This is a genomic window from Populibacterium corticicola, assembly GCF_042683685.1.
GTDB lineage: Bacteria > Actinomycetota > Actinomycetes > Actinomycetales > Cellulomonadaceae > Timonella > Timonella corticicola.
The window spans coordinates 634,388-745,855 of sequence record NZ_JBHUOP010000002.1; the positions used below are offsets into that span (position 1 = coordinate 634,388).

Here is a 111,468-nt window from a genome sequence, read left to right on the forward strand (position 1 = left end):
ATCCTGCGCGGTGTCGCGGTATCCGAGACCAACACGGCCACCGACCTCAACGAACGAGGCAAACCGGGACCACACAACACAGGTTTCAGCCTGCAGCAGGGTCCACGAGTTGATCATGGTGTTCATGCCCTCGTGTGGGGTCTTGATGTACTGCTTGGCCTGCTTGGACTTCCAGTAGTTGCGCAGGTTCTGGCGCTCCGCGTCCACGGTGGCGAGGTCGGCGTACTTTGCCTGCATCGCACGGCCAGCCTCGTCACGCGAACCGTAGCCGAGCATGTAGACGAGGCGCTTGGTTTCACCCGGCTGCAGCGTGATCTTGTGCTGGAGCGAACCGCAGTGGTTCTGGGTGGTTGCGCTCTGGTTCGAGCCGTGACCGCGTTCGATGGCGATTGGGTTGCGCTCATCGCGGTAGGGGCCGATGAAGTTATCGCGCAGCGAGTCGTACGAGTCTGGGGTCTCGGAGGACGCAAAGTAGTGGAACGTCCACGGCTCGTAGTAGAAGTCGTACTCGATGATGCCGTCTTCGTAGCTGGAGCCCGAAGCGTACAGCGACATCTGCAGGTTCTGGTTGTCGATCGTGATCGTGTGGAACGAGAACTCCACGTACGAACCAACGGTCAGGGTACGAACCTCGTCGCCGGTGTTGGTGACTTTGACGTCCCACAGTTCCACATCATCATCAACGGGGATGAACACGGTCTGCTCAGCGGAGATACCGCGATAGTCAGCGGAGAACGTGCTGTAGCCCATGCCGTGACGGGTCTCGTACGTTGCAGCTCCTTCGCCTTCGAATGGCTTGCCCACTGGCTGCCATGACACCGACCAGAAGTCGCCGTCCGCGTCGTCGCGCAGGTACACGTAGTGTCCTGGACGATCCAACGGAACTCCGTTTTGACGGAAACGCGTGATGCGCCCCTGCTGGGAGTTCTTGTAATACGAGTAGCCCCCACCGTTGTGGGACAAAACGGTACAGAAGTTCTTCTGTCCGAGATAGTTGGTCCACGACACTGGAACGTCTGGGCGCTCGATGACGTATTCGTCGTTGGCAGTGTCGAAGTAACCGTACTTCATGGCTGCGGTTCTCCTTGGGGTGAGTGGCTAGGTTGATTGGGGTGTGCCGGGTGGTGGCCTCCCCGGTTTCAGGGGTGCCGTCGGTTGTCCGCGCTTAAGCGGTCACGAATCCGCGCAGCCAGTCGAGCAGTTCTTCTGCCTTTTCTGGGGAGTCGGCTTCAACGAACATGCGAAGCACTGGTTCGGTTCCTGAGAATCGCAGGAGCGCCCAGTTGTCGTTTTCGAGCAGGATCTTGGTGCCGTCGGTGTGGTCGATGCTGACCACTGGGTACGATCCAATGTGCGTGAGTGGTTCTGCGGCGAGGCGACGTGGCACGGCAACGCGCATATCCGGGGTTGCCGGAACGCCAGCCTCGAGCGAGTAGAGACGCCCAGTGATCTCATAGATCATCTCGCGCAGTTCTGAGATGCGCTTTCCAGTGCGGGCCAACATCTCAGCGACCAGCGCACATGCGAAGATTCCGTCCTTGCCGAGGATCCAACCGCGCACGGTCAAACCACCGGAGGACTCGCCACCGAGGACTGCGCCGATCTTGTCCATGCCCGCCGTGACGTGCTTGAATCCGACCTTGCACTCAAAGGATTCCTCGCCGAAGTGGGCGGCTAGGCGGTCGAGCATGTGTGTGGTTGCGAGGTTGCGGACCACGCCTCCCTTCTCACCACGTACCTCGTGCAGGTACCAGTACAGCAGGAGCAACAGATCGTTGGTCGACACATACTCGCCCTGTTCATCCACGATTCCGATGCGGTCCGAGTCGCCGTCGGTGGCCATTCCAAGGTCGTACCGGCCATTGCCCTCCTTGATCATGGAGATCAGGGCGTTGAGGCGTTGCAGGTCAGGTGCTGGTGCGATCCCACCGAAGAGTGGGTTGTGAGCCGCGTGGATGAACTCGGCACGAACACGCATGTCAGACAGGATCGTTCCAAGCGTGAGCTGGGAGGTTCCGTACATCGGGTCTACAACGACGTTGAGGTTCGATCCACGCACGGCCTCGACGTCGATGATCGCTTCGATCGCGTCGACGTACTCACTGGTCAGGGTCTGGTCCACAACGATGCCCGCGGCGCGAGCTACGGCGAGGTCGAGGGTGACGATGTCCTTGACGGTGAGTTCGTTTGCCTCGTCTTGGAACCGGTCGGTCTCATCATCGAGAGGAAGCGAGCCATCCGCACGGAACACCTTCATACCGTTCCACTCCGGTGGGTTGTGCGATGAGGTGATGATGATTCCGTAGGTCTTTCCCAAGAACGGGGCCGCAAAGGTGACGAGCGGGGTTGGCACGTCGTCTGGAAGGAGCACCACTGGGATGTTGTTGCCTGCGAAGACTTCGGCGGCAGCCTCCGCAGACTCGCGAGAGAGGAAGCGTCGGTCGCCACCGATCACAACTCCGGCGGCATCCTTTCCACTGCGGATTGCCTCGTTTGCGATTGCTTGGCAGAGGCGACGCACGTTGGCGAGCGTGTATCCCTCACCGATCACCGCACGCCATCCACCGGTGCCAAAGACGATCTTGGTGTCGGTGTTCTTACGTGGCACGAACAGGCGCTTGAGCACGATGGACTCGGCTTCTTCGAGCTCCGTGGTCGTGTTGATGCCCTGGACCTCATCGGTGTCGTAGATGCGGTACGTTTCGATTTCGTCACCGGAATCGATTGCACGCTTGACCACGGAGGTCAGTCGGTGGTCGCTGGTGGCCGCGAGTGCGTCAATCTGGTTCAGCAGCTTGACGCCGTTGGATACGTAGGTTCCCACATTGATCTCGTGGGTGGCACCTTCAACCGTGGATGGGATCTCGTCGTGTTCGAGCACCTCGGTGATGCGCCCGTCCGCTCCACGCAGGATGTCCCCGTGCGGGAACTCCCCGGTGACGATCGCGGAGAGAAGGGTGAGTTGGCGGCCGGTCAGGTCGAAGCGGTTGAGGATACCGCGGATGGATTCGGGGCGTAGGAGTGGGGTGTCCGCGTAGGTGACCAGAATGGTCTCAGCGCCGGCTGGCAGGGCCTCGCGCGCGGCGGCGACCGCATTTCCGGTTCCTAGGGATTCCGCCTGTTCAACGTAGATGAGGTCAGCGCCGAGACGGTCTCGCAGTTCGGTGTCCCCTGGCGCGGTGACCACGATGATCTGCTGGGCTGGGAATACTGCGCGAACGTTCCGCAGTGCTACCTCGGCGACGGTTGAGTCACCCAAAGGGCTGGTGAGAAGTTGCCGAGAGGCGGCGTCTGCTCCCGCAGCCAGGACAACTGCAACGGTGGTCTCTAGGATGGCTGGCTCGGAGGAAGGTGCGTTCGTCATTGTTCCCTCGCTAACGCGATTTATGTGTGGTCGGCGTTGACCGGTCGGTAACAGCGAACTGCGCATCGCACGATCGACACCTAGTCATTAGTTAGCATCCTAATCTAATTCTCAGGAGTTAGTAAGTATACTAACCTAATTATTTACTCAAATGCCACGGAAAAGTCGCATGAACAGCATTTTCCTCTGGGTTATACGGGACCTTGGACTAAGAGGGCTCCAAGGCTGAAAGCCTGGAGATGTTCGCGATCCGTTCCGTCACGAACACAGCCTGCAGGACCTCGGCTGCCGGGTTGCGCTCACCCTCCTCGACGGCCCCTACCTCACGTAACAGCCGAGCAGCCACCGCCAATCCGAGCTCATCCGCTTGCAGTGCCAGAGAATCGATCTGCTCTCGTAGGCGCCTTCCAAGCAACCACCCACCCCCAACGCCGGTGGCCGCAAGCCCTGTCAGCACATCGCGCGTACGGATTGCCCAGCGTTCGATCTCGTTACGCCCGTATTCCGCCCGTCGGGCCGCATACACGTCAGTGCTCGCAGAACGCACCTTCCCAACGAGTGCCTCGTTCTTCCTCTGTCCCCGCTTGGTACTGACCGCAGGAGGCGCAGCCACCCGAGTCAAACTGAGTGACAGGTTTCGCGGCGGCTTCCCAGCAAACACGGCAATGGGCAGCGCACCATCGATCACCACGACGGCCCTCACGTGCTGCTCAAAGGCAAGTAGCAGGGTCACGGCATTCTGTTCCACACCCGCCGCTGCAACGCGTAGTTCGTGCCGATTCCTCTCCTGGTCAACCACCACCCACACAAGTTCCTGATTGATCTCATCGAGCAACAGTTCACGTGCAGTCTCGCGGACCACTATCACCTGCACACGCGTTCCAGAACGACCAAATCCCACAGTTGCCGGATCCACGCCCACACCGATCTGCCGCGATATTTCGGTGAGGTCAAGTTCCTCCACCGTATCTACCGCAGCAATCTTCGTGCGTGCAGTGGCTCTGAGCTGCCCCGTGCCGTCTCGCTCCGCGCCCTCCAGTCGAATGGTGCTGTTGCTGATCGCTTCCAGGGACCGCCCCAAGAGCAGTGGCGCAGTCCACGACTTGGTGAAGCCCGGGTCGCTCCCCTTAGAGCGCCCATTGGTCAGAGTCTCCACCCTCCGATTGTCTCGGTCCCACCAGTAGGCGGTGTAGCCACGCGCCCCCGCCGCGCTGGTCCACCAGCGCACGCCGAGTGGTACGAGCATTCCGGTGTCCACGGTTTCCGAGTCTGCGATGCCACGCAGATTAGCGGGCAATTCAGCCGCGCACGATGCCCTCAGTATCGCGTGCCCAGCGGCCCACACCTGCGCAAGGGCCGACAGCACCTGCTTCTCATCTATTTCGTCCCGATCATCCGCAAGTTGGGCCACCTGCCCGGCTGCAGCCTCCAGTAGCAGGGAAAGCAACCGCAGTTTTCCCGTCTTTGCGCGCTGCGCCGCACCCCGCAACCTCTCGTGCGACTGCCGGGAAAGATGCGATAGCCCCAACCCGAGCAGCGCCTCCACCACGTCAATCGCGTACTGGGCCGTCTCGCATTCTGTTCCCCGTTCCCGTACGATCGCCGCCGCGACAGTGGTCTGCGTATCGCGCACAACAACCCTGCTGGTGGGTGAGGGAGCGGCGGCAGGTGCGGGCTCGTCGGGAAGCTCTACCGTGCGTGCCCACAGGCACGCGGCGATGACGTGCACGCATACTCCCGCCGCTGGGCAGGGGCAGGCCGCCTGTTGCGGCCCATGTGGCACCAGCTTGACGACGAGTTGGTCCGTTCCAGCACACGTCACGCTCACCTGCTTGGCGGCGACTTCGAGGAGGGATACCTCGATCTTTTGAGCCCGCCGGATCAGGCCCCTGTTGCCCAGTTCAGCAAGCGCATCATCGCTGAGGGCAGCCGTTGCGGCAAGCCACGCTGGGAGCACGGTCATGCCATCACCTCGCCGAGCCATTCAGCGAACCGGTCCGGCGTCATCGCGGCGATATCCATACCTGCTCCCGCAAGCCTCCCGGCCACGCTCTCGTTGTACCAGGGCGTGCCGTTGTCCTCGAGCGCTGCGAGCCCAAGCATCGTCACGCCCGATTCCGCCAAACGGCGTGTGGTCGAGATCAGGGAGGCAACCGGCCCGCCCTCATCAAAGTCACTGATCAGCGCTATCACCGTGCGGCTCGGTTGGGTGACCCGCTGCTCGGCATACGCGAGTGCCCGGGCGATGTCCGTGCCACCGCCGAGTTGCGAGGTCATCAGCACCTCAACCGGGTCGTGCGCAAGATGGGTCATATCCACTATCGAGGTGTCAAACAACAACAGCGATACGTTCACGCCCGCCAAGCCTGACATGATCGCAGCCGAAACCGACGCGTGCAGGAGCGACTGCGCCATGGAGCCCGACTGGTCAACCAGCACGATGACGTCCCAGTTGAGGTTCTGGCGACGCTGACGCGACACAAACCGCACATCATCAATCAACATTCGGCCTGTGTTTGGGTCAACGTTCTTCAGATTGACCGCAATGGTCTTGCGCCAGTCCAGGTTCTTGGAAGAGGCGTGGAAACTGCGTCTAAACCGTTGGCGCGAACCCGTCAGACTCGTGGCGAACTTGGGTTTGAGTCGTTCGAGGATATCCTCCACGACCTTGCGGATCAGGATGCGTAGTCCCTGCGCTGTCTCGGGGTTGAGCTTGCCGCGCATACGCAGCAGCGTCGCTGCGAGTGCCGGGTCTGCCGGCAGGGATTCCACCGTATCGGGGTTTGCGAGCAGGTCGTCCATTCCGTAGGTCGTGATCGCATCTCGTTCCATACGCTCGAACGTCGATTGGGGGAAGAACTCGCGGGTTGCGTGCAGCCACGAGACCGCCGTCGGTGCAGAACCCTGCGAGCCGCCACCGGTCTTTGCGGGACGTGTCCCCGTTCCGTGTCGATGCCCGCGGGAGGTGTACTGGCGGTCATAGAGATATCCCAGCGCCTGATCGATCTCGCGGTCCTGCTGCGCAGTGGGAAGTTCCGATTCGGCGTAACGTCCAAGGATCAGGCGCCATCGGCGAAGCATCGCCTGGTCGTCTGCAAACGTCGGTTCATGCGGTTGCGCTGGTTCGTATTGCCGTGTCATCGCACCCACTCCCCCAGTCCGTCACGTTCAAGCGAACTCGCAAGCAACTTCTCTATCGCTGCGCCATACGCGATATCCTGCGGCGCGGCGTTCAAGCGCACATCAATCTGACTGACCTGGGCGTTGTGAAGTCTGGCCACATTATCCGCGAGAGTGTGCGTTTCGAAAGGCTTGAGACTCCCGAATGCTTGGCGCAGGTCAGGCAGCACCGCACGGAACGCCTGGTCGTCGAACCGAGCGAGTTGCCCGTCCACCGCCTCCAAGAGTTCCGGGCTGTGCAACACCATGTCAGGCGCAACCCGCATCAATCCGAGCAGGAACTCGGTCAGGCTCTCCGGGTCGGCAACAGGACTGAACGCTATGGCAACACGTGCGATGGCTTCGGTGTGGCTGAGGTCGCCGTCAACGTAGGCGAGTCCCACGAGCGCACCCACGATCCGCTGCGGGGTGCAGGTGTCCTCGCGTAATCGGCCCAGCGTCACGCGTAGGTTTTCTGTCGCATCGTCAGGTGTTGCGCCGCGATGTAACAGGTCACGTATTGACATCAGCGTGGTCACCAGCTGTTCGCGATCCTCACCCTCAACCCGGACAGCGGTGGGAAGTTGGTATCGCAGGGTCTCGAATCCCTGCACGATAATCGCTTGCACCTGGTCCACATGATTACTGAGATCAAGACGGCCCTGGTTCTCGACAAGATCGGCGAGTGTGTGGAGGGTCGTTACGAGTTCGCTGACGTGCGGTTCCTCGCTCATGACGTGAGCAAGGCGTTCCAGCACCCGATCGAGATAGGAATGCCCACCAAAGGCTGCGATCTCACAGATAAGTCCCGCGATCTGTGCTGGCTGTGGTGTTTTGGCTGCCTGCGCGTGCGGCAATGTGCTTCCGCCAGCAGTAGGCCGAGGTGCCGACCGCGAGTTTCCGGGCTGTGGGCTTTGTACGGGATGTGCTCCTTGGGCCTGCTGCTGCGGATCAACGCCTAGTTCAGCCAGCCTGCGGGCAAGTGTCGCTGCCACTGTGGTGTCGAGGGTTGGGCCGGTTGCACTCAAATCGATCAGGCGGGATTCAACCATGGGCGTCCACGCGTATTCCCACTCCTCGAAGAGCAGTCCAAGATCGCGTCCGCGCACCACATCGGCACCGGAGATCTGCGTGGCGAACCCTGAGCCGATGAACCGCATGAGCGCAAGGAACTCGCGTCTGCGCACGTGTCCAGGCTTTCGGGCCGTATCGAGCGACACCTGCTTCGGCTGCGAGGTGTCCACCGAGAATCTCAGGCCCTGCGCCTTCGCCCGTGCTTCGGTGACAAGTGGTGGGGAGGCAACGTTGTCCGGTATCTGGCCGAGTTCGTTACCGCCAAAGGTATCCGTGAGCGCAGCCGCAAGCGGACCCGTGAACCCGAACTCGTCGCGTACGAGGCAACTGAGCATCGCGTCGAGGATATCGGTGCGGCCGGGCCACGCCCGATCACGGAGGTCCGCAAGCATCAGCGTCTGCTCCACTGCGGCCTGCACTGTCGCAGTTGGAATGAGTTCATCGTCCTCGCGGGCCCGACCCACCACGTCGAGGATCACGCCCAACACGAACTCCTGCGCAGTCTTTCCGCTCGTGCGCGCTTGCCAGGACCGATTCCACAGGCCAGGGGCAGGCATTCCCGCACCATAGCCACGCAACCCATCGAGGCGGGTGTAGTCGTAGCGCACAAGATAGGCTTCACGCTGCGAGTCGAGCCCTTTCACCGGGAACTCTCGAACCCAGGAGCCTTCGCTCCGCCCGTCAAGGGCGTCCACAAGGCCGAGCGTATGGAACCCACCTGTCACCACCACAACCGGACCCGACTCGTTCCTCGACTCTCGGTCCCGTAGGTGCTGTTCGAGCACCGCAAGCATGACTGCCTCACGCGAGTGCGTGCCGTCCGCATCGAGTTCCCGCCTTCCATACTCACAGCGTGCAATGCCGGACCAGGCAGCCACCTCGTCGAAAAACTCCCGCCATTGCGTGGTGCCCCGCGTGCCGCGCACCTCGAACAGATGCTCCCAGACCTCATCATGATCCCGGCATCCAAGGCGCCGGGCCAACGCTGCGAGCGCTTCCGAGCGGGCAAGGTGGGCTTCACGTTGCAGCGTGTGGACCTCGAAGTCGTCGGTGTCCGGCTGATCTGCATAGGACTGATCGATGAAGTCGACAACCGCTCCGTGCTTGATACCCCATCGCAGCGCCACCCACTCCGGTGAGAACGGTGCCAACGGGTAGAACGCTGCTCCAGAGTCACTCGTTGAGAGCACCGACAGTGGGGGAACGCACTGGTCACTGCCCAACGCGGTCAACAGAGCAGTGTATTCACGCGGCCCCTCGATCAGAATGCGCGCCGGTGCCAGTTCCTCGAGCAACGCTGTGAGCGCCTGCGAACATCCAGGCGAATGGTGGCGAATAGGCACGAAGACAATGCCTCGTTCACGCCACTGTCCAAGCGATTCGAGGAAACGTCGAAGCCTGTCTGGAACCGCTGCACCTGCGTGGTCTCCCCCGCTGTCCTTCAGTTCCACCGTGCTTTTCAGTTCCACAGTGCCTCGGAGGCAGTGAAGAACTCGCGCCATTTCTTGTCTTTACGCGCTCTCTCACGCACGACGGAGTCCACGTAGTGGCGCATCTTCTTGGCGTCCTCCTCCTCGCCCTTGAGCACCACACCCGCAATCTGCTGCGCGATGTCGGTGGGCTGTACGGTTCCATTGCCAAAGTAGGTGGCGGACATTGATGCCGCGACGGCAACGTTGACTGCCTCCGCCGTTGACATGACCGCACCTGGAACCTTGACGGGCGTGCCCTCTCCTGTGGCACCGTGCCGTAGATCGGCAAACGTGGTCACCAGCAGGTTGAGTACATCGGGAGCAAGAGGCGGACGGTCAGCGCCGAGTTCGGTGTCCAGGGCTTTGGCAATGAGTTCGGCCTCGTACGCCCTGTCCTTGATGGGGTGCACGGTCTCGAAGTTGAATCGGCGTTTGAGCGCGGCGGACATCTCGTGTACGCCGCGGTCCTTGAGGTTTGCCGTTCCGATCACGTTGAACCCAGGGGCAGCGGACACTCGATCAGAAAGTTCGGGAATCATGAGCTGCTTCTCGGAGAGGGTTGAGATCAGGGTGTCCTGAATCTCCGGAGCACACCGCGTGATCTCCTCGAATCGTGCGATCTTCCCCGCCACCATCGCCTGGTAGATCGGGGACGGAACGAGGGAACGTCTGCTTGGGCCCTCTGCGATGAGCAGGGCATAGTTCCACGAGTAGCGCACGTGATCCTCAGTGGTTCCCGCTGAACCTTGAACCGTGAGAGTCGAGGTGCCGCTGATGGCTGCCGAGAGCAGCTCGGAGAGCATCGATTTGGCGGTTCCCGGAGGGCCTACGAGCATGAGCCCCTGACGCCCCAGCAGCGATACGATGGCCCGGTCCACGAGTGGATCATCACCATAGAACTTCCGGGTGGCACCTGCTTCCTCGTGTCCGACGATAAACTCTCTGACCGCCTTCGGGCTGAGGTTCCAGCCGGGTGGCACGGAGCGCCCAAGCGCGGCATCACGCTCGGCGAGTGCCTTGAGTTCATGAGCGAACCGGACTTCGGCCGGTGGTTTGAGTTCTTGTGCTTTCGCCTGATCCGTCGCGAGCGCCTGTTCATCTGTCGCGCCAACATCTGTGCCGGTGGATGAGTGCGTCATCTAGATTCCTGACTTGTCGCGGTACTTGGGGTCAAACGGGCCGAGCGCGGCAAGCGCCACATAGTCTGCATAGGCCTCTGCGATGAGAATCCTGGGGACGTCCTTCAATTTCAGATCCTTGCGTCCCGTACTGAAGTACACCGATTCGGTTGCACACGGAATATTGTCCTCGGGGAGATAGGAACCCGTGAACTCCATACGCACTGTGATTCCCAGTTCGCCGTACTCCTTGGTGTACTCACTGAACCACCCGGCGTCTTCTGCCTGACCGCGACGATAACCGCGTTTTGTCGCTACACCACGGAAACTGAACGTGTCAGTCATATGCCCCTTGAGGTCTTCCAGTGAGTTCGCATCTTCGTTGTACTGCGGGACACTCGCACCAAACTGATCAAACAATGCAGCGACCTCATAGTCGGACAGGTGTTCCTGCCACGCGGCTGCGTTTTCATCACTCATGAGTGCTCGGTGGGCAACGCTGACGAGCGCACTGTCTGACAGCTCTATGGAGTCATCGTTCAGGTTTATCAGATCGCCGTCTTCTGTCGGACGGAACGTTTGAGTAGTCTCACCGTCTTGCGCAAGCCACACGAGTTTGCTGATGAGTTGACCAAGGATTGGATGCCTTCGCAGGTAGAGGGTCCAATCCTCGACCTTCCAGGTCCGCTGGGCGCACATGGCCTCGTGTAGACGTGCCCTTTGAATCCCCAGAACCGCCTTGAGTTCCTTACGTGCTGCGGTCAGTGCCTTGCGTGATTCTCCTGCGAGTTCCTCGTCATCACCGGCATTGGGCTTGGGCAGCGCCTTGATGACCTTGCCCGCGGGATTCGTCAACTCGATCGTGCCAGATCCAGTCATGCGCCCGATGAACTCTCGCGAACCGAACGGCAGTCTGAGCAGGCCGTCTTCATCGAAACCAGCCGTGGGGATGGTCCTGTCCGCAAGTTCTGCGGGACTCCATCCTCGATCTTCCGCGACACGCGCAACGAGCGTGTTGGCAACTTCCTTGACGGTCCGCTGCGGGTGTTGTCGGGCAATGGCCATGAGCACTTGCAGGGCGCCCTGCTGCCCATTGCCGTACAGCGCATACGTCAAGGCCTCGACCTGAGCGCGGCGGGCGCGGTGTTCCTTGATATAGGACTGCACCATCTGCCCAAGTTCGGTTCCTGAGATCGTCACGGAGAATCCGAGTAGACCCTTGTCTGCCTGGGCGCTACCCAGATAGGTGCTCTGGTGTTCGCGGAACAGTTCCTTGTGGAAGTCTTCAAGCATCCAGCCCTCGTACGTAAGCTCCCACTCATACGGTCCTTCTGGGCGTTTGCGGCCCTGCTCTATTGATCGCTGGGCCCAGTCATATCGCTGCTGAGCATGAGCCTGCGCATATTCGTGGCTGTCTTCCTCACTTGGGTGAGCTGTGTCTTGGGCGATCCACGCCTGCACGATGAAACGCCCGAGCTCTTCGGCATCATGAGGATCCAGCAGGCCGAGGTAACGGGCAAGCAAACCTGACCCATCGGGGTTCTTGGTTTTATCCGCGAGCACGATCCACGCCTTGATAAGGTCTCTATCCGCTACTTCGCCTCCACGCCAGTGCACCGTTGGCACAAGATCGAACGGGAGCCAGTCAAGCGACTTGGGCAGTTTGGCTCGAAGCACCTTGGTGGCTTCCGCTGCCAACCGTTCGGGCGATAGATACTTGCTCGTATCGCCTCCACTGGCGTCAATCGCGCTGAGCAGTCCGGCACGCACAAGGTCGCGTTTCTCCTTCTCCACCCGCTTTGTGAGTTCCGGGAGCACTGCGGGGTCTTTGATCGTTGCCAACCACTGCGCACACGACGCAGCTACTGCGCTCGTGCCCGAGTCGATTCCTTGGAGTGCGAGCGTTGCGGCGATGGGGTGTCCCCCCAGTAAGTGCTGCGCTTGCTTACGGGCCACGCCACTTTCACTTAGCGCGTTTTTAGCGAGAGTTTCAAGTACTGATTGTGGAAGTGCCGGGAAGCTTTGGATGAGTTCGTTTAGGCGTTTTTGCTCGTCAATTCCTCCTGCAAACCAGCCCTCCAGTAAACCTGGATTTTCCACAAAAAACGGCCATGCAACATCAGCGTCAACTGCTCCATTGTGATAAAGCAACGCGGTTTGTTCGCGAGTAAACCCTAGGTCTCTCATGCACTCGTAAATGGCTCGCAGATCGTCGGCGGGGTTCACATGTTTCTGTAAGACCCACGTACTGAAGAGATCTTGAGCTTGCGCCAGCAGCAAAGCCCCGTATGTTCCAATACTTGTCAAACCGTAGAGTAGACCGTTGGCACCTAACGCAGTAACGATCTGATTTTTCGGGAGGGTGCTGGCAGGTGTGTCACCACGTAGCGTTGCGATAAGGTCATCTACGTCAGAATTCTTAATTTTCTGTGCTTGCGCTCGAGCGCTTTTTGCCCACCCGTAATCTCCCTCTAGGTTTTTCCGCTGCTCTATCAGTTTGTTAATTTCTTTGCGGGTAGTGGGCTCATCAATAACTTGACGAATCGGCTCGTAGGGCGGAAGTTCTATGGCCTCAGGCTCTTTCACGAGGTCAACTGCATCTTGCCGCTGCCTTTTCTCTGCGGCGACCTTACTGACCTTGGCGCCTGCCTCGATAGCCCGATCCAGTAGTTCACGGCCCTTCTCTGTCGTGACAAGGTGCTCCAGCAGTTCCCTCGCTCGCGCCGGGGCAACCGTCATGAGGGGTTGGTCGAGAACACCGAGTTGAACCTCCAGGGGAAGGTCTCCCAGAACATCGAGCGCAGCGACACGAAGCCGCTTCGAACTGTCAATCGCATAACCACCAAGCACGCCACTCCACGCTTGAGCAGCCGCTCCGTTCTCCTTGAGCATCTTGAGCAGTTCTTCAAGCCCGTCGAGCGACAGTTCCTTACGTAGTGCCGCCCCATCGACCTCTGCCCCACGCGACGTGAGGAACTCGGAAACACCATGAAACTCCTGTGGTCTACTCATCCCCCACGAATAACCGCCTGACTCGAAGAGAAGGGCGACGAACTGCTCCGTGCTGAGTTCGGTGTCCTCGCTGTGCACGAGTCCCTCGATGAACCGAGGGGCGATACGGGAGCCGGCACCGAGATAGGCCTTGCTCTCCTTGCCCTCAAGCGGTATGACGGATGCGAAATCGTTCACGAGTGCATGGAGCCATGCGGGGATACTCGGCAGATCCCTGTTCGGTCCCTCGCCGACTGCGGCAATGATCCGACCGAAACGTGCGATCCGCACCAGGTCAGGCTCGTTGAGGTAAAAACCGCGCCGCGCGCCGCGGACCTTCGCGATACCGTCGCGATAGTCTTTCACGCCCCAGGGCTTGAGTTTCTTTATGGTCTCCTCCGGGAAATCGACCCAGTACCGGGACTGGCCCGGTGCAGCGAGGAATCCCGTCAACGGTTCTGCTGGCTGCGACTCAACGTCAAGCAGCACCTCGGGGCCATCGCCAGAGTGCACGTAGTCAACAACCCTCCGGAACAGTTCGGGGTCGTATGCCTCAAGAGGGAAGAGCGCATGTGTGAGTTCTTTGCTCGGACCCGAGCGTCTACTCGATCCCTTGCCGGAGACCGGCTGGTCCAATCCTCCACTTTCTGTCGATTCCTTGACCTTCGACAGTGCGCTTTTGATCCTCTTGAGCATCTTGCCTCCACAGTGCGGCGTGATTTACGTGAGATGGCGACCAGAAGGCTCTTCATCTCAACTGGGATCAGCCTATATCGAGCCTCCGACACTCGTAACCAGTGCGTCTCATTTTCCGATGGGGTACACCATCTCGATGACCTGTGGCGGCACTTCGACAGACCACTAGGAGATTTTTCCGTTGCCCGCCCGTTCAAAGGCTTCGGCCAGATATTCGCGCAGCACGATACCGTGATTGCATTCGGGATCTCTCGCCGCGATGAGCAGAGTCACCGTGCCGTGTTCGCGAAGCAGTTGCAGGGCAGTCGCAACAGCCTCCGCATTGTGGTCGAGTTCCGCTCGGTATCTCGCCGTGAACTCGGCAAACTTCTCTGGACGGTGCCCGAACTCCGTACGCGCTTGCGTAGACGGAGCGATGTCTTTGAGCCATAGGTCGATATCCGCCCGTTCCCTGCTGACGCCGCGAGGCCACAGCCGGTCTATGAGCACCCGGAATCCGTCTTTGTCAGTGGGAGTGTCGTAGATACGTTTCACCTGAAGTTTCGCCATCATTCCTCCCTGATTCATCGCCGCTGATAAGGTCTCTCGAGCCGCCTTGATAGGCTTCCCTCAAAGTTATACGAGCCACATTAAGAAGACACTGTGAAGCACTTACACCTCATCCGTCACGGTCAGATTTCCTCAAACGTCACGGGTGCGCTCGACACCGCGATACCCGGCCCATCACTCACGCCGACTGGTCGCGACCAGGCGCTGGCCCTCGTCGAAAATTTTTCACACGTGAAACTAGATTCGGTGTGGGCGTCGACTGCACTGCGCACCCAACAAACCGCAGCACCACTTGCGCAGTCCAAAGGTCTGGAGATCAACGTGCTGGACGGCTTCCGAGAGATTTCAGCGGGAGACCTGGAGATGAGCACGAAGCCTGCTGACCGGGCCGCATATCAGAGCACCATCACACGATGGATCCTTGGTGATCTCGACGTGCGCCTGGCGAACGGGACCAATGGACACGAGGTGTTGGAACGGTTCATGGCGGCACTCGACGAGGTCTCCGCAACGGGTGCCGAGAACGTTGCGGTCGTGGCGCACGGAGCGCTCATCTCATTGTGGTCCGGTGTGCAATGCAAGAATCTCACCGAGGAACTGTTCGCGCGGCATCCCGTGGTCAACACGGGCATTGTCTCGATGGAACCGACGGGCTCCGGCTGGCTTGCGACGAGTTGGATGGGCGTCGCGCTGTAGCGCGACCTGATTGCCGACGACACGGGCAGTTCCAGCGACAGCCGTCTTCCAGCACCCACACAGGGCACGCTCACGCTGGGCATGAAAAAGCGGAAGGTCCGCACTCATGGGGTGCAGACCTTCCGCGGGACACGTCACGTTGAGCATTCGCACCCCGAACTAGCGCAAATACCTTCCGTGACGTGAGCTTTAGAGCAGCCGGTCAAGTGTCAACAGTGCAACACCCAGGGTTCCGGCTCGAGGTCCCAGCTCAGCCAGCACGACCTCTGGCACTTGGAGGACCTTGGCCATCTCCTTCAAGTGCATCGACACCGCATCGGTCAGTACCTCGCCTGCGGCCGAAAGCCCGCCGCCAAGGACAATACGGCTTGGTCCAGTGACCGTCGCGGCGCTCAGCAGGCCATGCGCGAGGTACCGGGTGGCCAGGTCCCAGGCCTCGCGGGCTGTCGGATCATGAGGCAGGGCGTCGACGAGATCCTTTGAGGTCTTGCCCTCCGGACCTTCTGGGTCCACGCCCAGATGCTCGCTATAGATGCGACCGAAGGCGCGGGCAGAACAGTACATCTCGAAACAACCACGCTGTCCACAGGCACACTCAAGGCCATCAAGGACGATAGGCATGTGGCCGATCTCCCCCGCTGGCTGACGTGCGCCGTGCAACATACCACCGCGGATGAGTTTGTCGTTCGAGACAATCGTCGCCGCGATCCCGGTGCCCAGGAACACCGCAAGCGTGTCCGGTGCACCGCATCCGGCGCCCAGACGTTGCTCCCCGATCCCCGCTGCGGTCACATCGTGGCACAGATACACGGGGAGCCCGAGGGCATCGGTCAGTTCCCGGGCAACTGGGCGGTTGACCCACCCGAGGTTGGCGGCGAGCCGGACCACTCCAGTCTCATCGTCATGAATGCCCGGAACCCCAACTCCGATTGCCTCTACCTGCTCACGCCCCTGCTCATCGAGTTGATCCAGCAGGTCGTGCACCAAAGCAACAATCGTGGCGAGGACTGCGTCGCCATCTCCTGCCGGAGTCGGCAAACTGGCCCGCGCAATCGGTGTGCCCAATGCCCCCTCAGCCCATGGAAGCACTTCACCGCGGCTGTTGGTACCACCGATATCGAGTGCCACCACAAGCGGGTTAGTCTCCATTTTGACCATGTCTTGCACCACTCCGGTTGTGTCAGTTGCTCGCAGCGGGGATTAGTTTGCTGCTAGCCGCCGGATCCAGCACAACCGTTACGTCGGAGTGCCCCTGCAGCAGCGAGGCGGGCCACTGTTGTGACACCTCCCCGTGCACCATCGCCTCAACCGCGTCGGCTTTGCCTTCGCCGCTTGCGATTAAGACAATCTTGCGGGCCTTCATGATTGTGGCCAGGCCCTGAGTCATTGCGTGGGTGGGAACCTGGTCAAGCGAATCGAAGAACCGTGCATTGTCGATACGGGTCTGTTCCGTCAGTTCTTCCATTCGGGTGACCGAGTCGAACGATGATCCCGGTTCGTTGAATGCGATGTGGCCGTTCGAGCCGATACCAAGAATCTGTACGTCGACGCCGCCCGCCTCTGCAATCGCAGTCTCATAGCGTGCACCCGATGTCTCAACACCGTCGGCGGAGCCGTCAGGAGAGCTCACGCGGGAGTCATCGATGTCGACATGGCGTGTGAACTCGTTGCGGATAACCTCATAGTAAGACTCTGGGTGCCCCTTCGGGAGACCCACGTATTCATCGAGGGTGAAAGCACTGCAATGCGCGAAGGACAAGCCTTCCTCACGGTGGCGACGAATCAGCTCCTGGTAGATGGGCAGGGGCGAGGACCCCGTTGCGAGGCCAAGAACAGGGTTCGTCTTACTGCGTACAACCTGCTCGATGATGTCTGCGGCGAGACGTGCCTGTTCGTCTCGCGTTTCCTTGGTGAAGATCTCCACCTTCATTCCTTTCACAAAGATCACCTACGTGACCTGGTGTTTAGTTCGCGGTGCGGCGCTCTCCATTCGAGGGTGAGAAGCGCCGCACCGCGGCTAAGTAACAGGGCGCTCTATCCCTTCACGGCACCTGAGACGAGACCAGAGGTCATACGTCCCTGGACGAACATGAAGAAGACGATGACCGGCAGTGCCACGAGTACGGCACCGGCCATCACTGCGGGCCAGTCGACAGCCTGGTTTGTCTGAACGGCAAGTCCACGAAGCCACAGCGGCAGAGTCGTGTTGGACGGGCTCATCACAACTGTTGCGAGCGTGAACTCGTTCCACGCCTGGAGAAAGGCGTAAACACCGGATGCCACGAGACCTGGGGCAAGCAGCGGGAAGGTGATCCTGAAAAACGCTCCCGTCGGTGTGCAGCCGTCGATCTGAGCAGCCTGCTCAAGGTCGCGTGGAACGCCGTCCACAAAGCCACGAAGCATCCACACCGTAAACGGTAGGACCGCTGCGACGTACACGATTGACAGACCTGCAACCGAGTTCAGCACGCCCCATCCCTGCAGCATCTTGTACTGCGAGATGAAGAGAGCCTCCGCTGGAATCATCTGCACGACCAGAATCGTGAGGATGAAGCCCTTGCGTCCCAGGAACTTGAAACGCGAGACCGCCAGCGCAGCCAGGAACGCGAACAGAAGCGCTACGAACACAACGACGAGTGTGACGGAAAGGCTAAGCCGCAACGACGACCAGAAGCTTTCGTCCACCACGCGTTCGTAAGCGGAGAAGTCTCCTCCGAGGGGGAGGAACGACGGGTTGGAGGTACGGGCCTTGGACATTGGAAGCAACGAGGTGTTGAACATCCAATAGACTGGGAAGAACCAGAATACTGCCAGGACAATTGCTAGCGCGCTGAGCGCTCTACGGCGAATCATTCTGACTCCTTAAACAGCGAGCGGACGTATCCCGAGGTAACCAGAAGGGTCAACACGAGGACGAAGAGTGCAACCGCAGATGCGATACCGAACTCGGCCTGCGAGATACCCATCCGGTAGATGAAGGTTCCGAGCAGATCCGTCTTCGATGGCAGTCCTCCAACACCTTGGAGATAGTAAATCTGCGTGAACACACGTAGATCCCAGATCACCTGGAGCACGGATACGACTGCCACGACTGATGCAATCGTTGGCATGATGATCTGAGTGAAACGCTGCCAACCGTTCGCACCATCAAGTTGTGCGGCTTCAAGCATTTCGTCCGAAACCTGCGTGAGAGCCGAATAGATCGAGAACGTGACGAAGGGAACGCTCATCCAGACGATGATGACGGTTGCCACGAAGTAGAACGAGAGTGGCTCAACCAGCCAAGAGTGACCGGCGAAGTCGAAGCCAAGTTTCTGCAACGCCCAGTTGACGAGGCCATATTCAGAGTCGAACATCCAGTTCCACACGGTCATCGCCGCGATGACTGGCATCGACCAGGCGAAGAGCAACGCGGTGCTCAGGATGATGCGTGCCGTGTTCGTTACTTTGGTCATGAGTACCGCGAGGGCGATACCGATAACCATCGTTGCACCGGCATTGACAAAGCAGAAGAGGAGCGAGCGAATGATGATCGCCCAGATAGCGCTGTCGGTGAAGATCGCCTTGTAGTTATCAAGTCCAACCCACTCAGGTGGTGCGGTACCGAGCTGTTGCGCCAGCCCGAAACCCTGAAAGGACATGATGATTTGGCGCCCAAGGGGGTAAGCAAGCGCTGCTACCAGTGTGAGGACGACTGGAAGAATCAGTAGGTAGGGTCCGATGGAACGCTTTGGCTTGTTCAGCCGAACCTCCATCGGGTCGCGGTCACTAGTTGTGGGTTCATCACCCGTAACTGCGACCGCAGCAAGATTTTGATCTGCCATGATTGGCATGCCTCCAGACAAAACCAAAGTGCCGGGTCACGCGCCGTATCACGGGCGCGCTCCCCGGCACTCTAGTGTGTGAGATTAGTTCAGTGCGTCGTTGAGGACCGCGTCGTACTTAGCCGCGATTTCCTTCACGTCGCCGCCCTGTGCGATCTCGAAGAAGAACTCTTCCATCTTCTTGGTCTCTTCGAACGAAGCCCACTTAGGCGAAGCCGGGGTGACCTTGCCGTTGGTTGCAGATGCCACGGAGGCTTCCTTGACTGGGTCGCCTGCGGCGAGTTCAGCGTGCTGCGGGTAGATGGTTCCCAGACCTGCGACTGCAAGAATGTTCTGGTATTCCTCACCGAGCATGATCTTCAGAACAGCCTGTGCAGCTTCCTGGTTTGGGGACTTCGCGGAGATACCGATGTTGGATCCACCGAGGAAGACCGGCGCTGGGTTGCCGTCGTTGCCTGGGAGCGCAAATGCCGAGAAGTTGTCGATCTCGATCAGGCCCGCTGCCCAACCTGGAGCGATGAACATCGAGGCGTTACCTTCGTTGAAAGGCACCCAGGTGTCAGCGTCGGTTGCGTCCTTGGCTGCCTTGGTTCCGTTGGTGTAGAGCTCCTGGAGTTGCTCGAGGCCCTTGATGGACTCTGGGCTTGAGAGGGTACCAACCCACTGGTCGCCCTCAAGCTTCGCGATGTCGCCACCGTTTGCATAGATCCACGAGATACCGTTACGCCAGTCCTGTCCACCGAGGTAGAAGCCGGAGTGTCCGTCTTTGTTCAGTTCTGCCGCGAGCGTGTTGAGTTCGTCAAGGTTGGCTGGGATCTCCTTCACGTCATCGGTGTTGTAGAACACGACACGGGAACCCGAGTAGTAAGGTGCCGCGACGAGCTTGTTGTCGTAGGTTCCACCGTCAACGAATCCAGGCAGACCGAGGTCGGTGCCACCGAGTTCATCCCACAGGCCTGTGATGTCCGAGAATGCACCTGCTGCTGCAAATGCTGGGACTTGGGTGTTACCGAGTTCGACGATGTCTGGAGTGGTCGATGCGTCACCGATCGAGGTCTGAACGCGTGGAAGCAGGTCGCCCCAGCCGATGCGTTCAACATTGACGTCGATGCCGTGATTCGCCTTCGCCTGCTCCTTGAGCAGTTCGACTGCGGTCTCAGGGGTGTCGGTCTCACCGGCAAGCCATACGGTGACGGAACCACCGATCTGTGCGTCATCGGTAGCCGTGGTTTCGGTCGACGATGGGTTTTCTTCCGGTGCTTCTGCGTCGGAGCATCCGGTCAGTGCAAGCGCAGCCGCAGCACCGAGTGCTACAAGACGAGCGAGCTTCATGATTTTCCTTTCCCGGGCTGATTGGGTCGAGGGTTTTAGATCAGCCCTAGTTCTCCGCCAAGGACGTGAGCGGCGGCGCCTGATAGCACACCGTCACCGCCCAAGGCTGATAGCCGTACGGTGATCATCCGGTCAGAGAAGTGACTGGTGGCACCGTTAACGGTGGTCTTCGTGGCCTCTAGGAATGGGTCTTCTAGCAGTTCCATAGGGCCGTACAGCACGCAGTCAAACAGGCCAAGTGCCTGCACCACTGGCGCAATCACTTGTCCAAGCATCGTGCCTGCTTGTGTGAGTTCTTCAGATCGCTGTGGTTCGGCAACATCTTTGAGGCGGGCTCGTAGACGGGGTGCCGCGATGAGCGCTTCGAGGCATCCGTTCCGACCACAGGAACATTCGATCTCGGCGTCTGTGACTTTTGTGTGTCCGATTTCCCCGGCAGTTCCGTCGGGGCCTCGGAGCAGATGTCCGTCACAGAGGATTCCGGCTCCGACACCGTGGCCAATCTGAACGAGCATCAGACCGGCAACGCTGCCTTCACCGAAGGTGCTTTCCGCAAGTACTGCGGTGTCTGCGTCATTGGCGACGTAGGCGGGGAGCGAAAGCTGCGCGGTAAGTTCAGATGAGAGATCCAGGTTCGACCACCCCAGGTTAGGGGCGTAAGCAATAACTCCCTGAGCAGTCACGACACCCGGAGTCCCCACCCCGATGCCGAGTACCGGCGCATGTGCTTTCTTGATGAGGCGGCGCGCTAGTTGGAGTACCTTCTTGAGCGCGTCGTCTCCCTTTTCACCATCGAGCGTGATTGAATCTCGCTTGATGATGTCGCCGCCCAGAGTAAGTACCGCTCCTCGGAACTCTTGTTCGTCGGACAGTTCGAGGGCCACGATGTTGTGGGCCTCGTATTTCACGGTGACGAGTGTGGCTGGCTTTCCCACTCGCGTCTCTGAGCGTTGCCCAACTTCTTCCACGAGGTTGAGTTCGAGCAATTCCGAGATAACATCGGAGGCGGTGACACGAGTCAGGCCAGTTGCGCGAGCTAGGTCCGCGCGACTTTGCGGCTCGCCCTTGTAAAGGGCTTGCAGGATAAGTGCACGGTTGCGTTGCCGCACGTCAGCCAGAGAAACCTTGGAGGATTCTTGAGCTGATAGCCCACGCGTTGAACGTAGTCCTGCGTTTCCGACGGTCGATGTCATATAGTAAGTACACCTTACTTACTAAGTCTCGTCAAGCGGGATTTTCAACTAATTGGGCAAGTTTCTATAACGATTTCACAACGGAGTTTTTACATTGGCGTTACACGTTGTTCCCCGTCCCCAGAACCTGACTCTATCAGGAACCCCCGCAGCCCCCTTGACCTCGCATACCTTTGCACAGTTGGCGCTACAGTTAGACCCCTGGGCCGCGGGCGCAAGCGCGAAGGCGAAGGCCGTTTCCCTCCCCATACCCGGCACGGAAGAACGCGATTACACCGTCTCCGTCACGCAAGACAGCTCACTTGCCCCCGAGAGCTTCTCCCTTTCCGTGACCGCAGGGGCAATCGACCTGAAGGCTGCTGACGCACGTGGGGCTCTGTACGCGGTGAACGCACTCATCCAGGCGCACAACACCCCTGATCTTGAATACTTCGAGGCCACTTCGTCGCCACGCTACCCGGTTCGCGGCTTCAGCTTTGACATCGCCCGACACTTCTACACTCCCGCGCAGATCATGCAGGTCATCGACATCATCGCGGGCTACAACATCAATCGGCTTCATCTTCACCTCACGGATGACCAGGGCTGGCGCATCGAGATTGACGGGCGCCAGGAGTTGACCAAGATTGCCGCGGAGAACGACACGAGCGGAGGCAAGGGCGGGTACCTGACCTTCTCCGACTACGAGGACATCCAGGATTACGCCGCCCTGTACGGCATTGAGGTGGTGCCCGAGGTGGATCTCCCCGGACACACGAACGCCCTGCTCGTTGCCTACCCGGAGATCTCCCCGGACAGGAAACCTCGCCAGCACTATTGCGGCACGGACGTTGGGTTCTCGTGGATCGATTTGACCTCGGACAAGACGTGGGAGGTCCTGGACGACATCATCGGTTCGCTTGCTCGCCGCACGCGCAGTGAGTACCTGCATATCGGTGGCGACGAGGTGCATCAGGTTGGCCGCGAGGAGTACGAGAAGTTCATGTCTCGCTTGGCCGAGCTTGTGACCAAGCACGGCAAGAAGGTCGTGGCGTGGCATGAGACCGCTGGCGCAACTGTTCCCGAGGGCACGCAACTACAGTTCTGGACCGCCAAGTTCAACACAGACAACGTGGCCAAGTTGGTCAACGACCCGAACGTCATGGTGATCGCAAGTCCTGCGCCGCACACCTACTTTGATCTGCGCCCTGAGGATGACTTCCACATTGGCGTGGATTGGGCGGGTCTGCTGCCGCTGCGGAACACGTTTGAGTGGGAGCCGCAGGAGGCCGTCCCAGTTCCCAATTCGAAGATCATCGGCGTTGAGGCCGCAATTTGGACCGAGGTGATCCCAACTTTCGAGGGTTTGACCGCCCTCATCCTGCCGCGTATCGCGGGCGTCGCGTCAGTGGCGTGGGGTTCGCCTCGGATTTACGACGAGTTCACGGCTTCCCTGCCCTCGCACGGTCGCGTGTGGGCTGAGCAGGGTTACGAGTTCTACCGCTCCCCCGATGTGAACTGGGACTGATCTCCAAAGATCAGCAACCTCTAACCACCGAACAACTGTTGGGGCTACGCGTAATTTATGTGTAGCCCCAACAGTTTTTTAGGTAGGTAACACCCTTTTTAGTAGGCAGCGCCAGTGCGAGGGTGCGGAGTGTGCTGGTTGAACCCGCTGATCGCGATTGTTGCCTCACGCTCGTTGGGGCTTTTTTCGTCCAGTTGCACAGTAAAAATATGTGCGCCCGGACAAATTTGGCCCCATCGAATGCAGCTGCACGATGGAAGGGTTGTTGAGGGTGGGGTCAGCGTTCGACGGCCAACTCTCCACGGCGGTACACCTGCGATACGTTGAGCCCCTCGTCGAGGATGACGATGTCAGCAAGCGCTCCGGCTTCAAGATGCCCGATGTCAGTACGTCCGAGCGCGGCTGCGGGAGTGGTCGTTGCCGCTGCAAGCGCATCGCCCAGGTCCACGCCAGCCTCGGTCACCGCATACTGCACGGCACGCTCCATGGTGAGGGTGGACCCCGCAATCGCTCCGTTCGACTTGAGGCGGGCAACCCCGTTTTCCACCCTGACCTCGAGTGACCCCAAAACGTAGTCGCCATCGGCCATGTCGGTCGCATCCATCGAGTCGGTCACGAAGATGACTCGACCCTTACCCGCAGCGGTCACGGCATGCTTGATGATTGCAGGGTGCAGGTGCACTCCGTCGCAGATCAGTTCCACGGTCACGCGGTCGTCTTCGAGGAGCTTGATGATGGGGCCAGGAATCCTGTGGTGGATCGGGTTCATGGCGTTGAACAGGTGCGTCACGTTTGTTACGCCCTCATCGATCGCCGCCGCGGCATCATCGTACGAGGCATCCGTGTGCCCAATAGCAGCGATAGCACCGCGGGCCACGAAGTTACGCACAGCCTCCATGCCGCCCTCAACCTCGGGCGCGATGGTCACCATCTTCACTGCACCAGGGTGAGCGTCAAAGATGGTGGCGATGTCCTGCTCGGTTGGCGGGATCAGCAGGGTCGGCTCGTGAGCGCCCTTGTGAGCAACCGACAGCCACGGCCCCTCAAGGTGAATACCGGCAAGTTCCCCGCTGTCCACAAGCGGACCGAGCGTGCGCACTGTACTTGCCAGATCGTCGACAATCCCGGTGACCAAACTTGCCACCATCGTGGTGGTGCCGTGCTGCAGGTGAGTGCGCAACGCAGTACGTGCGGCGGTCAGGGCCGCTTCGCCCGAACCTGCGAACGAGCCGCCGCCACCGCCGTGGCAGTGGATGTCGATGTAGCCGGGCACAACCGTGCCGGGCACGTCGTGCACTGGCGCCTCGGAGAACTCAGCGGAAACTGGACCGGACCCGAGCGCGACCACGCGCGATTCGCTCACGGCGAGCCAAGCATCGTCAAGAACCCGCTGGCCAGTGTGAATCCTGGGCGCGCGCAGCACAAAAGTCATTGCAAAATCCTTCACATGTGAAACTTTCAGCGCCAGCCTTCCTCTACCCTATCCGACAACTAGTGCTTGTTTGTTACGAACTGCATCCATTCCAGTTCCGGCAGGCGTCTGCTTCGCGAAACCCCTACACTCCACGTCATTGCTTTGTCCGTAACGGGCGTAGGTTAGATACATGAGCATTCACACAACAGCAATCACGGGCGGCCGCGTACTGCCCGTCACCGGCGAGCCAATCGACAACGGAACCGTCCTGATCGTGGACGGAAAGATCACGGAGGTCGGCCCCGCGAGCGAAGTCAACATCCCCGACGGTGCGCACATCATCGACGCGACCGGCAAGTGGGTCACGCCAGGAATCGTGGAATCGCACGGACACATCGGTATCGACGAGGAAGCCAACGGCCCCGCTGGAAACGACACCAACGAGATGACCCAGCCCACCACACCGGGCGTGCGGGCACTCGACGCAATCAACATCGAGGACGAGGGCTTTCGCGACGCCCTCGCCGGGGGAGTCACCGCCTCCGTCATCAAGCCCGGCTCCGGCAACGTCGTGGGCGGTCGCACCTGCGCCATCAAAACCTGGGGTGGCCGCACCATCGACGAGCAGGTCATCAAAGCCGAGGTCTCCGTCAAGGCAGCGCTCGGCGAGAACCCCAAGCGCGTGTACGGCTCCAAAGACAAGATGCCATCGACTCGCCTCGGCGTCGCCTACGTCATGCGCGCGGCATTCGTGAAAGCCCAGAACTATGCTGCCAAACGCGTTGCCGCTGAAGAGAAGGGCGAACCATTCGAGCGCGACCTCGAACTCGAAACCCTCGCAGCGGTCCTCGACGGCACGCTCGTGTGGGACCAACACACTCACCGCCACGACGACATCGCCACCGCGATCCGCCTGTCCGAGGAGTTCGGCTACAAACTCGTGATCAACCACGGCACCGAGGGCGGCAAACTCCGCGACGTCATCGCCGAGAAGAACATCCCCGTCATCTTCGGCCCCATGATCACCTCACGCTCCAAGGTTGAGTTGCGGGACCGCTCAATCCGCCAGTTCGTGGAAATGGCCGAGGCCGGGGTGCAACTCGCCATCACGACCGACCACCCCGTTGTGCCCATCGACCGGCTCGTACTTCAGGGATCGCTTGCCGTTCGCGACGGCGCCTCACCCCAGACCGTGCTCGAAGCCCTGACCATCAACCCCGCCCGGTTCATGGGACTGGACGACCGGATCGGTTCGCTCGAATCCGGTAAGGACGCCGACGTGGTCATATGGAGTGGCGACCCGCTCGACGCTCAACAGCGCCCGGAGGTCGTGCTGATCGACGGCAAGACCGTGTACGAGTGGGACGCTGCCACACACCAGGCGCGCATCGCCGAACGTTCGGAGCGCTTCGCGTAAATCCCGGAACCTGTTGTGGGGCGGGTGGCTACTGCCACCCGCCCCACAGTCCGTTGCGGTGTGTCCGTTGCGCCGAGACGAAACCCTTGGCTGGGAGACGAGGACTCGTCGGCAATTGGCGACGATATAGTCGCGCTGTGCCTTTGGGGCGTGCGGTTCCAGCCGGATACGTTAGGCGTGGCGGCTCTTGCGGATCTTCTTCAGCTTCCGGCGCGCACTGCGGTCGCCGCGCTTCGCCGCTTTCTTCCACTGTTTGATCGCACGATCCTCCTCGCCAAAGTGCCACAACACCTTAGCCAGACGGCCATGCACGGAATGGTCACCGAGGATGACTGCCTCCTCAAGTGCAGCCCGCGCCTCTTGGTAACGGTCCTGCTTGGCGTAGAGCTTGCCAAGTTGGCCGAGCACTTCTAAATGGCCACGGTCGCGGTGGAGTTCAAGGAGCCGGATCGCCTCGTGGGTGTCAACAACCTTGTAGAAGATCGCGCACTCTGCGGTTTCCCGGTCCCGCTCGGCGAAGGAGTGCAGAATGGATTCCGCATCGTCGTATCGTTCCAACTCCCATAGCGTGTGCGCCAGCGTCGCCGGAACCGATGGCAGATCTAGCACCTCGTTCAGGTACTCCTCTGCGAGGAGCAGCCGTTCTTCCTCATGCATGCCCCACGCCCACATGTAGTACAACTTGCCCAGATATGCGGTGGCGAGCCGGTCCCCTGCCTCATGCGCGATCTTGTAGTAGCGTGCCGCCTTCTTGTTCTTACCGTGTTCGTCATAGAACAGGCCCAACTCACGGGCACCTTCGGCCGGGTTATGAGTGGCCGCGTGGCGAAGCAGCAGTTCCTGGACGTCCTGCTTCCGTTGCCTGCCAATCAGTTGCGCGAGAACAATCGCGTGAGAACTGTTCAATGATTCATCGAACAGCGGAAAGTTCAGTTTCACGGCGGGCACCTCACGAGCAGTAATCGACCTGTGTCACCAGCGTGCGGGAAAAGCTTCCCCGGTGCAAGTGATTATGCGACCAGCGCACTGTTCTTGGCATAGGCATCGTTGCGGACATGGTTCGCGTCCGGCCAGCACTGTTGCGGTCACGGGAGTGTAGCGAAGGTAGGGCTACCGCGAAGCGTAACGGAAACAGTTCGCGGCGCAATGGGCACTGTTGCGGTTGTGTCGGCGGTGTCCCCATCTTTTACCGCAACATCGACGGCAGCACCGCAACACTGGATTTCGATACCCGGACACGAGGGTTACTTGACTTGCGGTACATTTGCTTCTGCGCGTTTCGGAAATGTTTCTTACGCGTTTCAGGTAGATTGACGCCCCTGATGGGGTACCACGCTAGGGGTGAAGATGGGCAACAAGATCAGGATCGGCATCGCAGGTTACGGAAATCTAGGTCGAGGTGTCGAGGCATCGGTTGCGCAGAACCCTGACATGGAACTCGTTGGCGTTTTCACGCGCCGCGACCCCGCAACCGTGAGCCCAGCGCAGCCCGAAACCCAGGTTTTCGCATGGGACACCCTCGCCGCGCGAACCGGTGACGTTGACGTCATGATCCTGTGCGGGGGCTCCGCCTCCGACCTTCCTCAGCAAAGCCCTGAGCTGGCTGGGCTGTTCAACATCGTTGACTCGTTCGACACTCACGCAAATGTTCCAGCACACTTCGCCGCGGTTGATGCTCCTGCACTTGAAACGAAGCACACTGCGGTCATCTCAACTGGTTGGGACCCCGGAATGTTCTCCCTCAACCGCCTGTTCGGAGAGGCGATCCTGCCACAGGGGAAGACCTACACGTTTTGGGGCCGCGGCGTTTCCCAAGGCCACTCCGACGCAATCCGCCGTGTGCCCGGCGTAGCAGCAGGAGTGCAGTACACCCTCCCTGCTCAGCCTGCGATTGAGGCGGTCCGCAACGGTGAGCAGCCAGAACTTTCCACGCGTGAAAAGCACACCCGCGAATGCTATGTGGTGCTTGAGGAAGGCGCGGATGCGGCGGCGGTGCGTGAAACTATCGTCTCGATGCCCAACTATTTCGCGGACTATGACACGACCGTTCACTTCATCAGCGCCGAGGAACTCGCGGAGCAGCACAACTCAATGCCGCACGGCGGGTTCGTGATGCGGTCGGGCGATACCGGTCATGGCGCTGTGGCTCAGGACGGCACCGCACACCGCCAGGTCATCGAGTATGGCCTCACCCTGGCGGACAACCCCAGTTTCACCGCCTCGGTTCTCGTCGCCTACGCTCGTGCGGCCTACCGTCTGGCTCAAGCAGGTAACTTCGGCGCGAAGACCGTGTTCGACATTGCGCCTGGTCTGCTCGATATTCGTTTCGCTGGAGAACTACGCAGGGAACTGCTCTAACCAGCGAATGTAACCACGTGGAACCGAATGTAACCATCGGGTGGTGGGACATTCGATACCCTATGGTTACATTCGTTGCCATCGTGAGACGGGCTTTTGTTCGCGCACAAGTCGGGTCTACGATGGCAGGGTAATCAAACCTGTTGCGGACACTTCAAGTGCAGCATAGGCAGGGCTACCGCAAAGCGTAGACCTGCCACAGCCTAACGGACACAGTTCGCAACAAAAATACAGTTTCGGGGTCGGTGAAAGTCCGAACCGGCGGTGATAGTCCGCGACCCTTTCCCTTCAGTGGGCAAGGTTGACTCGGTGTAATTCCGGGACCGACGGTTAAAGTCCGGATGGGAGAAACTGTTGCGGACACTTCAAGTGCAGCATAGGCAGGGCTACCACAAAGCGTAGACCCGCTGATGCAGAACAGACGCGGTTCGCAACCGGTGTGCGCCTACGCGTATGTTCCTGGTGGTCGTGTACTCGCTGTTCTGCGAGTGGCAGCCGACGGGGCTCACACAGCGTGCGGCGGTACGCCGTCTAGCCGTTGCGGCGCACGAGCGCATGCCACGCAGATTCTCCTACCTGTCTATCTCCTCGGAACGTGAGTTCGGGGAGGTTTTTCATGTTCGCGCCGGTTCGTGAGGCACCACTGCCTGCGTCTGGGTCGCCTCATGATGTGTGCGAGTTCCAGCCTCGCGGTGTCACTCACGCTGAGTTGTCCGCGATGCGTGCCGCGTTTGAGTTGGCGGAGAACGGGCCAGTTCAGGACGCCAATCCTCGTGTGGGTTGCGTAATCCTCGCTCCTGGCGGCACAGTGCTCGCCCAAGGTTGGCATGAGGGTGCGGGCACAGCACATGCGGAGGCTGCGGCGCTCGCTCAGGCGCACAGCGCCGGGATCAGTGTTGTTGACGCGACTGCGGTTGTCACACTTGAGCCCTGTGCGCACACAGGCCGCACTCCGTCCTGCGCCCAATCGCTCATTGATGCCGGGATCGCTCGCGTTCTGTACTCGGTCCCCGATCCCACCCCCACCGCGTCGGGCGGTGCGCGGATGCTCCGTGATTCAGGAGTCGAAACGCTCGGCGGGGTCCTGAGCGATGCCGGTGCTGCGCTCATCGCGCCGTGGCGGGCACGCACCCACGTAAGCAGTCAGGCGAGACGCAACCGGATCGTCGTCAAGTGGGCAAGCACCCTTGATGGAAAGGTGGCCGCGCAGGACGGCACGAGCCAGTGGATCACCGGCGAGTCTGCTCGCCAGCATGCGCATGAGTTGCGTGCGCAGGTGGATGCGATCGCGGTGGGGACCGGAACGGCGCTCGCAGACAACCCGCAACTCACCGCCCGCGATGAACTGGCGACCCGCACACCCCTGCGGGTGGTGGTGGGACGCCGGCAATTGGCGACGACAGCGCGGCTTTATGCCTCGGGCGCCAGTGTGCTGCATGTGCGTTCGGATGATCCGCACGATGTGGTGCGGGCTCTCGACCTGAACTCTGCGCAGACCACCCTGATAGACGGCGGACCCACCCTGGTCAGCGCGTTCATCCGCGCGGGACTGGCTGATGAACTGCATGTTTACCTTGCACCCAAACTACTCGGGACCGGGCTTCCCGCGGTCCAAGACCTAGGCATCACAACCCTGGCACAGGCCCACGAGTACTCGCTCGTACACTGCGAGCGCCGCGGCAACGACGTGTTCCTGCGCTTTATGCGAGACGAACCCCAAGACGCACCCTCAGACCCCATCCTCAACCAGAACCACAACCGATAGGAAACTCATGTTTACCGGCATCATCACTGAAATCGGGACGATCGTGGCCACAGATTCCGATGCCACGGTCTCGCGCAACGTGCACATGACCATCTCTGCGCCTCAGTCCGTGCAGGGCACCGCGCTGGGTGGCTCGATAGCGGTCAATGGCGCGTGTTTGACGGTGACGAGTTTCGGGTCCGATGGATCGTTCACGGTCGACGTCATGCCTGAATCGCTCCGCCACACCACTCTCGGGGAGCTTGAGCCAGGTAGCCGCGTGAACCTTGAACCGGCGATCACACATTCGGCCCGCCTTGATGGGCACATCGTGCAGGGCCACGTGGATGGGGTGGGAACGCTTGAGTCGCGGAACGATGGAGAGGCCTGGACTGATCTGAGATTCCGCCTTCCTGAACAGCTTGCGAGGTATGTGGCATCCAAGGGATCGGTTGCGGTGGCCGGAGTGTCGTTGACTGTCACGGAGGTTGGGCCGGATTGGTTTGGGGTCTCTCTTATCCCGACCACGTTGGAGCACACGATCCTTGGCGACCTGCGCGAGGGGTCACGCGTCAACATTGAGGTGGATGTCATCGCGAAGTATGTGGAACGGTTGCTCGCTGCCGGTGCGACCCCTACCGCCGCGCTTCCAACAGCCCCGGAAGTACCTGCCGTCCAGACGCCCACCGCCGATTCACTACCGGGAGATGACCGATGACTACTCTCAAAACTCAAGTCCTTGACGCCTTGCGTGAGGGGCGCCCAGTGCTTGTCGCCGATGACACCCACCGCGAAAACGAGGTGGACGTGGTACTTGCGGCCCAGTCCGTTTCGGACGAATGGATTGCGTGGACAGTCAACCACACGTCTGGCTACCTGTGTGTGCCGATGACCGGGCTGCACGCTGACAAGCTTGATCTTCCACTCATGATGAGCACCAATCAGGATTCGTTGCGCACGGCTTACTGCGTATCTGTTGATGCCGCCCACGGCGTGACCACGGGTATCTCCGCGCGTGACCGTGCCCTCACCGCTCGGGTGTTGGCCTCCCCCAACGCCGTTCCAGGAGATCTCATCAGGCCAGGGCATATGCTCCCGCTGCGGGCGGTGGAGGGCGGCATACTGGAGCGTCCTGGTCATACCGAGGCGTCGGTTGATCTGTGCCGTCTGGCTGGATTGGAACCGGTCGGCGTCATCGCGGAGTTGGTGAATCCAGACGGTTCGATGATGCGGCTGGCTCAGGCCCGCGAGTTCGCTGTCCGTGAGGATGTTCCCCTGGCAACGATCGCCCAGATCATTCAGTGGGTCCAAGAGGATGACGGCCGGGCCACGCAGAGCGTGGAGGTGCATTCCGGCTCGACCACATCCGCTCAGCAGACAGGTATCGCAGCGCAGACCGAAACGCATGACGCTGGACGTATCCGCCATCGCCCACACCTTGCCTCTCGTGTGCGCCTCACCGCAAGTGCCCAACTGCCGACGGTGCGTGGCGAGTTCGACATGCACGTGTTCAAGGACCAGGTGACCGGACATGAGCACGTAGCTTTGGTGAGTGCGGTTCCTGGAACCCTGGTGCGGGTCCATTCGGAGTGCCTGACCGGCGATATCTTCGGTTCCAAGCGCTGCGATTGCGGTCCGCAGTTGGATCATGCGCTTGATCGAATAGCACAGGCCGGCGGCGTCCTGATCTACCTGCGCGGGCACGAGGGCCGTGGGATTGGCTTGACGGCCAAGATTCGCGCCTATGCACTGCAGGAGCAGGGGCGCGACACCGTCGATGCGAACACCGAACTTGGCTTCGACCCCGATGCCCGCGAATACGGTGCGGCCACCGCGATCTTGGATCAGTTGACGGGCGATTATCCCGAACTGAATGCTCCGATCACGCTGTTGACCAACAATCCTGAAAAGGCCGCAGAACTCGAATGGGAGGGGATTCCGGTAGCCCGAACCGAGCGCATCCTGGTTGGGCGGACGGCGGAGAACGCAGCCTACCTCGACACCAAGTTTGCACGTATGGGGCACCTCCCCCACTAGTTTCTCCTGGCACGGAACCGCGTTCGGTGTGCCACAGCGGGAACCGGCTCCGTGCGATTCCCACCTATCCTGTCCCCAACTTGTGCGGTGGTTCCGCCGACCTACCGCACGGCCACCTCACATATCTTCTCTGGTTACGAAAGGTTCCATCATGAGCACTGGAAACGGCCCCCGTACTATCCCGTCCGCACAGGGGCGTAAGATTCTCATCGTTGCCGCGAGTTGGCACACCATTGTCATGGATGCCCTGATCGCAGGGGCTATTCGCACGATTGAGCAGGCTGGTGCCACCTATGCGCTTGTGCGCGTGCCTGGCACCTTCGAACTGCCGGTTGCGGTTTCGCATGCGGTCTACAGGAACGAGTCCATTGCCGACGAGTCGGCCTCGTTCGATGGCATTGTCACCCTGGGTGTGGTGATTCGCGGTGGGACGCCGCACTTCGAGTACGTCTGCCAGGCTGCGACACTTGGTCTGACCGAGATCGCGTCGCGCTCTCGAGTCCCTGTCGGGTTCGGAGTCCTTACCTGTGACAACGACCAGCAGGCTCGCGAACGCGCCAGCCTTGATCCGACCGGGGAGAACAAGGGCGTTGAGGCTGCCCAGGCAGTTCTGGCGACTCTTGAATCGCTCGACCAGATCGACGCATTCTTTGCCTGATCGTTTAGCCTCTGGATCGTTGCATGTGCCGCATCCCTCGCTCTGGAACTTATTGCTCCTCGGAGAGGGCTAGATCGATGACTGCCTTGAAGTCCTCGTACGGTGCGGCCCCCATGAGCGGGCGACCATTGATGAGGAAGGTTGGGGTGGACTGCACGCCAATGTGCTGCCCTTCCTGATAGTCGTTCGCGATTGCCTGTTGCAACTCCTGGTTCTCAAAGGCAGCCTCAAACGCAGCAAGGTCCTCTATACCGATACTCTGTGCCACCCCAAGGACGGCTTCTCGGGTGACCTCCTCGCGTGGAATACCTGCCCGATAGAACGCATCCTGGTACTCCCAGAACTTGCCCTCTACACCCGCTGCTCGTCCGCCAAGGGCCGCATTCTGCGATGGTTCGCCAAAGATTGGTAGGTCACGCCATTCCAGGCGAACCAACCCTTGGTCCACGTAGTCCGACATGATCTGAGGAAGGGTTTCGAGAGCGAACTTACCGCAGTACGGGCAGGTGAGATCGGAGTACTCGATCATGACCACCGGGGCGTCAACCGCACCGATTGCGTGCGTGTCAGCGGCATCACGGCGCGCGAGAGTTGCAAGGGCCTCAATCATTTCGCGTTCTTGGTCCGCATTCATCGCAGCTTCATCGTCAGCGGAAGGTGATGCATCATCCGTTCCCTGTTGCTCGCGTTCAGACTCGATAGGGTCCGGAAAGACGCCAGTGGATTCACCGACCGGGACTTGCGGTTCTGGCGGGTTTGGCGAGGTCACGAGGGCCAAGAGGATGCCAAGAGCAAGCAAGAGAGCGACTATGATGGCTCCCGCCACCCAGCCAGAGGAGTTCCTCGGTTTGTCAGGGTTATAGCCCAGATGACTCGGGTCTATCATCCCCGGCGCATAGTTTTGTACGCTGACACCATGATTGGTTGAGTTCTGGCCAACAAACTGATCGGCTACACCGTAGTCTTGCGATGCCTGGTTTTGGCCTACATATCCGGTCGAGGAACTAGAGGAAGCGTTCTGGCCCGGCATAGCATTTTGTCCTTGGTAGGACTGTCTATTCACGTTGGGCTGTGGTGGTTGCCCAGATTGGCGCGGATCGTTGCCATATGGGTTAGGAGGGATGGAGTTACTCATGATGGCGGACCCTTTCGCGGTAGTTACTGGTTTCACCCTACCCGAGCGGTCCTGTCCAACAGCAGTACTCATCTCAGGTTAAACCCCCACCCTGCCAACCAGACGCAGAGAAAAGACGTAACCAGCTCGTCGCCAATCTAGCCGCAGGCCCAACAACCACAGACCAACATGGTGATTTTCCAGAGTCAGTTACACATAAAAACCACCCTGATCCCGGAAAATCACCATACGAGTAGGGTGTAGCGACTTCAGAACCTGCTCCAGCAAACGGCACCCACCCAAAAACCGACGAAACCACCCGTACATCCCTGCGTTTGCCACCCGCATCTCCACGTTCAACGCAGGTAGCCCACGGGCAAAGAAAACAAGCGTATAGGTTTTTTCTCGTCTGTAAGTGTCCCGGTCACTCACACACCAGACAAAATCCATACCCCTAACAAACAGACCACCGGTTCCCTACCAGGGCCGAGGAAAACAAACCCGTACATAACGGGTGGTTACGTCGGTTTTTGGGTGGGTAGGCACTCGGAGAGAGGCCAAGTTCAGGAAGCTGATTGCAGATCGTCTTGCTGAGCGCGGGCACGACCTCGTACATAGACCGCGTATGCCCACGCGAGCACTGCCAGCACAAGCCCCGGAGTATCCACCATGCTGACCCTGAATTCCGAGCCCAGGAGACTCCATACCGCGTAGTTTGTCACCCCAAACACTGCGACGAAATAGATGCTCTGCGCCACGGCAACGAGCGTGGCTCGGGTCGCCAGAACAGTCCCGGCCACACCGTCAAGGAAACCTTTGACCAGCCAATAGATAAAGAGCAGCGCCACCGTGTTCAGCGTCAGGACACCCAACTGAAGCGCGATAGAGGGTGACTCGCTCACAAACCCAGTAACCCTTGATGACGGGATGAAGGCGATCAAGGGAAATACCCACACCAGCACGATGCAGACCAGTGCGCCGCGTAAAAACGCTGCTGCTCTCCCGACATCTTCACGCTGCCGCGCCTTGACGCCCACGATACCTGCCGCGGCAAGCGCCAACAGTGCGAACGCGACCTCAGCGGCAGGCAACATCGTGAACGCGTAGGGCAACAGTTCCGGGCTGTACTCCCGCAGGCTGGGTATACCAGCGATGAGAGAAACGAGACGCCCAAGAGCAGCGATTCCCCACAGCGCCGCCGACACCTGAAGCGCACGCGGAGCCTTATTCGACGCATCTGGTTGGAGAAGCAACCATCCGAGCACCGCTAATGCACCGAAATGGCCGAGCACGATTGCCGCTTCTGACAGCGTATGGAACCCGTCAAAAGCCCACCCGAGGATGAACGGGTCCAGGCTGAACGCAATGAGGGAACCCGCCCACCGGAGCACACCCAACGCAACGACAAGGAACGCAACCACAGCAAAGATCCGCACGATGACGCTCACGGCCTGTGGTTTGGGAGCCTGATCTAGGCGTGGGCTCTGTGTCGCATACGCGTCCATGGTGATTCCCCAAGGCTCGAACTACGGCTGTCCGCCATTCCTCTCATCCTAGGCTCTGGCAGTACCAGATGGCTATCCTAATCAGGACTTTTCCCGAAGCCAGACTCGCCAAATCCGCGCAACTATGAGTGAGATCCCTGCGAACACGGAAAGGGTCACCACGAGCGTCTGCGTGGTGCTAATCAGCCCAAACGCCTCGATCCCGTCAGCCGATACCTCAACATAGAACTCGCTGAGGAGCCATTTGGAAGTCACCGTTGTCGGTGCAACCACATCGAACTGCTCGACAGCGTTGATCATGCCATCGAGGTGCGAGATGACCGCGAGCAGCCAGCCGTACAGCAACACGGCCAGGGCAACGCTACCCGCCCACACACGGGGAACCTTGGTGCCGTGGGCATCGAGATATTCGGCTGCAATCACTCGCGGCTTTCCGGCTTGGCTGATTGCCCGGCGCATACCGACGTCCTGCGCAGCGGCGGTAAGTTCCCCGCGAAGTCCCTGCCTGATTTCCTTGACTTTCTTCTCAGGCATGCCAGCTAGGTGCAGGTCTAGCGTGAACAGGTACCATTCTCTGCGAGTCTTATCCGCAAAGGTGAGCGCTGATGGAGCCTGTTGCTGGTTACTACTCATCGTCTGTCTCCATAATCCGGTTAACAACGGTGTTGAGTGCCTGCCACGCACTGTGGATTGCGTGGAGTTCGTGCTCACCTGTCGGCGAGATGGCGTAATTCTTTCGGGCCGGCCCGCTCTGCGATGGGACGAGTTCGAACGTCAGCAGGCCTTCGCGTTCAAGCCGCGTGAGCAGCGGGTAGACCGTTCCCTGGCCAAGGTCTTCGAGTCCTTGCTCCTGTAGCCGCTGCACGAGGTCGTAACCGTAGGTTGGTGCCTTGGCGAGTTCGGCAAGGATCAGCATCGGCAGCACGCCTTTAAGGAGTTGCGGATCTTTTTTGGATGGTGGCATTGGAACCCTCCATAGGTTTTTCTTCCTAGCTAGAAGGTAATGCCCACTAGTATGCAATGTCAACTAGTTGGCTATGCACAGTAGATTTCGTCGGATTTACGACGATTCAGCACGCCCGCCCAACACCTCACCACGGGCAGCTCGTTGCACTCTTCAACGCCAGGGGCACGATTGGGACCTGCCTTACGTGCAGCATCGAGGACAGGCAGAGCCCACTCGCGAAAAACGAGACCGGGTAACCCTGGCAAGAAATATCGTAATTACGTATTATTGACGAATGGTTGAGAAATCAGAGACATACAGCCTCACAGAGCTTCACGACGAACTGCATGCGCTCTGCGCGCGAGTCACCGCGCTCGAGTCACAGTCCGCAACAGGGAACCAGCCCTCGGGCCTCACACCGCAAACGCACGCCGACAACGACAGTTTCTGGGCACTCAATGGACTCGCAAGCCGCAGACCCAAGGACGAGACGACTCAGAGCGGGGCTGTCATACTCGTCGGCAATGTGGACCTACCAACGGGCGGAACTGTCTCGTGGCAACAAACCGCTGGCAGCGAGGGCCTACTGGAGAACGACTGGGCCGAGCAAGCGCATGCGCTTGCGGCGCTCGGCCATCCGGCGCGGCTCAACCTGCTCCGGCACATTCTGAACGGTGCGCGAACAACCTCAGAGCTCACGGACGCATTAGGTGACGGCACAAGCGGACAACTGCATCACCATCTGCGCCAACTCATCGCCACTGGCTGGGTGCGACAGGCTGGACGCGGCCTATACGAGGTCCCCGCCAACCGAATCGTGCCGCTGCTCGCATGCGTGATGGGAGGGGAACGATGAAATCGCTCATGCTCGCGCTGTATCGCATCCGCGGAATCATGTACTACGCAGTCGCTGCCGTGCTGATCGGGAACGTTCTCATCGGTGACTGGTTTGCGACGGGGCTTGCGAGGTCGATCAGGCTCACGCTCGTCTATGTGGCCCTCGCACTGTTTGTTGTCTGCATACTACTTATCGTATTCGGCAAGAAAATACTGCCTCAGTCTGCACCGCGGGAAGTCATGTCTCCGGTTGCCGGGCGTTGGATGGCGCTGAACAGCCCAGCCACTGACATACCCAGCCACGGTGTACGCATGTACGGGCAGGCCTACGCAATCGACCTGGTGCATGAACCCGCCGCTGACACCCGGCCGGAATTTGGCGAGGCGTTCATGCGAACCAACGCTGAATACCCCGCATTCGGCCAACCTGTACACGCCATGGTGAGCGGAACCGTGGTGAAGGTGTCCGACTGGCGGCGTGATCACCGGGCACGTTCCAACCCACTGAGCATTGTGTACATGATGATCGAGGGCGCCCTACGCGAGGTGGGTGGCCCCGGAAACATCGTGGGAAATCACGTGGTCATCCGCACCGACGATGGCGTGTTCGCGGCCGTCGCACACCTGAAGAGGGGCAGTGCTCAGGTATCCATCGGCGATGTGGTGGCTGCCGGGCAAGTTATCGGATCGTGCGGGAACAGCGGCAATTCGAGTGAACCACACGTACATGCGCAGTTGATGGATCGTGCCTCCTTCTGGACCGGTCAGGGAATACCCTTTACTTTTGCGAATGTGGAACTCGAACCACTTGCCAGTGCCTCTGAGGTCGAGTCTGCTGTTGAAGACGACTCTGCGGAAACGACCGATTCGGGTGCTGCTGTGGCAAAGCCTGCAAACTCAGACAATACGACTCCCCTCATACTGAAACTTCGCGCCTCGGTACCTCAAAACGAGCAGTTCATGATTTCTGGCGCGTAGCCCTTGCGCTGCAGAGTCACGGGTTCGGCGCTCACAAGGTGGCGCTGTGCCAACCGGGAGCCGCAGGGCTGCCCAACCGGATCGTCGTCAATCTGAAACAATGAGCACAATGCTCACCGCACACCACTCGGACCTATATCGAACATCAGGAACTTGAATATCCCGTTGCGCTCCGCAGGAATATGCGAGTATTCGCCCCAACTGACTTGGTAGCGATCGCGTAGGAACACAGGAGCCTGCCTGCGCTCGCGAGTTCCCAAGCCCGCGCGCTCACCCCACGCTAGTTCTCCCTCAACCACACGCCCTTCATGCAGATGGAACTCCAAGTCGATGAGGTCGTTTCGTTGCGCGGCGGTCCATAAGGCTTTGTCATTTGTGACCGTAATTGAGAAACCCGCTGTAGCCAGACCTCTATCAACTATGGTCTCGATACGACTGACATCTTTAAGGATGTCGTATCTTCCAAGGTCCCGAGCATCGTGCGAACGTAGAATGAACTCTTCGCCCAGATACGTGTGGGTGAGCGCTGCGGTGAGGTACTTCAACTCAATGACGTACCAGCAACCGCTTTGATGGATCATCATGTCCACGTTGAAGGTAGCAGCACCCTCAATACGCACTGGGCGCTCCAGGCGAATTTCAAGGCTCGAATCAATAACCGGTAATTGATGTGCAAGTTCGTATTGGAAATCCGCCTCCGAGTGAAACACGGGTCGACGTTCAGCCAGGTGAGTTAAGGCTCGACGCAGGGCCTGCTTAACCGCTGTCTCGGAGAACACGGGCACACCGTCCACATCTAGTGCCGGTGTCGCGGGCGGTCTCTGCCGTCCGCGACACCAACCTTTACCGGTCAGAGTGACAGCGCTCGCTCGATGTCTTCGAGCAGATCCTCAACATCCTCGATGCCCACAGACAAACGGATAATGTTGTCGGGAACCTCAAGCGGGGTGCCCTTCACCGATGCGTGAGTCATCTCGGTTGGGTAACCGATCAGCGATTCCACGCCGCCCAAGGACTCGGCCAGCGTGAACAGTTCAGTGCCCTCCGCGAGTTTCAGCGCTGCGGCGGCCCCACCCTTCAACGCGACGGACAGCATGCCACCAAAAGCACGCATCTGCCGCGCCGCGATCTCATGACCTGGGTGATCCGATAGCCCTGGGTAGTACACCCGCTCGATTGCGTCATGGTTCGCCAGATACTCGGCGATAGTCGCAGCATTTGAGGAGTGACGCTCCATGCGCACGCCCAGTGTCTTGATTCCACGCACTGTCAGCCACGCATCGAACGGCCCGGAAACCGCGCCCGCGGAGTTCTGCAGGAATCCGATCTTCTCGGCCGCCTCATCGTCGCTCGTCACGATGGCTCCGCCCACCACATCCGAGTGTCCACCCAAATATTTGGTGGTCGAGTGCACGACGAAGTCGGCGCCGTGCGCGAGCGGCTGTTGGAGGTATGGGGAGGCGAAGGTATTGTCCACTACCGCGACCGCGCCGTGAGCGTGCGCAAGACTCGTTGCCGCCGCGATATCGATGACGGTCATCAGCGGGTTCGTGGGGGTCTCGATCCACACCAACTGCGTGGGTGCGGCAACGAGCGCGGCCTCGAACGCCGCCAGATCAGACATGTCGACGGGCACTACCTCGATGCCCCACTGCGCGTGGACCTTGTTGAAGAGTCGGTGCGTGCCACCGTAAACGTCATTGCTCATCACAATGCGGTGACCGGGACGTAGCAACGACCGGATGAGCGTGTCCTCCGCGGCGAGGCCGGACGCGAAGGAGAACGCGTACTCGCCACCCTCAATCGCTGCAAGGTTGTCCTGCAAGGCGGTGCGGCTCGGGTTTGCACTGCGCGAGTACTCGTATCCCCCGCGGAGTTTCCCAATGCCGTCTTGCGCATAGGTGGAGGTCTGGTAGATCGGCGGGATGACCGCGCCCGTTGTTGGGTCCGGCGCTTGCCCTGCATGGATAGCCCGGGTGTTGAATCCTTGAGTCATGGTGTGTGCTCCCTGCGGGTCTAGTTCGGTTCGAGTGTGGTGGCTGTCCCTGAGGACAGGCTGTACGTGAGGAGATCGTGGCGGGTGAGGACTCCGACGGGATTCGCATCGTCGATGACAAGGAGCGCGTTGGCGTGGGCGAGTTTGTCCCGTGCTTCACGTAGGCACTGACCTGCTCCGATGAGCGGCAGTGGGTCAAGGCTCAACTGCGAGATCGGAGCGCGCGGAGTGGCCCTCTGCGAGAACAGCGCCTCAGTCAGGGTGTGCTCGTCGATGGCTCCGGCAACCTCCCCGATCACGACCGGTGGTTCCGCCTGCAACACCACGAGCTGGTCCACGCCGTGCCTGTTCATCTCCTCGATGGTCTCGCCGATCGTGGCTTCCTTGCGTACGTAGTAGATGCTGGAATCCTGCTTGGTGGCCATGATGTCCCGGACTCGTGCCTCGTGGCCTGGCTCATCCGGGCATTGCGAGGGCAGGAAGCCGTATGACTTCATCCATTCGTCGTTGAAGATCTTGCCAAGGTACCCACGCCCGCTGTCAGGGAGCAGCACCACGACCACGTCATCGGCGGTCAGGTTCTGCGCCGCCTTCAGCGCGCAGGCCACGGCGAGTCCCGACGAGCCTCCAAGTAGCAGCCCCTCCTCGCGTGCCAGTCTGCGGGTTATGTCGAAGGACTCGGCGTCTGTCGCGGACAGTATCTCATCGGGGATCGTGCGATCGTAGGCGTCCGGCCACATGTCCTCGCCAACGCCCTCAGTGAGATAGGGGCGTCCCGAACCGCCCGAGTAGATGGAACCCTCAGGGTCTGCGCCGATGACGCGTACCCGTCCCTCGGAGACCTCCTTGAGGTACCGCCCGGTGCCGGTGATGGTGCCCCCTGTTCCAACTCCAGCGACAAAGTGCGTGATCCTCCCTGCCGTGTCGGCCCAGATCTCAGGGCCAGTCGTCGCATAGTGACTCGCTGGACCGTTGGGATTGGAATACTGGTCCGGCTTGAATGCCCCAGGGATTTCTCGGGCAAGCCGGTCAGACACCGAATAGTAGGACTCCGGATCTTCCGGCGTCACCGACGTTGGCGTGACCACCACCTCCGCGCCATATGCTTTGAGCACATTGATCTTGTCGTCGCTGACCTTGTCTGGACACACAAACACGCAACGATAACCACGCTGTTGCGCCACCAATGCCAGGCCCACACCCGTGTTCCCTGAGGTGGGTTCAACGATTGTGCCACCGGGCTTGAGGGACCCGTTCCGTTCGGCTGCATCGATGATTCGCTCAGCGATTCGATCCTTCGCCGATCCGCCTGGGTTCAGATACTCGACCTTCACGAGAATCGTCGCTGCGATTCCCTCGGTGATGCGGTTGAGTTTGACCAATGGGGTGTTACCGATGAGGTCGAGAACGCTTGTGGCGTAGTGCATGCCGTCTGGCTGACTGAGTTTCAGGTGCTTGTTCACCTGTGGGTTGTTTGTGTCCACTACAAGATTCTATGTGCCGCGGCTTCTCGCTGTTTGATCCAGCGCTTAGTTACCTCGGTCAGTTCCATGTAGGAAGCCCCTGCTTCGGGTCGTAAGGAACGCAGATACATGGCATGCTCTCAACAGGGAAGGTTCCTATCGAGGCTAGGGCAGGAGATAGACGGATGGGCGAGTACAAGGATGTGGATCGAGTGCCGTTCACAGACGAAGACATCGAAGAATGGGCCGCCGAAGCAGAAACCTCAACAGGTTACACTGGCAAACACTTGGGCCTTCCCGTGGCCGGGGACCCTACCAGTGCTGACCCGCAAACACACACCATCGCACTTCACCTCGATACTGCCCGGCTCGCAAAACTGAATGAAGCAGCACAGAAACGCCACACCACTCCCTCGCAACTGATGCGCGAACTGATTGATGCCCTCTAACGACCGGATTCAAACGGCGAAGAGTAAGAGATCCTTCCATCAACTGACTGGGTCTGCTGTGGATTTGGTTGATTCTTGTCCACGTCCCGTGAGGGGTGTGGGGGTTGAGAGAATCAGATGATGAAGTATTCAGATGAGTTCAAGCGTGATGCGGTCGCGTTGGTGAAGGCTGGGGCGACTCAGCGAGAGGTGTACCGAGATCTGGGTATCTCGAAATCAGCGCTCTCAAAATGGGTTGCTGATGCTGAACGGGCAGAACGTGGTCAGGTCAGGGGTCGCGAAAGCAAGGTGGAACACGCCGAAGTCTTTCGGGATGGGAAGCGTGAAGAACTTCCATCCTCCGGGAGACCTCGGCTCCTACCTGACTACCGACGCGTTCAACCGAGTACACCCTAGCTTCCGATGAGCCGATAAAGTGGTTTGACGTTGAAACCCGTGATACCGCACTCCCAGAAGAGGCCAATAAACGCAGGAAGAAGGAAAGATATCTGATGAGCCCCTACACATTCGCAGGTGCACCATTTGCCGCCGAAGGGCAGGCCGACTATGGCGTCTTGGGTGCACCGTCTAACCTAGGTTCGACCACGCGAGGTGGGGCGATGGCAGAGGCTCCGCGTGCCATTCGTCTGTCGTACGCGGCAGCAGCACCGGAAAACTTGATCGATCTAGGCGATGTAGAACCGGAGAAACGGAACCTAGAACACTACCTTGACCAGTTGACCAACGAAGTAAAAACGTGTCTGGAACAGATCAAGCAGACGTTGCTGGTTTTGGGCGGGGACGATTCAGTTTCCTATTCGGTTGTGCGTGCCGTATCCGAATTCCACGAAGGGCCGGTCGATCTAGTGCACTTCGACGCGCATAAGGACGAACATCCAGACCTATCAATGGGTATCGATCATTCAAACTGGGTAACCGCGCTTAAGAATGGAAATTTGATCGTCTCGGACGTGGAGCGGCATGGGTACCGCATGGAATCAGAACAACCATCGCAAGACTTAGAGGAACAGGACCCAACACTGGTTGTGGACATGGCTGCACCACCCGTTGCGAGAGTCGTTGTGCTGGACATGGGAGCGATAGACCCCGCATTTGCACCGGGCGTAGCGGCACCCGAACCATTCGGCCTAACACCTGTCTATGTTCTCGAAACTGTTTCGAAGATCGTCAAGGAAGGCAATGTTCGCGCCATCGTTTTGACAGAAGTTGATCCATCGCGCGACATAAACGAACAGACAAGCCGCCTAGCGTTCAGGTTTTTGTATAACCTGATTACTCGCTAGAGTCATCCTCCAGCATAAAAATATGTGACTGAATGGGGCAACAATGGCCAAAATAAAGCGTGGAAAGACGGCGAAGTTTTAGCCGCAGGCGCGTCCCGGTGGAGGCCACAGCGCGTCAGCAATCATCACCTGTCATCCCAGATAGACCAACACTAAGGATCCGGATTCTCAGTACGCTATGCAGTGGCAAGCGGCGCGATCCAGGCCAGCGCATTGAACCCGGTCCACTCGAAAATGCAGACCCACACCATCCAGGTCGTCAGGATCGCAATGAGCACCTTTTCTCGGGTCGACCCAGATTTACCGAGAACCGGTGCGGAAATAGCTCCGTTGGCTTTCCAGACATCCGCGAGAATGGGTACTTTTCGCCACCATTTCGGTGATTTCAGAACGAGTGGCCAGAATATTGGAATTCCTCCCACGGTCAGGAAATCCCCGACAAGGTGGGCCGCATAACCGACCGCGAGCGCAGCGGGGAACCACGCCCAGTTATCGGCCCCGTACAGCACGACGGTGAGGGCCAGCGCGATGCTCACGATCCACAGCATGAGCCGACCCTCAACGAGTTCGAGCGCGCGGATCGCGAACGAGCACAGCAGTACCGAAGCGATGCCCGCACCAAGATAAAACGAGTTCCCCTGCCCCACTGGGATAGCGATGACCGCTGCGAGGTAAGCCCACGCCACGGCGATCACAAGCCCCAGCAGTGAGTGGGTTCCTTTACGGTGCCCACCCGAGAGTCGTTCGGTCACACGGGCCGCCCAGCCGGAGATGGGTGGAAGGGAGTGCGCGATCGTTCCGTTGCGGTGATCTATGTCAGGCAGGAGCGCTGCGCCTGCGGCGACGAGCATCCCGACGCCGAGCGCTGGACCGTCCACGCCGTCAACCACTCCGAGGGTTGTTGGCACGCTTGCTGCGATGAACAGCCACGCGGCAGCTCCGGTCACGGCGTGCGAAGGCCCCATCATATACGTGTTTACCTCAGTTCAATAAGGCACGGAGTGTCGTGGACCGCACCAGTATCAGTCCTTGTTGGTTACGAATTACATCAGTTACGCTCCGGCAGGAACTTGCTACGCATCGTCCCTACGCTCCGCTGCACTACCTTGTCCGTAACAAGTGTCGACTCAACAGTACGTGGCCCCTCCGACATTCCACGCAAACCGCCCAGGTAAGGCGCACTCACACGGCTCCACCTAGTTTGAGAGCGACCAGATCCGTACTCGCAAACAGTGAGGGTGCGGATCTGGTCACTCTCAAAGAAAGAAGGAGGACGCAGGCAAGGTCACAGCGCCTCTACGCTGCGCGCGCAAAGCGGTGGGCGTAGAGTTGTCTGTTGGTGTGTCGGGAAGTCTGGTCGACGTTGACCGATGTCCCCTACCCAAAAGGACTTTTCATGGACAAGCTCCGTCAGAAAATCGCGAGCGACACCTTCGCCGGCATGCTATTGGTTGGCGCTGCGTTACTGGCTCTCCTCATTGCAAATTCACCGTGGCGCGAGGCCTATCACGGGCTTGCGGACTTCCGCTTTGGTCCTGAGGCATTGCACCTGAATCTTTCGGTTGCGTCCTGGGCTGCGGACGGCTTGCTCGCCGTCTTCTTCTTTGTCATTGGGCTTGAACTCAAGCAGGAGATTGTCACGGGTTCGTTGTCGCGGCCGCGTGAGGCTGCGGTTCCGATGATCGCCGCGGTCGGCGGCATGGTTGTTCCTGCGGCCCTGTTTGTCCTGTTCATCAATGTCCTCGGCGATCCGTCCGCGATCCATGGGTGGGCGATTCCCACCGCCACGGACATCGCCTTCGCAGTGGGTGTGCTCGCGCTGTTCGGCAAGGGCCTGCCTCGCGCCCTGCGTGTGTTCCTACTGACTCTCGCGGTCGTTGACGATCTTCTCGCGATCATCATCATCGCCGTTTTCTATTCGTCGAACCTCAACTTTGCGGCGCTGCTGGCGGCATTCGGCCTGGTTGGTCTGTTCGCGTATCTGACACGCACCCGCGGGGCAGGCTGGTGGATCTTCATCCCGGTTGGCGTGGTTGCGTGGGCGCTCATGCACGCCTCGGGCGTGCATGCCACGATCGCCGGCGTTCTGCTCGGGCTCGTGGTTCCGGCCCGCCAGATTTTCGACGAGTCCCGCGCCCGCGCTCACACGTACGCCGAGGTAATTACGCCGGTTTCGTCGGGCCTCGCAGTCCCAGTGTTTGCGTTCTTTGCCGCTGGTGTGACCGTTGTTGGAACGGGTTCGCTGAGCGATGTACTCGGGCAGGCGGTGTTCACTGCGGTGGCTGCCGGTTTGGTGTTGGGGAAGGTTATCGGGGTTCTCGGCACGACTGCCCTGGTCACAAAGTTGACTCCACTGCGCTTGCCGCAGGGCATCGGCGTGCGCGACCTCCTGCCGGTTGGCCTGCTGTGCGGTATCGGGTTCACGGTGTCGCTGTTGATCGCGGAGTTGTCCTTCCCTGACTCCGAGCACACAGCCGCCGCGAAACTCGCAATCCTCATCGGCTCGTTTGCAGCCGCTATCCTCGGAGCGATCATGCTGCGTCACGATGCTCGCCAGACTCGCACCCGCGACATGAACCTGGACGGCGTGGACGACGGTGACGTGGATTTGATGTAGCGTTTCGCGTAAACGTCCCCAACGATGGAGTCTTTTCCATGAGCTCTGGCCCGCGCACACCGTCTGGCACCAACGACGCAGAGGGCTCAGGTTCCTCTCCGGCCCCTGAACGTAATCTGCAGCGTCTCATCAACGCGGTGCAGTACTTCGCGATCTTCGGCATCGTTGCGCTGTTGGCCTTCAACCGCGTCACGCACGACTACATCCAGAACATCGACAACACGTGGCGCGGGTTCATCGGTGCGGCACCGGGGGACGCGAGTTACCAATGGTTTGTTCCCATGGCCCTGCAACACGGTTTCGACACGATCGGGGCCGTTGCAATCTGCCTTGTACTCATCATCGTGTGCCTCGTGTTCAAACGCTATTGGCACGCTCTGTTCGCAGGGTTGAGCCTCGCGCTGGTTGCCGGTGGGCTCGTGCAGGGCTTCAAGCACCTGTTCAACCGTGAGCGCCCGGCCGATGATCTGGAAAACGAGTTGTGGTCTTCTGTGTTTCCCGTTGATCATGGTTCGTTCCCCTCCGGGCACAGTGCGGCTGCCGCCGTGTTCGCGATCATGTTCCTCGTGCTCGTGCCATGGCAGTGGAAGCGACTACGCGCTGCGATTCCATACATTGGCGCTGCGCTGGTACTGGCAATGATGTGGCAGCGCACCCTCACCAACGCCCACTGGTTGAGCGATACCGTGGCTGGGGCAGCTTTGGGCCTTGGTGGCGCGCTCCTACTGTGGTGGTTCATGCAGCCGTGGCTCGATGCGGAACAGCGTGAGCACCTGCCTGCAGCCCTCGATGCACCTGAGTCCAGGGAACCGCAGTAACCCGAGTCCACAGCCGCCAACAGCACTCACCCGGAATATTCACCGCCGTGCGAAGGTTCACCCCACGGCGTCGTTTTTCTATAATCCGCACTCGATCAGGTGACAACTCAACACGTCAGAAGGAAACACCATGAGTAAGTTGTTCTCCCCCATCACCCTGTCCGCTGCCGAGGGTACGGGCCTCACCCTGCGCAACCGAGCCTTTGTCGCTCCAATGTGTCAGTACTCCGCGGACGGTGAAGATGGCGTGGCAACCTCGTGGCACCTGCAGCATTACGGTTCGTTCGCGGCAGGTGGCTTCTCGCTCGTGGTGGTCGAGGCAACGGGCGTACTACCTGAGGGTCGAATCTCTCCGCGCTGCCTCGGCATCTACGATGAACCAACCGAAGCCGCACACGCACGCATCGTCGAGATGGCACACGGACTCGGGGCAGCAGCCGGTCTACAGATAGGCCACGCAGGCGGCAAGGGTTCGACCTACCCCACCCTGCCCGGTTTCGATGCAGGAACGGTCCCGGTATCCGAGGGCGGTTGGGCGACATTCGGCCCCACGGACAAGGCCGTCTTCCCTGGCCTCGCCGATCCAATCGCACTTGACAGGGAAGGCATCGAACGTGTCATCGAGGGATTCGCAGATGCAGCCCGTCGTGCAGACCGCGCTGGATATGACGTGCTACAGATTCACGCCGCGCACGGATACCTCATCCACCAGTTCCTCTCGCCCCTGACCAACACCCGCACCGACGAATATGGCGGAAGCGAGGAGAACCGCACCCGCCTGCTGCGCGAGGTCACCGCTGCCGTTCGTGAAGCCTGGCCGGCCCACAAGCCACTCGGCATCCGGGTCAGCGCAACCGACTGGGACGAGGCAGGCTGGACTGTTCAGGCCACCGCGACCATTGTGCGCACACTCGCCGAGGACCACGGCATCACCTGGGTTGACGTCTCCTCGGGCGGTCTCGTGGCCGGATCAAAGATTCCGGTCGGTCCGGGCTACCAGGTTCCGCTGGCCCTCGAACTCACGCAGGCGCTCGCGGACCTGGACGTTGCCGTGAGCGCTGTGGGACTCGTCGCCAATCCAGACCAGGCAGAAACCATCCTGGTCACCGGGCAGGCCCACGCAATCTCCATCGGACGTGCCGCGCTGGGCAATCCGCACTGGGCTTCGGCCGCAGCGGTGGCGCTGCGTGCCGCCACCCCAGACGCACATATTCAACCGCAGTACTGGCGCGCGCACTGGTCATAAAGATTGCCGACGATACGGCTGGCTCTGAGGTGTCGGCCTACGGCTAGGTGCTGCTAGCCAATCTCACCGCAGCATCGAAGGGTCGAAATTAGTCCACACCCCCAACTTTTTACTAGCCAACCGGACAAATTTTGGCCCATCAACCAACACCACCAACCGCTGCCACTCTCCACACACGAAAACGGGCGGTCTGAGTTCTCCCGAACTCAGACCGCCCGTCCCTCACATTCACACGCGGAAGACTAGATCAGTTGATCTTCTCCCAAGGTCCCCACGGAGACGAACCAGGTTCGTCGCCCTGGGTCCACCATTTGGCCCGGTACGTGTCACCCACGTATTGGACCGTGTCACCGGCAACATATGCCTTCGAAGCGATCCATGTGGTCTGTCCACCAGGATTGGTTGGATCCGGCGTTGGCTCAGTGCCATCGTCCGAGCACGCTCCGATAAGTTCCCACACGGCGTTGGCACCCGGAGTGTCACCCTGGGTCCACCACTTGGCGCGGTATTCGGAGTTGTTGTGGGAAACAGTGGCCCCACCGGTGTATACCGAACCAGCGTTCCAGGCCGCAGCCGTGCACTGACCTGGGTCAACCGGGTCGGTAGGATCCGTGGGATCAGTCGGGTCGGTTGGGTCGGTGGGATCGGTTGGGTCTGGATCAACAGGATCGACCACATCACCAGGCTGGCCGCTGCGCAATTGGTCGGCAAGAACGCTGATCAGTTCGTTGTCACGGTCGCCGGAGGTCTCCCACCACATGCCGCCGCCGAGGCGCAGATCAATGATGTACTGCGCCTTGCGCTTGGTCGAACGCTCGTTGTCGTATGACCACCACTGGTCCCCGTTGTAGTTCCACGCAGCGACGATCTCAGGGTCGTAGTAGTCCGTGCCACGCTCGATCAGACGGAAGTAGTCCTCGTTACCGGCTTCCCAGGTTCCAGGTGCAGCGCCGTTGGCGGCAGCCCATGGGTCGGACGTGGTGACGCCCTTCCACCCACGACCGTAACTGGCGAGTCCAATACCCAACTGCTTCGGGTCGATACCTGTCTTCAGGTATTCCTGAACGGCCTTGTCCACGCTGAACTTACGGTTCTCTGGACGTGGGTCATTCGGGTCATCGAACAGATTTCCCTGGTGTCCGGCCAGTTCACCGTCCCAAGCTCCATGCAGGTCATAGCCCTGGATGTTTCCGAAGTCGAAGTACTCGAAGTTCTCCGGGTCGTTCCAGCCACCGGCCTCGATGTCATCCGGGTTGGCTGGCAGGAAACCAGACAGTTCGTAGTACTTGCCGTGCTCAGCGCCGACCTCGTCAAGCTGCTTGCGGAACTCCTTCAGCAGAGCCTTGAAGTTAGCGCGGTCGTTGACCTCATCAACGTAGTTGCCCTCAAGGCCGTTGTGGCTGCCTGGCCACTCCCAGTCGATGTCGATACCGTCGAATACGCCAAGAGCGGTTCCCGGTCCACCGCGACCGTCAATGACCGGCAGGTTACCGCGAATGTACAGGTCAACACAGCTCTTGACCAGTTTGGTGCGCGATTCAGGGGTAGCGGCTGCACGTGAGAAGTTCTTGGACCAGGTCCAGCCACCAAGGGAAATCATCACCTTCAGTTGAGGGTGCTTCGCCTTGAGTTGCTTGAGCTGGTTGAACGATCCGGCCAGCGGCTGGTCCCAAGCGTCACGGACACCGGAAACCGACGTGGCTTCCGTGTAGCCCATACCGAAGTCAGCCCACGCGTCACCGGCACCATCAGATCCGTTGGGACCCGTACCCTGCGCCTTGTTCGCAATGAAGCACTGCAGGGTCTGGTGATGGATGTTACCGAATGAGTAGTTGATGTGGGTCAGGTCGGCGGCGGCTCCCGAAACATCGAGTTGCTTGACTTGGAATCCACGACCATACACGCCCCATTGCGCGAAGTAACCGACGTTACGGTAGCCGTTCACGGCTGTTCCCGCCGTCGAGTCGTCTTGTGTTGCTGGTGCTGATGCGGCTGGCGTTGCCACCATCGTGGCAGCAACCGCAGCGGCTGCCGCGAGTGCAAACGTCTTTTTGACGCCACTCATCCACTTCTTTGTTCCCGTCATGTCTCTCCTTGTGTCCGCTGTGCCTCGGGAAGGCACAGCGTGATTATTTGGTGACGAGGGGCCTCCACGTACCGGGAGGCCCCTCCAGTTGTGTCAGCGGCAGGTACGAGTCTCATCCCAGACTGCGTCTGTACCAGGCGTATCGCCCTGTGTCCACCACTTGGCGGTGTATTCCTTGCCGCCGTGGGAGACGGTTTGACCGCCGGTGTAGACGGACGTTGCAACCCATGCAGCGGCGCTGCAGGTTCCGCCGTTGCCATTACCGTTTCCGTTGCCGGTTGGCGCGGAGGCCAGGGTGACGTTGCGCGGCAGGTCGTACAGGGTTGCGAAGGTTTCGCCGCCAAAGCTGATGCGCAGGTTGGAGATCTGCGTCATCGGTAGGCGCCAACTGAACTTGGTTGACGCAGAGGCTCCTGGTGCGATGCCGCCTGCTGGAACCTTGAGCTCGTAGGTGTGGAAGTCACCCTTGAGTCCACCAACGTTGCTTCCCGTGTGGTCGGAGGCGATCTTGGTGATGCCCCAACCGCTCTGTTCGCCCATCTCTCCGGTGTCGCTTGTGGCGGTGTCGAAGGTGATGACCGCCCCAGCCGGGATGGTGATGTCGGAGTTGTTGGTGAAGGTCACCCGCGGGTTGATTGGGTAGTTGTTGTCTCCAAGAGCGAATTCGGAGTACTTCACCTGTAGGTCAATCGCCTTGGTCGGCATCTCGACGTTTGCCTTGCTTGCACCATATGGCGATGAGTTGGACAGACGGTCGTGAATGAGGTTCACGAGCGATGAACCCATCTCGTACTGTCCCTTGTCGGCGTTGTAGTCGTAGTCGCCCGCGAGCTCCCAGATCATCACGCCGCCGAGTCCCTTGTCAGCCACGTAGTTGGCCTTGGCCGAGATCGCAGCATCCGAGTCACCCGTGATGAAGGTCTTGGTGGTGTTGTTCCACCACCATTCAACCTTGGTCACGTCATCGAAGTGGTGCGTGTAAGCACCGGTGATGGCGTTAGGCACGTTATAGGCATCAACGTAGTCGCCGACAACCCCGTTCTGCAGGTTGAGCAGGTGCCAGATTGGGTTCACACCCGATGGAACCTCGTTGCCCTGTGGGTCCGAGTCGTGCCACAGGTTGTCGATGCCGACCGCCCCCGCACCACACTTCGAGTTGCCACCCAGCGATGGGCCAGTACCGGATGGGCACTTGGTCTGATCAGGCAGTGGTGCCGATCCACCGAACCCGTTCTCGCCACCGGTTACTCCTGTCCAGCCGCGGGTGTAGAACGGTACACCGATGTTGATTCGACCTGCTGGCATGGAACCGCGGAAGTAGTGGGCGGCCCAGTCGGTGTTGAGGTATCCGATGTTGGAGTATGCGTTGTAGACGCCACCTGCTGCGAGTTCGGGATCCTTGCCGTCGTCGTAGAGCGCTGCGTTTCCGCCGACGTAGTTGTTCCACGCTCCGTGCAGGTCATAGCTCATGATGTTGACGTAGTCGAGGTACTGAGCGATCTGGTGCACTTCCATACCGCGCAGCAGCCAGCCCGAGGCTGGGGCGGCGATGGTCAGCATGTAGTGCTTACCGTCCTCGGCACCTGCGATGTCGAGCTTTTCACGCAGGGTCTTCATGAGGTCTTCGTACTCGGCCCAAAGCTGTCCACGACGCTTGTCGGAGATGTGGAAGTCGTCTGGGTTTCCAGCCTTGCTATTGCTGGTTGCGTACTCGTAGTCGATGTCCACACCGTCAAACCCGTACGCGCGGATGAACTCGACTGCGGAGTCCGCAAACGTGTCGATCTTTGCCTGGGTCTGTGTCATCGCATAGAAGCCACCGTCCGCGATGCGGTCTCCGTCGGCGTCGAAGTGTCCACCGGTCTCAGCCCAACCGCCAACGGAGACGAGGGTTTTGACTCCAGGGTTTTGCTTCTTGAACTTGTTCAACTGGTTGAAGTGGCCGGTGTACGGGTACTCGGGGTCCATTTCGGCACCCGCAACACCGGGCCAGGTCTTGTCGGTCGCTGCGTTGCCTGCGGCCTGCTCGTTGACCGAGACCTTGCCGTCAGAGCCAATGTGGGCGAACGCGTAGTTCAGGTGGCTGACCTTGTTCCACGGAATGTCCGATGCGAGGTATCGAGGGGCATCGTTTGCTCCGGTACGCCAGCTCGTGAAGTAGCCGATGACACGGTGCTCTAGACCATTGGGAAGCTTTTCGCGTCCGTCCTCGTCATAGATCGTGCAGTATGGAACGTCAACGCCTGGGGTCTGGTACAAGCCGTCTGGGCGGCAGATCTCGTCAGGGTTTGAGGTCCACGGCTGGTCTGGGTCGGGCGTTTCCGTTGGATCCGGGTCCGGAGTCTCCGTGGGGTCTGGGTCAGGTGTTTCCGTTGGATCCGGATCCGGAGTCTCGGTAGGGTCTGGATCTGGGGTTTCAGTTGGGTCTGGGTCGGGAACCTCGGAACCGCAGCTACCGATCTTCTCCCAGGCACCCCACTGTGAGGCTCCTGGGACTTCGCTGTTGGTCCACCACTTGGCGCGGTAGTTATCGCCTTCGTAGGAGACCTCTTGGCCTCCCGTGTAAACGGTTCCGCTTTGCCATGGCGTCGAACATGCGGGGCCATCGGCTGCCTGCGCCGCAGGACTTGCGAGTGCGAGGCTTGCGGTAACCACCACCGCAGAGAACAACGCCCCGACACGGGTGTATCGAGAACGGCTGGTATTGCGCATTTTGTTACCTGTTCTTCATCGGACAGAAAGTGCGGTGTGCATCACACCTACGGCGGAGGGGAACGCCGTTGGTTAAATGTAAGGACAGCCCTGCCATGCGTACATCTGCAATACCCACATCAGTAAGGACCCCTACGTAGTGACCCGCATCACATCGTTTAACGCGGGTAAATTTGCTGGTCAGACACTTGGGATTCACTGTGGATTTACTGAAAGTTGCATACGGCAACATACTTTCCACCTGCAAAATGGGGTGAACTCCCCATGTGAATTTCGAGGAAAAGCACTCTCTTCGTTAAGCCGCAGGAGCGGAGCACTCACGCAAGATGGAGCCGGAACGTACCGGATCGTCGCCAATGGACCCGCGCGAACCATCGCGCGGGGATGCAGAGAGACCAGCCTCAGGAAGTCTGTGCGATGCGGTGCGCACGCACCACGAGCTCAACCCGATTATGTACGCCGAGTTTCACGAACACGCGTCCAACGTGCACCTCAACGGTCCGCACGGAAACGCTCAGTCTCTCCGCGATCTCCTTGTTGCTGGCGCCCTCCACCACGAGCATCGCAACCTGCAACTCGCGCTCCGTGAGGATCTGCGACCATGCAGCCCTGCACGCGCCGAGCGCATCCTCAGTACGCACGTTCTCCGTGGTGACAGGTTGCACCTCGGCGATCGCGACATGCGGTGATCTACTCGCGAGCTTTCGCTCCACCAGGCGCTGCCATGCAGTGGCACCAGACTGTGAGAACAACATCGAGGCAACAAGTAAATGTCTGCGCCCAGACTGATCGTTGCGGGCGATGCACAGCTCACCGAGGAATGCCTCGACCCGTGCCCGCTCAAACGGAGACACAATCGTTCGACTCTCCACCCGAACATTCTCATACGCGACAGACCAACTACTGTCACCGACCTGCCGCAACCGCAACCGCAGATTTCGACCTCGCGTGGTATCCGGCGACTCCGGTGCACTGGCAGTCAGAAACGGGCCAACCTCATCGAGACCAGGAACCCCAAAGCACAGATGGGGTGCGCCACGATCAGTCCACACCATGATCTGATCCGCAGCCTCTTCAGGGGAGTCTGCCAGATAGGCGGCGACCGCGCGATCCACAAGCATGTCGATTGAGCCAGAACCCGGCATGGAATACGCAAGAGCCGCAGACAACGCCTGAGTTTCTCCAGTGATCGCGAGTTCCACCCTGCGGGCGACAATGATTCCAAGTCCTGCGAACCCACGAGCAAACGGGGTGGAGTACGCCGCCCGGTCTATGACCGCCTTCGCCTCCGCGAAGTCCCCCGCCCACACCTGCAGGAGGGCTTCAACAACGTGGCGGTACGCACGTACCAGCGGGGTACGTTCAAACCCTTGCACCAGCGGATCAGGAGCGGTTGACAGCCCACCGCCCTCACGGGCCAAGATGGCCAAGCCGTCATTGGGGCGACCGTCCAGCCCGGCAGCAAGCGCCTCAAAGGCGTTCTCACTGGTGGCATCACTGCGCACCAAGTGGGTCGGAGGGTTCCCTCCACTCAGAAGAATGCACCAGGCGGCTGCCGCGCGCGCCACTTGATCGGTGATCTCGTTGTTGTCCGCGAGTTCATCGAGCCAGGGCAACCAGGCGTTCACGCCATCGCCATCGGAGCGCTCGGCGCACAGGCCCGCAGCGAGGGCAGCGGTGCGCTCCCAGGAAACCCGCTGACATTCATCAGTGAGGTCCACCCCGAGGACGGTTGCGTCAAATGCCGGCACCACGTTGCGCTGCATGGCAACTGCCGTCACGTATCCAGGCAACGCTTTCATACGCTGTCGCTCGGAACCCTCCGCAACGAGAGGCTCCAGCCAGTCCACCGCATCATCGACATAGCCGCCTCCGAGTGCGGCCATTCCTGCGATGAGGTGAGCATCCGCGCGCGGCTCCCCCTCAGCATGGCTGGCCGCTTCGCGCGCGATGGCGACACTGCGCAAGACCTCCCCCCTGTGCAGTGCCATTCGCGCGTCCTCGAGGAGCGGCTGCACGAGCGTCGCATCCCCTTGAAGTGCGCTCAGGGATTGGTGCCACCGAGAGCGGGTTTCATCGCCGCGCCGCAGATACGCTTCGGTGAGCAGGCCGTGGACCGTCGTGCACTCGGACAGGGAGGATGTTCCATGCACCCAGATGCGAAACCGCGGGTCATCGAATGAGAAGTGTGCGGCCACAAAGTTTAGATGCGATCCGACCTTGGAGGTGATGATGTCGGTGATATCCCGCCCGGCGATATCGAGCAGGGTGTCTACGCGGTTGTCCGTGCATACTGCTGCGGCAAGCAGCACCTGACGTTCCCACGCGGCGAGGCGCATATCGGAGAATCGACGTTCGATCGCGGGCACGAGCGGGAGTGGATCGGGGAGCACCCGCAATCCTCGACGCTGGTCCTCGGTGAGAAGTCCACATACCTCTCGCAGGGTTACCGCGTCACCGCGGACGGCAGCGAAGAGTGGCGCCAGCACGTGCGGCGCGATCACGATCCCCTCGTGCGCGAGTTGCGCGAGGGCCTCACTTGCATTTGCCCAGGTGCTCGACTGTGGAAAGACGTCGGCCGTTACGGTTTCATCAGCCATGTATCCTCCGCTTGCTTCATCGAACGCGTGGGAATATGTTAGCACTGCTTACAAAGTAAGGCGAATGCCCTCATCGTTTCATCTGCCCGGCATGGGCATCTCAGATCCGCACGACATAGGTGGCATTGCCAAGCAAGATGCGGGTGCCAAGATCCTGATCCCATTTCACTTCCAGACCGTGTTTCTCCAAGATCGGGAACACCTCGGCGATCATTAACTGTTTCACGATCTCAAAATAGACATGATCCTGCTCTGACTCGCTCATTGCATTCCACACGGCCTCATCCACATGGGCATCGAGAAAGGCTCCGTACCCCACGTACGTCTCACAGTCGTAGACGAGCCGATCCGTGTCTTGGGTGTGGAAGTACAGGAAGCCACGCCACTTCCGAGACTCATCTCGCTCGTCACCGATTTCTGCAGACGCGCAACTTCCACAACAGGTGAAGTCAGCTCGGGCCACAACGCCAATTTCTGCGAGTTCCGCGAACGCCGCTTCGACATTGCCTGACGGAAATTCAGGCCACCCAGCCTGCTGCGCCCGACGCAGTTCGACAACCGACTCGAAGTACTTGGTGGCCTCGGCATCACTTACACCCGCGTCTTCGAGTTCGTCACCGAACTGCTCGACATACACGGCCGGGTCGCTTTCCCCCTTGAGCACCAAGTGCCAGGTTTGTTCGTGAAGGTATTCGCGGTCATCCTCGGGCAATCTCCACGTCTGAGGAATCGCGTATGCGGGTGGGGCGAGGTTGAACAAGTTTGTCATGAGGATTCCTTACAACCCTTTCTTAGGCATCGTCCACCTTTGAGGACGCTTCGGCACTCGACAGCCGATACCCCATGCACGCACACCTGACGTCGTGCCCGGTAAAAACCTGCGCGCACGCGAAGTCTCAGCAGACAAAGTCTCTCAAATTTTCCTGGAACTCCTCACTCTGGTCAGGCGTTTACCCTTCAGGTGGATCTGGTGGCGCGCACCTGCCTGTTTTACTCCAGGGTTTTGTCCATACCCGTTCGGCGCGTGCCATCGGCCTCACCTGCCGTCGCGGCTACCGCGACTGTGAGGAACTGGGCGTTGCGACCGGTGAAGGGTTCGACCTTTTCAAAGGCTGTGCCGCCATCCGTCCCAACTGAGAACCAACAACTCAATAGGGCCGCAACGCCGGTTGTGGTGCGCGGTGTCTGCTGGTGGCACCGCGCACCTTTTATTGCCCTCACGGGCATTTCTCATTTCCGACGAGCCGACAGGCCCCAGCCACTCGCACCCGTCAGGCGTCAGCCCACTTTTCCGACACATGTCAGCCTCGTGGAGAACCACCGCTTTACGCATCACATTAGATGGGGACTAGTTTCGCTACTACTGGTGGAGAAATAACGATAGTCTCATCTCGCCACCATTATTCTGGCTTGATACCAAGACTGTCCGCCACACAGCAACGGGTATACCAAGAATTCTCACACTTTGAGATTTTAGAGCGGGTGAAAATCGTGGCAGACTAACTGCTTTTCAGGTGTGAGGGAGTTATCAAAAAGGCTTTAAGCGCTTAACGTGAACTTTCCCGATGGAAAGAATTCAACGTGTCTCAAGGTCACAGCCGCGGAGGCGTTGATCTGCGATTTTGTTTCCAGTCGGAAAGTTGACGTGTTCACGCGCATCGCACGATTAGCGGTGTCCATAAGCGCGCCGAACTCCATCCACGTGGAAAGGCCCACCATTCGTTGTTCAACTTCACCTGAGAAAAAGGTGTTACTCGGCCTATATCGCCCGTAACGTCATGTGAGGCGAACAACGTCTGATCCCCCACCAGACACAGTCACAACTTAAAGGAACCTGGAAAGAAAAATGGCGAAATTTAAGCGGACATTTTCGGCCGCACTGGTTAGCTCGGCACTCGTCGCCGGCTCCGCCGCATTCGCACCAGCCGCTATCGCGCATCCCGACACCAACGACTCTTCAACCTCAGTCGTTGTACTCGGTCCAGCTACCGTTTACGAATCCCCGAACGCTCCCCTCAAACGCCTTGACACCCCAAAGAAGTCGAAGGCCAAGAAGAGCACAGCAAAGAAGAAGTCCTCGTCGAAGAAGACCACTTCATCGAAGAAAAAGTCTGTCTCCGTCCAGAAGAAGACGGTAAAGAAGACCACCGTTGCTCGACACATCCACGCAGTCTGATCTCATCAACACAGGTCTCGCTGTTCCACAGACCCCAGCGGCGCACCGGCCATGCCCCACTGACAGGGTTTTGCTACCGTGAACACATGTACTTTTCCTCAATCGGCACGATGGGCGTCAAGTCCGGCCAACGTGATGCCGTCATCAGTATTCTGACCCGTTCAAACCCGGCACTTGCCGATATCGGCTGTCTGGTCTACGAGGTTGGCGGACGCGATGACGATCCCAACACCGTGTACGTGTGCGAGGTATGGGAATCAGAAGAAGCACACGCCCAGTCCCTCGAACTTGATTCCGTGAAAGAGACGATTGCCGAGGCCATGCCGCTGTTGACCGGAGATTTTGGCGGATACGACTTCATGGTTGCGGGATCGCCGTTACGCTCTGAGTAATCGCTACCTTATCGTCTAGTTTCTTGTTCTCTGGCACGGTGCATATCAACGGCGATGAGTTTGTGTGCGTAGAGACTCGCACCAACAACCGCAGACGGCATGAAGATGATCGCGCCGAGCGGGATGACAAAACTAAAGTGCACGGCAAGGCCGAATCCCAGAGTTGCGGGGCGGTTGAGTTTCAACAGTTCTTTGCGCCGCGAGTCGGACATTCCGCGGGCTGAGCAGGCACGTTCGGTGAGTTCTCCGGCCAGCAGCCAACCCGAGTACATGGGGTTGAGCACTGCCGCGGTGGTTCCGCCAACAACGGGGATGAGCCCGACCGCAAACAGAGTGATCGAACCGAGCAGCGAGCGCAGCATCAGGCCCCACCGAGTGTGCGCGGAGTCTGGGTCGCGTAGTTCTTCGGCGGGGACGTGGCCGAATTGGTCGCGTTCGACTTCACGCCAGATTTTGGCGTAGATGGGGTCTCCTACCGCTAGGGTTGTCGCGGCGAAGACCGCCACCAGTAGCGCAACGGAGCCGGTGAGCACGGCTAGACCAACGATGAATCGCGCAATCCAGCGGATCTGCTCACCCCAGTTTTCGGCGAAGGGTGTTGCCCACTGGGTGATATCCACAATGTTGATGAGCAAAACAACCACGAGCACAGTCATGACGGCAGAAACGAGGGCAGCAGGAAGGGCACCGAGTAACAGCAGCTTGGGCCGTTTCATCAGCCATCGCGCACCATGGAACAGTTGAGCGGCGCCGTCAATAACGCCCAGTCCGAGCCGCCCGGTCTCACCGACAAGGTCACGTCCAGTTTTCACTGTTGGTCCGCCTTTCACGCAAGTTATCCCTGCTCAGCCTAGGCGCAACGACCTGGTTCCACAAGGTGCTCGTTACGGACAAAGTAGTGACGTGGAGTGTAGGGGTTTCGCGGAGCAGACCCCTATCGGAACGGTAACGAATGTAGTTCGTAACCAATGAGCGTTCGTGCGTCCGACCCACAGCGCACCCGGACACACTACCGAGTCAAAAACCGACGTAATCGCCCATTATTTTTGGGTGACTACCTCGGTTTTTGGGTGGGTGGCAGTCCGTGGCCTGCAGCCCACCCCATCGCTGCACACTGGTTTTTCTGCTACTCTCGCTTACAGCACGGGAGTCCAGTGAGCTGGACTGAGAGGAAGTAATCCAACTTCGACCGTTGAACCTGATCTGGGTCATTCCAGCGAAGGGAGCGTCTCACACTCGCGTTGTGTTGAGCGCTTTCGCGCTCCACGCGCGGAAGTCTTACACAAGCGCCGCTACGCGCCAACGGGTCTACCTTTCCGTGCACTGAGGAAAGGAAACCAATGTCCACACCTACGTTTTTAGCGGCTGGCAGTTCTGCTCCGCCGCAGTCCACACAGATTTCCGACAAGTCGGCAGCAGGTCCGGCATCGGCGCGTGAGATCGTGTCGAGTCCGCTTCGCTTTGGGGTGGGTGCTCGTTTCACGCTCTCGGTCATGAGCGACAACTACGTCCAGCGCATCCTTGGGGCACTCGCCGAGGTTTCGCCTAAGGATCTTGAGATTGAGACCGGAGATGTTTCGACGTGGATCGGCGGACACGAGCGTGATCTGCTCGCGTATCTCACGGCGTTAACACACGCCATTGCTCAGAGCGGCGAGCACGCGTCGCTATCGATTCACCTATCGCGAGGCTGCCCTGGAGAGGCGTCCTGCTCGCTGCCGGGCGGTGCAGGTCCTCGCTCGGTTGAGGTGCCAAAGGGTGCACGCACAGGCGATTGGGTTGCCGCCGAATGGGCGTTGTATCCGCTGGGCACCCCTATGGGTGATGGGGACGCCAATGCCTCGCAGCACATGGCCAAGATTTACGAGGCCATCGAACGGACCAAAACGCATGGCACGTTCCGGACATCACAGCACTTTGTGACCCGGCTTGAGGGTGATGCTGGTCAGATCCTGGAGGATGTTGTGGCAGGTTGGGTGCTCACTGGGCAGGTAGTGCAGCACGTGACAAGCCATGTAACGCTCTCGATCAACAGCCCAAGCCACTCGGGTAGGGAGGCCGGACGGTGAGCGCTCCCATCAAGACTCAAGATTCCCAAGGCATTTCCCCGGAACCTAAGCAGCCGCTGCTCACTGTGCGCGACATCGTTTTGATTGTCACGCTCTCTGTAACGTTTGGGTTCCTGTACTGGGTGCTCGTCCAAGCCTGGTTCACCCTGCAGGTTGTTCTCGGACCCGCCGGAGACCTGTCTCAGCACTTCCTCTTTGGTGGCTGGCTGCTGGTGGCACCACTCGCGATAGCAATCATCCGGCGTCCCGGTGTCGGCATCATCGCTGAGGTGGTCGCTTCCGTTGTGGAGGTTGTATTCCTTGGTTCCCCTGTTGGCCCGATGCTGTTCATTGCGGCTGCCATCCAGGGGTTCGGTTCGGAGCTACCCTTCGCGCTCACCCGCTACCGGAAGTTCACGTGGCCCGTCTACGCACTGTCAGGTCTGTTCGGGGCCGGACTGGTGTTCTTCTTCTCAGCGGCCCGCTCCGGCTGGTACGGCCAAGACATTTTCTGGCTGCGATTCGGTATCCAGTGCGTCTCTGGGATCCTGCTCGGCGGGCTACTCGCGCTCGTCATCATCAACGCGCTACGCCGCACCGGGGTACTGAACAACTTTGCAATCATCCGTGAAGCCCACCTCATCAACACCCCAGCGCGCCGACGTACCGCGAGCGCCCAACCAGACACAGCCAGCGTCAACGCTCCTGAACTCAAGAGCGAGGATCTGACGTGACGTCCGCTCCGGTCATCCGCTATGAATCCGTCACGATCCGATTCCCCGAACCTCCCCACACCGGCCATCCACCGGAACGTGCGGTGCAGGGCCACGGTGAGGGATCGTCGGCAAGCAGTAAACAGCGGGCCATAGGGCCGCTGAACTTCACCATCTCCGCAGGCGAGAAAGTGCTGTTACTTGGCCCGAGCGGGTGCGGGAAATCCACGATTCTACGCGCGATGACCGGAGCGATCCCCCACGCCATTCATGCGGAGGTCAGCGGGACCATTGAGGTTCTTGGCAGGGATATGGCTCTGACCACGCCGAGCGCATGTGCTGCCAACATGGGGCTGGTGCAGCAGGACCCGTGGGCGAGCGTCTGCCTGCCGGTTGTAGAGGACGACGTGGCATTCCCGCTTGAAAACGCGGCCGTGCCACCTGCGCAGATCAGCTCGCGAGTTGCTGCGGCTGCCGAAAAAGCCAACGTCACCGACCTACTCACCCGCAAAGCCGCAACCCTGTCGGGAGGGCAGCTACAGCGCTCCGCTCTCGCAACGGCGGTAGTGCTCGACCCCGACATTCTCATCCTGGACGAGCCCACATCCATGCTCGATTCCGCCGGGATCGCAACCGTGACCGCAGCGATTGCCCAGACCATGCACGCCGATACATGCGCGATCATCGTTGAGCATCGACTCGACGAGATCGCCGAGGCTTTCGGGCCATCGCTGCTGCCCACGCGGTGGATCGTGTGCGGTGAAGACGGCACAATCGTGTGGGACGGCAACCCGGCAACGATCGATGCTTCGACCGCCCGACACCTCGTGGAATCGGGATGCTGGCTGCCACTCGACACTGAACTGCTTGGAGTGTTCGGAGTGGAAGGCGGGCTTGATAATGCGGAAGTCTGCTCACTCCTTGCCACCGCGACACAGCCGGATAGCGCGCGCTCGCCTGCCACGATGCCGGGTCTTAGTCCCGTCTTGGTGCGGGATCTCGCCGTCACCCCGCAACCACTACCGCGCCGACGTTCACGCAGTTCGCGTAAGCAGGGTCGTAACGATGCAGGGCCAACGCCCGTGCTTGAACACCTCAACTTTGACCTGAATCCCGGTAAACTCACCGCGCTCGTCGGTGAAAACGGTTGCGGAAAAACCACGTTGCTCCGCACGCTCGCAGGAGTCCACCAACCGTTGAGCGGAACGGTGGGCGCTGCCGATAATCAACCCACCTGGGCCGGGCTGATCTTCCAAAACCCGGAACACCAGTTCATGGCCAACACCGTACGAGCCGAACTCGCCTACGGACTACCCCCAGAAGCCACCAGTGTCGTGGACGAACTACTCGAACTCTTTGCGCTCGCGGAACACTGCGAACAGTCACCGTTTTCGCTCTCGGGCGGTCAAAAACGGCGTCTGAGTTTGGCGGCGGTCATCGCCCACGACTACGACCTGATCCTCGCCGACGAGCCTACCTTCGGGCTCGACAAACACGGGGCGATGAGCGTTCTACGCAGCCTGCGCGACTACTGCGCACGCGGCAAAACAGCTGTAATGGCCAGCCACGATATGCGCGCCGTGGCAACATACGCGGACCGGGTGCTTGTGGTTGGGCAGGGGAGGCTGCTCGCGGACGTCACGCCGTGGGAGTTGTTCACCGATGCGTCCCTGTGCAAAGCCGCTGGACTACGAGTACCGACAATCGTGGACTGGTGTGCTCAGCGCACTACCGACTCGGTGGAACTGAGTGCCCGGTTGCGTGCGCTCGACGCGTTGGGCATGAAGCGCTCGGCTGATCCTCGACTGGAGCCATTGGTTGGGGTGGCTTCTGGTGTCATGGGCTGGGGTGGAATGAGTCCAAACGCTACGTCCTCCCAGGACGCGAACTCCCACAGTAGGGCCCACGGCGGTGTGGCCTTGGCTGAACTGAGCCTGCGTGAAACAACCTCGGACCGAATGACACCGAGCGGAGGAACGCAATGAACACCGCACCTGCACCGTATCTTGACCGCCGCAATCCAACCGTGAAACTCACGGTCCTACTGGTCCTGAGCCTGTTCACACTCACCATGTTCGATCCAGTGGCAACCGCCATCGTGCTGTTCGGAACACTCATGGTGGTCACGTTGGGGTTACGCGTGAAACTGCGCGAAATGGCACTATTCCTCGTGCCATTCATGGTGTTCGGGATCGGGGTGATCGGCGTGAACACGGTGACTCGTCCGGGCACGGAGTTGTTCGCGCTCGCGGGTGTTTCGTTCACGCGTGAGGGTGCTCTGTTCGGTATCGCGATGGCGGTGCGTGCGCTCATCGTTGGGGTCATGACCGTCGCGTTTATCGCCTCAACCCGTCCACGGGACCTGATGGTTTCCTTGCAACAACATGCCCGGTTGAGCCCACGTTACAGTTACGCACTAATGGCCGGGCACCGGATGCTCGAGTCACTGCCGCAGCAGTGGGCAACTATCCGTGCAGCCCATGCGGTGCGCGCAGCCCGAGGCAAGGATGGCACAGCACGGTTCGGGGTTCGGGACTTTGCGCGCTGCGCGTTTGCGCTTCTCGTGGGGTCTATCCGACATTCCGAACGCGTGGCACTCGCCCTCGAACTACGCGGGCTACGCCCAGGCCCAAGATCGGTGTGGAAGCCTGTTGCCCTCACCTCGCGTGACTGGCTATTCGCTGGTGGCGCCCTCCTCGCATTCGGGGCGCTGACCTGGCTTGGAGCTTCCGCCTCGCCGCTCGCCTAACCGCAACACCATCACATCGCACGGCGGACCCAGAACACTACCGAGTCAAAAACCGACGTAACCACCCATTATTTATGGGTGGTTACGTCGGTTATTGGGTGGATGGCAGTTCCTGACCCGAGCATCAACGTGAGGTGCGCAGGCAACCCGCCGGATCGTCGTCAAACAGCCAACAAAGGTTGGGCACCACCTGACAGGTGGTGCCCAACCGACTAATCCCAATGCGCCTGTCTGTGCGCACAATTCCGGTACGATCGTGCACAACGCTGATTTTCAGCTCAGCACGCGAACGAAGGTGTGGATCGCGCAAGACCATTGGGGTATGGCTTAATCCGCTGTGACCGGCCATACACCTGGCGTGATGTGACCGCCCGTCATATGGACGATCACATCGCAGGCAACGCTCAAGAGACGAGCGCTGCCCGAACCTCTGGAACGAGAAGCTCGACGACTGCATTCTTCGCCTCATGCGGGGTCGCCGCAGCGAGAACAGCCTGAGCCATCTGCCGACACTGTTCGAGCGTGTGATGCCGCAAGGCAAAGCGCACGGCAGGAACCGCACCAGCCGACATGGATAGGCTCGTGACTCCCAGACCGGTGAGGACGAGTGCCATGAGCGGATCGGATGCGGACTCGCCGCACACGCCAACGGGTTTACCCGACTCCTGCCCTGCTGTCGCGGTCGCAGCGATCAGGTCTAGGATCGCTGGCTGCCACGCGTCGAGCAGGTCGGAGAGTTCACCGCGAAGCCGGTCAGTGGCCATTGTGTACTGTGCAAGGTCGTTTGAGCCGATCGACACGAAGTCGACCTCAGCGAGAATCTGACGGGCCCGCAACGCAGCGGCTGGAACCTCGATCATCACCCCGACCTTACTCAAGCCATGTCTGCGGGCTGCCGCCGCAAAATCACGAGCCTCCGTCACAGTGGCGATCATCGGTGCCATGACCCACGGGAAACTTCCCGTGTCTCGCGCTGCCTGAGCAAGGGCCTCTAGCTGGTCCTCAAGGAGTTGCGGGTGCAGTCGTGCGGAACGATATCCGCGGACGCCGAGCGCCGGGTTCTCCTCATCGGGCTGGGTTGCGAACGCGAGCGGCTTGTCGGCCCCTGCGTCAAGGGTGCGAACAACGACCTTGCGGCCCTCGAACGCTTCCAACACCGCCCTGTACTCCTTGGCCTGCGCCTCCACGCTCGGTGCATTCGAGGAGTCCAGGAAGAGCACCTCCGTGCGAAACAGGCCGGACCCTGCGACAACGTGACCATCGGTGTAGGCAGCCGCACGCTTGGCGTCAGCCGCCGTCCCGATGTTCGCGAGCAGGTCGATCGTGTGACCGTCCTTGGTCGAGCCCGGTTCACTGTCGGATTCGAGCTGGCGTTCGAGTTCTGCCTTGGCCGCGATCGCCGCCCGCAGTTCCTCGTTCGGATCGACGGTTACCCGCCCGGTTGCCGCGTCAACGGCAACGACCGTTCCCTCGTCGACATCGAGCACACCGCGCACCTGCACGAGGCATGGCAGACCCAACTGTCCTGCGATGATGGCCGTGTGGCCAGTCGGCCCGCCCAGCTCAGTGACGATTGCGAGCACCTTGGACAGGTCCAATGCCGCTGTGTCCGCCGGGGCAAGGTCCTCCGCCACGATGATGCTCGGCTCGCTGAGCACTGGAACGCCCGGAACCGGCTGCTCCAACAACTCCGCGATGACCCGGTCGCGAACCGATTTGAGGTCCGTCACCCGCTCCGCCATCATGCCACCGAGTTGCGTAAACAGTTTCACAAACTCGTCCACAGCGCTGTCGATGGCCTCGACCGGAGCAAGACCTTTCCCAAGGTTCGCCTTGCTCTTGGCCACGAGCGCCGGGTCGGCGGCGATCTGAGCCGCAGCACCGAGTACAGCGGCTAGACTGCCCTGCGCACCTGCGGCCTGATCCTTGAGGTTCTGGGTCACGGTTGCGAATGACTGGGCGATGACCTCCGGCAGGTCCTCTTGCGCCACCGGCGCACCGTCACGCAGGACCGGGGCGTCCGGGGCCGCCTCGACAGCGCCCCGGACGACCGCCACCGGACCGATGACTGCACGCCGACCAACGCCGGTTCCCTGCAGTACGAGTTCAGACATGTCTACGCGTCCTCTGCGTCCAGGTCGGTCTCAACGAGTTCCACGATCTTCTCGAGCAGGGCCTCGTCATCCGTCACAATCTCGACTTCTTCGCCGTTGCCAACGCCCAGGGTCATGAGCAGCAGAACGCTTGCCGCGTCCACGCCCTCGTCGCCTGGACGTCCCAGCGTGACCGTTGAACCCGCCTCAGCGGCAGCCTGGCTGATGAGTGTTGCAGGCCGTGCATGCAGCCCCTGCGCGGAACCTACTTTTACGACTCGACTTGCCATGGAAGTTCTCCTTTTTCGTGTGCGAGCAAAGACTCAAGCGGACGCTGGTACGTCAGCCAGCTCGTCGGAAATTTGGGTGGAGGACAGTCCTCCGTGGGTCTTGCGGAAGTGCATCTCCTTCAGCGTGACCAGTACCAGGGTCGACACCGCAACGCCTGCCGCGAGCGCCACGAGGAACCAGATCCAGCCGCCCACGAGTGGCAGCACCCAGATACCGCCGTGTGGTGCCATGAGGGTCACGTTGAACGCCATGGACAGCGCACCGGTCGTCGCCGAACCGATGATCGATGCGGCGATCACGCGTAGCGGGTCGGCGGCGGCGAATGGGATGGCGCCCTCGGAGATGAACGAGGCACCGAGCAGCCACGCTGCACGACCGTTCTGGCGTTCCTGCTCTGTGAACAGGGACTTGCGCACGGTCGTGGCCAATGCCATCGCGAGCGGCGCGACCATACCACCGAGCATGACTGCGGCCATGATCTTGTACTGTGCCGCATCGGAGGCGAGTCCGGTCGTTGCCAGACCGGTCGTACCGAATGTGTAGGCCACCTTGTTGATTGGTCCGCCGAGGTCCGAACCCATCATCGCGCCAAGGATAGCGCCGAGAATGATGAGTTGGTCGCCTGAGAGACCGTTCAGGAAGTTGGTCAGGCCGCTCATGAGGCCTGCGATGGGCACGCCGAGAACCACGAGCATCAGGAAGCCGACGATGATCGAGCTGAGAAGCGGGATCACGATGACCGGCATGATGCCGCGCATTCCCTTCGGCACCTTCCAACGGCTGATCCAGCGGGCGATGAAGCCTGCGAGGAAACCGGTGACCAGACCGCCAAGGAAGCCAGCGTCGACCATGACGGCCGCGGCACCACCGACGAAACCTGGCACGAGACCTGGACGGTCCGCGATTCCGTAGGCGATGTAACCGGACAGAACCGGGACGAGGAAGTTGAAGGCCAACTGGCCGGTCGCGAGCAGCAGGACCGACCAGGCTTGCAATGAGCCCCATTGGAAGTCAGCGAACAGTGCCTTCTGATCGACTGCGGTGACCTCGATGGCGCCTTCCGCGCCGCCCCATGCAACCTGCGCGAGCATGAACCCGAGCGCGATGAGGATACCGCCCGCTGCCACGAACGGGATCATGTGGGAGACACCCGTCATGAGCCACTGACGGACCTTGGATCCGGTGCTCTGGTCCTTTGGTTTCGCGGGCGTGGCAGGCGCAGCAGCCGCTGTGTCCACGGCAACTGGCCCGGCCTCGACCGCTGCGACGGCCTCTTCGATGACCTTGGCGGGTTCGTGGACACCGCGTTTGACGCCGACATCGACCGTTGGCTTTCCAGCGAACCGTTCCCGGCCCTGAACCTCAAGGTCAGCCGCGAAGATGACGCCATCCGCCGCGGCGATGACCACGTCGTCGATTTCCTCGGTTCCGATCGAACCCTGGGTCTCCACGACAACCTCATGCCCTGCGGCCTTGCCGGCCTGTTCAAGGGCCTCAGCCGCCATGTAGGTGTGTGCGATGCCCGTTGGGCAGGAGGTGACTGCTACGAATTTCATGGTGCGACCGCCTCGTTCACGATGTGTGCAACGGTTGCGCCGTCTTCCGCTGCCCGCAGCGAGTCCTTGAACTCGGCGTTGACGAGCTTGCGGGCGAGAGCGGCGAGGATCTTGAGGTGCTGGCCGTCGCCCGCCGCTGGTGCGGCAATCAGGAACACGAGGGTCGCAGGTCCATCAGGTGCACCGAAGTCGACTCCACCGGGAACCTTCGCCACGGCGAGCGACGGTGCGGTCACATGGTCAGACTTCGCATGCGGCAGGCCAATGCCGCCGGGCATTCCGGTCGCGGTCTTTGCCTCGCGGTCACGCACGTCCTGCGCGAATGCGGCCGCGTCGGTGACGCGTCCTGCGGCGAAGAGTTTCTGCGACAGCAGGTCGATCACTGCGTTCTTGTCCGCGGCATGCACATCCACGGCCACGAGGTCTGGAGTGATGAGTTGGGTGGTCATGTTAAAGCTCCTTGATGGTGTGAGTCAGGTCTGGATTTTCGACGAGTCGGACCGTTTCCTCGTCAATGTCACGTGGGGTGGGTACTGCCGTTCCGGGGAGCAGCACTGCTGCTCGACCCCACGCGACTGCGGTGCGCAGGCGCTCGTGGGGCTGCTTGCCAGTAGCGGAGATATAACCGGCCAGGGTCATGTCTCCGGCCCCAACCGTTGAAGCTGGGACAAGCACGGGTCCACCGGCCCACCAGGTGGTGGCCTCCGTGACGAGTAGGGCGCCGTGTCCGCCCAGGCTGACAAGTACTGTTGTGGTTCCCTGCGAGATGACCTGGCGTGCCGCCTCAACCACTTCACCGACGGTGGTGAGTTCGCGGCCGACGAGTTCGCCGAGTTCGTCCTCATTGGGTTTGATGAGGGCAAGTCCGCCCGCGTTGACTGCATGCCTCAGCGGTTCGCCGGAGGTGTCGAGAACGAGGTGTGCTCCGACTTCGCGGGCAACCTCAGCGACTCTGACGTAGGTGTCGTGTGGGGCACCCGCAGGCAGGCTGCCTGCGCCCACGATGGTGTCACCGGGATTGGCCGTGGCACGAATCGCATCCAGAAGGTTGCCGAGGATATCGTCCGAGAGCTGTGGACCGGGGGCGTTGATCTTTGTGGTGGCACCACGCTCGTCCACCACGGTGATGTTGGTGCGGGTCTCGCCCGGTACCTCGACCGGGACCGTCGAGATGCCACCGACCTTGAGCATGTTGGCGAGCAGCTCTCCGTCTGCCCCACCGAATGGGAAGACAGCCGTGGTGTCTATTGAGTGGGTGGTCAGCCCACGCGACACGTTGATGCCCTTTCCCCCCGCGTCGGTGTGGACGGCGCTGGCTCGGTTGATTTCCCCTAGTTCGAGTGCAGCCACGTCAAATGCGCGGTCAACACTCGGGTTGGGCGTGAACGTGATAATCATGCGTTGATCACCGTCACTCCTTGGCTTTCGAGTTCCGTGAGAATCTCTGGTTCAGATGCTTGGTCGGTGACGAGAGTGTCAACCTGATTGATGTCCGCAAAGGTGATGAACTCATTGCGGCCGATTTTTGAGTGATCCGTCAGTACGACAACCCGGCGTGCGGCAGCCACGATCGCCCGTTTGACCTCTGATTCCTCAAGGTCCGGTGTGGTTAGTCCGCGCTCGACGGTGAGCCCGTTTGTGCCCATGAAGGCAACGTCCACTTCGATCGTCTTGAGTGCTCGCTGTGACCATGGGCCGACCGCGGCGAGCGTCCGTGCCCGCACCTGACCTCCCACGAGATGCAGCGTGATCTTCTCGTGCCGCGAGAGGATGTTCGCGATCACGATCGAGTGGGTCACCACTACGAGTTCGCTGTCTGTGGGGATGAGTGCGGCAAGCCGTGCAGTCGTCGTACCCGCGTCCAACAGGATCGAGCCATGAGTGGGCAGTTCCCTGAGCGCGGCAAGCGCGATAGCGTCTTTTTCCGGGGCGTTGGTGTGTTCGCGTTCCGCTACCGCTGGCTCAGTGGAAAACCGTTCCACAGGGATCGCTCCGCCATGCACTCGACGCACGAGTCCTCGGCGTTCGAGAGCGGTGAGGTCTCGGCGGATTGTTTCCTGCGTGACATCGAGTTCCGCAGCAAGCGTTGTGACCTCGACTCTCCCGTTCGTGCGAGCAAGGCCCAGGATGTGTGAGTGTCGTTCTGGAGCGTACACGCCATTGTCCTCCCGGCTACTGCGACGTACGCGAGAGTGGCTCGTGGCCCGATCCTTGCCGGTACGCTACGGATCAAGCCAATACAGCCGCCAGGTCCGTATTCGACCCGCCTGTACGACGCTGTTCAGTAACTCCGATTATGCCCGGTTGTGACCGGCATTGCAAGAGAAAACCACTCATTCAGACATAAAACAAAGTAAAACCCACATCATTTAGTGGCGGACCGCGCTCTTCTTCGACGCCTTTCGCTGATTACAGCCTATGAGCCAGGTCACACGCCACGCCTGCCGGGTGAAGACTTTGTGCGGGTGAAACTCTCTCCCACACCAGCACGCCCCAGCCGACGGGCCAAAAAGAGTCCGGATACCCCTCTTTTAATAGGGCCTACGGACCAAAAAGAGCCCATCGACATTCAAGAGGCGAGCCCGCACCGAAATAAAAAGCGGGCCGGTTCATATCGAACCAACCCGCCCATCCCGCACGTGCGCGGGCCACAACTCACGCTCTACGCGAGTTCAACCACCTCGAACTCCATGAGATCAGCGCCAGTGCCAACAGGCTTGTGCCCCTCGGGACGTGAGTGCGCCGCATCAGCACGACCAGTACGCCAGGCCTCAAAGTCCTCGCGGCTCGCCCACTGCGTGACCACAAAGTAGCGGCTCTCACCGGCGGTGGGACGCAGCAACTGGAAGCCCTCGAAACCAGGTTCTTGATCCACGGCATGCTTGCGCGCGGCAAAGCGCTTCTCAAGTTCCGGGCCAGAGCCCTCGGGAACGGTGATCGCATTAATGACAACTACGGACATGACACATCCTCACGAAAACGGTTGGGCGCGCAGCAGTGCGCATGATCGGTACGTCAAGCCTAACGCCCTGACCATCGCGCCGGACAGGCCCTGCCTAGTTGCGCCACAACCCGTACGTGTCCGCAAGATTCGCAATCTTCTGCGCACGGGCCAAGCGCGGCAGATACGAACCATCCGCGATCTTGAGGCCGGATCGCGAGGACTGGGCGTGTTCGTGCTCCTCGATGAGCTCACGTGCCCACTCAAGTTCCTCGGCGGACGGGGACAGCCCGGCGTTCACATCCTCGACCTGCTCGATGGTCAGGCACATCTTCCCGGTCATCCCCATGCTTTGGGTGACCTTGCAGGCGGCAAGCACCTTCTCCCGGTCGTCCCCCGGAGCCGGCGGGCCGTCGATTGGTCCGGGCAACTTACCCACGCGAGACGCGACAACCAGTTTTCCCCGGGCATACGCGAGCGCCATGGGGTCCTCGGTGGCGCCCGTGTCCTTGCGGAAGTCATTGACCCCAAACGCAAGCCGGAACGTTCCCGGGGCAGACGCAATAGCGGTTGCGTTCTCGATTCCGAGCGCGGACTCGATCAGTGCAATCACCGGCGTTCCAGCCTGCAGACGCATCGCCGTGAGCGTGACCTGCTCGGGCTTCTCGGTCTGGGCGAGCATGACACCGCGTAGCCCGTTCGCGGTGATGAGCGCTGACACGTCATCGTCCCAGTGGTCGGTATCCATCCCGTTGATACGCACCCACGCTGAGGCACCAGATGACAGCGTCCGCATCACGTTATAGCGTGCTTCATCCTTACTCTGGTCAGGAACAGCCGCCTCCATGTCGAAGATGACCGAATCGGCTTCCGAACGCAGCGCATCCTCAAACAGATCCTCGCGCAGCGCATTGACGAGCAGCCATGACCGCGAAAGACGCGCAGGAAGTTTAGCCGCCCGCTCATTGCGGATGTCCGCGAACGCGTGCAGGTCCTGCTCGGTCAGTTCGGCGTCGGGGGTGTGGTCTGCTTCAGATTCGGGCGTCTCGGTCGTTTTCATGTAAGTCACCAGCTAGAGATGCTTGATATTTACGGACTTTCGTATGTTTCACTTCGGTGGGTGTTTGCTCCGCGACACCCCTGCCCTCCGCTGCACTACTGTGTCCGTAACAGATGTGGCTTTGTCTCATCCTAGGTCGGGTGCACCGTTTCTGCCCGTTAATTGGCTTCCTTGCGCTCCATTTCCTCCATTTGCGACGAGCCAGTTACGTTCCAGCCAACCCTCACGCCTGTGTGCCTTGCGCAGAAGAAGCAACGCCACGGCGGCGGACGCCGCCTCGCCGAGTGGGAGTGCCATCCAAATACCAGTGGGGCCGAAACGAACCAGGGCGATGACAAGCGGAATCTTGAGCAGAATGACTGTCCCGATGGAAAGCACGTAAGAGGCAGCAGGTCGGCCAATCGCCTGGAAGTAGGCGGAGATCAGTTGCGGCACCCCAGAGAACACCAGCCCAATGGACACGATGGTCAATGACCGACTTCCCAGAGCGAGTAGTTCGTCGTCTTGTACGAAGACGCCAACGATCCAGGGAGCGGTCAAAGCAACCAACGCTGCGGCGGCGATGCCATAGATGGACGTCGCTGCGAGCGCCAGGCGCATCGTGTGGTCGACCCGATCAGTTCTGCCTCTGCCTCGGTTGAAACTGACTATTGGTTGGACTCCCTGAGTTATACCGTTCTGGGGCATGAGCAGGAATGTCTGCATCCGCGCGCACACCGCGTAGGCGGCGACCGTGGCCACTCCAAACGCCGCGAGTTGGGCATTCACGAGGGCGACGAGCGCCGTGACGCCTAGCCCAGCCAAGAACGAGGGAGCGCCGATGGACAGGATTGGGCCGATGACCAGCAGTGCGATTCTTAGGTGCTGTGTTTTGAGCCGGTATGGACGCTTCCTTTTGAGAAAGAAGAACCAGAAGGCCATGCCCGCGGACACCATCTGTCCGCCTACGGTGCCCAATGCGGCTCCCGACACCCCCAGATTGAGTACGAAGATCAGCAGTGGATCGAGCACCACCTGACACACGACCGGCACGAGCCACAGAAACACCGAGAACGAGAAGCTCCCCTCGGCCCGCACTATCGCCGAGAATCCAGTCGAGAAGACCGAACCGCACAGTAGGATCACCGCATAGGGTTTGGCGAACGGCATCGTCGTTTCATCGGCACCGAGGAGTCTCAGGATCGGTTCGTGGAAGATCAGACCCACTACGGTCACAACCAGTGCAGCCAGCAGGAAGAAGACGATGGCGTTCCCGGTGGCTCGTGCGGCGTGTTCTGGTCGGTTGTTTCCCAGGCTGCGTGACACCACTGACGCCGCACCGACTCCGAGCGTTGTCGAGATCGCCCCGAGGAACAACAGGAGCGGAGCGGCCAGGTTCACTGCGGCAAGAGCATCCGGACCAACTCCACGGGCCACAAACCAGGCGTTTGTCAGCGCATAGATGCCATAGACGCCCACGGAGAACGTGGTCTGCGAGCAGGACCACCACAGCAGTTTGGCGATCGGCTCTCGCTCCAGACGCTCCGCCGCCGATACCTGCCTCTTGTTCACCGCCAACTCACGCGCAGGTCATCGAGCGCGCCCGAGGGCAGCCATCACCTGGTCGATCACCCTGCGAGCAAGGTCATATACCTCAGATGTGGTGTGACCCCGGTACTTGGTCTCGACTGCCATGATGATGCCCAGTTGCAGGGTGTAGAGCCTGCGCCGGATAGTTTCACTCTCCGTCAATGACTCAAGGCCAAAGCCAGCCATGAAATCCGTTGGGTCACCAAACTCGGGGGCGTCCAGACCGGTCAGGCCACCCTCCATGAGCGGGTCGCCGAAGATCGCGCGCTCGTGATCCAGCAAAGCGACAAGCACCCCGTCGCGCATGATCGAGTTCTTTGCCCACAAATCCACCTCGACGAGACGTGGTACCCGCACCTCATCGAGAACCGCGCGGTGGTCGACAAACACCGCACGTAGTTCATCCACGGACCAGCCCAAATCGATGTCAACTGGCGCGGCGTCCGCAAATACGCCCTCGACAATCTGCATGAACGCATCCGACCATCGGTCGAACTGAGGTCCGGTCACATTGCCAAACCGCTCTGCGGTCACCGAGTTGATCTCACGGTTGAGCCGACCTAACTGACGGTTGCCCGATGCGGCGACCTCCTGGGAAAGCGTGCCGTCCTCGATGGCGAGACCAAAGTTGAAACCCTCGATGAACTCCATGAAGAAGTAGTCCGCGTCAATCAACTCGTGAGTCAGGTCGGCCGCATATACCTGGGGGATCGGCACGGAGGTGTGTTCCTCGATGAGCGCCATCGCAGCAAGTTCTGCGCGCATCATTCCCCTCTCCCGCGTCAATACGGGGATGTGTGCGGGTGGGGCGATTTTCAAGACGACCTGCCGTCCGTCCGCCAGAGAGATGTTGTAGGCGACGTTGAACCACCCCTCCGTCATCTCGGTTACTTCAATGCCGTTGCGGGGAATCGCCTCTTTTCCAAAGGCCCTCTCTACAAGCGCCGTCAAGGTGTCAAGGTCTTGGTGATTCTTGGTGAGGCTTTCCACTGTCGTCCATTCTTCGTCTTCGTTGACTGAAACTTCTTGGGTGTTTCTACGCTGAAACGGGAGGGGATGTACTGTGCGCGCCGCAGCTCTCCCTGACCACTACCGTGATCGGTACTTCGTAGTGCTGTGGCTCGGACTGCGGGTTGCTGAGCCTGCGCTGCAATGCCTCGACTGCGAGCGCGCCCAGGTCAAGGGGAGCCTGACGCACCGATGTCAACCGTGGCTTGGCGGCACGTCCGATGCGGCAGTCGTCAAAGCCGGTAATCGCCGCATCGTCCGGCACGGACAGGCCCGCCTGCTCCGCAAGCCGAAGCACGCGCACGCCCAACTCGTCGCTACTGCACACGAGCCCGAGCCTGCCCGTGTCTTCTCTGCGCTGTACGAGAGCCGCCACCACCTCCGGCTCGCTCGCAGTTGCGTCGCTGACCTGAAGCAGCGTGGCTCCGAGCCGTTCAAGAACCGTGAAGCAGCGGCGTTCGACTGCCGTCAAGGACGTGCCCGCCACAAACACCAACTGGGTGACCCCGTGCTCTTCGACGAGATGTTGCGCGAGGAGTCCGGCACCCACCGCATCCGCGCTGTCCACGTAATCGTGAATGGATTCGTGGCGCGTGCTGTCTACGAGCACAACGGGTACCCGCCGCGCGAGGTGCGTGAGCAGGTTGGCTTCAACCGCATCGCCGACCACCACGAGGCCGTCCACCCTGCTTGCCATGTCTCGGACCCGAGAGTTTGCCTCTGGATCGCGGACCGCTGCGATCGTTATGGCATGCCCGATCTCCCACGCCGCCGATTCCGCCCCGCGGATGATGTCGTTTTGATAGGAGTGGCACACCTCCGCGATCTGCGTGGCGGTCTGCGCGTCATACTCAACTAGGTTGTTGCTTTCAACTACGGGCGATTCATCGCGCACGGCAGGCAACACCAGCCCGATCATGCCGGTTTGCTGGCTTACAAGACCGCGTGCTGACGCGGAAGGGACGTAGCCGAGTTCCTCGATGCTGCGTTGAATCGCAGCAGCGGCCTCGGGACTGACCTTGCCTGCCCCGTTCACGTGACGCGAGACCGTGGCAATGGACCAGCCCGCCAAGCGCGCGACGTCGGCGATGGTTGCAGGTCGGTTCATGGTCGACTCCGAGTGGAAGATGGACGGTCAGGAGGCACAGCCTCATTCTTGCCCTATGGTCACACACCGGTGTGTAAACGCTTCCACGGCACGCTGGGACATGACCTCAGCACCTGCACCTATTCACGTTTCATGCAGATGTCGTCCCAGGGCCAGCCACGGTCCATCATTCAGGACCAGATCACCCATGGGGACTCCTCCCCTTCCTGACCGCATGGCAATAATTCGCGAGGTCAGAATGATTTTCCTGCCACCACAACACCCACAAGAACATCGCACTAAGTAGTACTTAGTCTTCCCTGCTCGCGCATGCTCGTGAAAAAATCAACACACATTTGTTAGGAATACTTCCTAATTGATGATCTCCCTCCCCGCAATCAGTTCCACGACAAAGGAGTTTGTGTGATCTCTCAGAGGAAAGCAGCACTAGGTGCCACGCTCGCTGGCGCTCTAGCCGCAAGCATGTTTACAGCACTGCCCGCCACTGCTGCGCAGGATGATGCCCGCGAAACCACGACCATCAACGGTTACCGCAATGTCGGATACTACGGTTCATGGCGCCCAGGCTCCGGCGCCACCATCAAAAAGGTGTTTGTCGACTCGGGCGCAGCCCAGAACCTCACACACATCAACTACTCATTCGGAAACGTCGCCGGAGACAACGACGCACTCGACGCAGCACGCGCAGCAGGCGTCAAGGGACTCGACGGAGTTACCGAGTACAGTTGCTTCATCTCAGACACGCCCGCCCCAGCACAGGGCGAGACCAAGACTGCTGGAGATGCTCAGAACGACTTCCTCAACAGTGTCTCCGCCAAAGACTCCGTACTTGGAATCGCTGACAAAGCCGACCAGAAGCTCGCAGGAAACCTGAACCAGCTCAAGCAACTCAAGCAGCTCTACCCAGACCTCAAGATAAACATCTCCCTGGGTGGTTGGACCTGGTCCAAGTCCTTCTCCGCTGCGGTTGCAACACCCGAACGTCGCGCCAACCTCGTCAGTTCCTGCATCGACCTATACATCAAGGGAAACCTCCCTGAGATCGATGGGCGCGGCGGCGAAGGCGTGGCAGCAGGTATCTTCGATGGGTTCGACCTCGACTGGGAATGGCCAGGTGCCCCTGACTGGGCTCAGGAGGTTGGCAACCTCGTAGACCCCGAGAACGACAAGGCCAACTTCATCGCGTTCACCGACGAACTGCGAGCCCAACTCGACGCGCTGGAAGTCGAGACCCACAAGGAATACGAGATCTCCGCGTTCATCCCTGCAAGCCCTGGCGTGATCACCGCGGGCGGCTGGGACACCCCTGAACTGTGGAAGAATCTCGACTTTGGAAACATCCAGGGCTACGACCTGTGGGGCTCCTGGACCAACCAAACGGGACACCAGGGCAATGTTTACGGTGATCCAAACCACAACTGGGGACTTGGCCTCGACACGATCGTGGCGACCTACACCCGTGCGGGAGTTGACCCAGCCAAGCTGAACCTTGGCCTCGCAGCATATGCTCAGAGCTGGCTGGGCGCCGAGGAAGAACCTTGGACCATCGCAGAGAGCGGCGCTCCGGCACAGGTCATCTGGGACGACCTCAAGAAGAAGGACCTGAACATCCACCACGAGTACACCGAGGATGGAAAGTTCAACGCGACGTGGGGCTACGACCCAGCCGACAACACGTTCTACTCGTTCGACGATGAGGTTGCCGTCGCAGAGAAGACCAAGTGGGCGATCTCGCTCGGCCTTGGCGGTGTCGACTTCTGGGAGTCCGGCAACGATTCAGACGGCGACCTGTCAGCTGCATCCGCCAAGGTCCTGCGCGAGGCGGCACCAGGCCCAGTCGCAGGCTCGGACGCCACACTGTGCGAGGCGACTCCAAGCGCAGCGGCAACCCCGTGGAACGCGCTGAAGACCTACACCTCCGGTGACTTGGTGTTCCTTGACGGGCAGGTGTACAAGGCTCAGTGGTATGCAAAGGGCGACGTTCCTGGGACCACCACCGGCCCATGGTCCGCCCTGACCGGTTGCGGAGTTGACCCAGTTGAGCTTCAGGCATGGAATTCCTCAACCGTGTACACAACTGGTGACCAGGTCATCTACGGCGGAGAAACCTACACTGCCGCCTGGTGGACCCGCGGTCAGGAACCAGGCGCCTCAAGCGTTTGGAAGAAGTAACACCAGTCACTCGGGTGATCTAACGCATTGCGTGGCTCCATCGCCTGAGGCGTCCACACATCACTGGGAAGCGAACTAGAGACACTCGTTCCCCAAGTCTCCTCCATAAACAGTGGGCGGGGTAGCCGGAACAAACGGCTGCCCCGCCCACTGTTGTTCTCTCGTAGGAACCACGCCGTTACGCATGCCCCGCCTCGAGCATTCGTGCAAACAGTCCGCCGCTGGCCGCAACCTCGGACGGCTTACCGTATTCAGCCACCATGCCCTCGCGGATGACGGCGACGGTATCGGCATCGAGGGCATCACTCACGCGGTGCGTAATCTCGATGACCGTAACACCGGGCCGGGCAGAAGCGAGGTTTGCACGTACCCGTGCCGCAGTCGCTTCGTCGAGGTGCGAGGTGAACTCATCGAGAACGAGAATCTTCGCACCCGACAGCAGTGCCCGGGCAAGTGAGAGCCTTTGCCGCTGTCCACCGGACAGGTTGTCGCCGAGTTCGCCAACGCGAGTCTGCACACCATCCGGGAACGCGGCGATGTCATCGGCCAAACATGCGATGGAGCAGGCCTCCACGATGTCGGCGTCGGTTGCCGCAGGACGCGCGAGACGCAGGTTTTCCGCGATGCTCATGTTGAACATGTGGGTCGCTTGGGTCACGATCGCCACGGAGTCACGCAGTTCTGCCAGGGATACGTCGCGCACGTTGATCCCATTGATTCGCACGGCACCCGAGTCAACATCCCAGAACCGGAGCAGCAGTTGCACCAGCGTGGACTTGCCCGCGCCAGAGGCTCCGACAAGCGCAAGACGGGTTCCGGGTTCAACGAGCAGCGAAATCTCTTGGGCGGCGGGCCGGACCGACACGCGCCCCTCGGTGGAAGGGTAGGTGAAGGTCACGGCATCGAACTCGACGCCCGGTCCAGCCTCACCGGTGTTCACGCCGAGACGCACGGGGTTCTCCGGCTCGCTTACCACCGGCACGGTGTCGGCCAACGTGAACAGTCGATCTGCTGACGCTGTCGCCTTGTCGAGGTCGGCGATCACATCTTCCACGCCCCGCACGGCAGGGAAGGTAGCCACCACGGCGATGATCGCGGGGAGGAAGTCCACCAGGGTGAACTGACCGCTCCGCACTCCCTCGGCGCCGACAATGATCAGTGGCACTGCCGCGAGGAGTTGCACAGCGTGCGCGATGGCGCGACGCATCCCGACGGTCCACCAGGCCCGCCCAGCCCTCGTAGCGATCTGCTGTGACCGCGCGGCGAGTTCTTCCTGACGCCGCGCACCGTAGTCAAAGCCCACGATCTCGCGCACGCCCTGAATGGTCTCGGTGACGTGGTGCAGGTTCTGTCCACGCTCGCGCAGTACATCAGCCGCCGTGTCTCGCGCTCCCGAACCACCGATGAATGGCACCGCAAACGCTGCGAAGAGCAGGAACACGAATGCCGCAAGTCCCAGCACGGGAGTGGTGCTCACCGACACGAACACCACCACCACGAGCGGCACAAGGAACGCCGAGATCGCGGGGGCGATCGTGTGCGCGAAGAACACCTCAATCCGGTCGATGTCCCGTGTCACGCGGGCAAGCAGGTCACCGGTGCGACTCGATGCGGAAAGCGCCGGAGCCTGCGGCCAGATCCGCGAGAACAGGAACAGCCGCAACTGCTCAAGGGCGGTGAACGCCACGTAGTGGCCAGCGTACTGTTCGAGGTATCGGAACAGCGCTTTCGCAAGCGCGAGCCCAACCAGCAGCCACACGTACCGACCGATGGGCAGGGCCGCGCCAATACCGGCATGAGTCGCAACGGTTGCAACACCGTGCGCTCCCACCACGAACAGCGCCACTCCGAGCAGGTTCTGAATCACTGAGCAGATCGTGGAGATGACCAGTGGTTTCATGACTGGAAGCGCACGCCCATACAGTTTTTTGATGATCACGTTGCGCGGCAGGTTCAGGCCCGTTTGACCGCTGGCAGCGGTGCTGCTTGGCGACGATCCTGCCGCCCTTGCAGCCTCGGGTACAGGAGGTTGGATGGTTGCATTGGTCATGATTCTTCTCCGTCGTTGGACGTAGATCCGGCGCCCAGTTCCGTGAGGTTCCCGTCGGCTAGGGTCAGGATGCGGTCCACGCTGCGCAGCGTGGACGGGCGGTGCGCGATGGTGAGGACGGTGCGGCCCGCAACCGCGTTGTCGATGGCAGCCAAGATGGCGGCCTCGCCCTCAAGGTCGACCTGGGAGGTGGGCTCATCAAGGATCAGTAGAGGCGCATCCTTGAGCAGTGCCCGGGCAATGGCGAGGCGCTGTGCCTGTCCGCCCGACAGCGAATAGCCGCGCTCCCCCACCACGGTGTCCAGCCCCTGCGGCATTGCGGAGATTTCCTGCGTCAGGTTCGCTGTGTCGAGCGCCTGCCACAGTTCCTCATCACTCGCATCGGGTTTCGCTATCTGTAGGTTCTCGCGTAGCGTCCCAGTGAACAGGAACGTGGTTTGGCCGACCGTCGCAGACAGGGAACGGGCGGAATCTGTTGCCAGCGTGTTTGCGTCAGCACCTGCGAGGAACAGTTCACCGTCCCCAATCGGGATGTTGCGCTGCACAAGCGACGCAATGGTCGACTTACCGGCACCGGACTGGCCCACGATCGCCACATGCTCCCCCGGATGCACCGCAAACGAGACGCCCTTGAGCACCTCAAGCTCCCCGTACGCAAAGTGGGCACCCCGGAACTCGACGATGGGCTGGGAGGCGGCAGGATCGTCGGCAATCGACGAATCCACTGATGGGAGGGCCGAACGGCCCGCACGAACCCGCACCGGCTGGCTGAGGAAGCCGCGGATGCCGCGCTGCGCGGCGAGCCCGCCCATGCCGATGTAGAAGAACTCGCCGACCTTGCCCAGCGGTTCCAGCAGCACAAGCGACACCAGCAGGAGCGCGACGGCCTGGCCGAGCGTGATCGCGCCCGCGTCGAGACGGCTCATCGCGAGCCATGCCACCATCGCGATCATGAACAGCGAGAACACCCCGTCCACCACGAGGATGACCAACTGGTTGGATGCGAGCAGCCGCATGATCGAACGGCGGTTGCGTTCACCCGATTCCGCAAGCCGGTCCTGGGTCCGCTGCGACGCGTTGAGCAGTCCAAGCGTGGTCAGCCCCTGAATGGCATCGAGGTACTCGGCCGCAAGGCGTTGGCGTGCCTCGCGTGAGTTGCCCGAGACCTTCCGGAATGCCCGCTGGAACCCGCCCACGAGCAACGGGATCGCCGGAACCGCAAGAAGCAACATAGCCGCAGCGAACCAGTCAATCGTGAGGCCCACAATGAGCAGCACGACCACAGGGCTTATCGCAGACGCGATCATTGGCCCCAAGAACGTGAGCTTGAACAGCGAGAGCCGCTCCACCCCATCCGTCGCCTGCGAGGCAAGCGCACCGGAACGCTCGTGGGTGCGGTCAACCGGACCGAGCGCAAACACGTGATCGATGATGCGGCGGCGGACTTGCCCCTCCTCACGGACTGCGGCCGTGCCGGTCATACCGATCACGTAGGCAGAGAGTCCAGCCGCGAGTACCGCGAATACGAGGGTGGCCACGAGATTGCCGCCGTATGGTTCTGAATACACGAGAGCCTGGAAGGTGTTGCCCAGGAACACGAACGTGAACGCGGTCGCCGCGGAGGTGAGCACGCTCAACGCAATCGAGAGTCTGACGGTCTTTCCCGCCTGCTCCGAGAACAGGTTGATCTTGGGCGGCTTCGGGCGGCTGCCCGGCCCTCGCCCCGAAGGGCCATGACCGGCCGTAGCGCGAGCATCCGGGCGCCTGGATGCTCCCGGGTTGCGTGGCTTCGCTGGCTGATCTGCCGTTGCTGAAGACATTCGGTACTACCTCGCAGTGGAGTGATGAGTGGTGCGATCCGGCGGCGATACGAGCGTCATGAGACGAAGGCCCTATCGTCCGCTTCTGTTAGGCTAACCTAACGGTTTTTTCTGACATACAGTCATAAGTCCTATTCTTTTACGCCGCGACAAGGGTTTTCACGGCGGTTTGCCCTGAAGTGTCAGAAACTGCTGATCTGCCTTCAGTGGTCTGTCGAGGTGTGGGTTTCATCGCAATGGTGTGGCTACTCAACTCACACTATTGCGAGGAAACCCACATCTTGAGCTGCCCTGGCTCGAAACGGGAAGAAAACCGCTCGGGCTAGAGTTAGAGATACTGCAATAAAGCAGACTTTTCCCGCGCACGGCCGTTAAGGCCACAACAGACCGGACGTTGATGAGTTTCCAACGCACCGCCACACCCCATAAGTGGCTCATCCTCCTAATCGTTGCCATGACCCAACTCGTAGTGGTCCTCGACGGCACGATCGTCTCCATTTCACTTCCCCAGGCACAACTCGAACTCGACATGACCGATGTTCAACGCCAATGGGTCGTGACGGCCTACGCCCTCACCTTCGGCTCACTGCTCCTGCTTGGTGGACGCATCGCAGACTTCTGGGGACGCAAACGCACGTACATCCTGGGCCTGGCCGGATTCGGCATCGCATCCGCATATGGCGGACTGATCCATACGGGCAATGAACTCATCATCGCCCGCGGACTACAGGGGGTATTCGCCGCACTCATGGCCCCATCCGCGCTGGCGATCCTAACCATCACATTCCCTCGCGGACGCGAGCGCAATACAGCCTTTGCCGTATTCGGCGCGGTCGCCGGCATGGGCGCAGCCGTGGGACTTCTACTCGGTGGCGTACTGACGGAATACGCATCGTGGCGCTGGTGCCTGCTCGTGAACGTGCCCATCGTGATCATCGTGGCACTCGCCGCCGCCTATCTCCTTCAGGAGTCCAAAGCGGAAGGCGACACCAAGCTCGATGTCCTTGGCACGGTTCTCGTGGTGACCGGACTCGGCTCGGTCGTGTACGGATTCACCAAAGCCGAGGAGGGATGGGACCAGGCAGCAGCATGGATCTTCCTGGGCGCTGGCGTTGCCTTACTGGTCGCGTTCTTCGGCTGGCAGGCACGAGCACCACACCCGATGCTTCCGCTGCGCATCCTCAACCGCACCAGGAGCGGCGCATTCCTGATGCAGATGGTTGCCGGGGCAACCATGGTGGGCGCGATGCTCTACCTGACCTTCCACATGCAGATCGTTCTCGGTCTTACCCCGCTGCACACCGGCTTGGGCATGGTTGTACAGACCGTTGCCATCTCCGCGACGGTGCCCGTGGTTACGCGACTGTTGCCCCGGTTTGGCCCGCGTCCGTTCATGATCATCGGCCCGCTCATCGCTGCAGGCGCCATGCTGTTCTTGACTCGCGTGACTGTGTCTGGCTCGTATTGGACCGAGGTCATGCCTTCCCTCATCGTGAACGGCATCGGTATGGCGATGCTGTTTGTCCCCGTGCAAAACCTGTCGTTGCTTGGCGTCGATCCCCACGATGCTGGCGCGGCCTCGGCAACTGGAAATGCCTCCAATCAGGTGGGCGCCTCTATCGGCCTGGCAGTGTTCACAACCATATACGCTGAGGTCACAGCCGGTTCCCACGAGCCCGCGGTACTCGTGGATGGCTACCACGCCGTGTTCCGGACCGGAGCGATAGTGCTGTTCATTGGCTCGATCATCGCGTTCACGATGATTCGGGGAACCAAGGAGCAACTCATGCCAGGGATGGATCGGCGCTCATAGGTTGCTTACGGCTCAACGCTGAGAGGTTTGCTCGCCGCTTCCTCAACGCAAGCTGACGTAACCACAAAGTCCCACACATTCGCTGGCACACACCGATGGGCTGTTTTTGGTCCGGGTGCGCACACTTTATGTGCCCACCCGGACCAAAAACAGCCCATCGGCCAGACACAGCCACGTGTATCAACAAGCAAAATCAACTTGAACGCACCCCTTTTCTCGGGTGTACGGTGGAACGAGACACACAACGAAAGGATCGGTGGCCCAAGTGGCCTACCCTGCAACTGCCTGATTTCCCGCTCGGCCACCATTCGGCCGAACCTGCTGCCGCACGCTGGGTCTCCGACCCATCAGTCGATGCTGTCAGCAGGGTTTTCGTGCGCCCATAGACGCGCACACCGGAATCTCATGCGCATCACATATGCGTTCACAGAACAGGCAGAATCATGCAACCCTTAACCCCGCAATCCCTGCGCGCCAGTTTCGTCAACACCTCCAAACGCGAGGCAGCGGAAGCCATCCCACCGATCAAACTCGACGCCATCGATTGGGAGAGGCACGACATCTTTGGCTGGACCGACAGGTCGAATCCCCTCGTGGCCTACGTCGTGATCCCCGTGGACGACAGACCCGTTGGCATCATGCTGCGCGCGTCGAAGAACAAGCCGAAGAAAACGATGTGTGCATTCTGCGAGGACATCGTTGATCTGTCCGAGGTGAAGCTCTTCGTTGCGAAACTTGCCGGCCCGGCAGGTCGCAAGGGCGACACAATCGGAACCCTCGCCCATGCCAACTTCTCCTGCTCCAAGCATGTACGGCGCAAGCCCAACTCGATGGAGGGCAAGGCCGATCCCGAGGCGTTCATCGCGCACCGGGTAGATGCTCTACGGTTCAACGCTGAGAGGTTCGCACGTCGAGTCCTTGGCGAGAACTGACAGGGATTCCCTGACCAAGCAGGATAGCGTCCAGAACGATCGCTTTTCACGGTGTGTATTGCAGCCCATGGACCGATGAGGAGTGATGGCGCTCAGCGCGTAGGGCTCCCACGCTGATGCGTGGGAGCCCTACGAACACTTAAGCTCGTCCAAGTGCGAGCGAAATCTCATCTCACGGTGATCGTGACCGTCTTACTACCAGACGCGATCTTGGAGTTGCCAAGGAACGTGACCTTCACCTTATGGGTGCCCCGCTTCAACTTCGGTAGGGACACAGTGACCTTCCCGGAACGAGAAAGCCTCGCAGACTTCACCAAGGTCTTCTTCCCAGAAGTGACCTTGACCTTCCCGCTCACCGTCACACCCTTAACCTGAACAGTGACCTGAACCTTCGCCTTCGTCTTGGGCGTCACCTTTTTAGACAAAACCTTGGCCTTGACCGTCGGCTTAGCCTTGGTAATTGTCAGATTCTGAGTCACCTTCTTCTGTGCAATAGATTCGGTTCCGGTAAACGTGTAAACGATCTTGTGTTTACCAGGATTCAGCGCACCAAGATTAAGTTTCGCCTTACCCTTGCGCACCGCTGCACGAGCAACCGTCTTCTTCCCCACGGTAGCCGTCACTTCACCATCAACCGCGAGGCTCGATGATGCCTTCGGCACCGTCACAACCACCGTTGCGACTGCATCCGAGATTCGCTGACTCGCCTTGGCCGTTACCTTCACGCTCGCGGAGGCTTTGCTGACCGCTACGGTCACCGAGTCTGACGAGTCGGCATAGGTTTTGTCCCCCCGATACGACACGGTCAGTTTCCGGGTTCCCACGCCAAGTTTCGTGGTGGTGATGGTTGCCTTGCCCTGGGAGAGAACCGCGGAGCCGAGGGAGACCTTGCCATCCCGCAATTCAACCGTGCCGGTGGGCTTACCCTTCGCAGCCGTGACGCTGACCTTCACCGCCACCTTTCGGCCGGCTTGAGCCTTGGATGGACCAGAGGCCGTTAACGTGGTTTTGGCAGGAGCCACGGTAGCCTTGGGTACGGTGATCACGCGTTCCTGTTCAACGTTTCCGGCGTTGTCCACGGCTCGATACCTGACCTGCGTCTTGCCTTGCCCTACTTTGAACGCAGAGTCGTACGTGGTCCAGTTGCCAGTTGTGGCGTATTGGATGCGCGCAATACCTGACCCGTTATCTGTGCCTCTGAGGGTGACCGTGCGGGCCTTCTCATCAACTACCGCACTGGAAACCGGTGCAATCGAGTCAATCTTGATCCGGCGTGCGTCAGTGCTCGCACTGTTTCCAGCCTCATCAGTAGCCCGCACGACAAACGAGTGCAAGCCCTCACCGGTGATCGCGAATGAGTCCTCGAACCCAACCCAGCCACCATCATCCAACTGATACTCAAGGGTTGGCGCGGCAGTGACATCATCGGTTGCCGTTGCTGTGACAGTCACATTCTGGCTGGTGAACCACCCAGATTCCGGTTCCTGCGGACTCACACTCACCGAGACAACCGGCGGCGTCGTGTCAGGTACCTCGGGTTCGGGTGCACCCTCCAGAACGGTGACGGTTGCCACCGCAGTGGTGGTGCCGGTGCCTTCAACGGTTCCCGAAACCTCAAACTTTCCGGGAGTCGCAAGCGATTCGTCGCCGATCGGCGCCCAGGTGACGGCTAACCGCTCACGTGAACCGTCGTTGTACTGCACGGTCACAAACTGTGGCAATGCCGGTGACACACCAACCGTCGTCGTACGTTCAACCGGGTCAATGGTGTTGATCTGACCTGGAGGTGTCGAGCGGACCCAGACAGTAGCCTTCACGCTCACCGAGGTTCCGGTCACCACGCCCACGACCTCAAACGAGCCGTCTGCGGAAACCTGCGCCTCAGAGACCTCCGCCCAGGTGATGCCAGCGAGCGCACGGGCACCATCGTCGTAAATCACCTCCAGTTGCTCAGGCAACTGTGGCAGTTCTCCCACAGAGGTGCGTACGTCAATGGCTTCAACGGAGGTGACTGCCGGCGCGAAGACGCGCCATTCGGTGGCACCCACCGCAGCGCCCGGACTTGCGGTCAGGGTAGCCCTCAGTCGCGTGGTGGTTACTGCCTCAAAGTCAACCGAGTTGGTCTTGGTGCGTTCCACCGTGTATTCGCTGGTGTTTTTTACGTCAACGAACTTCTCGCCGTCCCAGTACTGGATCTTCCAGGCCGTGGGTGGTGCCACACCCTCTGAGGCACCGGCCGGCTGGTCTGACCAGAAGTCAATTGACGACGAGTTCACGCGTACCGGCGAATCCCAGTCGTATTGAATCCAGCGGGTAGCCGAACCGCCTGGCCAGGTAGCCCAGATCTCTGAGTTGTTGCCGCCGGTGTAGAACTCGCCCTTGCCGTCATTGATGGCGTTGATATTGTTCCAACCCGCCACAAAATCGGTGGATGGCGTGGCGGTCGTGGCTACGTTCGTTCCCGCTGCGCCAACGTCCACGGTAACGTGCACGGTGGCTTGAGCAGTCTGATCGCCGTCTGAGGCGTTCAGTGCGAGCGTGTAGGTACCGGATTCGGTGAAGCGGGCAGTAGTGCTGGCCGAGTTCGGATTGTCAAAGATGACAGTCGCGTCTTCTGGTGCAATGACAGACCACCGTGCGGTGAGGGTTGCATTGGGTTTTGCATCGTCGCCAACCTGACCGACCAGTTTGACCGTGCCGCCCGAGGTTCCGCTCTGGTCTACCCAGGCCTGTACGGTTGGGGCCTGATTCTCTGCAAGTGGAGTGCCAAGCCCGGTGTTGCGTACCTGCACTTCCTTCACACCGGTCTTTGCTCCGGCAGCGTGCGTGACGGTTACTCGAATCTTGCTTCCGGTAACCGGAGCGAATTCTGCCACGTTGAGGTTTCCGGCCGGCGACGATGGTGTGCGCCGCTGGTCGGCGATGGTCTTCCAGGTAGACCCGTCAAGGTACTCGATCTGGTACATGGACGGTGCCGCGTAACCCTGACGGGTTCCAGCTTGCCGGCCACCCTGCGGCAGGTCAGAAGATGAGGTGCGATAGAAGTAAACCCGCACATCGTCGAATGTCTGTGCTGATCCAAGATCAATTTCAATGGAGTCCGTGGCGTTGGGTGAACCAACGGTTCCCCAGAATGGTTCGTTAATGGTGGTGCCGTCTACTGCACCGGTCCCGGTGAATCCGCTCGTGGCAAAGGAGGTGGTGACGTCTTTGCCTTCAGCCAGGTTTGCGGCGTCAAGGGCATTGGTGCGCAGGTCTTGACCCGCCTTGGCAAACAGGTCAACTACCCGGTCTTCATCGGCGAAACGTACAGCAGCAACAGCAGCAACACTGTTCTCATTGACGGTGGTCACGGTGACGTTGTCGTCTTTCTCCACGATCTCGCCGGTGGCCGGGTCGTAGACGACTCGTCCGAGGTCTGACACGGTGAAAGCCAGTTCACCGTCGAGGAATACGGAGTATCCCTCGGGAACCTCGCTGCCGTAGTGCTGGGTGCCGTCCACCTTGTCCCACACAATGGTGAGGTCCTTATCGCGGTAGCGAATGTTGTCGACCATGAAGTGATCGAAGTCGATGTTGATGGGGTCAAGCTCGATCTTGTTGTCTTCTCGGGTTCGCAAGCCCGCAACATCCTCGATCACGGTGAAGTTCGTGGTACCCAACATGGTGTGGTGAATCCACGAACGGTAGCCGATAGCCTGCTCGTCGCCCCAGTCGGTATTGGCCTTTGCGCTGTTCCAGAACTCATTTTGATCTGGCAGACGATTGTCCCCGTTGATGTAGTGCGCCCAAGCGTTCCAGTACAGGAGCTTCTTGTAATAGTCCGCGGTGACATACTCGTTTTCGTAGTCACGCAGCACCGAGGAAAGCATCCGGAAGGTCACGGTGGAGTTGATGACGGAGAAGTTGTTGGAACCTCCGCTACCGCGTTCTGCAGCGTCTGCTTGGTTTGCGGTGTAGAACGGGAAGATCGGGTACTGCTCGCTGTCTTCCCACAGCCGCAGTGCCTCAACGTAGTCGTCCTTGTAGTCTGCGTCCCCTGGTTTTGGCACCAACCCTACCGAGAAGGGGTAGTAGTTGTTGATTTCCTTCCAGTCGACGAGTGAACCGCTGGCACCAGCCCGATCCACCTGCTTGTGCTTGATGAGCTTGTCGTCTTCATCCCAGAGGGTGTCCATGAGGGATGTTTTGACGTTTTGCGCAAACTCCTCCATTTCGTCGGCCTTCGCGTCGTTGCCTGCCACTCGGTACGCCGCTGCGGCCGCGTGCGCGTTGGAGTATAGGTAGGCGCTTTCGGCACGGTCCATGTTGTTGTTTTTGTTGCCGTTGTGTGCAGCCCAGTCAAATGACACCGCGTCTGCGTCGTTGCCGGTCATCGCGCCCCAGTCGTATTCCAACAGGTAATTGTTGTTGGAATCGTAGGCATCGATGAGACCGGTGACGTCGTTCTCGCCGTAGCGGGCGAGGTTTTCGGCAATGCCGCTGGGGCCACCATGCAGCAGGTAGGAACGCCAGCCTGCTTCAGTAATGTACTGGGTGTAACTGTTGGACCAGTTGGCCGGGGATCCGGGGTTGTCCACGAATTTTCCGCTGCGTGCGACTTCACCAGCGCTCACCCATGAACCGTACGCATAGCTCGGATCGCGCAGATACTTTTGGTCGTCGATGAACATACCCGTGGTGAGCACAATGGCGTTGTTGTACCCCAACACTCCTTCGATGGCGGTGGGGAACTGGTAGTCGTTTCCGGCAACGTTTGCATCCAGAGTGTTGAAACGCATCAGCCACCAGCGGTAGAACAACGTCTTGTCGATGTTGTCCTCTGGGGTGTCGATGTACGGAATGTTGTCGCCCCACCACTTGTTGTAGGCCGTCACGTGTTCGGTGTACGCCTCTTGTGGGTCAAATGCCGCATACTTCTCGTATTCCGCGTTGGACTCGGGGAGTTCGATGGTGGTCAAACCCATTTGCACCTTAAAGCTGGCGGTTTGCCCTGCCTCTGGGGTGTATGTGCGGGTAAGCGTGTTGTTTTCGGCGACCACGAATCCCTGTGCACTCAACCGTGGGAACACGGTGGTGATGTTGTTGCGGGCGGTGAACGTTCCGGTGAGTTCGTCCCCATCCGCGCCGCTGACGAGTGGCGATGCCACTTTTATGGTGTAGTTCTTTCCTGCCTGCCCACCCGTGATATCCAGATTGGCGACGAGCACATTCTCGTTCGTCATGAATTTGGTTTGGGTGACGGTCAAGCCGGCCGCCTCGTTCTTGTGCACTGATTTCCAGTAACTCGGCGTTTGCTTACGCTGCGCGCCGTCCTCAGTGAGCGTGATGGCTTGTTCACCGTCATTGAGCGTAATCGTGTAGGCGCTGTTGAAACCGGTTTCGTGCCAGTAGGCCAGCGATCCAGCGAATCCCAGCGTTCCTGGCTGATGGGTGAACATGTATGCGGCACGTCCGCGAGAGAACAGGTACTGGTTGGTTTCCCCCGAACCGCCTGTGGTTCCGGTGCGGACAAGCATCTTGTCCATCCAGAAGTCGGTGTCGGTGTCTTTTCCCGCCCCATTCTCCAGATCGGCTTCAAACTCCTTCTGCAGTTGCCCATGTATGGACTGATCAGAGATAAGACCTGGAACAGGGTTGTCACTACCTGCGAATGTTGGATAGCCAATCCCCGCATTGGGTTTGGCAAGTGGTGCCTCGTCAGCAGCTGCCGGCGCCGCGCACATTGTTGCCGTCAACGCGGCGGACAAAGTGGTGGCCAAGACAACCCGACGACGTTGTGCGTTGCTGCGGTTTCCCGGAGTTCTCACACTGAGCCTCTCTTCTTTGAGTGGTATTCGGATTGTGCCAGTGAATCAGTACAGAAAGTTAACCGCAAGCGTTTTCGGTATTTTCGGTAATGTTGGTAAAAGTCCGCATCATGCGCCACGACGCACGGAACACCGGCGCGATCCTCACAAAACCGCAGCCCGGCCCACCTGTGCCCGATCTCAGAGAACATCCGTCCCATCCATCCGAATGGGCACTTCTCCCCATATCCATCGTTTCGGCGGACCGAGCCGCGCGCACCAGCCCTTGCTCGATGCGCGAACTTAGAACAAGCCTTTCAGTCGATGCGCACCTATGAACGCGGCACACCTTTACCCTTTGACCCACCTCGCGCGCCGACTACCTTGCGAAAAGACCGAAAACGTTATTTCCGACCACGCGCCAGCACTTCCTTCATCAGGCATGAGTCCTCGATCCATGGACTCGGGTGTACTTTCGAGCGTCATGTGGACACACATTGAGCAGCAATGTTGCGGGCGGGCCTCGCACGGCGCCACGTCTCAGCCTGCGGTCGCGTTGTCCACAAAGTGGATAGTCAGCGCTTACACTATTCGGCAAGCACCGTTTCATTTATGCGTTCCATCCCTGCCCCCTGTCACTACCGTTGGAAGAAACACACATGCCTGTCAGTAAAGACTTCATCCAGGTTTCGCATGCAGGTTCCCTGCCCCGCACCCCAGAGTTGATAGCCGCATACGCAGCGCGTGAAAATGGACATGAAACCACCGCCTTCAACCAGAAGTTGTCAACGGCCGTGGCGGACCTCGTGCAGCGACAGAAGGCAATCGGGATCACCATCCCTGGCGACGGTGAATTCGGAAAGTCCATGTCTTCAACTGTGGACTACGGCGCTTGGTGGAGTTACTCGTTCCAGCGAACCTCAGGCCTAGAGCTGGACCATGATGCGAGTTGGCTACTCAGTAACGTGCAATCTGTAGCCGATGACGTCAAGATCACGGGTTTCCTTAACCGACGTGATCGAGTTACATTCTCAGACGCCTACAACGACCCAGACTCGGGCATCTTCACCTCAAACCAAAACGCGGAGCCGAAGCCCTTTCCCAAGGTTGTCGGCCCCATCTCCTACATCGGACACGACGCAATCGCGCAGGACACCACCAACCTGCGCCGTGCGCTCGACGCGGCTGGAGTCACAGACGGCTTCATCACCTCAATCGCCCCCGGCTCGGCAATGCGAATCGGCAATGACCACTACCGGACTGACGAGGAACTCGTCTACGCGTGGGCCGATGTCATGCGCGAGGAGTACAAGGCGATCATCGATGCCGGGTTGATCCTTCAAATCGACGATCCATCACTCGCGGAGAACTGGGATCAAATCAATCCCGAGCCAAGCGTCTCGGACTACCTTCGATTCTCCCAAACCCGCATCGAGGCCCTCAACCATGCACTGCGTGACTTACCCGAAGATCGCATTCGGTATCACCTGTGCTGGGGTTCCTGGCACGGGCCACATACGACTGACCTCGAGTTCACACACATCGTTGACCTCATGCTGCAGGTACGCGCATCTGGTTTTACGTTCGAGGCCGCAAACGTGCGTCACGAACACGAGTACACGGTGTGGGACAACGTAAAACTGCCAGAAGGAAAGTACATCATTCCAGGTGTCGTCTCACATGCAACCAATGTTGTTGAGCACCCAGAGTTGGTTGCCCAGCGCATTGAGCGGTTCGCGGAGCGAGTAGGGCGCGAGAACGTGGTTGCCTCGACAGACTGTGGTCTTGGTGGACGCATTCACGCGGATATCGCATTTGCAAAACTTGAGTCGCTGGCGCGCGGCGCGGAGATCGCCTCAGCACGACTGTGGAAGTAACCCCGCGATAGATCTCTCGCGACACCATACCCCTCGGGCGCGACCGCAACCGACCTCTCCGCGGTCGCGTCCGAGTTCTCTCGTCCAACCAACCTGCACGCACACGATCCGTTGAGTTACTCGAGGATTGACCGCAGGCTCTCCTCGAACAGGGCATCCATCTCCGTCTTGTCGGGGATAAGCATCCATTGGATCTGCAGGCCGTCAAGCACCGCCATCAGGAGCGAGGCGGCCCTATCGGGGTCTAGGTCAGGGCGTGTCTGTCCCTGGGCCTTGGCCAACTTCAGGTACTCGACGTACATCGCGTGGATCTGTTCGTATCGTTGGACAAAGTAGTCGTGCGCTGGGTGTTTGGGGTTGCCAGCCTGCGCGGCGGTTGCCGTGAACAGTTCAAGGAGTCCAGGTGTGGTCATGTTGTGCCGCGTGATCTCGATTGCCACGTCTATGGACATGCCACGTTCCGCGATGTGCTCTTTCATGAGGGTCTCAACGCGTGCGTCCCGCTCACGCAGCACTTCGATGAATAGATCTTCCTTGGTTGGGAAGTGGTGCCGGATACCCGGATGGGAGATCCCGCAGAGTGTGGCGATGTCTCTTAGCGATGCACCGTGAAACCCGTAGGTTGCAAACTGCTTGTATGCCGCATTGAGGATTCTTTTCTTGGTCGCTTCGCTTTTCTTGTAGCCAGCGTTCACTGAGGTACTGCTTTCCATGGCTGTGGGATCTTGTTGCTCATCGCTCAGCAGGGTCGCCGATGAGGGCCGCCCTGGCTTTTCTTTGTGGGGTCGCGATGGTCCTCCCCCAACGCCTCACCAGATGTCGCGGGTCAGTCGCGACTCTTCTGGGCTGCAAATTTGTTCGCTTCGCTTGGGGAAGCAAAGATATCGGCGAAAGCCTTTCCGAGCAGGCTCTCCAAGCACATGTCTTCTGGCCCCATCATCCATTGGATTGCAATGCCGTCCAGGAGCGCCACGATTGTGGAGGCTGTGTCCTCAAGGTCTATGTCCCGGCGCACCGTGCCCTGTTCCTGTCCGATGCGCAGATACTTCGCGTAGAGCCTACGGCGTTCGGCATACCTCATGACGAAGAAGTCATGCGCGGGGTGATCCGGGTTTCCCGCCTGAGCTGCGGTTATAGTGAACAGTTCGAGAAGGCCGGGAGTGGTCATGTTCTGGCGAGCAATTTCAACCACGCCCTCAATCGAAACGCCCTTTTCAGCTATCCAGGTCTCCACAATGCTGCGGACTCGGCTATCACGCTCGCGAAGGACTTCGATGAACAGATCTTCCTTGGTTGGAAAGTGGTGCCGGATACCCGGATGGGAGATCCCGCAGAGCGTGGCGATCTCCCTGAGGGATGCACCGTGATAGCCATAGGTCGAGAACTGCTCGTATGCCGCTTTGAGCACTCTTTCCTTAGTTGCTTCGCTCTTCTTGTAACCGGTACCCACTGTGACCCCCTGCCTTAAAGCGTGAATTATTACTCAGCGCTGTAAGAATTTTCTCGTCTTGCCCCCAGGAATCTACGGGTGACCCGTGGCAGTCCGACTGTTGATATTCTTTGTCTCTCATACCGGCTGCAGATCCAACAGGACACACAACCCGTACGGCATGAACACCGTGTAATGTAGCGCTTCTTGCAAACTTTTCACCTCTCAGCATCGCAGTTGTGACTAGGTATACACAGTTGCCTGCACCACATCGACGGTAAAAAAGGCGATGACCGGGGCTCACTTAACCCCGATCACCGCTAACGCATAACTATACGTTCAATATAATTGCAACAAAAATTGCCCGAGTGGGAAGAATCTCCGCTGTTCGACGACTGTAGAAGTTCGTCGCGTCAGGACGCCTTCGCCCACTTGACGTTCGGCTGCTCCCAATTGGCCATTCGAGCCAGTAACTGCGGCATGGTCGATTCCACAATCAATGAGTCTCGGTAGTGGGGTTTGAGGAAACCGCCCACGATCATACCGTCGATCGCCTTGAGCAGCCCGTCCCAAAATCCGTTGATGTTCAACAGTGCGACAGGCTTGGCGTGGATACCCAACTGCTGCCACGTCCATACCTCAAAGAACTCCTCGAGGGTTCCAGAGCCGCCGGGGAAAGCGACAAACGCGTCTCCTTTGCGGGACATCGCGAGTTTCCGTGCGTGCATGTCCTCAACGACCTCCAACGAGGTGAGATTCGGATGGGCGATCTCGGCGTCCACGAGAACCTTGGGCATGACGCCATGCACTCGCCCTCCGGCTGCAAGCGCCGCGTCGGCCACGGCGCCCATCAGTCCTGCCCGGCCTCCGCCATAGACGATCTCGATGCCCGCTTGAGCCAACTGCGCGGCAGCCTCCTGAGCAGCCTTACGATACCCGGGTACGCTCCCATTGGCCGATCCGGTGAAAACAGTTACGCGCGAAAGTGGGTGTTGGTTCATCACACTGGCAGTTATATATCGAGCCTCTGACATTCAGTGCGGAGACACACCTAAACACTAGATATGTCTCATCTATTAGAACGTGGCACCATATCTTGTGCCCAAAGTGGCGTCTATGCAAGTATCAGGAGGAGGCCCACGGCTCTCCGACCGCTGCCACCGTTGCGCTCGCACTGTGACCGTAACACCTGGTTACAGCGTGAACGCATGGGCCACATCGACTCACACAGGTTCAAACCTGCCGTTGAGAGGTGTGGGAGCGCTACCATGAACTAGGTGAAGCACCTGCATGACCGCCTCACCGCTCCTGGGAAACACCCAGCCAACCTCACCGTGGAGTTGAATCATGACCGACGTCACCGGCCTCCCCTACCGCGACGCCTCCCTACCCATAGCCGAACGCGTATCCGACCTGATCTCACGTATGACCCGTGAGGAGAAGGTTGGGCAGATGCTACAGCTTGACGCGCGCGGCGATCTCAAGAATCTCATCAACGAGCGCCACGTCGGTTCGATCCTGCACACCTCCCCGGAGAATCTGATCGAGGCGCACGCACTCAACGAGAGGACCCGATTGGCCATCCCGCTGATCGTGGGTGAGGACTGCATTCACGGCCACTCGTTCTTCCCGGGCACCACGATCTTCCCCACCCAACTCGGCATGGCGGCGTCGTGGAACTACGAGCTCATCGAAAAGGCCGCCCGGGTCACCGCGATTGAAGCCGCAGCAACCGGTATCCACTGGACCTTCTCCCCCGTCCTGTGCATCGCTCGTGACCTGCGTTGGGGTCGCGTGAATGAAACCTTCGGCGAGGACCCACACCTCATCGGCGAACTCGCCTCCGCGATGGTCAAGGGATACCAGGGCGAAGGCCTCAAGGACGAGACCGCGATCCTGGCAACCGCGAAGCACTTCGCCGCCTACTCCGAAACCCAGGGTGGCCGCGACGCCTCCGAGGCAGACGTATCCCAGCGCAAGATGCGCTCCTGGTTCCTCCCCCCATTCGAGCGCGTGGCCAAGGAGGGCTGCCGCACGTTCATGCTCGGCTACCAGACCACCGACGGCGTACCCATCACGATCAACGACTGGCTACTCAGCGACGTCCTACGCGGCGAGTGGGGCTACACCGGAATGCTCATCACGGACTGGGACAACGTGGGCCGAATGGTGTGGGAGCAGAAGGTCATGCCGGACTACACCCACGCAGCCGCAGCAGCCGTCAAGGCCGGAAACGACATGGTCATGACCACGCCGCTGTTCTACGAGGGCGCACTCGATGCGCTCGACAAGGGCATGCTGAGCGACGCAGACCTCGATGCAGCCGTCGCTCGCATCCTCACCGTCAAGTTCGAACTCGGACTGTTCGAGAACCCACGCCGACCAGACCCGGCCCGCATCGAATCAGACCTGGGCACCCAAGAGCACACCGCGATCAACCTCGAGATCGCTCGCCGCTCACTCGTGCTGCTGGAAAACGACGGTGTGCTGCCACTCGCCGACTCGTCGCCAAGCGCGCCGCAGGCCAAGAAGATCGCCGTCGTCGGCCCGAACGCGCACGACCACCAGTACCAGCTCGGCGATTGGGCGGGCAACTCCGGCCAGGCGGGCTGGATGCCGGACGGACACGACACCCAGCAGATCACAACCGTCTTTGAGGGACTGCGCGACGCAGTCCCCGCCGACTGGTCGGTCGAATACGCTCGCGGCGCGAACGTCGTGGACCTCACCGACGACCCAGCGGGCCAGTTCTTCCCCGACGGTCAGCCGCGCCCCCAGGTCGCGGTCCCCGCACCCGTGGACCAAGAACTTCTCGACGAGGCGGTCGCGGTGGCCTCCGAAGCAGACTACGTGGTCGCGGTGGTCGGCGACGCGATCCCACTCGTTGGCGAGGGACGCTCAACCGCAACGCTCAACCTGCTGGGAGGCCAAGAGGCGCTGCTCGATGCGCTCGCGGCAACCGGCAAGCCCGTGATCGTGGTGCTCCTCGCCTCGAAGCCACAGGTCATGCCCGGGTCGGCAACGGGAGCCAACGCCGTCATCTGGGCCGCCAACCCCGGCATGCGCGGCGGACAGGCACTGGCCGAACTGATCCTCGGCAGCATCGAACCCACCGGCCGCCTGCCCATCTCGTTCGCCCGCCACGTCGGCCAGCAGCCGACCTTTTACAACCAGATCCGCGGCCAACACGGAGACCGCTACGCCGATCTGACCCAAGACCCTCAGTGGGCATTCGGCTACGGCCTGTCCTACACGAGCGTGGAATACTCGAACCTCAGCCTGTCCCACACAGAGGCTGGCGTCGAGGACACCATCGTTGCCTCGGTGACCCTGACGAACACCGGTTCCCGCCCCACCATCGAGACCGTGCAGGCCTACGTGTCCGACGTGGTGACCTCGGTGTCGTGGACTGACAAGGAACTCAAGGGCTTCACCCAGGTCGCCGTTGCACCAGGTGAGAGCGTCATCGCCCAGATCTCGATTCCGGTGTCCTACTGCACGATCGTTGACGCCCGCGGACGCCGCATCGTGGAGCCTGGACAGTTCGAACTCCTCGTAGGACCATCATCCCGAGACCGCGACCTGCTGCGCGCCGGTTTTGTCGTCCAAGGCTAGGTCTGCTTGGATAACACTTAGGTAGGGGACTCCTTAATCCCATGCCTACGGGGGCAAGGGTCGCCGACCATTGGTCGGCGGCCCTTGTTTGATCCGCTCTCCAGTCCTTCACGGGCCAGCGCAGACTGTGTTATCCCTTGACGCCTCAGATGGTCCGAGACCGCGACGCCACCAGCGTGGCGCCTTCCCGGGCACAGGTAGCGAACCGCCACTACCGTAGACTGTTTCCATGCACGGCCCAACGGCGTCCGCCCTCGCACCGAGGCCTTCCTCACGACAGCCCACCACCACCGAACTGCTCAACGCCATCGCAGTGTGGGTTCTGTCGGCCCTGATCATCGCCGTGGTTCCCCTACTGGATCAGATCGATCACGAGGCCGACGGCCTCTACGACAACATCCAGCCTTGGCAGTTCATCGTCGTCTGCATGGTCGTCACCCTGCAATCAGGCGCGTTCCTCCTGTGCGCACGGCGACCAGAGACAACTTTCATGGTCGTCTTACTTCTTCCCTGGCTGATCTGTCTCGCAGCACCCAGCGCACTGTTCAACGCCTCCACGCTGGCGGTGCTGGTGGCCAGTTTCCATCTGGCGCTGCGCCTTCCGGCGAGGCGCACCTGGAACTACCTTGTGCTGGGCATCGCCTCGCTTCTGGCCAGCCAAACAATCAACGATCTGCGCGTCGACCCGCAGCAGGACCTGGTGCCCGTCAGCCTGCTTGCACTCATGCAGGCGGCCTCGTCCGTTGTCATCCCCGTCCTTATCGCACAGTTTGTCGCCGCTCGCCGCGAGAGCAAGGTGGCTCACGCCAACGAACTGTCCGCACTCAAACGCGAACGAGGAGCCATCATCGATGCGACGGTGGCGCGGGAGAGAACCGCCATCAGCAGGGAACTGCACGACATAGCCGCACACCACCTGTCCGGCATCGCGATGATGTCAGCGGCGATGGAACACCTCGTCACCACCGATCCCGAAGCGGCCATCAGCTCTGCGCGCCACATCCGCGAACAAAGCACAGCAGTGCTTGCTGACCTGCGTAAGCTGGTCGGTCTACTGCGAGAGGAAACCCCCAGCACCCGCTCCGTTGAATCGCTCGTCTCCATCGAGGACCTGATCGCCGAGCGACGTGCCTCAGGCCAAGAGATCGAGTTCCTCCCGCCGGAGGACACACACGCCCTCGGGCAGGGCATTGGCCCACTCGCACAGATGGTCGCCTACCGCATGGTCCAAGAGGCACTCGCGAATGCGGCACGGCATGCGCCGGGTGCAGCCTGCCGTGTCGAGTTCGATCCAAGTGATGCCGGGATGCTGACAATCCGTGTCGTCAATGACAGCCCCGCGCGATCAACGCCCTCAGAGACGACCGGCTTCGGACTCTTGGGCATGCGAGAACGCGCCGAACTGGTCGGCGGACAACTAGTCACCGGCCCGCTGCCAGATGGTGGATGGATCGTGGACCTGAGACTCAACCGGGAGACCATATGACCCATCCACTCACAGGCGGGGATGGCAGCATCCGGGTCCTCGTCGCAGATGACCAACCACTCGTCCGCGCCGGTCTGTCAGCTCTCCTCAACGCCGAGGCGGATATCGAGGTGGTCGGGCAGGCCAGCGACGGACGGGAGGCCCTCGCCCTGGTGGAGACACTAAAACCTGACGTGGCCTGCGTCGATATTCGCATGCCGCATATGGACGGCATCTCTTTGACCAGAGAACTCAACGCAGCGGGGAGGGAAAACCCCGTCCCCGTACTGATATTGACCACTTTCGATATCGACGACTACGTCTTCGGGGCGCTTGAGGCAGGCGCCTCAGGCTTTCTCCTCAAAGATGCCGATCCGGCGGTGATCGTTCATGCGGTGCGGCAGGTTGCGGCAGGGCTCGGCACCATCGATCAGACCCTGACCCGCCGAATCATGCACGAGTTTGTGCAGCGGCGTAGGCTGCAGCCAGTCAGCGGGACAACCGCCTCCAGTGTCCTGACCCCACGTGAACACGACATCCTCCTGCTCCTTGCCCAGGGAATGTCGAATGAGGAGATCGCCGTGGAACTCGTCGTGGAGCTCTCCACAGTCAAGTCCCACATCGCTCGGATGCTTCCGAAGATCGGAGTCAGGTCGCGCCTACAAGCCGTCGTGTGGGCCTACCAAAACCATATTGTGGATGTTCCGCCGCCAACCAACGTTCCCTCCTCCTAAAGTTGTAACCGCGTGAGTTCCATAGAAATCGTCTAGTTACGCGGCCCCAGGATTTCTAGCGTTGTAGAGGTAATCAACCCCTCACAACGAAAAGAAATCATCATGACCGTTTCTCACACCGCGCTCCATTTCGACCACGTGAGCCGGGTCCATTCGCTTCTGGCCGCCCCCGTTATCGCACTGCGCGACGTGACGCTCACAATCCCACACGGCAGTTTCACCGCGATCATGGGGCCGTCAGGCTCTGGGAAGTCAACGTTGCTCCACTGTGCGTCCGGACTTGATCAGCCGACTGGTGGGCGAGTCATCGTGGCCGGGACTGACGTATCGTCGCTCTCGGAGAGCCAGACCACCGAGTTTCGCCGCCGCCGGATCGGATTCGTCTTCCAGTCCTACAATCTCATCAAGCACTTGAGCGTCAAGGAGAACATCCAATTGCCGCTCTGGCTCGATGGCCAGCCCATCGACTCCGCGTGGATCGCGTATCTGCTGTCCGCAGTCGGATTGGAAGGCGTCCAGGATCGGCGTCCCGCAGAACTCTCGGGTGGACAGGCGCAACGAGTCGCCATTGCCCGAGCGCTGGTGGCTCGCCCAGCCATTGTGCTGGCCGATGAGCCCACCGGAGCCCTCGACCGACGCACCGGGGACAACATCCTCAATGTACTGCGCGCAGCAAGCGACACGCTCGACCAGACGCTGGTGATGGTGACCCACGATCCACACGCAGCATCATTCGCTGACCGCGTCGTGTTCCTAGCTGACGGTCAGATCGCCGGAGACATGCCCGGCGGCAATGCCGCGCAGATCTCCACGGCTCTCGTCGGGTTGGACCGGTGAGCGGCATGTTGAACTGGGGTGTTTCCTCGATCAGAAGCCGGCTCACCCACACGATCGGGCCGTTGATAGTGGCGATGTTGGCCACGGCGATGCTCGTCTCCTGTGCCGTGTGGCTTGAATCCGGGGCTCGGACCCCGATCGGCTCCGACAGTGCGCCCATGCTCGTCCCCGTGGTCGCGTCCTTTGCCGGGACAACCCTGCTGATTGTCGTCTTGATCGTGGCATCCATGTTCGGAGCCGCGCTACGACAACGTGCTGAGGAGTTCGCATTGTTGCGCCTGACAGGTGCCACCCCACAGCAGATCAGGAATCTGGTAACCGCGGAGGTCCTCGTTGTCTTTGCCATAGCCGCGCCCTTTGGCGTGGCCTTGGGGCATGTGGGGGCCAACGCCCTGACCCCTGCACTGCGTTCTTCCGGTGTCATCGCGGAGAGCTTCGCGGCATCTCATTCACCGTTCGCAGCTCTGGGTTCCCTTCTCGTTCTAGTGCCCAGCGCGCTGATTTCCGGTCGCCTGGCCGCCCGAAGGGTGGCAACCGGAGTCGCGGCGCAGTACCTCGTGGAAACTTCAGTTGAGGACCACACCGTGCCACGCACGAGGTTGCGAGTTGCCTTGGTGTTTCTATGCCTGGGGGTACTGGCCGCCACCGCTCCCTTCGGGTTTGGCGGCCTCATGGGAGCCGCCTCCGGTGCAAGCGCAGCGTTTCTGTTGATCACCGCAGCCGCGTTGGGAGCGCCCACCCTGGTTCGAGGCATCGCGCAGAAGGCCACGCTCGTTCTTTCTCAGCGTCGTAGCGGATTGTCGTTGATCGTAGCCACCAATGCCCGCGGACACGGTAAAAGGCTCACAACCGCGATCATTCCCCTGGCGCTTGTCATCGCGATGGGAACCATTCAGACAAGCTCTGACGCCATCGTCTCCACCGCTGCAACCGAACAATACGCCGATAGCCTGAAGGCTGATGTCGTGATCACGGGAGCGGCCATTGACTCGCACGACATGTTGACGACAGTCCAGGCTATTGAGGGCGTCGCCACAGCGGCGTCCAGCACCCTCGTCCCAGCCTCGGTCAGAACCGACGATGACGACGACCTCCCCTTCCTGGAACGTCTACTGTGGGAACCCACGGCCATCAGGGTGGTGAACGGCGAGATATCCGCTCTCGTTGATCCCCAGGTACGCTCGGGTTCGCTCAACAGCCTGGACGATCCCAACACGGTCGCAGTCAACTCAGACCTTCTCTTTGCCACAGGCAAGGGCATAGGCTCCACGTTGGCGGTGCGATTCAACGGCCAGGAGGAGGTCACGACTCGTATCGTCGCGATCTATGAGCGAGGCTTGGGACTCGGCGACATCATGACGAGCGCTGATCTCTCCGGAATGCGCACCGAAGGCGTTCAGACGGAGGTGTTCGCCATAACCGAGGAAGGGTTCGCCGCCACTGATCTGGTAGATGAGTTGCCCACGACAGGCTGGCGGGTGCAAACCGGCGCACAGCATCTCGAAGCCGTTTCCTCATCTGCGCAGTCGCAGTCGGATCTCTCCCGGATCCTCATATTGGTGCTCGTGTGCTTCATCGCAGTCGCCGCGATGAACACCCTCATGATGCTCTCTGGTGCACGGCACCCTGAACTGGCGTTGCTTCGCACCATCGGCACCTCGAGGAGACAGGTCCTCGCGATACTCGGGGTTGAGGCGCTGTTGGTGGCGCTGAGCGCTTGGGTTATCGGGGTGCTTACGGTCGTCCCGTCGATTATCGCGAGTTCGTGGGGGCTGCTGGGGCGTGTGCTCATTGTCGTGGACTGGCCCGTGTTCTTGACCTTGAGCGGAGTCATCGTGTTCATCGCATACGTGGGCGGCCTTCTCCCGGCGGTGGTTGCGTTCTCCCGACGCGGGACCCGTTAGCAGAGTCCCCTGCGCAGACGGAGGCCCGCACCATCAGGTGCGGGCCTCCGCGAATTCCTAGATCCCTATCGGGGCGAGGACAGGCCAGTCAGTTTCCGCCTAGGGCGTCTTTGACCTTCTCGCCAGCTTGCTTCAGGTTTGCCTTGGCCTGGTCGAGTTTGCCGTCCGCTTCCAACTCTTCGTTGTCAGTCGCATTCCCGGCCGTTTCCTTGACCTTGCCCTTGAGTTCTTCAGCAGCGTTGCTGATCTTGTCGCCGATTCCCATAGGCAATCTCCTTAGGTTCTGGGGTCTCCCCCGTGGAATGGTTCTTCCATGTTGCCTCCGCCCGGTCCAACGCGCATCTTCGGTGGGCAAAAGTCACCCGGAACGCCATGAAGTTTTTGGTATACCAAATTGGACCGAAGGTGCGTGGCACTCTCCCCTGAACGCAGCTCCAGTATTAGCCTTATGCAATGAGCATCTCGGTATCCTCACCCCGTCCAGTTACACCACTTGCCCCAGCAGCACGACCCGCTGGGAAACATGTCGCCGACGCACGGCCGCTTGAGGTGCGCAATGTTCGCCCGTGGGGTGGCGATGCCGTGGACCTGACGGTTGTGGACGGCACAATCACCGCGATCACGCCACATGCGGCTCACACCTCTGACAGATCCGATTCCGCGACAACACAAGCAGATCGAACCATCAATGGCCGCAGCTTGCTGGCGCTGCCAGGATTCGCGAATGTCCACGCCCACTCCGACAAGTCATGGTGGGGCAAACCGTGGCAGCCATATGGCGGGGTCGCCACCACGCAGGGTCGCATCGAACATGAGCGCGAGCATCGTGACCGCCTCGGAATTCCAGGCGTTCAGACCTCGACACAGGTCCTGCGGGAATACCTACGCCACGGCACCACGGTTCAGCGCACGCACGTTGACGTAGACACCGGGGTTGGCCTGCGCGGCATCGAAGCGATCCGGGAGGCGAACCAAGCCCTTGGAGAAACCATCGTCACGCAGATCGTCGCCTTCCCCCAGGACGGCGTGCTGCGCCGCCCTGGGGTGCTGGAACTTCTGGATCAAGCGGCTACGGCTGGAGCAGATTACATTGGCGGCCTTGATCCGGCATCCATTGACCGTGACCCCGTGGGCCAGTTGGACGGGATCTTCGCGATTGCCGAGCGGCACGGCTGCGGCATCGACGTTCACCTACACGATGGTGGCGAACTCGGAGCCTTTCAGATCGAGCTGATGATTGATCGCACGATTCGCCACGGCCTGCAGGGCAAGGTCAACGTGGCGCACGGTCTTGCGCTCGGCCAGCTTTCCACCTCGCGCCAAGCCGATCTGATTGCCGGCATGGCCGAGGCCGGCGTGTCAGTCACGTCCGTCTCGCCCATCCGGGTCGCACCGCTTCCGCTACGCGAACTGCTTGAGGCTGGTGTCGCCGTTGGCCTTGGCACCGATGGTTTCCGCGACTTGTGGGGGCCATATGGGGACGGCGACATGTTGAAGGTCGCACTCAAGACTGCCCAGGTGTGCGGTCTGCGTTACGACGAGGACCTTGCCCTCGCAGTCGAGCTTGCGTCCTCACGTGGTGCTGCCTTCGCTGGCGTGGCCTCGCACAATCTACAGGTCGGCGACCGGGCGGACATCGTTCTACTCGACGCCGAGAACACGATGGATGCCCTGACCCGCACTCCTGCACGTGAGTTTGTGGTCGCGGGAGGCAAAGTGGTTGTCGCAGACGGCGAACTCTTGGTCTAGCAGACCCAGCACGGCTGGGTCACGAGACAGGCTGCCAAGGCCCCGAATCGTCGGCAATCAGACGAAAGACTGTCCGCATGGCGGACATAATGACCGTCGCACAAACAACTTTTCCAACCATTTCAGGTCAGTATGAACCACTGAAAACGCATGAATATGCGGTTTTCATAGGTCACTATGCGGCCATGACAATGCCCGTATAGTGGACGGGAAGTTGCTCAAACATCGAACGCGTCGCAGACTTAAGAACACCAGATCCATCCAGAGCGGTCGAGAGTCCTGGCTCGATGACACCGCAGCAACCCCCTCCCAACGGAAGCCTCCAACGGGAGAAGGGTGCTAACGCCAGATTCGATGGAGTAATACCAATGGCTTCCTTTGACGTATCTGCGGCTGCACGCGGCTTCGCTCGACCGACGCTGTCGTTCGAACTCATGCCTCCGCGCAACCCCGACGCTGCGCCAAAATTCTGGAATGCGGCCCGCAAGCTCGTGGAGGCGCATCCAGACTTCATTTCCGTGACCTACGGGGCTGCGGGGAACGATCGCAACACCGCCCGCACGGTCGTGGAACGACTCGTCAAGCACACCAATGTTCTCCCCATCGCACACCTGACCTGCGTGGGCGCAACCAGGGACAACGTCGCAGACACGATCGACGACTTCCTCTCCATCGGCGCACGCACCTTCCTCGCACTGCGCGGAGACCCGCCGAGGGACCAACCCGACTGGCAGCCACCGGCTGACGGCGTGCACTCGTCGGCAGAACTGATCGAACTCATCCGTGAGGTCGAAACCAAGCGATGCCACGCAGACGCGCCTGCGGCGCTGCGCGGCGCGGCCAAGCCACTGACCATCGCAGTGGCAACCTTCTGCGAAGGCAACCGCGACGCGGGCACCACCCGCGAACAGGAGGTTCTGCGTCTGCTGGAAAAGCAGGAGGCCGGAGCCCACTTCGCAATCACCCAACTGTTCTACGAGGCAGACTCCTACACTCAGTTCGTCGAGTTGGCGCGCCGTGAAGGTGTCACGATCCCAATCCTCGCGGGCATCTTGCCCACAACGGACCCCAACAGGCTGCACCGCGTGGAACAACTCACCGGAGTCACTGCGCCCACCGCTCTGCTCCGAGACCTCGAATCCATCGAGAGCCCTCACCTGCGCCACTCACGTGGAATCGAAGCGTCCGTGGAACTGGCTCGGGCAGTGCTCGAGGCCGGGGCCCCTGGCCTGCACATCTACACCTTCAACAAATACGAGCCCGCACTCGATCTGCTCGAAGGCCTACAACTCGGCAGTCTGCTCGCACCCAGCGATTCAGGCCTGACCACAGGAGCACAGGTCGGGGCGCTTCCCGTCTCCCTGTGATCGTCTGACTGCGCTCAGAGCCACATCGCTCACGACCACATCAACCAGCCATCTGCAACCATCAAAGGCAAGGAAACATGTCCACCTCTGCAATTCCATTCCCAAAGGCCTCCGTTCTCGGATACCCGCGTATCGGTGAACGCCGCGAACTCAAGCGCGCTGTCGAGGCCTTCTGGGCAGGCAAGACCACGGTCGAAGAACTTGAGGTAACCGCAGCCGAGCTGCGTAAGTCCACCCGCGAGCGCCTTGCCGAACTCGGTTTGGGCCGGGACGATGCCTCCATCCCCGAGTCGTTCTCCTACTACGACCAGGTAGCGGACGCCTCGGCAGCGTTTGGCGTTGTGCCGGCGCGCTTTGAGTCGCTGCGTAACGCTGAGGGTGGCCTCGACCTTGCGGGCTACTTCACCGTTGCGCGTGGTCAGGGCGAGAATCTGCCGCTCGAGATGACCAAGTGGTTCGACACCAACTACCACTACCTCGTGCCAGAGCTTGGTCCAGACACCACGTTCAAGTTGGTGGGCAGCCAGTTTGTGGACCAGTTCCTTGAGGCTAAGGAGCAGGGTTTTGTGACCCGTCCGGTTGTTGTTGGCCCGGTCACCTACTTGGCCCTGTCCAAGCCTGCTGACGGCGTTGCCGCGGACTTCAACCCGCTCACGCTGCTGCCGCAGATTCTGCCGGCGTATGTTGCACTGCTTGAGCAGTTGGCTGCGGCCGGCGCTCCGTGGGTTCAGTTTGAGGAAGCCGCACTGGTCAACGAGAACCTGTCCGCATCCGCCGATGAACTGCGCGGCGCTCTTGCAACCGCCTACGAGGTTCTGTTGGCTGTTCCGCAGCGTCCACAGGTTGCCATTTCCGCGGCTTATGGTGGTTTGGACCCGCTGTTCGGCGCGGTTGTTGCTACCGGCGCTGACGCGATTGCGATTGACCTAGTGAAGGGCGCTGTTCCAGCGACCGAGGGCCTGGACCTGTCCGGCGTGACCATCGCCGCTGGTGTGATTGACGGACACAACATCTGGCGGGCAAACCTGTCCGACAAGCTCGCTCTGCTGGAGCGCGTGGAATCGCTTGGCGCAAAGTCGGTCACGGTCACCACCTCGACCTCGTTGCAGCACGTGCCGTACACCCTGCGCAACGAGTCCAAGCTCGACACCGAACTGAAGTCGTGGCTTGCGTTCGCTGAGGAGAAGACCCAGGAGGTGGTCGCCCTCGCTCAGGGCCTGACCGAGGGCGCGGCAGCAATCGCCGAGCAGGTGCAGGACTCAAAGGATGCGTTGGCTCGCCGCGCGGGCGCTGCCGGTGTGAACGTTCTGGCGGTCCGCGAGGCCACGGCAGCGCTCAAGCAGTCTGACTTCGACCGTGAGGACGCCGAAGCACGCCGGGTGGCTCAGGCTGAACGCCTTGGCCTGCCAGCGTTGCCAACCACGACGATCGGTTCGTTCCCGCAGACCACCTCGATCCGTAAGGCTCGCGCCGCCCACGCCAAGGGTGAGTTGGTTACCGAGGGCTACGAGCAGGCTATGCGCGACGAGATCGCCCAGGTCATCGCCCTTCAGGAAGAGATCGGCCTGGACGTGCTGGTTCACGGTGAGGCTGAGCGTAACGACATGGTTCAGTACTTCGCTGAACTTCTGGACGGTTTCGCAGTCACAGAGAACGGCTGGGTTCAGTCCTACGGTTCCCGCTGCACCCGCCCATCGATCCAGTGGGGCGATGTTTCCCGTCCAGAGCCAATGACGGTGCGCTGGGCCAAGTACGCTCAGTCCCTGACCCGCAAACCGGTCAAGGGTATGCTCACCGGTCCAGTCACCATCATGGCGTGGTCGTTCGTACGCGATGACGTGTCGCTGCGCGAAACCGCGAACCAGATCGGCTTGGCCCTGCGCGATGAGGTCAACGACCTTGAGGCTGCCGGGATCGCCACGATCCAGGTGGACGAGCCAGCACTGCGTGAGCTTCTCCCACTGAAGAAGAAGGACCACGCGGACTACCTCGACTGGTCGGTAAACTCGTTCCGCCTGTCCACCTCAGGCGTGCGCGTGGACACCCAGATCCACACCCACCTGTGCTACTCCGAGTTCGGTGAGGTCATCGACGCGATTGACGCCCTCAACGCTGACGTCACCTCAATTGAGGCGGCTCGTTCCCGCATGGAGATCCTGCCCGAGCTCGCTGACGCTGGGTTCTCGCGCGGCGTTGGTCCTGGCGTGTACGACATCCACTCCCCTCGCGTGCCCTCCACCGAGGAGATTCAGGAACTGCTCGAACTCGCAGTGAAGTCGGTCGACCCGAACCTGCTGTGGGTTAACCCCGACTGTGGTCTGAAGACTCGTGGCTACGAGGAGACGACCGCTTCGCTCAAGAACCTTGCTGCGGCCACGTTGAACGTGCGCGCACAGCTTGGCTGATTGGGCGTAATTCGTGGCCTGAAGTGGTTCAGGGTCACGCGCTGTAGTTGATGTGTTCGGTGGAGACCGACGGGAAACCGTTGGTCTCCACCCTTTTGTTTGGGCTGTCTGGGTCAGGGTTGCCGGGCAACGGTGGCGGCGCTCAAAGGTCTGAGCAGGCTTCAACTGATCCGGTCAGGGACCGTGCCCACTCGCTGATCTGGGCCTGGATCGTCCGCTGCATGGGCAGATTCACGGTGACGGTGACGCCGGCTTGGGATGCCTGAGGGAAGCACTCGTCCAACTCGATGAAGTCCGCCGAGACCACGTCAGTTGGGCGGAATGCTGGCTGCGCGAGTAGCGTCATGGTGTCCTTTGTCTGGGAGCGTCACGTGGGAAGGCGCCGATTTTCGGCGGGAGATTCCATGCTAGGGCACATTTGGCTCGCTGGTTTATGGCCATGGTCACCCTTGCTGATTGCCGACGATTCCCCGCCTCCCTGCATCGGCTTTTTAAGCCGTTTGTGGTCGGGGTGGGCAGCATACGTGTGACGAGGTTGACGCAGCGTTCCCCGTCACACTGATGACTAAACGGGTAGGCATAGCAGACATGAGCAGATCGTTGAGGGGTCACGCCAAGCACATGAGATCATTCCGTCGCTGGTATCAGAATCGGTTCGTCTTTCATCGCATCCTGATTCCATGACCAGCGCCTCCGTTTAAATTCTGAGTCTCGGGTGAGGTTCTTTGGCTTAACCGTGTGAACCTTCTAGAAGAACAGGCGAGCTCGCAGTACTGCGAGCTCGCCTGTTCTTGTGTCATGGTCGCGAGAGGGCCTGCGGCTCAGAACGTCGAGGACTGTGCTCCGAGCACCTACCTCGTGTTCTGCGGTTGTTCCTCTATTTCACGCGAACCTTTGCGATGGCTGAACCTTGAGCCTTCAGAGTGGTGCTGCCGAGGTAACGTACAGTCACTTTGGCGGTACCCTTCTTTTTGAACGTAGGCAGCTTCACCTTCGCAGTTCCTTGCTGCCTAGCCTTCAAGGTGACGGTTTTGACCGTCTTTCCATTTACGCGGATCTGTACCTTTCCAGTCGGTTTCACGGAGGTTCCGGGGACTTTGACCCTGATGGTTGCAGTCAGTGCGGTGACAGCGCGTTTGGCACTGCTCTTGGAGAGTTTGAGCGTGACTTTGGTCTTCGCTTTTGCCACCGAAAGAGTCTTGGTTACCTTGGCGGCAGACGTGGTTGAATTGCCCAGATACCTGGCTTCGACTTTGTGCTGTCCTACCCTCAGGGCCTTCGACAGGTTCACGCTCGCCACGCCCTTTGCCGACAGGTTCACGGTCTTGAACTTCTTGCCGGCCACATAGAACGTGACTTTTCCAGAAGCCGCCTTGCCGTTGCTCTTCACCGCGGCCGTGGCCTTACGAGCCACTCCATAACTGGTGTTTTTGACGGTCAGTGCTGCATTCGCAGTCGACTTCGTGATCGTCACGGAAGACGTTGCCGAGGCTGGCGCGGTGCGCTCGTTGCCGAGGTAACGGACCTCAACCGTGTGTTTGCCCACGGAGAGCGACTTTGACAGTTCAACGGTGACGGTTCCGTCTGCGGCCAGGGCAACTGTCTTGAAGGCCTTGCCGTCAACGGATATGGCAACCTTTCCTGTCACCGGAGCACTGCCGGACTGCACCTTTACCTTGATCTTCGCGGCGTTACCGTGAGCGACGTTCGTCGTGGACAGGGCCACCTTCGCCTCACTCAGGTCCGCTTTGATGACGTCGCCTAGCGCAAAGCTACCAGTGAGTGCCACCGGCGGCTTGAGGTAATCCTGGCTCGCGCCTGAGCTATACCACCATGCGCGAATATCTGGGCTCAAGAAGTCAATGAACTCCGCAGGGAATGAGTTTGGGTAGGTTGTGGCGTTCGCTGGGTTAGTGTACTTGCGTCCAGCGAAGTCTGGGGCCAGGTTGAATGTCGCTTGACCTCCTGTGGTGTGAGCGCTGAATGGGAAGGTTGCCACAGTGACTCGCTCGAACTCGGAGCGTTCGCCTGCACCATTGACCCACTGCACATCAAAGCTCAGGGTACCGGTGCCGGTGCCGTCTGCTTCCAGCACTGGGTTGGCAAAGATGAACTCGACTGGAGCGAGAGTGCCGTACGGGATGTATTGCACAACGCCATCCCATGAGGCGTAGGCCTTGCCTGTCGCGGCGTGGTGCCAGCCGGTGCCGTTGGTGAACGTGAATACCGAATCACTGTCGAAGGCAGCTCCGTTGAAGCCGTACTTTTTGGAGAAGCTCTTTGCGTATTCGGAGATGCCCCAGGAGAACTTCGCCGATTGGATGCTGCGCGCTCCGTCTGGAGCGCTTGTCACGGTTGGCTGCTTTGGGGTTTCAGGAGCCGTTGGGGTCTCGCCACCGGTGTTGTCATCCTCATCTGGGTCTTCCGGCAGGACTTCGCCATCTTCTGGAATGTCGCCAACCCGGTCGAGTATGCTCACTCGATCACCCCAGAATGGGTGCGTGACGTAGGCTCTCTCAGTCTCTTGGTCCACCTCGACCGCCCACACGTTGGCGTTCATGCTGCGAACGCCGTAAGGGGCGTCAGGAGCGATTTTGTCAGTGACTCCGAGGTCGCCGAAGTCAATGGTTTCCAGCACCTTTCGGGTTACCGGGTTCACCACGCTCAGGGTGTTCGACAGCCCATTGGTGACAAGAAGCAATCCGGTGGCATCCACGACAGCCATATCGCGAGCCGTGTTTCCCACGTCGATTTTCTGTGCGATCACGGAGCGGTCTTGCGTGTTGATGACCTTGACGCTCCAGGTTTCCCCATTTTTAGCGTTGAACAGTGCAAACAATCGATTGCGCTCAGCATCGAAAGTAAGTTGCTTCACCTTGGCTGCGGTTATGGAGAACCCTTCAAGGTAGGCGGATGTCTTCGTGTCGAACACGATGATCTTGTTCAGTACGGAACTTGCCACGTATAGACGGTGTGATGCTGCGTCAAGTGCAAGTCCTGACAAGTCAGCCTGGTTGCTTTCCGGAACACGGTACTCGCTGAGTTCTTCAGTTTCCACGTTCAGTGCGTAGAGCGAGTCAGATGTGGTGCGATCTGACGTGGCTGCGCCAAAGTAGAGCACTTGGGCATCTGCGTCAAGAGTCAGGTTTTCTCCGTAGCGTGGAATGCCCCTGATCTCTTTGACCACTTCTTTTGTGTCAGTGTCGATGATGGTGATCGATGCAGTCTTCTCGTCATTGCTCTGTCCACGGTAGTGCAGGACGTAGAGTCGGGAAGCCTCGGTATCGATCACGAGTTCCTCCGGTTCTGCGGAGGTTGAGATCTTTAGGTCTGCCACCGCACCGGTCTTTGCGTCAAAGTAACCGATTCCTGCTTTCTCTGGCGAGTACGACGCAGCATAGTTGAAGGGAATCCACACCACATCGTGCTTGGCATCCCACGCTAGACTGCGTGGAGTGTATCCGGCATCCATTGTCGATCGGTATCCGTAGATCGCGTCTTCCGGTATTTCTGGTGGGGTTGGTTCGCCCGTACCAGGTTCCTCAACCTCTGGGGCCGGGTCAGTGCCTGGGGTGATGCTGAAGGTAATTGGCTCCAGCGCACTTCCGGCATCGCGTTTTACAGGGGCTTCGTCGTCTTTGGACGCGTAGTGCGCGAGGTAGGTGGTTCCTGCTTCGGTGATAGCCACGGGAACGTTCGTCCAGGTAAACGTGCCGTCTTGGGCGCTCGGCCCAATGTGGGTGAGGTCGAGCGTTGCGATGGCTACGTTACTGCCCGCCGTAGTGGGCAGTCCGGGGACCGAGGCATATGAACTGCCGGCGACGGTCTCTGCGATGAGGGAGCCGGTGTTTCCGGCGAGCACGATCCGCGGGTTTCTCAGGTAGAAGTAGTTGCCTGGTGTCTTACCGACTTCGCCGCTTTCTGGAATGACCCCGACCCGCACGGCCCCTGAGAAGTTGATCGTCCCGGTTTTGGTTTCCTGATCGTAACCAGATTTTGCGGTGTCCACCCGAAATAGTGCAGTGGTGTTGCCCGCTGACCAGGCTGCGGGTTCGTTTGCTTGACGATCACTGTCAGAGAAAACGCTGAGGTAGGTGGCATCTATCCCCCAACTCATCTCGCCGTTGGTTACATTCAACGCTTCAGCCTGGGCAGGGGCTGCTAGCCCCACCAGTGTCAGTGGTGCGAGCAGCGCGGTGGTAAGCACTACGGCGAGTGCTGCACCTGCTTTTCGCTTGAAGGTGTGTCGCACGGTCTCTACTTTCATTGTGTTAAGTCTCCCGGAGTGGTGCTTTGTTCCTGCGATGATTTCCGACGATTTCTCGCCGCGTTTTGTCATGCGCGGTGTTGTTGAGCGGGTGGTTCATGGACGCGGCTAGACCGCAGTTCCATGGGATTCATGGAACTGCGGCCCTGGACGCGTCATCGTGGTCAGCGGCTGACTTTTTTCGTCGCCTTCGACGCCTTGACCACCGTGGTGTAACCAGACTTCTTACCAGTCACCTGCACCGTGATCTTCTTACCCCGCTGAGCCGCCTTCAAGGTGTACGTCT

84 protein-coding genes and 3 riboswitches (1 of these 87 running past the window's edge) are annotated in these 111,468 nt (G+C 60.2%); of the genes, 35 read left to right on the forward strand and 49 right to left on the reverse strand.

Annotated features, from left to right (window positions below):
- The 8 genes from ACFSYH_RS06490 to ACFSYH_RS06525 form a co-directional block, all read right to left on the reverse strand.
- Positions 1-1,071: the 5' end (the start) of a GH36-type glycosyl hydrolase domain-containing protein gene (locus ACFSYH_RS06490; protein ID WP_377465947.1), read on the reverse strand. It extends 1,344 nt beyond the left edge of the window; 1,071 of the gene's 2,415 nt are visible here — the first part of the coding sequence; it begins with the start codon at positions 1,069-1,071; its stop codon lies beyond the left edge, outside the window.
- Between the two features lie 94 nt (positions 1,072-1,165).
- Positions 1,166-3,364 carry an NTP transferase domain-containing protein gene (locus ACFSYH_RS06495; protein ID WP_377465949.1) on the reverse strand — a complete coding sequence of 733 codons (2,199 nt, stop codon included), beginning with the start codon at positions 3,362-3,364 and terminating at the stop codon, positions 1,166-1,168.
- A gap of 208 nt (positions 3,365-3,572) precedes the next feature.
- The gene (locus ACFSYH_RS06500; RefSeq protein WP_377465951.1) at positions 3,573-5,327 is read right to left on the reverse strand and encodes a hypothetical protein; all 1,755 of its coding nucleotides are present in this window, start codon (positions 5,325-5,327) and stop codon (positions 3,573-3,575) included.
- Positions 5,324-6,505, reverse strand: coding sequence for a VWA domain-containing protein (locus tag ACFSYH_RS06505; RefSeq protein ID WP_377465954.1), 1,182 nt, complete (start codon positions 6,503-6,505; stop codon positions 5,324-5,326). Before ACFSYH_RS06505 ends, ACFSYH_RS06500 begins: the two co-directional genes overlap by 4 nt.
- Complete coding sequence (locus ACFSYH_RS06510; RefSeq protein ID WP_377465956.1) at positions 6,502-9,066, reverse strand: DUF5682 family protein; 2,565 nt, start codon at positions 9,064-9,066, stop codon at positions 6,502-6,504. The genes ACFSYH_RS06505 and ACFSYH_RS06510 overlap by 4 nt, the downstream gene beginning before the upstream one ends.
- Positions 9,057-10,208: an ATP-binding protein gene (locus ACFSYH_RS06515; protein ID WP_377465958.1), complete on the reverse strand. Its 1,152-nt coding sequence runs from the start codon at positions 10,206-10,208 to the stop codon at positions 9,057-9,059. The genes ACFSYH_RS06510 and ACFSYH_RS06515 overlap by 10 nt, the downstream gene beginning before the upstream one ends.
- Positions 10,209-13,874, reverse strand: a complete 3,666-nt coding sequence (locus ACFSYH_RS06520) for a DUF4132 domain-containing protein (RefSeq protein WP_377465960.1) — start codon at positions 13,872-13,874, stop codon at positions 10,209-10,211.
- Positions 13,875-14,039: 165 nt separating this feature from the next.
- Positions 14,040-14,423, reverse strand: a complete 384-nt coding sequence (locus ACFSYH_RS06525; RefSeq protein ID WP_377465962.1) for a DUF488 domain-containing protein — start codon at positions 14,421-14,423, stop codon at positions 14,040-14,042.
- A 93-nt stretch (positions 14,424-14,516) separates the two neighbouring features.
- Between ACFSYH_RS06525 and ACFSYH_RS06530 the strand changes: the two genes are divergently transcribed.
- A complete protein-coding gene (locus tag ACFSYH_RS06530; RefSeq protein ID WP_377465964.1) occupies positions 14,517-15,119 on the forward strand; it encodes a histidine phosphatase family protein in 603 nt (200 codons plus the stop codon).
- A gap of 189 nt (positions 15,120-15,308) precedes the next feature.
- On the opposite strand, the gene ACFSYH_RS06535 is transcribed toward ACFSYH_RS06530, so the two are convergent.
- From ACFSYH_RS06535 to ACFSYH_RS06560, 6 genes are all read right to left on the reverse strand, one after another.
- On the reverse strand, positions 15,309-16,277 hold the full coding sequence (locus tag ACFSYH_RS06535; RefSeq protein WP_377465966.1) for an ROK family protein: 969 nt from the start codon (positions 16,275-16,277) through the stop codon (positions 15,309-15,311).
- Positions 16,278-16,299: 22 nt separating this feature from the next.
- The gene (gene nagB, locus ACFSYH_RS06540) at positions 16,300-17,049 is read right to left on the reverse strand and encodes a glucosamine-6-phosphate deaminase (RefSeq protein WP_377466105.1); all 750 of its coding nucleotides are present in this window, start codon (positions 17,047-17,049) and stop codon (positions 16,300-16,302) included.
- Between the two features lie 104 nt (positions 17,050-17,153).
- Entirely contained in the window at positions 17,154-17,972 is an 819-nt protein-coding gene (locus ACFSYH_RS06545; protein ID WP_377465968.1) for a carbohydrate ABC transporter permease, read from the reverse strand.
- The gene (locus tag ACFSYH_RS06550) at positions 17,969-18,943 is read right to left on the reverse strand and encodes a carbohydrate ABC transporter permease (protein ID WP_377465970.1); all 975 of its coding nucleotides are present in this window, start codon (positions 18,941-18,943) and stop codon (positions 17,969-17,971) included. Before ACFSYH_RS06550 ends, ACFSYH_RS06545 begins: the two co-directional genes overlap by 4 nt.
- 84 nt (positions 18,944-19,027) lie before the next feature.
- The gene (locus ACFSYH_RS06555) at positions 19,028-20,275 is read right to left on the reverse strand and encodes an extracellular solute-binding protein (protein WP_377465972.1); all 1,248 of its coding nucleotides are present in this window, start codon (positions 20,273-20,275) and stop codon (positions 19,028-19,030) included.
- Positions 20,276-20,310: 35 nt separating this feature from the next.
- Positions 20,311-21,468: an ROK family protein gene (locus ACFSYH_RS06560; protein ID WP_377465975.1), complete on the reverse strand. Its 1,158-nt coding sequence runs from the start codon at positions 21,466-21,468 to the stop codon at positions 20,311-20,313.
- A 157-nt stretch (positions 21,469-21,625) separates the two neighbouring features.
- Between ACFSYH_RS06560 and ACFSYH_RS06565 the strand changes: the two genes are divergently transcribed.
- Positions 21,626-22,975: a family 20 glycosylhydrolase gene (locus tag ACFSYH_RS06565; protein ID WP_377465976.1), complete on the forward strand. Its 1,350-nt coding sequence runs from the start codon at positions 21,626-21,628 to the stop codon at positions 22,973-22,975.
- A 277-nt stretch (positions 22,976-23,252) separates the two neighbouring features.
- Here ACFSYH_RS06565 and nagA read toward each other — a convergent pair whose 3' ends face one another.
- Positions 23,253-24,407, reverse strand: a complete 1,155-nt coding sequence (nagA, locus tag ACFSYH_RS06570; RefSeq protein ID WP_377465978.1) for an N-acetylglucosamine-6-phosphate deacetylase — start codon at positions 24,405-24,407, stop codon at positions 23,253-23,255.
- A gap of 172 nt (positions 24,408-24,579) precedes the next feature.
- Here nagA and ACFSYH_RS06575 point away from each other — a divergent pair, with 172 nt between their 5' ends.
- Positions 24,580-25,806 (forward strand): amidohydrolase, encoded by a 1,227-nt coding sequence (locus ACFSYH_RS06575; RefSeq protein WP_377465980.1) that lies wholly within the window; start codon positions 24,580-24,582, stop codon positions 25,804-25,806.
- A gap of 171 nt (positions 25,807-25,977) precedes the next feature.
- On the opposite strand, the gene ACFSYH_RS06580 is transcribed toward ACFSYH_RS06575, so the two are convergent.
- Positions 25,978-26,745, reverse strand: coding sequence for a tetratricopeptide repeat protein (locus ACFSYH_RS06580; protein ID WP_377465982.1), 768 nt, complete (start codon positions 26,743-26,745; stop codon positions 25,978-25,980).
- A 408-nt stretch (positions 26,746-27,153) separates the two neighbouring features.
- On the opposite strand from ACFSYH_RS06580, the gene ACFSYH_RS06585 reads away from it, so the two are divergent.
- From ACFSYH_RS06585 to ribH, 6 genes are all read left to right on the forward strand, one after another.
- Positions 27,154-28,164: a diaminopimelate dehydrogenase gene (locus ACFSYH_RS06585; RefSeq protein WP_377465983.1), complete on the forward strand. Its 1,011-nt coding sequence runs from the start codon at positions 27,154-27,156 to the stop codon at positions 28,162-28,164.
- 228 nt (positions 28,165-28,392) lie between these two features.
- A riboswitch (FMN riboswitch) is annotated at positions 28,393-28,521 on the forward strand.
- A 96-nt stretch (positions 28,522-28,617) separates the two neighbouring features.
- The gene (locus tag ACFSYH_RS06590) at positions 28,618-28,800 is read left to right on the forward strand and encodes a hypothetical protein (RefSeq protein ID WP_377465986.1); all 183 of its coding nucleotides are present in this window, start codon (positions 28,618-28,620) and stop codon (positions 28,798-28,800) included.
- A complete protein-coding gene (gene ribD / locus ACFSYH_RS06595) occupies positions 28,781-29,929 on the forward strand; it encodes a bifunctional diaminohydroxyphosphoribosylaminopyrimidine deaminase/5-amino-6-(5-phosphoribosylamino)uracil reductase RibD (RefSeq protein ID WP_377465989.1) in 1,149 nt (382 codons plus the stop codon). Before ACFSYH_RS06590 ends, ribD begins: the two co-directional genes overlap by 20 nt.
- Positions 29,930-29,936: 7 nt before the next feature.
- Complete coding sequence (locus ACFSYH_RS06600) at positions 29,937-30,626, forward strand: riboflavin synthase (RefSeq protein WP_377465991.1); 690 nt, start codon at positions 29,937-29,939, stop codon at positions 30,624-30,626.
- Entirely contained in the window at positions 30,623-31,945 is a 1,323-nt protein-coding gene (ribB, locus tag ACFSYH_RS06605) for a 3,4-dihydroxy-2-butanone-4-phosphate synthase (protein ID WP_377465993.1), read from the forward strand. Before ACFSYH_RS06600 ends, ribB begins: the two co-directional genes overlap by 4 nt.
- 151 nt (positions 31,946-32,096) lie before the next feature.
- Complete coding sequence (gene ribH, locus ACFSYH_RS06610) at positions 32,097-32,603, forward strand: 6,7-dimethyl-8-ribityllumazine synthase (RefSeq protein ID WP_377465995.1); 507 nt, start codon at positions 32,097-32,099, stop codon at positions 32,601-32,603.
- A 49-nt stretch (positions 32,604-32,652) separates the two neighbouring features.
- Here the strand turns inward: ribH and ACFSYH_RS06615 are convergent, their stop codons facing one another.
- The 4 genes from ACFSYH_RS06615 to ACFSYH_RS06630 form a co-directional block, all read right to left on the reverse strand.
- Entirely contained in the window at positions 32,653-33,738 is a 1,086-nt protein-coding gene (locus ACFSYH_RS06615; RefSeq protein ID WP_377465997.1) for a DsbA family protein, read from the reverse strand.
- Positions 33,739-34,280: 542 nt separating this feature from the next.
- Entirely contained in the window at positions 34,281-35,222 is a 942-nt protein-coding gene (locus ACFSYH_RS06620) for a hypothetical protein (RefSeq protein ID WP_377465999.1), read from the reverse strand.
- 81 nt (positions 35,223-35,303) lie between these two features.
- The gene (locus tag ACFSYH_RS06625; protein ID WP_377466001.1) at positions 35,304-35,855 is read right to left on the reverse strand and encodes a hypothetical protein; all 552 of its coding nucleotides are present in this window, start codon (positions 35,853-35,855) and stop codon (positions 35,304-35,306) included.
- Positions 35,848-36,186 carry a PadR family transcriptional regulator gene (locus ACFSYH_RS06630; protein WP_377466003.1) on the reverse strand — a complete coding sequence of 113 codons (339 nt, stop codon included), beginning with the start codon at positions 36,184-36,186 and terminating at the stop codon, positions 35,848-35,850. The genes ACFSYH_RS06625 and ACFSYH_RS06630 overlap by 8 nt, the downstream gene beginning before the upstream one ends.
- A gap of 277 nt (positions 36,187-36,463) precedes the next feature.
- Between ACFSYH_RS06630 and ACFSYH_RS06635 the strand changes: the two genes are divergently transcribed.
- On the forward strand, positions 36,464-37,024 hold the full coding sequence (locus ACFSYH_RS06635) for an ArsR/SmtB family transcription factor (RefSeq protein WP_377466005.1): 561 nt from the start codon (positions 36,464-36,466) through the stop codon (positions 37,022-37,024).
- Positions 37,021-37,983: a M23 family metallopeptidase gene (locus tag ACFSYH_RS06640; RefSeq protein ID WP_377466008.1), complete on the forward strand. Its 963-nt coding sequence runs from the start codon at positions 37,021-37,023 to the stop codon at positions 37,981-37,983. Before ACFSYH_RS06635 ends, ACFSYH_RS06640 begins: the two co-directional genes overlap by 4 nt.
- 113 nt (positions 37,984-38,096) lie before the next feature.
- Here ACFSYH_RS06640 and ACFSYH_RS06645 read toward each other — a convergent pair whose 3' ends face one another.
- The 3 genes from ACFSYH_RS06645 to ACFSYH_RS06655 all read right to left on the reverse strand — a co-directional run bounded on the left by ACFSYH_RS06645 (position 38,097) and on the right by ACFSYH_RS06655 (position 41,406).
- Positions 38,097-38,762: a hypothetical protein gene (locus ACFSYH_RS06645; RefSeq protein ID WP_377466010.1), complete on the reverse strand. Its 666-nt coding sequence runs from the start codon at positions 38,760-38,762 to the stop codon at positions 38,097-38,099.
- A gap of 71 nt (positions 38,763-38,833) precedes the next feature.
- Positions 38,834-39,979, reverse strand: a complete 1,146-nt coding sequence (locus ACFSYH_RS06650) for a cystathionine gamma-synthase (RefSeq protein WP_377466012.1) — start codon at positions 39,977-39,979, stop codon at positions 38,834-38,836.
- Between the two features lie 20 nt (positions 39,980-39,999).
- Positions 40,000-41,406, reverse strand: coding sequence for a cystathionine beta-synthase (locus ACFSYH_RS06655; RefSeq protein WP_377466106.1), 1,407 nt, complete (start codon positions 41,404-41,406; stop codon positions 40,000-40,002).
- A 221-nt stretch (positions 41,407-41,627) separates the two neighbouring features.
- On the opposite strand from ACFSYH_RS06655, the gene ACFSYH_RS06660 reads away from it, so the two are divergent.
- The 3 genes from ACFSYH_RS06660 to ACFSYH_RS06670 all read left to right on the forward strand — a co-directional run bounded on the left by ACFSYH_RS06660 (position 41,628) and on the right by ACFSYH_RS06670 (position 43,174).
- Positions 41,628-41,891, forward strand: coding sequence for a CopG family transcriptional regulator (locus tag ACFSYH_RS06660; RefSeq protein WP_377466014.1), 264 nt, complete (start codon positions 41,628-41,630; stop codon positions 41,889-41,891).
- A 120-nt stretch (positions 41,892-42,011) separates the two neighbouring features.
- Positions 42,012-42,287, forward strand: coding sequence for a transposase (locus tag ACFSYH_RS06665; RefSeq protein WP_377466016.1), 276 nt, complete (start codon positions 42,012-42,014; stop codon positions 42,285-42,287).
- A gap of 95 nt (positions 42,288-42,382) precedes the next feature.
- Positions 42,383-43,174 carry an arginase family protein gene (locus tag ACFSYH_RS06670; protein ID WP_377466018.1) on the forward strand — a complete coding sequence of 264 codons (792 nt, stop codon included), beginning with the start codon at positions 42,383-42,385 and terminating at the stop codon, positions 43,172-43,174.
- A 176-nt stretch (positions 43,175-43,350) separates the two neighbouring features.
- Here ACFSYH_RS06670 and ACFSYH_RS06675 read toward each other — a convergent pair whose 3' ends face one another.
- Positions 43,351-44,142: a metal-dependent hydrolase gene (locus tag ACFSYH_RS06675; RefSeq protein ID WP_377466021.1), complete on the reverse strand. Its 792-nt coding sequence runs from the start codon at positions 44,140-44,142 to the stop codon at positions 43,351-43,353.
- Positions 44,143-44,570: 428 nt separating this feature from the next.
- On the opposite strand from ACFSYH_RS06675, the gene nhaA reads away from it, so the two are divergent.
- The 3 genes from nhaA to ACFSYH_RS06690 all read left to right on the forward strand — a co-directional run bounded on the left by nhaA (position 44,571) and on the right by ACFSYH_RS06690 (position 47,855).
- Complete coding sequence (nhaA, locus tag ACFSYH_RS06680) at positions 44,571-45,791, forward strand: Na+/H+ antiporter NhaA (RefSeq protein ID WP_377466023.1); 1,221 nt, start codon at positions 44,571-44,573, stop codon at positions 45,789-45,791.
- Between the two features lie 38 nt (positions 45,792-45,829).
- Positions 45,830-46,609: a phosphatase PAP2 family protein gene (locus ACFSYH_RS06685; protein ID WP_377466025.1), complete on the forward strand. Its 780-nt coding sequence runs from the start codon at positions 45,830-45,832 to the stop codon at positions 46,607-46,609.
- Positions 46,610-46,739: 130 nt separating this feature from the next.
- Complete coding sequence (locus ACFSYH_RS06690) at positions 46,740-47,855, forward strand: NADH:flavin oxidoreductase/NADH oxidase (RefSeq protein ID WP_377466028.1); 1,116 nt, start codon at positions 46,740-46,742, stop codon at positions 47,853-47,855.
- 247 nt (positions 47,856-48,102) lie between these two features.
- On the opposite strand, the gene ACFSYH_RS06695 is transcribed toward ACFSYH_RS06690, so the two are convergent.
- From ACFSYH_RS06695 to ACFSYH_RS06710, 4 genes are all read right to left on the reverse strand, one after another.
- Positions 48,103-49,941, reverse strand: a complete 1,839-nt coding sequence (locus ACFSYH_RS06695) for a glycosyl hydrolase family 18 protein (protein ID WP_377466031.1) — start codon at positions 49,939-49,941, stop codon at positions 48,103-48,105.
- A 93-nt stretch (positions 49,942-50,034) separates the two neighbouring features.
- Complete coding sequence (locus tag ACFSYH_RS06700; RefSeq protein WP_377466033.1) at positions 50,035-52,653, reverse strand: glycosyl hydrolase family 18 protein; 2,619 nt, start codon at positions 52,651-52,653, stop codon at positions 50,035-50,037.
- Positions 52,654-53,054: 401 nt separating this feature from the next.
- Positions 53,055-55,253, reverse strand: coding sequence for a helix-turn-helix transcriptional regulator (locus ACFSYH_RS06705; protein ID WP_377466036.1), 2,199 nt, complete (start codon positions 55,251-55,253; stop codon positions 53,055-53,057).
- A gap of 100 nt (positions 55,254-55,353) precedes the next feature.
- Complete coding sequence (locus ACFSYH_RS06710; protein WP_377466038.1) at positions 55,354-56,022, reverse strand: DUF6891 domain-containing protein; 669 nt, start codon at positions 56,020-56,022, stop codon at positions 55,354-55,356.
- Positions 56,023-57,099: 1,077 nt separating this feature from the next.
- On the opposite strand from ACFSYH_RS06710, the gene ACFSYH_RS06715 reads away from it, so the two are divergent.
- Together ACFSYH_RS06715 and ACFSYH_RS06720 are read left to right on the forward strand one after the other, a co-directional pair.
- Positions 57,100-57,429: a hypothetical protein gene (locus ACFSYH_RS06715; RefSeq protein WP_377466041.1), complete on the forward strand. Its 330-nt coding sequence runs from the start codon at positions 57,100-57,102 to the stop codon at positions 57,427-57,429.
- 86 nt (positions 57,430-57,515) lie between these two features.
- A complete protein-coding gene (locus ACFSYH_RS06720) occupies positions 57,516-57,821 on the forward strand; it encodes a putative quinol monooxygenase (protein WP_377466043.1) in 306 nt (101 codons plus the stop codon).
- An 8-nt stretch (positions 57,822-57,829) separates the two neighbouring features.
- On the opposite strand, the gene ACFSYH_RS06725 is transcribed toward ACFSYH_RS06720, so the two are convergent.
- A complete protein-coding gene (locus tag ACFSYH_RS06725; RefSeq protein ID WP_377466044.1) occupies positions 57,830-58,633 on the reverse strand; it encodes an EI24 domain-containing protein in 804 nt (267 codons plus the stop codon).
- Positions 58,634-58,954: 321 nt separating this feature from the next.
- Positions 58,955-59,063: riboswitch (TPP riboswitch) on the forward strand.
- Between the two features lie 98 nt (positions 59,064-59,161).
- On the opposite strand from ACFSYH_RS06725, the gene ACFSYH_RS06730 reads away from it, so the two are divergent.
- Genes ACFSYH_RS06730 through ACFSYH_RS06745 form a run of 4 tightly spaced genes read left to right on the forward strand, consistent with a single transcriptional unit; the run spans position 59,162 to position 63,331 of the window.
- Positions 59,162-59,890 carry a YkoF family thiamine/hydroxymethylpyrimidine-binding protein gene (locus ACFSYH_RS06730; protein ID WP_377466045.1) on the forward strand — a complete coding sequence of 243 codons (729 nt, stop codon included), beginning with the start codon at positions 59,162-59,164 and terminating at the stop codon, positions 59,888-59,890.
- Positions 59,887-60,603 (forward strand): ECF transporter S component, encoded by a 717-nt coding sequence (locus tag ACFSYH_RS06735; RefSeq protein WP_377466046.1) that lies wholly within the window; start codon positions 59,887-59,889, stop codon positions 60,601-60,603. The genes ACFSYH_RS06730 and ACFSYH_RS06735 overlap by 4 nt, the downstream gene beginning before the upstream one ends.
- Complete coding sequence (locus ACFSYH_RS06740; RefSeq protein ID WP_377466047.1) at positions 60,600-62,567, forward strand: ABC transporter ATP-binding protein; 1,968 nt, start codon at positions 60,600-60,602, stop codon at positions 62,565-62,567. Before ACFSYH_RS06735 ends, ACFSYH_RS06740 begins: the two co-directional genes overlap by 4 nt.
- Positions 62,564-63,331, forward strand: coding sequence for an energy-coupling factor transporter transmembrane component T family protein (locus tag ACFSYH_RS06745; RefSeq protein ID WP_377466048.1), 768 nt, complete (start codon positions 62,564-62,566; stop codon positions 63,329-63,331). The genes ACFSYH_RS06740 and ACFSYH_RS06745 overlap by 4 nt, the downstream gene beginning before the upstream one ends.
- A gap of 404 nt (positions 63,332-63,735) precedes the next feature.
- Here the strand turns inward: ACFSYH_RS06745 and ptsP are convergent, their stop codons facing one another.
- From ptsP to ACFSYH_RS06800, 11 genes are all read right to left on the reverse strand, one after another.
- Positions 63,736-65,445 carry a phosphoenolpyruvate--protein phosphotransferase gene (gene ptsP, locus ACFSYH_RS06750; protein WP_377466049.1) on the reverse strand — a complete coding sequence of 570 codons (1,710 nt, stop codon included), beginning with the start codon at positions 65,443-65,445 and terminating at the stop codon, positions 63,736-63,738.
- A gap of 2 nt (positions 65,446-65,447) precedes the next feature.
- On the reverse strand, positions 65,448-65,714 hold the full coding sequence (locus ACFSYH_RS06755; protein WP_377466050.1) for an HPr family phosphocarrier protein: 267 nt from the start codon (positions 65,712-65,714) through the stop codon (positions 65,448-65,450).
- Between the two features lie 33 nt (positions 65,715-65,747).
- Positions 65,748-67,271 (reverse strand): PTS fructose transporter subunit IIC, encoded by a 1,524-nt coding sequence (locus ACFSYH_RS06760; protein WP_377466051.1) that lies wholly within the window; start codon positions 67,269-67,271, stop codon positions 65,748-65,750.
- Entirely contained in the window at positions 67,268-67,720 is a 453-nt protein-coding gene (locus tag ACFSYH_RS06765; RefSeq protein WP_377466052.1) for a PTS sugar transporter subunit IIA, read from the reverse strand. The genes ACFSYH_RS06760 and ACFSYH_RS06765 overlap by 4 nt, the downstream gene beginning before the upstream one ends.
- A gap of 1 nt (position 67,721) precedes the next feature.
- Positions 67,722-68,669, reverse strand: a complete 948-nt coding sequence (gene pfkB / locus ACFSYH_RS06770) for a 1-phosphofructokinase (protein WP_377466053.1) — start codon at positions 68,667-68,669, stop codon at positions 67,722-67,724.
- Positions 68,666-69,427 (reverse strand): DeoR/GlpR family DNA-binding transcription regulator, encoded by a 762-nt coding sequence (locus ACFSYH_RS06775; protein WP_377466054.1) that lies wholly within the window; start codon positions 69,425-69,427, stop codon positions 68,666-68,668. Before ACFSYH_RS06775 ends, pfkB begins: the two co-directional genes overlap by 4 nt.
- A 506-nt stretch (positions 69,428-69,933) precedes the next feature.
- Positions 69,934-70,233, reverse strand: coding sequence for an antibiotic biosynthesis monooxygenase family protein (locus tag ACFSYH_RS06780; protein WP_377466055.1), 300 nt, complete (start codon positions 70,231-70,233; stop codon positions 69,934-69,936).
- A gap of 94 nt (positions 70,234-70,327) precedes the next feature.
- Positions 70,328-71,272: an HpcH/HpaI aldolase/citrate lyase family protein gene (locus ACFSYH_RS06785; RefSeq protein WP_377466056.1), complete on the reverse strand. Its 945-nt coding sequence runs from the start codon at positions 71,270-71,272 to the stop codon at positions 70,328-70,330.
- A gap of 126 nt (positions 71,273-71,398) precedes the next feature.
- Positions 71,399-72,823: an MATE family efflux transporter gene (locus ACFSYH_RS06790; protein WP_377466058.1), complete on the reverse strand. Its 1,425-nt coding sequence runs from the start codon at positions 72,821-72,823 to the stop codon at positions 71,399-71,401.
- 18 nt (positions 72,824-72,841) lie between these two features.
- Positions 72,842-73,831: a phosphotransferase family protein gene (locus tag ACFSYH_RS06795; protein WP_377466060.1), complete on the reverse strand. Its 990-nt coding sequence runs from the start codon at positions 73,829-73,831 to the stop codon at positions 72,842-72,844.
- A 46-nt stretch (positions 73,832-73,877) separates the two neighbouring features.
- The gene (locus tag ACFSYH_RS06800) at positions 73,878-74,957 is read right to left on the reverse strand and encodes a LacI family DNA-binding transcriptional regulator (RefSeq protein WP_377466062.1); all 1,080 of its coding nucleotides are present in this window, start codon (positions 74,955-74,957) and stop codon (positions 73,878-73,880) included.
- 402 nt (positions 74,958-75,359) lie between these two features.
- Here ACFSYH_RS06800 and ACFSYH_RS06805 point away from each other — a divergent pair, with 402 nt between their 5' ends.
- Positions 75,360-77,129, forward strand: a complete 1,770-nt coding sequence (locus ACFSYH_RS06805; protein WP_377466063.1) for a glycosyl hydrolase family 18 protein — start codon at positions 75,360-75,362, stop codon at positions 77,127-77,129.
- Between the two features lie 178 nt (positions 77,130-77,307).
- Here the strand turns inward: ACFSYH_RS06805 and ACFSYH_RS06810 are convergent, their stop codons facing one another.
- Both ACFSYH_RS06810 and ACFSYH_RS06815 read right to left on the reverse strand, forming a co-directional pair.
- On the reverse strand, positions 77,308-79,179 hold the full coding sequence (locus ACFSYH_RS06810; protein WP_377466064.1) for an ABC transporter ATP-binding protein: 1,872 nt from the start codon (positions 79,177-79,179) through the stop codon (positions 77,308-77,310).
- The gene (locus ACFSYH_RS06815) at positions 79,176-80,999 is read right to left on the reverse strand and encodes an ABC transporter ATP-binding protein/permease (RefSeq protein ID WP_377466065.1); all 1,824 of its coding nucleotides are present in this window, start codon (positions 80,997-80,999) and stop codon (positions 79,176-79,178) included. The genes ACFSYH_RS06810 and ACFSYH_RS06815 overlap by 4 nt, the downstream gene beginning before the upstream one ends.
- 454 nt (positions 81,000-81,453) lie before the next feature.
- Here ACFSYH_RS06815 and ACFSYH_RS06820 point away from each other — a divergent pair, with 454 nt between their 5' ends.
- Positions 81,454-82,812, forward strand: a complete 1,359-nt coding sequence (locus ACFSYH_RS06820; RefSeq protein ID WP_377466066.1) for an MFS transporter — start codon at positions 81,454-81,456, stop codon at positions 82,810-82,812.
- Positions 82,813-83,255: 443 nt separating this feature from the next.
- On the forward strand, positions 83,256-83,744 hold the full coding sequence (locus ACFSYH_RS06825) for an FBP domain-containing protein (RefSeq protein WP_377466067.1): 489 nt from the start codon (positions 83,256-83,258) through the stop codon (positions 83,742-83,744).
- A 167-nt stretch (positions 83,745-83,911) separates the two neighbouring features.
- Here the strand turns inward: ACFSYH_RS06825 and ACFSYH_RS06830 are convergent, their stop codons facing one another.
- Complete coding sequence (locus tag ACFSYH_RS06830) at positions 83,912-89,554, reverse strand: Ig-like domain repeat protein (protein WP_377466068.1); 5,643 nt, start codon at positions 89,552-89,554, stop codon at positions 83,912-83,914.
- Between the two features lie 638 nt (positions 89,555-90,192).
- Between ACFSYH_RS06830 and ACFSYH_RS06835 the strand changes: the two genes are divergently transcribed.
- Positions 90,193-91,410, forward strand: coding sequence for a cobalamin-independent methionine synthase II family protein (locus ACFSYH_RS06835; protein WP_377466069.1), 1,218 nt, complete (start codon positions 90,193-90,195; stop codon positions 91,408-91,410).
- Between the two features lie 116 nt (positions 91,411-91,526).
- Here ACFSYH_RS06835 and ACFSYH_RS06840 read toward each other — a convergent pair whose 3' ends face one another.
- The 3 genes from ACFSYH_RS06840 to ACFSYH_RS06850 form a co-directional block, all read right to left on the reverse strand.
- On the reverse strand, positions 91,527-92,123 hold the full coding sequence (locus tag ACFSYH_RS06840; protein ID WP_377466070.1) for a TetR/AcrR family transcriptional regulator: 597 nt from the start codon (positions 92,121-92,123) through the stop codon (positions 91,527-91,529).
- Positions 92,124-92,236: 113 nt separating this feature from the next.
- A complete protein-coding gene (locus ACFSYH_RS06845; protein WP_377466071.1) occupies positions 92,237-92,818 on the reverse strand; it encodes a TetR/AcrR family transcriptional regulator in 582 nt (193 codons plus the stop codon).
- 434 nt (positions 92,819-93,252) lie between these two features.
- A complete protein-coding gene (locus ACFSYH_RS06850; protein ID WP_377466107.1) occupies positions 93,253-93,840 on the reverse strand; it encodes an LOG family protein in 588 nt (195 codons plus the stop codon).
- A gap of 346 nt (positions 93,841-94,186) precedes the next feature.
- Between ACFSYH_RS06850 and ACFSYH_RS06855 the strand changes: the two genes are divergently transcribed.
- From ACFSYH_RS06855 to ACFSYH_RS06875, 5 genes are all read left to right on the forward strand, one after another.
- Positions 94,187-96,454, forward strand: coding sequence for an exo-beta-d-1,3/1,6-glucosidase (locus ACFSYH_RS06855; RefSeq protein ID WP_377466072.1), 2,268 nt, complete (start codon positions 94,187-94,189; stop codon positions 96,452-96,454).
- Positions 96,455-96,683: 229 nt separating this feature from the next.
- Positions 96,684-97,940, forward strand: coding sequence for a sensor histidine kinase (locus ACFSYH_RS06860; protein WP_377466073.1), 1,257 nt, complete (start codon positions 96,684-96,686; stop codon positions 97,938-97,940).
- Positions 97,937-98,653: a response regulator gene (locus ACFSYH_RS06865; RefSeq protein WP_377466075.1), complete on the forward strand. Its 717-nt coding sequence runs from the start codon at positions 97,937-97,939 to the stop codon at positions 98,651-98,653. Before ACFSYH_RS06860 ends, ACFSYH_RS06865 begins: the two co-directional genes overlap by 4 nt.
- A 102-nt stretch (positions 98,654-98,755) precedes the next feature.
- Complete coding sequence (locus ACFSYH_RS06870; protein WP_377466076.1) at positions 98,756-99,490, forward strand: ABC transporter ATP-binding protein; 735 nt, start codon at positions 98,756-98,758, stop codon at positions 99,488-99,490.
- 5 nt (positions 99,491-99,495) lie between these two features.
- Positions 99,496-101,394 carry an ABC transporter permease gene (locus tag ACFSYH_RS06875; protein WP_377466109.1) on the forward strand — a complete coding sequence of 633 codons (1,899 nt, stop codon included), beginning with the start codon at positions 99,496-99,498 and terminating at the stop codon, positions 101,392-101,394.
- 88 nt (positions 101,395-101,482) lie between these two features.
- Here ACFSYH_RS06875 and ACFSYH_RS06880 read toward each other — a convergent pair whose 3' ends face one another.
- Entirely contained in the window at positions 101,483-101,659 is a 177-nt protein-coding gene (locus ACFSYH_RS06880; RefSeq protein ID WP_377466077.1) for a CsbD family protein, read from the reverse strand.
- Positions 101,660-101,847: 188 nt separating this feature from the next.
- On the opposite strand from ACFSYH_RS06880, the gene ACFSYH_RS06885 reads away from it, so the two are divergent.
- The 3 genes from ACFSYH_RS06885 (at position 101,848) to metE (ending at position 106,915) form a co-directional block, all read left to right on the forward strand.
- Positions 101,848-103,143 (forward strand): amidohydrolase, encoded by a 1,296-nt coding sequence (locus tag ACFSYH_RS06885; RefSeq protein ID WP_377466078.1) that lies wholly within the window; start codon positions 101,848-101,850, stop codon positions 103,141-103,143.
- A 254-nt stretch (positions 103,144-103,397) separates the two neighbouring features.
- Positions 103,398-103,504, forward strand: a riboswitch (SAM riboswitch).
- Positions 103,505-103,511: 7 nt separating this feature from the next.
- Positions 103,512-104,510 (forward strand): methylenetetrahydrofolate reductase, encoded by a 999-nt coding sequence (locus ACFSYH_RS06890; RefSeq protein ID WP_377466079.1) that lies wholly within the window; start codon positions 103,512-103,514, stop codon positions 104,508-104,510.
- Positions 104,511-104,587: 77 nt separating this feature from the next.
- Entirely contained in the window at positions 104,588-106,915 is a 2,328-nt protein-coding gene (gene metE, locus ACFSYH_RS06895) for a 5-methyltetrahydropteroyltriglutamate--homocysteine S-methyltransferase (protein ID WP_377466080.1), read from the forward strand.
- Between the two features lie 142 nt (positions 106,916-107,057).
- Here the strand turns inward: metE and ACFSYH_RS06900 are convergent, their stop codons facing one another.
- Both ACFSYH_RS06900 and ACFSYH_RS06905 read right to left on the reverse strand, forming a co-directional pair.
- Positions 107,058-107,261 carry a hypothetical protein gene (locus ACFSYH_RS06900; protein ID WP_377466081.1) on the reverse strand — a complete coding sequence of 68 codons (204 nt, stop codon included), beginning with the start codon at positions 107,259-107,261 and terminating at the stop codon, positions 107,058-107,060.
- A 531-nt stretch (positions 107,262-107,792) separates the two neighbouring features.
- On the reverse strand, positions 107,793-111,182 hold the full coding sequence (locus ACFSYH_RS06905) for an Ig-like domain repeat protein (RefSeq protein ID WP_377466082.1): 3,390 nt from the start codon (positions 111,180-111,182) through the stop codon (positions 107,793-107,795).
- Positions 111,183-111,468: the final 286 nt, after the last annotated feature.

What these genes read in the sequence shown, in the direction of transcription:
- ACFSYH_RS06585 (WP_377465983.1), top strand. Translation starts at nt 27,154, where the DNA reads ATGGGCAACAAGATCAGGATCGGCATCGCAGGTTACGGAAATCTAGGT.
- ACFSYH_RS06810 (WP_377466064.1), bottom strand. Translation starts at nt 79,179, where the DNA reads ATGACCAATGCAACCATCCAACCTCCTGTACCCGAGGCTGCAAGGGCG.
- ACFSYH_RS06600 (WP_377465991.1), top strand. Translation starts at nt 29,937, where the DNA reads ATGTTTACCGGCATCATCACTGAAATCGGGACGATCGTGGCCACAGAT.
- ACFSYH_RS06730 (WP_377466045.1), top strand. Translation starts at nt 59,162, where the DNA reads ATGTCCACACCTACGTTTTTAGCGGCTGGCAGTTCTGCTCCGCCGCAG.
- ACFSYH_RS06835 (WP_377466069.1), top strand. Translation starts at nt 90,193, where the DNA reads ATGCCTGTCAGTAAAGACTTCATCCAGGTTTCGCATGCAGGTTCCCTG.
- nagB (WP_377466105.1), bottom strand. Translation starts at nt 17,049, where the DNA reads ATGAAGGTGGAGATCTTCACCAAGGAAACGCGAGACGAACAGGCACGT.
- ACFSYH_RS06760 (WP_377466051.1), bottom strand. Translation starts at nt 67,271, where the DNA reads ATGAAATTCGTAGCAGTCACCTCCTGCCCAACGGGCATCGCACACACC.
- ACFSYH_RS06700 (WP_377466033.1), bottom strand. Translation starts at nt 52,653, where the DNA reads ATGCGCAATACCAGCCGTTCTCGATACACCCGTGTCGGGGCGTTGTTC.
- ACFSYH_RS06675 (WP_377466021.1), bottom strand. Translation starts at nt 44,142, where the DNA reads ATGATGGGGCCTTCGCACGCCGTGACCGGAGCTGCCGCGTGGCTGTTC.
- ACFSYH_RS06825 (WP_377466067.1), top strand. Translation starts at nt 83,256, where the DNA reads ATGCAACCCTTAACCCCGCAATCCCTGCGCGCCAGTTTCGTCAACACC.
- ACFSYH_RS06865 (WP_377466075.1), top strand. Translation starts at nt 97,937, where the DNA reads ATGACCCATCCACTCACAGGCGGGGATGGCAGCATCCGGGTCCTCGTC.
- ACFSYH_RS06720 (WP_377466043.1), top strand. Translation starts at nt 57,516, where the DNA reads ATGTACTTTTCCTCAATCGGCACGATGGGCGTCAAGTCCGGCCAACGT.
- ribD (WP_377465989.1), top strand. Translation starts at nt 28,781, where the DNA reads ATGTTCGCGCCGGTTCGTGAGGCACCACTGCCTGCGTCTGGGTCGCCT.
- ACFSYH_RS06815 (WP_377466065.1), bottom strand. Translation starts at nt 80,999, where the DNA reads ATGTCTTCAGCAACGGCAGATCAGCCAGCGAAGCCACGCAACCCGGGA.
- ACFSYH_RS06515 (WP_377465958.1), bottom strand. Translation starts at nt 10,208, where the DNA reads ATGACGCACTCATCCACCGGCACAGATGTTGGCGCGACAGATGAACAG.
- ACFSYH_RS06660 (WP_377466014.1), top strand. Translation starts at nt 41,628, where the DNA reads ATGGGCGAGTACAAGGATGTGGATCGAGTGCCGTTCACAGACGAAGAC.
- ACFSYH_RS06665 (WP_377466016.1), top strand. Translation starts at nt 42,012, where the DNA reads ATGAAGTATTCAGATGAGTTCAAGCGTGATGCGGTCGCGTTGGTGAAG.
- ACFSYH_RS06670 (WP_377466018.1), top strand. Translation starts at nt 42,383, where the DNA reads ATGAGCCCCTACACATTCGCAGGTGCACCATTTGCCGCCGAAGGGCAG.
- ACFSYH_RS06550 (WP_377465970.1), bottom strand. Translation starts at nt 18,943, where the DNA reads ATGGCAGATCAAAATCTTGCTGCGGTCGCAGTTACGGGTGATGAACCC.
- ACFSYH_RS06655 (WP_377466106.1), bottom strand. Translation starts at nt 41,406, where the DNA reads ATGCACTACGCCACAAGCGTTCTCGACCTCATCGGTAACACCCCATTG.
- ACFSYH_RS06555 (WP_377465972.1), bottom strand. Translation starts at nt 20,275, where the DNA reads ATGAAGCTCGCTCGTCTTGTAGCACTCGGTGCTGCGGCTGCGCTTGCA.
- ACFSYH_RS06855 (WP_377466072.1), top strand. Translation starts at nt 94,187, where the DNA reads ATGACCGACGTCACCGGCCTCCCCTACCGCGACGCCTCCCTACCCATA.
- metE (WP_377466080.1), top strand. Translation starts at nt 104,588, where the DNA reads ATGTCCACCTCTGCAATTCCATTCCCAAAGGCCTCCGTTCTCGGATAC.
- ACFSYH_RS06905 (WP_377466082.1), bottom strand. Translation starts at nt 111,182, where the DNA reads ATGAAAGTAGAGACCGTGCGACACACCTTCAAGCGAAAAGCAGGTGCA.
- ptsP (WP_377466049.1), bottom strand. Translation starts at nt 65,445, where the DNA reads ATGTCTGAACTCGTACTGCAGGGAACCGGCGTTGGTCGGCGTGCAGTC.
- ACFSYH_RS06765 (WP_377466052.1), bottom strand. Translation starts at nt 67,720, where the DNA reads ATGACCACCCAACTCATCACTCCAGACCTCGTGGCCGTGGATGTGCAT.
- ACFSYH_RS06785 (WP_377466056.1), bottom strand. Translation starts at nt 71,272, where the DNA reads ATGAAAACGACCGAGACGCCCGAATCTGAAGCAGACCACACCCCCGAC.
- ACFSYH_RS06500 (WP_377465951.1), bottom strand. Translation starts at nt 5,327, where the DNA reads ATGACCGTGCTCCCAGCGTGGCTTGCCGCAACGGCTGCCCTCAGCGAT.
- nhaA (WP_377466023.1), top strand. Translation starts at nt 44,571, where the DNA reads ATGGACAAGCTCCGTCAGAAAATCGCGAGCGACACCTTCGCCGGCATG.
- ACFSYH_RS06695 (WP_377466031.1), bottom strand. Translation starts at nt 49,941, where the DNA reads ATGACGGGAACAAAGAAGTGGATGAGTGGCGTCAAAAAGACGTTTGCA.
- ACFSYH_RS06880 (WP_377466077.1), bottom strand. Translation starts at nt 101,659, where the DNA reads ATGGGAATCGGCGACAAGATCAGCAACGCTGCTGAAGAACTCAAGGGC.
- ACFSYH_RS06590 (WP_377465986.1), top strand. Translation starts at nt 28,618, where the DNA reads ATGTTCCTGGTGGTCGTGTACTCGCTGTTCTGCGAGTGGCAGCCGACG.
- ACFSYH_RS06505 (WP_377465954.1), bottom strand. Translation starts at nt 6,505, where the DNA reads ATGACACGGCAATACGAACCAGCGCAACCGCATGAACCGACGTTTGCA.
- ACFSYH_RS06800 (WP_377466062.1), bottom strand. Translation starts at nt 74,957, where the DNA reads ATGAACCGACCTGCAACCATCGCCGACGTCGCGCGCTTGGCGGGCTGG.
- ACFSYH_RS06745 (WP_377466048.1), top strand. Translation starts at nt 62,564, where the DNA reads ATGAACACCGCACCTGCACCGTATCTTGACCGCCGCAATCCAACCGTG.
- ACFSYH_RS06840 (WP_377466070.1), bottom strand. Translation starts at nt 92,123, where the DNA reads ATGGAAAGCAGTACCTCAGTGAACGCTGGCTACAAGAAAAGCGAAGCG.
- ACFSYH_RS06520 (WP_377465960.1), bottom strand. Translation starts at nt 13,874, where the DNA reads ATGCTCAAGAGGATCAAAAGCGCACTGTCGAAGGTCAAGGAATCGACA.
- ACFSYH_RS06710 (WP_377466038.1), bottom strand. Translation starts at nt 56,022, where the DNA reads ATGACAAACTTGTTCAACCTCGCCCCACCCGCATACGCGATTCCTCAG.
- ACFSYH_RS06860 (WP_377466073.1), top strand. Translation starts at nt 96,684, where the DNA reads ATGCACGGCCCAACGGCGTCCGCCCTCGCACCGAGGCCTTCCTCACGA.
- ACFSYH_RS06885 (WP_377466078.1), top strand. Translation starts at nt 101,848, where the DNA reads ATGAGCATCTCGGTATCCTCACCCCGTCCAGTTACACCACTTGCCCCA.
- ACFSYH_RS06625 (WP_377466001.1), bottom strand. Translation starts at nt 35,855, where the DNA reads ATGAGTAGTAACCAGCAACAGGCTCCATCAGCGCTCACCTTTGCGGAT.
- ACFSYH_RS06705 (WP_377466036.1), bottom strand. Translation starts at nt 55,253, where the DNA reads ATGGCTGATGAAACCGTAACGGCCGACGTCTTTCCACAGTCGAGCACC.
- ACFSYH_RS06630 (WP_377466003.1), bottom strand. Translation starts at nt 36,186, where the DNA reads ATGCCACCATCCAAAAAAGATCCGCAACTCCTTAAAGGCGTGCTGCCG.
- ACFSYH_RS06535 (WP_377465966.1), bottom strand. Translation starts at nt 16,277, where the DNA reads ATGGTCAAAATGGAGACTAACCCGCTTGTGGTGGCACTCGATATCGGT.
- ribB (WP_377465993.1), top strand. Translation starts at nt 30,623, where the DNA reads ATGACTACTCTCAAAACTCAAGTCCTTGACGCCTTGCGTGAGGGGCGC.
- ribH (WP_377465995.1), top strand. Translation starts at nt 32,097, where the DNA reads ATGAGCACTGGAAACGGCCCCCGTACTATCCCGTCCGCACAGGGGCGT.
- ACFSYH_RS06575 (WP_377465980.1), top strand. Translation starts at nt 24,580, where the DNA reads ATGAGCATTCACACAACAGCAATCACGGGCGGCCGCGTACTGCCCGTC.
- ACFSYH_RS06615 (WP_377465997.1), bottom strand. Translation starts at nt 33,738, where the DNA reads ATGAGTAACTCCATCCCTCCTAACCCATATGGCAACGATCCGCGCCAA.
- ACFSYH_RS06495 (WP_377465949.1), bottom strand. Translation starts at nt 3,364, where the DNA reads ATGACGAACGCACCTTCCTCCGAGCCAGCCATCCTAGAGACCACCGTT.
- ACFSYH_RS06685 (WP_377466025.1), top strand. Translation starts at nt 45,830, where the DNA reads ATGAGCTCTGGCCCGCGCACACCGTCTGGCACCAACGACGCAGAGGGC.
- ACFSYH_RS06560 (WP_377465975.1), bottom strand. Translation starts at nt 21,468, where the DNA reads ATGACATCGACCGTCGGAAACGCAGGACTACGTTCAACGCGTGGGCTA.
- ACFSYH_RS06900 (WP_377466081.1), bottom strand. Translation starts at nt 107,261, where the DNA reads ATGACGCTACTCGCGCAGCCAGCATTCCGCCCAACTGACGTGGTCTCG.
- ACFSYH_RS06650 (WP_377466012.1), bottom strand. Translation starts at nt 39,979, where the DNA reads ATGACTCAAGGATTCAACACCCGGGCTATCCATGCAGGGCAAGCGCCG.
- ACFSYH_RS06780 (WP_377466055.1), bottom strand. Translation starts at nt 70,233, where the DNA reads ATGTCCGTAGTTGTCATTAATGCGATCACCGTTCCCGAGGGCTCTGGC.
- ACFSYH_RS06850 (WP_377466107.1), bottom strand. Translation starts at nt 93,840, where the DNA reads ATGAACCAACACCCACTTTCGCGCGTAACTGTTTTCACCGGATCGGCC.
- ACFSYH_RS06870 (WP_377466076.1), top strand. Translation starts at nt 98,756, where the DNA reads ATGACCGTTTCTCACACCGCGCTCCATTTCGACCACGTGAGCCGGGTC.
- ACFSYH_RS06640 (WP_377466008.1), top strand. Translation starts at nt 37,021, where the DNA reads ATGAAATCGCTCATGCTCGCGCTGTATCGCATCCGCGGAATCATGTAC.
- nagA (WP_377465978.1), bottom strand. Translation starts at nt 24,407, where the DNA reads ATGACTTTTGTGCTGCGCGCGCCCAGGATTCACACTGGCCAGCGGGTT.
- pfkB (WP_377466053.1), bottom strand. Translation starts at nt 68,669, where the DNA reads ATGATTATCACGTTCACGCCCAACCCGAGTGTTGACCGCGCATTTGAC.
- ACFSYH_RS06755 (WP_377466050.1), bottom strand. Translation starts at nt 65,714, where the DNA reads ATGGCAAGTCGAGTCGTAAAAGTAGGTTCCGCGCAGGGGCTGCATGCA.
- ACFSYH_RS06525 (WP_377465962.1), bottom strand. Translation starts at nt 14,423, where the DNA reads ATGGCGAAACTTCAGGTGAAACGTATCTACGACACTCCCACTGACAAA.
- ACFSYH_RS06890 (WP_377466079.1), top strand. Translation starts at nt 103,512, where the DNA reads ATGGCTTCCTTTGACGTATCTGCGGCTGCACGCGGCTTCGCTCGACCG.
- ACFSYH_RS06635 (WP_377466005.1), top strand. Translation starts at nt 36,464, where the DNA reads ATGGTTGAGAAATCAGAGACATACAGCCTCACAGAGCTTCACGACGAA.
- ACFSYH_RS06875 (WP_377466109.1), top strand. Translation starts at nt 99,496, where the DNA reads ATGTTGAACTGGGGTGTTTCCTCGATCAGAAGCCGGCTCACCCACACG.
- ACFSYH_RS06715 (WP_377466041.1), top strand. Translation starts at nt 57,100, where the DNA reads ATGGCGAAATTTAAGCGGACATTTTCGGCCGCACTGGTTAGCTCGGCA.
- ACFSYH_RS06620 (WP_377465999.1), bottom strand. Translation starts at nt 35,222, where the DNA reads ATGGACGCGTATGCGACACAGAGCCCACGCCTAGATCAGGCTCCCAAA.
- ACFSYH_RS06545 (WP_377465968.1), bottom strand. Translation starts at nt 17,972, where the DNA reads ATGATTCGCCGTAGAGCGCTCAGCGCGCTAGCAATTGTCCTGGCAGTA.
- ACFSYH_RS06690 (WP_377466028.1), top strand. Translation starts at nt 46,740, where the DNA reads ATGAGTAAGTTGTTCTCCCCCATCACCCTGTCCGCTGCCGAGGGTACG.
- ACFSYH_RS06820 (WP_377466066.1), top strand. Translation starts at nt 81,454, where the DNA reads ATGACCCAACTCGTAGTGGTCCTCGACGGCACGATCGTCTCCATTTCA.